Origin of the sequence: Streptomyces mobaraensis NBRC 13819 = DSM 40847, from assembly GCF_017916255.1 — a bacterium.
GTDB lineage: Bacteria > Actinomycetota > Actinomycetes > Streptomycetales > Streptomycetaceae > Streptomyces > Streptomyces mobaraensis.
The window spans coordinates 3,138,665-3,254,007 of the sequence record NZ_CP072827.1; the positions used below are offsets into that span (position 1 = coordinate 3,138,665).

Consider the following 115,343-nt stretch of genomic DNA (forward strand, 5'->3'; position numbering starts at 1 on the left):
GGGCATCGCTGTCCTTCGCGGGGCCGGGTGGTCCTGGAGTGCTGGAAGCAACCATAGGCGCAGGGCGCCCGGCGACCCGACGCGGAGTCGTCGCGGGGGCCGGGCGTGACCGTTCCGAACAGCCGCCGGGGGTGGTCCGTCCGACGTGCCGAGGTGGTCCCGTGGGGGTTCGCCCACCCTCGTCCCGACCGGACGGCGTTAAGAACCCGTAAAATATTAGGAGAGGCAATGAAGTTCCGGTCGTTCGTAGGAAGGCGTTCGCAGGAACGTTCCTTCAGACAACGGCCGGAGTCCTAGTGATGGGAGCGGCCCCTGACTGTCCACCACCTCAACGAACTCCTGCTCATCTGCTCGCTCGTCCTGCTCGTCGCGGTGGCGGCGGTACGGGTCTCCTCCCGGAGCGGGCTGCCCAGTCTGCTCGTCTACCTCGGCATCGGCGTCGCGATAGGACAGGACGGCATCGGCGTCTCGTTCAATGACGTCGGCCTGACCCAGGTCATCGGTTACGCGGCCCTCGTGGTGATCCTGGCCGAGGGCGGTCTCGGCACCAAGTGGCAGGAGATCAAGCCCGCCCTGCCCGCCGCCGCGGTCCTCTCCACCTTCGGCGTCGCGGTGAGCGTGGGGGTCACCGCGACCGCCGCCCACTACCTCGCCGGAGTGGACTGGCGGCAGTCCCTGATCATCGGTGCGGTGGTGTCGTCGACGGACGCCGCGGCCGTCTTCTCCGTCCTGCGGAACGTTCCCCTCCCCGCCCGGCTCACCGGCGTCCTGGAGGCGGAGTCCGGCTTCAACGACGCTCCCGTCGTCATCCTCGTCGTCGCCTTCTCGGCCGCCGGACCGGTCGAGCACTGGTACCTGCTCCTGGGCGAGATCGCCCTCGAACTGGCCATCGGCGCGGCCGTCGGCCTCGCCATCGGCTTCCTCGGCGCGTACGGCATGCGGCACGTGGCCCTGCCCGCCTCCGGCCTCTACCCGATCGCCGTGATGGCCATCGCCACCATCGCGTACGCCGGCGGCGCGCTGGCCCACGGCTCCGGCTTCCTGGCCGTCTACCTCGCCGCGCTGATACTGGGGAACGCCAAGCTGCCCCACTGGCCGGCCACCCGCGGCTTCGCCGAAGGGCTCGGCTGGATCGCGCAGATCGGGATGTTCGTCCTGCTCGGCCTGCTGGTCACGCCGCACGAACTCGGTGACGACATCGTCCCCGCGCTCGTCGTCGGCCTGGTCCTGACGGTGATCGCGCGGCCGGTCTCCGTCTACCTCAGCACGGCGCCGTTCCGCACTCCCTGGCGGGAGAAGGCGCTCCTCTCCTGGGCCGGGCTGCGCGGTGCGGTGCCGATCGTGCTCGCCACCATCCCGATGGTGGCGGCGGTCCCCGACAGCCGGCGGATCTTCAACATCGTCTTCGTGCTGGTGATCGTCTACACCCTGGTCCAGGGGCCGACGCTGCCCTGGCTGGCCCGCCGCCTCGACCTGGGCGAGACCGAGGCCCTGGACCTGGGGATCGAATCCGCGCCCCTGGAGCGGCTGCGCGGCCACCTGCTGTCGGTGGGCGTCCCCGAGGGCTCGAAGATGCACGGCGTCGAGGTCTCCGAACTGCGGCTGCCGGCCGGCTCGGCCGTCACGCTCGTGGTGCGGGACGGGGCGAGCTTCGTCCCGGCCCCGTCGACCGTCCTGCGGTACGGGGACGAACTGCTGGTCGTGGCCACGGACCCGGTGCGGGACGCGGCCGAGAAGCGGCTGCGCGCGGTCGGCGAGGGCGGCAAGCTGGCCGGGTGGCTGGGGACGGGGTCGGGCACGGCCTCCGTTCCGGCCCCGGCCTCGGCCTCGGCTTCGACCTCCGGGAAGGGGAAGCGGAAGACGGAGGCCGGCCGGAAGGCCGGGGCCCCGGGGAAAGCCGCCGAGCGGAGTCCGGGGGCGGTGGCCCGTACCGGTACCGGCGGAAGCGGCGCCGCCGGAAGCGGAACCGATTCCTCAGGGAAAAGCGTGCGGAAGCGAGCGCCAGGTATGGTAGGGAGGAAGTAGGTTCTTCGTATGATCCTCCGGCTGGTGCCGGAGGCCCCTGCGGGTACGCCCCCACGGGCCGGAGGACCTGCTCTTTTCCGTATCACTACCGAACAACACCGAACCATCTCTGCCTGATGCAGAGCTGGCGCGACCGCACGGCGGCCGTGGCCGCGATTCACGAGGCGGCCGGATCGGCATCTACCACGGTCCTGCGCGAGAGGACAGCTCTCGGCGCGCTCCGTGACGGCTTTCCCCGTACGGGGCGTGCTACCAGGCGGCGGAAAGGCAAGGGCCGTGGAGACCACGGTCAATGACTCCGCCGGGGCCCGTCCCGGGTACGGCAGGCTGCTGCGCACACGCGGCGCCTGGACGTTCCTGCTCCCCGGCTTCCTGGCCCGGCAGCCGTTCGCGATGCTGACCATCGGGATCCTGCTGCTCGTCCAGAACACCACCGGCTCGTACACCACGGCCGGTGCCGTCTCGGCGACGGCCGGCGTCTCGATGGCGCTGTTCGCCCCGCAGAGCGGCAAGCTCGCGGACCGCTTCGGGCAGGCCGCGGTGCTGCTCCCCGGCATCGTGGTGCACGCCGCGGCGATCTCGCTGCTCATCACGTTGGCGCTGTCCCACGCGCCGCTGTGGGCGCTGTTCGTGGCGGCCGTGCCCGCCGGTGCGTCCACCCCGCAGATCGGTCCGATGGTGCGGGCCCGCTGGGCGGCCAAGCTGGAGGGCTCGCCGCTGATGGCGACCTCGGCGGCCTTCGAGTCCGTGACGGACGAGTTCACGTTCGTGATCGGTCCGGTGCTGGCCACCGCGCTCTGCACCGGCGTCCACGCGTCGGCCGGTCTGATCGCCGAGGCGGTCCTCACGGTCGTCGGCGGCGTCCTGTTCGCCACCCAGCGCCGCACCCAGCCGGAGCCCGGCCGCACCGCGGCGGGCAGCCGGCAGAAGGGCTCCTCCGCCCTGTCGGTGCCGGGTGTCCGCGTGCTGATCTTCGCCTTCCTGGGCATCGGCTCGGTCTTCGGCGGCATGCAGATGTCGCTGACCGCCTTCACCAAGGAGATCGGCGAGCCGGGCATCAACGGTCTGCTCTACGGCGCCTTCGCGGCCGGGAACATGATCGCGGGCATCATCTGCGGCACCGTCGCCTGGCGCAGCACCCCGCAGCGCCGGCTGCTCGCCGCGTACCCGCTGCTGGCGCTGGCCACGACGCCCCTGTGGGCGGTGCACGCGGTGCCGCTGCTGGGCGGGCTCGGCCTGGTCGTGGGCCTGTGCATCGCCCCGGCACTGATCACCGGCTACACACTGGTCGAGTCGCTCGTCCCGGCGGGCTCCCGAACGGAGGCGTTCACCTGGCTGACCGGCGCCGTGGGCCTGGGCCAGGCCGCCGGCTCCACGGTGGCCGGGCGCCTGGTGGACTCGCACAGCGCCAGTACCGGCTTCCTGGTCCCGCTGTGCGGCACCACGCTGGCACTGGTGGTGCTGCTGGCGCTGCGCAACCGGCTCGCCCCGGAGGCCGCCGCGTCGCGGATCGTCGAGCGTGGGGTCGGTCACCGCGAGCCCGTCTCGGTGGACTGAGACGCCGGAATACTGCACTATGGAGCATCGTTAGCACTCATTGAGTGAGAGTGCCAGGAGGAGAAGTGCCGACTTACCAGTACCAGTGCACCGAGTGCGGCGAGGGCCTTGAGGCGGTGCAGAAGTTCACCGACGACGCGTTGACCGTGTGCCCCAGCTGCGACGGACGCCTGAAGAAGGTGTTCTCGGCCGTCGGCATCGTGTTCAAGGGCTCCGGCTTCTACCGGAACGACAGCCGCGGCTCGTCGTCCAGCAGCACGCCGGCGTCGTCGTCCTCGAAGACGTCCTCGTCCTCGTCTTCGACCGCCTCGTCCACGTCGTCGACGAGCGGCTCGTCCTCGTCGGGCAGCGGTTCGACGGCCACGACGTCGTCCGCCGCCTGAGGCACTCACTCAACCGGACAGCTCACACGGAGCCCGTCGCCCCCGCAGAGGGGGCGGCGGGCTCCGTGTCGTGTTCCGCCAGGCCCGGTGCGCGCGCGGGGTGCGCGGCTAGGGTGACGCCATGGTCAACATGAGCATGCCCGAGACGGGCGAGACAGGCGGGGCGCGGGCGGCGATAGGGGTCATCGGGGGTTCGGGGTTCTACTCCTTCCTCGACGACGTGACCGAGATCACTGTCGAGACGCCCTACGGGCCGCCGAGCGACTCGCTGTTCCTCGGCGAGGTCGCGGGCCGCCGGGTCGCCTTCCTCCCCCGGCACGGCCGGGACCACCACCTGCCGCCGCACCGCATCAACTACCGGGCCAACCTGTGGGCCCTGCGCTCCGTGGGCGTCCGCCAGGTCCTGGGCCCCTGCGCGGTGGGCGGGCTGCGGCCCGAGTACGGGCCCGGCACCCTGCTGGTGCCCGACCAGCTCGTGGACCGGACGAAGTCCCGGACGCAGACCTACTTCGACGGGGAGCCGCTCCCCGACGGCACCGTCCCCGAGGTCGTCCATCTCGCCTTCGCCGACCCCTACTGCCCCACCGGACGCGCGGCGGCGCTCGCGGCGGCGCGCGGCCGGGACTGGGAGCCGGTGGACGGCGGGACCATGGTCGTGATCGAGGGACCGCGCTTCTCGACCCGGGCGGAGTCGCGCTGGCACGCGGCGCAGGGCTGGTCGGTCGTCGGCATGACCGGCCACCCGGAGGCCGCGCTCGCCCGTGAGCTGGGCCTTTGCTACACGTCGATGGCGCTGGTCACGGACCTCGACGCCGGGGCGGAGACGGGCGACGGCGTGACGCACGAGGAGGTGCTGCGGGTCTTCGCGGCGAACGTGGAGCGGCTGCGCGGTGTGCTCTTCGACGTGGTCGGGGGGCTGCCGGCGACCGCCGACCGGGACTGCCTGTGCGTGCGGGTGCACGACGGGTGGGAGCTGGGGATCAAGCTGCCCTGACGGACGGGGTGGGGGCGCGGAGCGGCCCGTGGGGAGGCCCGTGGGGAGGCCCGTGGGGAGGCCGAGGTTTTCCACAGCCTCGGGATTTGTCCACAGGTCCGAGCGGGCCGTGCGGAAACCCGGGATCGTAGAGGGCGTCGGTGGTCGGAACTCCCCCACGCTAGGCGGTGTTTGCCATGCCCTCTCCCCTTCGCCCTCCCTCTTGCGCCTCCTCACACGTCTCCCCGACCTCGCCCTCCCCACCCGTTCCGCGAAGTGCCCGGCCCAGGCCGTCGTGGGCGCCGCCGCCCGCCTGTGAGGTGCCGCACTTCGCTCCGGTGCGGGTGGGGCGGCGGGTTCGGGGGAAGACTGCGGGACGGGCTGCGGGGCAGGCCCTGCTCACGGCCGGGGTGGTGATCCTGTGCTGGGCCCTGCTCGCGTACGGCGGCCTGCGCTGACGTCCCGGTGGAGGCTCCGGCCGACGCCTCCGGCGCCGCTGATCGAGGCGGCGGATTGGACAGACCGGCCGGACCGTCTCGTATGTTATGGAACCCACCATTCCGGTACAGAGGCGCACAGAGAAGGGCCGTTCGGTGAGCGAGAAGAAGACAGGGATCCTTGGAGGCTTCAAGGCGTTCCTGATGCGGGGCAACGTGATCGACCTGGCGGTCGCCGTTGTCATCGGCGCGGCGTTCACCAACATCGTGAACTCGGTCGTCAAGGGCGTGATCAACCCCATCGTCGGCGCGTTCGGCACCAAGGACCTGGACCGCTACGCGGCCTGTCTCAAGGGCCCGTGCGCCAGGAAGGCCTCGGGCGAGGTCACCCAGGGGGTCTACATCCAGTGGGGCGCGGTGCTCAGCGCCTCGCTCACCTTCCTGATCACCGCCGCGGTGGTCTACTTCCTGATGCTGCTGCCGATGAAGCGCTGGCAGGACCGCCAGGCGGCCCGCCGTCCGGACGAGAACGGCCCGGCGGAGCCCACTGAGATCGAACTGCTCGCACAGATCAGGGACACCCTGGTCGAGCAGCGGCGCGGCCCGGGCTCGGACTCCGTACCGGCGCAGCGGTAGGCGACCGGGCCTCCCACGCGGCACGGCCGCCGCGGTCAGATGTGGTGCGGCGGCTTCTCGTCCAGGAAACGGGCGAGGTCGGCGGCGGAGTCCCGGCCCGTGGAGCTCTCGCCCCAGCCGCGGTCGGTGTCGTCCGTCGACTGCCGGTCCAGCGGATCGTCGAAGATCAGGGCCGCGGGCTTCGGTTCGGGGGCGGTGCTGCTCATGACACCAGGGTACGGGCGGCCCCGGTCGCGGCGCCCGTCGCGAGCGGTGACAATCGCCGCATGAGCGATACGCCGCGTCGGCGGCTCGCGGCGGGCTCGGGCGTACTGCGCCGGATGACCACCCGGGGCCGGGACGAGGAGCACCGCGTCGCCACCCCCCTGGAGCTGTTCTTCGACCTCTGTTTCGTGGTCGCCGTGGCCCAGGCGGGCGGGCAGCTGGTGCACGCGCTGGTCGAGGCGCATCCGGGTCACGGCGTCCAGGGCTACCTGATGATGTTCTTCGCCATCTGGTGGGCCTGGATGAACTTCACCTGGTTCGCCTCCGCCTACGACACGGACGACGTGCTGTTCCGCGGCATGACGCTGGTCCAGATCGCGGGGGTGCTGGTGTTCGCCGCGGGGATCCCGCGCGCCTTCGACTCCGGCGACTTCCGGGTGATCTGGTTCGGCTACCTGGTGATGCGGCTGGCCATGGTGGCCCAGTGGCTGCGCGCCGGCCTCTCCACGACCGGACGCGAGCGCCGGACCGCGCTGCGGTACGCCGCGGGGGTGTCCGCCTGCCAAGTGGGCTGGCTGGGGCTGCTGTTCCTGCCCGACGGCGCCAGATCCTGGCTGTTCCTGGGGATGGCGATATGCGAGATGGCCGTCCCGGTCTGGGCCGAGCGCGACTACCAGACCGGCTGGCACCCGCACCACATCGCGGAACGCTACGGCCTGTTCACCATCATCGTGCTCGGTGAGACGGTGTCGGCCGCCACCGTGGCCGTCCAGTCCGCGGTCGACGAACACCGGGCGCTGGGTGTCCTGTTGCCCATCGCCGCGGGCGGCCTCCTGATCATCTTCGCCGCCTACTGGATCTACTTCGCGGTCCCCATCCACCTGCATCTGATCTCCAACCGCCAGGCGTTCCTCTGGGGTTACGGGCACTACCTCGTCTTCGGCTCGGTCGCGGCGATCGGGGCCGGTATCGAGGTGGCGATCGAGGAGGCCACCGGCAAGGCCCACGTCTCGACGTTCGCGGCCTCCGGGACGGTGACGCTCGCCGCGGCGCTCTTCATGTTCACGGTGTGGCTGATCCACTCCCGGCACCAGAAACGCGGCCCGCTCCAGCAGGCGGTGCTCCCCGTCTCGGCGGTGCTGGTCCTGGCCTGCACCTTCGCGGGGCGCTGGGCCGTCCTGCTGGCCGGGGCGGTGGCCACCGCCACCGTCGCCGTGGGCGTCACCCTGACGGCGCGGGGCGGAACCGCGCTGGGGCAGGAGGAGGAGCGAGGGGGTGGGCCGCGACAGAGGGTGAGATGAGGAAGCAGGGGCGGGACCGAAGACCGGGAAGAGGCCGGCGAAAGCCGGGTGCGGTCCGGGGCCGTCGTGGTACGCAGGGCCCATGACCGACACCGACAGCACACGGGACGCCGTACGGACCGGACCGCTGGACGCGCTCACCGACGTGCCGGGGCTCCGGGTGGGGCACGCCGAACTGGCCGGGCCGGGGGCTCTCACCGGGACGACGGTGGTGCTCACCGAACCGGGTGGCGCGGTCGCGGCCGTCGACGTCCGGGGCGGCGGCCCCGGCACCCGGGAGACGGACGCGCTCGATCCCCGGAACCTCGTACAGCGGGTCGAAGCCGTCGTCCTCACCGGTGGCAGCGCCTTCGGCCTGGACGCCGCGTCCGGCGCGGTGGCCTGGCTGGAGGAGGCCGGCCGCGGCGTACCGGTCGGCCCCGACCCGGCCCAGGTCGTGCCCGTCGTTCCCGCCGCCGCCCTCTTCGACCTCGGCCGCGGCGGCGCCTGGCGCGCCCGCCCCGACGCGGCCCTCGGCCGGGCGGCGATCGAGGCGGCGGCGGGAACGGCCCCGGGTACGCCGGTGGTGGAGGGCAACGTGGGAGCGGGCCGGGGTGCCGTCGTCGGAGGCATGAAGGGGGGCATCGGCACGGCGAGCCTCGTGCTCCCCTCGGGGGTCACCGTCGCGGCGCTCGCGGCCGTCAACGCGGTGGGTTCGGTGGCCGATCCGGCGACGGGGGTGCTGTACGGGCGGCTGTACGCCGGCGAGCGGGTCGGCTACCCCGACCCCGCGCGGCACGCGGCGGCGCGGCGCGCCCTGGCCGCGGCCCGGGAGGAGACGGCCCGGCGGACGGCGGGTGCGGTCCGGCAGCCGCTGAACACGACGCTCGCCGTCGTCGCCACGGACGCCGCCCTCACCCGCGCCCAGGCGCACAAGCTTGCCGGTACGGCCCACGACGGGCTGGCCCGCGCGGTCCGGCCGGTCCACCTCCTCACCGACGGCGACACGGTCTTCACCCTGGCGACGGGCGCCCGCCCCGTGCTCGCCGGCCAGAGCGCGGATCCCGCCGGCGTCTCCGCCCTCATGGCCTTCAACGACATCCTCGCCGCCGGCGCGGACGCCCTGACCCGAGCCGTGGCCAAGGCCGCCCTCGCGGCCGAGAGCGTGGACGGCCCGGGCGGGGTGTTCCCGTCCTACCGGGAGCTGTACGAGGGCTAGTGCGCGGCGCCGCGGGCCGTCGCGCTCTTCAGCAGGACGACCAGTCCGGCGCTCAGCGCCGTGCCGGCGGCGATGGCGAGGAGGTAGAGGAAGGGGGCGCCGATCAGAGGGACGACGAAGGCACCGCCGTGGGGCGCGCGGAGGGTGCAGCCGAAGGCCATGGAGAGGGCGCCGGTGACGGCGCCGCCTGCCATCGCCGACGGGATGACGCGCAGCGGGTCGGCCGCCGCGAACGGGATGGCGCCCTCGGTGATGAAGGAGGCGCCGAGCACCCAGGCGGCCTTGCCGTTCTCCCGTTCGGCCGGGGTGAAGAGCCGGCCGCGCACGGTCGTCGCGAGGGCCAGGGCGAGCGGGGGCACCATGCCGGCGGCCATGACGGCGGCCATCACCTTGAGGCTGCCGTCGTTGGGGTCGGCGAGGCCGCCGACGGCGAAGGCGTAGGCGACCTTGTTGAGCGGGCCGCCGAGGTCGAAGCACATCATCAGGCCGAGCAGCGCGCCGAGGAACACGGCGTTGGTGCCGTCCAGCCCGCTCAGCCAGTCCGTCAGCGCGGTCTGAAGCGCGGCGAGCGGCTTCCCCACCACCAGGAACATCAGGAAACCGACGACCGCCGAGGACACCAGGGGGATGACGACCACCGGCATGATCCCGCGCAGCACGGCCGGCACCCGCGCCCGCTGCACGGCCAGCACCGTCCCGCCCGCGAGGAGACCGGCGATCAGTCCGCCCAGGAAGCCCGCGCTGACCGTCACCGCGATGGCTCCGCCGACGAAACCGGGGACGAGCCCGGGGCGGTCGGCCATCCCGTACGCGATGAAACCGGCCAGGACCGCCACCAGGAAGCCGAACGCGACGCCTCCGGTCTGGAAGAGGAGCGCGGCCCAGCTCGCGGACTCGGTCCAGACGAAGTGCTTGGCCACCGACGGGGCCTTGTCGACCTCGTAGCCGCCGATGGCGAAGCCCAGGGCGATCAGCAGACCGCCCGCCGCGACGAAGGGCACCATATAACTCACGCCCGTCATCAGCCACTTGCGGAGCCGCGTCCCGAAGCCGTCGCCGCCCTCGGCGCCGGAGTCCATGGGCACGGCGGGCCGGGGCGCGCGGACGTCCCCGCGGGCGGCCTTCTCCCGTACCTCCGCCACCAGTTCGGCGGCGCGGTTCACCCCCGCCTTGACGCCGACGTCCACGACCGGCTTGCCCACGAAGCGGTCCCGGTCGCGGACCTCGACGTCGTGCGCGAGGATCACGCCGTCCGCGGCGACGATCACGCCCGGGTCGAGGCGGGTGAACCCCGCCGACCCCTGCGTCTCGACGGCTATCTCCACACCCGCGTCCCGCGCGGCGCGCTCCAGCGCCTCGGCGGCCATGTACGTGTGCGCGATACCGGTGGGGCAGGAGGTGACGGCGACGAGGCGGAACGCCCGCTCGGGTGCCGGTTCGGGCTCCGATTCGGGTTCCGGTCCCGGTTCCGGTTCGGGCGCGGGCGCAGGCTCGGACGCAAGCCCAGGCTCGGGTCCAGGCTCAGGCTCCGGCTCAGGCGCGGGTCCAGGATCGGGGTCGGCGGTGGGGGCCGGAGCGGGTGCCGGTGCGTCGCCCCGGATCAGCGCCGCGGCCTCCCCCGCGTCCCCCACCGTGCGCAGCGCCCCCGTGAACTCCTCGTTCATCAGCCGCCGCGCGAGACCCGAGAGGATCGTCAGGTGGTCGCTGTCCGCCCCGGCCGGGGCGGCGATCAGGAAGATCAGGTCGGCCGGGCCGTCGGGGGCGCCGAAGTCGACGCGGGCGGCGGAGCGGCCGAAGGCGAGGGTCGGCGCGGTGACATGGGCACTGCGGCAGTGGGGGATGCCGATGCCGCCGTCGAGGCCGGTCGGCATCTGGGCCTCGCGCGCCGCCACGTCGGCCAGGAAACCCTCCAGGTCCGTGACGCGGCCGAGGTCCCGCATGCGGACGGCGAGGGACCGGGCGGCCGCCTCCTTGGTGTCGGCGGTCAGGTCCAGGTCGACCAGGTCCGCCGTGATCAGTTCACTCGTCGCATCGCTCGTCGCGTCGCTCGTCGCATTGCTCATCGCGGGCTCCCTTGCTCGCGGTAGCGCCTTGCCGGCTGTCGGGTGGGGGGAAGGTGTGGGGGAAAGAGTGGGGAGTGAGAGGGCCGGTGGGGCGGCGGCGTCAGACGCCGGGCGCCGGTTCGGTCAGGACGCGGTCGCCGGGGACGTCCCGGGTGACCGTCACCGTGGACGGTTCGAGGTCGCCCGGGGCGGGCATCGCGCTGCCGGGCAGCCGGACGGCCGCCGCGCCGTGGGCCAGGGCCGACGCGAGGGCGTCCGGACCGTCGCCGCCGGCGGCGAGGAAGCCGGCCAGGGAGGCGTCGCCCGCACCGACGTTGCTGCGGACGCGCGTCACCGGGGCCGTCCCGTAGTACGTGCCGGAGCCGTCGACGAGGAGCTGGCCGTCCGCGCCGAGGCTGGCGAGGACGGCCCGCGCGCCGAGGCCCCGCAGTTCCTCCGCCGCCCGGACGGCGTCCCCGACCGTCGCCAGGGGGCGGCCGACGGCCTGGGCCAGTTCCTCGGTGTTGGGTTTGACGACGTCGGGGCGTTCGCGCAGGGCGGCGGTGAGGGACGGTCCCGAGGTGTCGAGCGCGATCCGGGCCCCGGCGGCGTGGGCGCGGGCCACCAGCCGCCCGTACCACTCGGGCGCGAGTCCGCGCGGCAGGCTGCCGCAGCAGGCGATCCAGTCGGCGCCCGCCGACCGGTCCCCCACGCTGCCCAGCAGTGCCTCGGCCTCGGCGGCCGTCAGTGCGGGGCCGGCGGCGTTGACCTTGGTGAGCGTGCCGTCGGGTTCGGCGACGGCCACGTTGACCCGCGTCGCACCGGACACGGGGACGCCCGCGACGTCGATGCCCTGCTCGCGGAGGAGGCGTTCCAGCAGCGTGCCCTCCGCGCCGCCGAGCGGCAGCACGGCCGTGGTGGCGCGCCCCGCCGCGGCGACCGCGCGCGAGACGTTGACGCCCTTGCCGCCCGGGTCGACCCGGTCGGCCGCCGCGCGCAGGACGGCACCGCGCCGCAGCGCGGGAACCTCGTAGGTGCGGTCGAGGCTGGGGTTGGGGGTGACGGTGAGGATCACGCGCGGATCACCGCCGGCCCGCGGCGTTCGATCTCCCGGGCGTCCTCGGGGCTCAGCCCGGTGTCGGTGATCAGCAGGTCGACGTCGGAGAGGTCGCCGAAGCGGGCGAAGTGCCGCTGCGCGAACTTGCCGGAGTCGGCGAGCAGGACGACGCGCCGGGCGGCGGCGATCGTCGCCCGCTTCACCGCCGCCTCGGCGAGGTCGGGGGTGGTCAGCCCGCCGTCCGCCGAGAAGCCGTTGGTGGCGACGAAGGCGACGTCCGCCGCGACCTCGCCGTACGCGCGCAGCGCCCAGGCGTCGACGGCCGCCCGGGTACGGTGCCGTACCCGGCCCCCGACCAGGTGCAGGGCGATGCCCGGATGGTCCGCCAGCCGGGCGGCGACGGGCAGCGCGTGCGTGACGACCGTCAGCTCGGCGGCCGGGTCGACGTCCAGCGGGAAGAGCGCGGCGAGCCGGGCGACCGTGGTCCCGGCGTCCAGGATCACGCTGCCGCCGGCGGGCAGTTCGGCCAGGGCCGCCCTGGCGATGGCGTCCTTCTCGTCCGCCGCCGTGGCCTCGCGTTCCGCCAGGTCCGGTTCGAAGTCCAGCCGGCCGACGGGGATCGCGCCGCCGTGCACGCGCCGGAGCAGCCCCGCCCGGTCCAGCACCTTGAGGTCGCGGCGCACGGTCTCGGCGGTGACCTGGAACGTCTCCGCCAGCGACAGCACGTCCACCCGCCCGTCCTCGCGCGCGAGCCGCAGGATCTCCTGCTGGCGTTCCGGTCCGTACATGTGGGATCGCTTCCGTTCCTGGGCCCGTTTGTGTGGGATCAGCGGCAGAATACGGGCGGCTTGAACGCGAAGTAAACACTCCCGGAAGCCGTCCGGGCAGAAACAGACACGACTTTACGCACTAGTGCGAATCCGCCTTGCTCCTAGTGCGACATGCCCCTACGTTCCTGAGCCATGATCGCGAAGCTGCCCACCCGCACCACAGCCCTGACCGGCCGGCACGTCCGGCTGGAACCCCTCGATCACACGCACGTCCCCGACCTGTTCCGCGCGCTCGGCGGCGACGACGAGGTCTGGCGCTGGACGTTCCACCTCACCCCGCGCACAGAGGACGAGCTCGACAGCATCGTCGAGGACAGGCTCGCCGACCCCGCCTGCGTCCCGTTCGCCGTCGTCCACCTCGCGAGCGGGCGGACCGCAGGCATCACCTGCTACTTCGGAGCGAGCGGCCTCCACGAGGAGGTCGAGATCGGCGGAACCTGGTACGGGCGGGAGTACTGGCGCACCGCCGTCAACACGGAGAGCAAGCTCCTGCTGCTCACGCACGCCTACGAGGAGCTGGGCATGGGCCGCGTCTACTGGAAGATCGACCACCTGAACGAGCGGTCCCAGGCGGCGGTACGGCGGCTCGGGGCCGTGCACGAGGGAACGCTCAGGCGGCACCGGCAGCGGCCGGACGGGAGCTGGCGGGACAGCGTCCAGTTCTCGATGCTGCAGGAGGAGTGGCCGTCGGTGCGGGAGCGGCTCGTGAGGCGCCTCGACCGCGGGTGAGCCACGGGAGCACGGAAAACGCGCCGGCCTCCGCCCGGGCCACCCCCCCCTCACGGTGGCGGCCCTGGCGGAGGCCGGCGCGTCGATACCCGTCCCCGAGGCCGTTACGCGGCTATCGGCTCGCCCTTCTCCGCGGGCGCCGCGTCCGCCACCGGAGCCTCGGTGCGGGAGTGGCGCGGGAGCGCGAAGACGAGCAGGAAGACGAGGACGAGCAGGCCCGTGACCCACCACAGGGCGTTGCCGTACGCGTCGCCGAAGGCCGTGGCGGCCCGGCCCCTCGCGACCGCGTCCTCGTCCAGGACGCCGAAGAAGACCACCGACACCAGGCCCAGGCCGATCGCGTTGCCCAGCTGCTGCGTGGTGTTTATCAGGCCGGACGCCGAGCCCGCGTGCTCGCGGGGCACCTCGGAGAGGACGGCGTCGGTGAGCGGGGCGACGACGAAACCCATGCCCGCGCCCATCACCGTCAGCGGCAGGGCCATCTGCCAGGAGGTGATGTCGGCGCCGTAGCGGTCGGCCTCCCAGATGTAGAGCAGCACTCCGGCGGCCATGACCAGCGCGCCCGCCTGGAGGACCTTGCGGCCGAAGCGCGGGACGAGCTTCTGGACGGACATGCCGGCCGTGACCGACACGGCGATGGAGAACGGGATGCCCGTCAGACCGGCCCGCAGCGCGCTCCAGCCCAGGCCGAGCTGCATGTACAGGGTCCAGCAGAGGAAGTAGATGCCGGTGAGGACGCCGAAGGCCAGCTGGACGCCGATACCGGCGGCGAAGCTCTTCACGGAGAACAGTGAGAGCTCGACCAGCGGCGAGCCGTCCTTCCGCTTCTTGTACCGCTCGTAGACGACGAACAGGCCCAGCACCACGGCGCTGCCGCCCATCAGCAGGAAGCCCCAGAGCGGCCAGCCCAGTTCCCGGCCCTGGGTGAGCGGGTAGAGGAACATCACGATGCCGAGGGTCGCGAGGGCGACGCCGACGAGGTCGAGCTTCAGCGCGTTCTCGGCCTTGGACTCGGCGATGAAACGGCGGCCGAGGATCAGGCCGGCGATGCCGACGGGCAGGTTGACCAGGAAGATCGGCCGCCACTCCAGGCCGAGGATGTTCCACTCGGTGAGCAGCGCGCCCAGGATCGGGCCCGAGACGGCGCCCAGTCCGACGATGGCGCCGAACATGCCGAAGACCTTGCCGCGCTCGTGCGCCGGGAAGGTGGAGTGCACGATCGCCAGCACCTGGGGCACCATCAGCGCGGCGGTGCCGCCCTGGAGGACGCGGGCCGCGACCAGCAGGTGCGGGTCACCGGCGAGACCGCAGAGCATCGAGGCGAGGGTGAAGCCGCCCATGCCGAGCAGGAAGACCCGCCGGCGTCCGTATATGTCGCCGAGTCGGCCGCCGGTGATCAGACCGGCGGCGAACGCGAGGGCGTAACCCTCGGTGATCCACTGGAGGACGCTGAACGAGGCGCCGAGGTCGTGGCTGATGCTGGGCATCGCGATGTTGACGATCGTCACGTCGACGAGGTCCATGAAGGACGCGGTCAGCACGACGGCCAGCGCGATCCAGCGGCGGCGGTCGACGGGCGCATCCGCACCGGGACCGGTACTCGGTTCGATACTCGGATCAGTGCTCGGATCGGTGCTCGGGGAGCTCACGGGGTATTGCCTTCCACTTCGGGTTCCGGGTGTCCCACGCTAGATCCCGTCTAGGTCAAGCTGTGTCCTAGATGCCTGGCACGCTGGCGTTATGACCGACACACCCGTACGGCTTCTGAATCTGCTCTCCCTTCTGCAGACCCCACGCGAATGGCCGGGCAGCGAACTCGCCGAGCGGCTCGGTGTGAGCCCGCGGACGATCCGGCGGGACATCGAGCGGCTGCGCGACCTCGGCTACCCCGTACAGGCAACGATGGGAGCCGTCGGTGGGTACCGGCTGGCCGCCGGGGCGGCGATGCCGCCGCTGGTCCTGGACGACGAGGAGGCGGTGGCCATCGCGGTGGGCCTGCGGGCCGGGGCCGGGCACGCCGTGGAGGGCATCGAGGAGGCGTCCGTACGGGCGCTCGCCAAGCTCGAACAGGTGCTGCCGTCCCGGCTCCGCCACCGCGTGACCGCCCTGCAGGCCGCCACCGTGCCGCTCACCTGGGGCGACGGCGCGACGGTCGACCCGCGCACGCTCACCGTGATGGCCGCCGCGACGACGGGCAACGAGCGGCTGCGCTTCTCGTACCGCACCGGCGAGGGCGTGGAGACCAAGCGGCTGGTGGAGCCGAACCGGCTGGTGAGCACCGGCCGCCGCTGGTACCTGGTCGCCTACGACAACGACCGCGAGGACTGGCGCACCTTCCGGGTGGACCGGGTCAGCGACCCCTTCCCGACGGGCGCCCGCTTCGAGCCCCGCGAGCTGCCCGCGGAGAACGCGGCGGAGTTCGTCAGCGGCCCCACGTCCCGGCGGCAGCCGGAGCTGCGGATGGTGGTGACGCTGCACGCGCCCGTGTCGGCCGTCGCGGGCCGGCTGCCGCACTGGATGGGGGCGCCCCGGCCGGTCGACGACGAGACCTGCCGGCTGGACACGGAGTGCGCCGACTCCGTCGAGTGGGTGGCCATCCACCTGGCGATGCTCGGCTGCGAGTTCGAAGTGCACGAGCCGGAGAAGCTGATCACGTGCACCCGGCTGCTCGGGGAGCGGATCACGCGGGCGGCGGGCGGGACCGCCGGGCGTTAGCGGGGCGGGCGACACGGGCCCGAGCGGGGGCGCGACCGCCGGGGACGAGCGCGGGGACGAGCGGGAAAGCCCGGGGCAAGAGAAGGACCCCGGCGCAGGGGGGGAGGCGCCGGGGTCCGATCTATAAGGATATGCCCTTTTAGGCCGCCGCGTCGAACCCGGTGTCGTGGGCCATCTTCTTCAGCTCCAGAAGCGCGTGCTTCTCGATCTGCCGGATCCGCTCCCGGGTGAGCCCGTGCTGCTTGCCGACCTCCGTCAGCGTGCGCTCCCGCCCGTCCTCGATCCCGTAGCGCGCCTTGATGATCGACGCGGTCCGGTGGTCGAGCCGGCCGATGAGGGTCTCCAGTTCCTCGCTGCGCAGCAGCGCGATGACCGACTGCTCCGGCGACACGGCGGAGGTGTCCTCCAGCAGGTCGCCGAACTGGGTCTCGCCCTCGTCGTCCACCGACATGTTCAGGCTGACCGGGTCCCGGGCCCAGTCGAGGACGTCGCCCACGCGCTCGGGCGTGGTGCCCAGCTCCGCGGCGATCTCGGCGTGCTCGGGGTCGCGGCCGTTCTCCCGGTTGAACTCGCGCTGCACCCGGCGGATGCGGCCCAGCTCCTCGACGAGGTGGACGGGGAGCCGGATGGTGCGCGACTGGTCGGCGATCGAGCGGGTGATCGCCTGGCGGATCCACCAGGTCGCGTACGTGGAGAACTTGAATCCCTTGGTGTAGTCGAACTTCTCCACCGCGCGGACCAGGCCGGCGTTGCCCTCCTGGATCAGGTCGAGCAGCGGCAGCCCGCTGCGCGGGTACCGGCGGGCGACGGCGACCACGAGCCGCAGGTTCGACTTGATGAAGACGTCCTTGGCGCGGGCGCCCTCGTCGGCTATCGCCTCCAGCTCCTCGCGCGAGGCGCCCCCCGCCTCGCCGGACTCCAGACCGTCCAGGATCTGCCGGGCGTACACGCCCGCCTCGATGGCCTGCGACAGCTCGACCTCCTTCGCGGCGTCGAGCAGGGGCGTCCGCGCGATCTCGTCCAGGTACATGCCGACCAGGTCGCGATCGGCGATCTCCCCGCTCGAGGCGCGAACACTGCTTGCCTCGTCGGCGCCCTTGGCTGCGGGCTGACGACGGGCGACGGCACGGGTTGCCATGCGTACTCCCTTGCGATGAGACGGTCGCGGGATGGTGGGGGCTCGCACTCAGCGAACCCGTCCGAAGGAAAGAACGACTGGAATCCGGACAGAATTCCCAGGAGTCGCCTTCTTTTTTACGATCATGCAGTACCCTGTCCCGCCACACGCGGGCACGCATGCCGGACGGACCGGTGGACGTCCTGGTCAGGCCCTGGTCAGAGCAGGGCCGACGGCCGTGGAGGATCCTCATCCGGGCCGTGACCATCGCGTCCACTGAGACGGCCGTCACCTTTGACGCCTTCCCCGCGGCCTCGGAAGAACGCCCCGGGCACCTCGGGGCGCGTCCGACACCTCCAAGGACGGCCCGGGGCGCCTGACGGTTGCGCGGACGGGCGGGGCCGGGAGGGCACACGACAGAGGTGACAGAGTGCGAGCGTCGTCGGGCCGCGTCACGCGGGCCCGGCGGAGGTGGCGGAACGCGTCGTTCCGCTGATCCACTTGCCGCCGCGCGGGCGCGGGTGTGCGCTGGTTCTCAGGGGCCGGTTCCCCCGGACGGACGCGACCGGTTCCCCGGACGGACGAGAGGAGCCCTGCCATGCCGGCGCACGCGATCCTGCCTTCCCACCACACCCCGGAGGGCCCCGGCCCGGTGCCCAGGGGCGCCCGCCTCCCGGTGCGCGGGACGCGGGCGGGCCCGGTGCCCGACCGGAGCCGTCCCGCCTGGGCCGTACCCGCCTGCCTGGGGTTCGTCCTCTTCCTGTACACCACGTTCCTCGCGCACGAGAACGGCTTCTCCGAGCTGGGCGGCTGGCTGCTGGGCCTGGCCACCGCCGCGGTCGCCACCGGCATCGGGTACCTGCTGGTGCGGGACCGCAACGCGATGATCACCGAGGTGCGCGCGGCGGCGTACGGCGCGCTCGCCGGCAGCACCCTCGGGTTCCTGCACAGCGTGGCCGGCGGGTCCTGGCTGCGCTCCCTCGGCATCGGGCTCGGCTTCGCCGTCCTCGTCGGGTTGACGTCGTACTACCTCTTCCACTGGAACGAGCGCCACGTCCGCCGATAGCCCGTCAACTCCCTTCCTGGAAGAGCACGTTCGGGCGCCGGTCGAAGGTGGCCGAAGTCCGGAGGCGTACGTCCGCAGGCCGTTACCGGTGTGACGGGAGAGGCTTAGCGTGGCGTCATGACCGACACCACCGGAACATTCGACGAGGCCCTCGAACGCCTTCACGCCAAGGGTCCGGAGTTCGAGGGGTGGCTGACCAACCACGCCCCCATGACCGTCGAGGCGCTGGTCCGGCACGGGCACGCGCCACGCGTCCACCGCTGGCTCGACGCGTACCGGCACCGGCTGGAGGACATGCCGGGCCGCACCGGCGTCCGGATCGACGGGACGGCCGACGCCTCGTGGCGCACGGCACTCGGCGACCCCGCCCGGCTCGGGGACTGGATCGACCACTTCACCCGGACCCTGGCCGAACGGCCGTGGCGGGACGTACTCGCCGAGTGGTGGCCGCGGCTGCTGCCCGGCATCACGGGCGGCTCGACGCACCCCGTCATCCGCACCGGTCACGCCGTCCGCGCGCTGCTCGACGGGGACCGGACCGGGCCGCGGCTGGCCGAGCTGGGGCACGCGCTCGGCTACTGGGCCGCCCGCCACCAGCCGCTCGCCGCGCCGGTGACGCCGTCGGGGACAGCCGGGATCGGTGCCGCGCTGGCGGGCGTCCCGGGCGTCCCCGACCCCTCGCGGGGCATCCGCGCCCGCTTCGCGCAGCTGCCGGAGACCCCCGGCTGGCCCGCCGCCGCGAACGCGGTGCGCCCGCCCGCCGGTCCCGGCGAGGTGCCAGGGATGCTGGCGGAGCTGGTCCGGGAGGCGGTGCTGCGCTACGGGGAGCGGGCCCATGGTTCGCCGGTCATGCTCATCCACGCGGCGACCGCGCCCAACGCCGTCCTGCGCGCCCTCCCCGCACTCCCCCGCGAGCTCTGGGTGCCCGGCTTCCGGGCGGCCTGGGAGGCCAGTGCGTCGGTGACGGCCGCCTATCCGGCGCCGGGGCCGTCGGAGCCGGTCGCCTCGGCGCCCGCCACGGCCGCCGAGGCGTTCGCGCGGGCGGCGGAGCACGGCGACGAGCACGCGATCAAGTTCACGGACACGGCGCTGGACGTCGCCGCGGCCGACCCGGAGGCGGCGCCGGGGGCGCTGGCCGCCACGGCCCGCGCCGTCGAGTTGATCGCGCCGCTGGGCGCGTGAGGGTGCGCCTCACGGCTGCCGGGCGGCCGTCAGCCGAACTGCACCGACCGCTTGGCCAGCCCCAGCCAGAACCCGTCGATCACACTGCGCTGGCTGCCGAGTTGCCCCTCGGCCGCCCCCAACGTGACGAAGAGGGGGGCAAAGTGCTCCGTACGCGGATGCGCCAGATGTGCCGCGGGCGACTTGCTCGTGAAGTCCAGCAGGGCGTCGACGTCCTGCGCCTCCAGGGCCTCCCGCCCCCAGTGGTCGAACTCGGCGGACCAGGCGGGCGTGCCGCCCTGGTGCCGCAGGGCGGCCAGGTTGTGGGTGAAGAAGCCGCTGCCGACGATCAGCACGCCCTCGTCGCGCAGCGGCGCGAGCCGGCGTCCGATCTCCATGAGGCGCACCGGGTCGAGCGACGGCATCGACATCTGGAGTACCGGAATGTCGGCGTCCGGGTACATCTCGACCAGCGGTACGTACGCGCCGTGGTCCAGCCCGCGTTCCGGCATGTCGCGCACGGGCAGTCCGGCGCCGCGCAGCGTGGAGCGGACCCGCTCCGCCAGCGCGGGGGCACCCGGGGCGGCGTACCGGACGCGGTAGTAGTGCTCCGGGAAGCCCCAGAAGTCGTAGACGAGCGGGACGGTCCGGGTCGCGCCGAGCGCGAGCGGCGCCTCCTCCCAGTGCGCCGAGACCATGAGGATCGCGCGGGGCCTGGGCAGCTCGGCCGACCAGGCCGCGAGCTGGCCCGGCCAGAGCGCGTCGTCGGCGAGGGGTGGGGCGCCATGGGAGAGGTAGAGGGCGGGCATCCGCCCGGCAGAGGCGCCGTCCCGCATGCCCTGCGTGTCCTGCATGTCCCGCATGGTCGCTCCTGAGCTCGCCCGATCGACTTGATCAACTTGCTTGAACTTTCAAGCTCTACAGCTTCACTTTAGAACGACTTTATTTAGACTTCAAGAATCGCTGCGGGGCCGCCCGGCCGACCGACGAGTGGAACAGTGGATGCCATGAGGAAAGAACCCGCAACGGACCCGGCGGAGCCCCGCTGGCTCTCCGCCGAGGAGCAGGCGACCTGGCAGGCGTACCTGCACGCCACCACGCTCCTGGAGGACCATCTCGACCGCCAGCTCCAGCGTGACGCGGGGATGCCGCACATCTACTACGCGCTGCTCGTCCAGCTCTCCGAAGCCCCGCGGCGCCGGATGCGGATGACCGAACTGGCCCAGCAGGTCAAGATCACCCGGTCCCGGCTGTCGCACGCCGTGGCGCGCCTGGAGAAGAACGGCTGGATGCGGCGCGAGGACTGCCCCTCCGACCGGCGCGGGCAGGTGGCGGTGCTCACGGACGAGGGGTTCGAGGTGCTGCGGAGGACGGCGCCCGGCCATGTCGCCGCGGTCCGGGCCGCGATCTTCGACCGGCTCACGCCCGAGCAGGTCGCCGAGCTGGGCGCGATCTGCTCGACCATCGCGAGCGGCCTGCAACCGGCCGGCGCGGACCTGCCCTGGCTGCGCTGAGCGGGGGCCTTCGGGGTGCGCGCCCCTCGGGAACGGCCCTTCCCGGCACGGCTGTTCCGGAGGCGACCACTCCGGTACGGCCGCCGCGAGCACGGCGAAGCCCCCGCGCGGATCGGCGGTTTCTAGGGGTCGTTGCAACACGTGGTCGTGTTGATCAGGCCGCAAGCAGTTTATGCAGGCGCTCGGCTGGGGTTTCCCAGCCGAGCGTTTTGCGTGGGCGGCCGTTGAGTTCGGCTGCGACGGCGTCGAGGTCTTCACGGCTGTGGGCGGACAGGTCGGTGCCCTTGGGGAAGTACTGCCGCAGGAGGCCGTTGGTGTTCTCGTTCGAGCCGCGCTGCCAGGGGCTGGCGGGATCGCAGAAGTAGACCGGGACATCAGTGGCGATGGTGAAAGCGTGGTGGGCGGCCATCTCGCTGCCCTGGTCCCAGGTCAGGGACCGTTTCAGGTGGGTGGGAAGCCGCTGCACGGTCTCCTGGAGCGCGTCGCGGACCTGCTCGGCACCGCGGCCGTCCGGCAGATGGACCAGCATCACGTAGCGGGTGGCGCGCTCGACCAGGGTGCCGATCGCGGAACCGCTGTCCTTGCCGATGATCAGGTCGCCTTCCCAGTGGCCGGGCACCGCCCGGTCCTCGGCCTCGGCGGGGCGTTCGCTGATCATGACCATGGGGTGGGTGAAGCGCGGCTGGCGCGAGGCGGCCTGGCGCTGTGGCCTGCGCATGGCCCGGCCGCTTCGCAGGGAGCGGGCCACTTCGCGGCGCAGTTCGCCGCGTCCTTGGATGTAGAGGGCCTGGTAGACGGTTTCGTGGACCACGTGCATCTCCGGCCGGTTCGGGAACTGTGCCCGCAGAGCGTTGCAGATCTGTTCCGGGCTCCACCGCCGTCTCAGGTGGCGCTGGATGAAGTCCCGGAGTGCCGGGTTGCGGGCGATCTTCCCCTGCTTGGGGCGGGGCCGGCGGGCATCGGCGCGGGCCTGGGCAGCGTGGGGACGGTACTGCCCGCCCACGGGGTGGCGGTTGCGGCGGATCTCGCGGCTGACCGTGGAGGGGCTGCGGCCCAGCTCGGCCGCGATCGCCCGCACCGATGCCTTCTCCCGCAGCCGGTCGGCGATGTGGATCCGGTCGGTCTCGGTCAGGTACCGGGACGACAGCGAGGGCGCCCGCACAGCGTGTGCGGGCAGCCTCGGCGGCTTCCTGCGGCCCTCGGGCCGGCCGTTGCGCCACTCACGGCCGGTCCGAGGGTTGACACCTACGCGTCGGCTCGCCTCCGCGTTACCGAATCCCAGCTGCATGAGCCGGAAGTATTCCTCCCGTTCCCGGTGCAGCTTCCGTGGGCCCTGTTCCCTGCGGCTCTCACGGATCTTGAAGTCCATCGCATCCCCTGAGCTGGGGTGTTGCGACGACCACTAGAACCCAAGATCGCTCCGTGCGGGGGCTTCGCCTCGGGCCTCGTTCAGCCCCATGCCCACCCCGAGGGGCCGCGGCCGCCGGGCGGCGCGGGCCTCGGCGGGGCCGGCGGACTCAGTGGGCCATCACCGGAACCGCGTCCTCGACGGCACCCTCGCCGTCGCCCGCGCCCGCCGCGGCCGCGGCGTTCGGCCGGCCGGCGTTGACGAAGACCACGGCCACCAGGGCGGCCAGCGTCAGGATGCCGGTGGCCCAGGCGATGCCCACCTGGAAGCTGTGCACCGTCGCCTTGATGCCCAGCACCTGGATGGCCTCCTTCGTCGTGGCACCCGCGCGGTGGGACGCGACGTAGTCGTCCTTGGCGCTGTTGGCCAGCGTGTTCAGCAGGGCCGTGCCGATCGCGCCGCCGACCTGCTGCGAGGTGTTGACCATCGCGGAGGCGACACCGGCGTCACGGGCCTGGACACCGTGCGTGGCGAGGCTCATGGCCGGCATGAACGCCGTGCCCATGCCGATGCCCATCAGCAGCAGGCCCGGCAGGATGCCCGTCACGTACGAGGTGTCGGTGTCGATCTGGGTCAGCCACGCCATGCCGAGGGCGGCGGTCAGGAAGCCCGGGCCCATCAGCCAGCGGGCCGGGACCCGGGTCATCAGCCGGGCGCCGATCTGGGTCGAGCCGGTGATCATGGTGGCGATCATCGGGAGGAACGCCAGGCCGTTGGTGATCGGGCTGTAGCCCTTGATGCCCTGGAGGTAGAAGACCAGGAAGAGGAACAGGCCGAACATGCCGATCGAGGCCAGGCCCAGCGCGCCGTACACGCCGCCCCGGTTGCGGTCGGCGACGACGCGCAGCGGCAGCAGCGGCGACTTGACCTTGCCCTCGACGAGGACGAACGCCCCCAGCAGCAGCACCGCGGCGGCGAACAGGGCGAGCGTCAGACCGGCGGTCCAGCCGTCGGACTCGGCGCGGGTGAAGCCGTACACCAGCGAGACCAGGCCGAGGGTGGCCAGGATGACGCCGGGGATGTCGAGCTTCGACGGGTTGCGGCTGCCCTCGGGCTCGTGGATGACGGCGATGGCACCGGCGGCGGCCACGGCGGCGAAGGGGATGTTCACGAAGAACGTCCAGCGCCAGTTGAGGTATTCGGTGAACACGCCGCCGAGCAGCAGGCCGACGGCGCCGCCGCCACCGGCGATGGCACCGAAGATGCCGAACGCCTTGGCGCGCTCCTTCGCCTCGGTGAAGCTGACCGCGAGCAGCGACAGCGCAGACGGCGCGAGCAGCGCGCCGAAGACGCCCTGGAGGGCGCGGGAGGCCAGCAGCATGCCGGTGTTGACGGCCATGCCACCGAGCGCGGAGGCCGCGGCGAAGCCGATGAGGCCGGTGACGAAGGTCTGCTTACGGCCCCACAGGTCGGCTATTCGGCCGCCGAAGAGGAGCAGTCCGCCGAACGCGAGGGCGTAGGCGGTGATGACCCACTGCCGGTTGCCGTCCGAGATGCCGAGGTCGGCCTGGGCGGACGGCAGCGCGATGTTCACGATGGTCGCGTCGAGGACGACCATCAGCTGGGCCAGGGCGATGAAGATCAGCGCTTTCCAGCGCCGGGGATCCGGGGTGGTGGTGTCGGGCATGGAAGGGCCTGCCTAGTGATGCGAGAGGTGAACGAGAACCGAAGGGATGACGGAGCACCGAGGGCGGATGTGACGTGACGCGCGTTACGCGCCCGGCGCGGCCGGCACGGCCGATGAAGCGAATGGTGCGAAGGACTCGGACCGTTGGGGGGAGAAGAGAGGAACCGGTGGGGTCGGACGGGTCGAACGATAGGTCGGGGCGGACGGTGTGGAGGACGTACAGGTCGGACTATGGCAGGTGGGTCTGACAACGGGGCCGGACCTACCGCCGGTTGTGGCGCAGTTCGTCGAGGGTCGCCGCCGAACCGGGCAGTTCGGAACGGGCCGGGGTCATCAGGCCGTCCAGGAACAGCTGGAGGTGCCGGTGGACGAACCGGTCGAAGTCCAGACAGCCCTTGCCCGGCAGCGGTCTGGTCAGTTGGGTGAGCGCCACCATGAGGTCACCGACGTCGATGTCGGAACGCAACTGCCCCGCCGCGCGGGCGGCGGCCATCAACTCCCGGATGTTCCGGTCGAGCCGGTCGCGCGCCTCGACGAGATCCGGATGGCCGTGATCCACATCGGAGTCGAGCAACGGGCACAGCGCGCCCACCCGTTCGTCTGCCGCGGCGTGGACGAACCGCCTCAGCGCACGGAAAGCATCGGGCTCCTCGGCTCGTGCTGTCTCGGCGCGGTCCGCGATGCGGTCCATCACCGAGAGGGTGACATGGTGGATCAACTCGCGGCGGTCCGCGAAGTGACGGTACAGCGTCGCATTGCCGACCCCGACGCGTCGAGCGATTTTGTCGAAGGAGAACTCGGCCCCGTGCTCGACCAGCGCTTCGCGCGCGGCGGCGATGATGCGCTCCCTGTTGCGCTGGGCATCGGCGCGCAGCCGCGGCTGGGGTGTGGTCACGACGGGTCTCCTCTCTCTTCTGTCGCCGGTCTCCGTCCTGCGGGAAACGGGGAAGGCTTCCCCGTTTGCGCGGGGACGAGAGCTTAAACGGGGAGAGGCTCCCCGGATATTTCCCCTCCGCCGAGATCTCCGACGTGGCGTGCGTCACGTTTGAAGCGGCCGGCATCCCCCGCTTGCCGTACCCCCGGAAGCGCACGGACGTACGACCACCCAAGGTGTTAGTCACCCCGGCAGGAGGTGACAGGCATGAAAACCCTGGCCATCCCCGTGGTGGCGGCCGCGCTGTTCGCCCTCACCGCACCGGTGGCGGGCCGGGCGGGCGCCCACGAGCCGGCGGCGGTACCCGCCGCCGGACCGGATCCCACCGGCCGCCCCCCGTCCGGTCCCTGCGCCCTGCGCTCGGGCACCCGCTCGGTCTCGGAGAGCGCCCGCACCCCGCGCGGCTACGCCCGCTCCCGGGGGACCGTACGGGCGATCACCCTCTTCATCGACTTCCCCGACGCCCCGGGCAGGGGCAGCCCGCGCGAGCGGTACGCCGAGTTCTTCCCGGCCGTCCCCGACTACTACCGGGCCAGCTCCTACGGGCGCCTCGACTACCGCTCCACGCCGCTGCTGCGCTGGATCCGCATGTCGCGCCCGTACGCCGCGTACGGCATCCGGCGCGGCACGCCGTTCGACACCCGCAGCGACAGCGGCTACCACGGGCTCGCCAAGGAGATCGTCGCCGCGATCGACGGCACGGTGGACCTGCGCCGCTACGACCTGGTCAACGTCCTGGCCAGCCCGGACGCCGGGCCGCCGGCCACCGAGGACGTCCGCTCGGTGACCTTCGCGGGGGCCCCGACGGGGCTGCGGACCCGCCACGGCGCCGCCCTGAAGAACATCTCCTTCATATGGAGCCGGCAGACGGGCGACAGCCCGTACCGCGTGCTGGTCCACGAGAACGCCCACAGCTTCGGCCTCCCCGACCTCTACGCCACCGGGCGCGGCGACCGCGTCGTCTCCCCCGTCGGGCACTGGGACCCGATGGACGAGGACTGGGGGCCGTCCAACGACTTCCTCGCCTGGCACAAGTGGAAGCTGGGCTGGCTGGCGCCACGGCAGGTGCAGTGCGTCACCGTCGCCGGCAGCCGCACCTTCACCCTCACCCCCACCGCGACCCCCGGCGGCACCAAGCTGATCGTCGTCCCCCTCTCCCGTCGGCGCGCCGTCACCCTGGAGGCCCGCGTCCGCGGCCCCCTCGACCACGCGGTCTGCCGCCCCGGCGTCCTCGTGACCACCGTCGCCACCGACCGCCCCTCGGGCACCGGACCGATCCGCGCCGCCGACGCCACCCCGCAGGGCCGCGGCTGCTACACCACCGACCCCAACGTCACGGCGAGCCTGAGCGACGCTCCCTACCCGGCCGGTGGCCACTGCACGATCGACGGCGTCACCATCGACGTCCTCGGCCGCGACGCACACGGCAAGTGGCGGGTGCGGGTGACGCGTTCGCGGCGCTGATCCCCGGGAGACCGCGGGGATCGCCCGCCTACGAACGGGGCGGCAGTAACGTGGCGGGGAAGGCGGTGGGCAGTTGCCACCGGCGCCGGGAGTGACGAGGGGGGTCGGGGGTGCGGGACGACGTGCGGGAGCACGTGCCGGGACGGGTGCGGGTGGGGACACCGGGCCGGGTGCGGGTGCCGGTGGGCGCGGACGCCGCGCGGTGGGTGACCCGCGGCCGGGTGAAGCGGGTGCTGTTCGTCGTCCACAACGTCACGTCCGCGACACGGCTGCTCGATGTGAAGCCGCTGTTCGACGGGGACCTGCGGGTGCAGATGGCGGTCACGTGCACCGGGTCGTCGCCGTTTCTCGCGGGAGTACCGGAGCTGCTGGCCGGGGTGGGGCTGCCGGTGCTGCCGTGGGAGCAGGCGAAGGAGGAGGCGCGGGGCTTCGATGTGGTGATCTCGGCGAGTTACGGGGGTGAACTGGAGGCATTCGAGGGGAAGTTGGTGGTTCTCTCGCATGGGGTTGGCTACAATAAGAGGCTGGCCGCACCGGGAGCCGGGAGCCGGGAGCCGGGAGCCGGGAGCCGGGAGCCGGGAGCCGGGAGCCGGGAGCCGGGAGCCGGGAGCCGGGAGCCGGGAGCCGGGAGCCGGGAGCCGAGAGCCGTCGCTCTCGCCGCTCCGGCGGCGGTCGCGCCCGTCTTCGGCCTCGGCCCCGAGTGGCTGCTCCACCAAGGACGTCCCCTCGCGGCGGCGACCGTCCTCTCCCACCCCGAGCAGCTCCGGCGCCTGCGCGCCGCCTGCCCCGAGGCCGCCCCCACGGCCGTCCTCGCGGGTGACCCCTGCTACGACCGCATCCTCGAAGCGCTCCCCCACCGCGACCGCTTCCGCCGCGCGTTCGGCGTCGCACCCGGTCAGCGGCTCGTCGTCCTCAACTCCACCTGGGCGCCGCGCGCGCTGTTCGGTGACGGCGCGGAGGACCGGCTGTCCTGGCTCCTGACCCGGCTGACCTCCGAGCTGCCCGCGGACGAGTACCGGACGGTCGCCGTCCTGCACCCCAACATCTGGTACGGGCACGGGCCCGGCCAGGTCCGCGCCTGGCTGGAGCGGGCCCGGCGGGCGGGCCTGACGCCGGTCGACCCGCTGGAGGACTGGCGGCAGGCCCTGATCGCCGCCGACTGCGTCATCGGCGACCACGGCAGCGTCACGTACTACGCCGCGGCCATCGGACGGCCGGTTCTCCTCGGCTCCTTCCCCGAAGCCGACCTCGATCCCGAGTCGCCGGTGGCCGCGCTCGGGCGGGCCGCGCCGCGCCTGCGGGCGTCGGACGACCTGCGGCACCGGATACCGGAGGTGATCGAGTCCCACGACCCGCGCGCGTACGCCGCTCTGGCGGAGCTGACGAGCTCGGCGCCGGGGCGTTCGGCCGCACTGCTGCGGAACGTTCTCTACCGGATGATGGACCTTCCCGAGCCGGCCGGCCGCCCGGCGCTCCTCGGCCGGCTGCCCCTCCCCGCGCACCAGCCCGCCGTGCGGACCGCGCCCGTCCGCGTCCTCACGCGGGTCCTGCGCCTCGACCCGCCCGAGGTGGCCGTCGCCCGGTACACCGATCCCGCGTACGAGCCGGAGGACGCGGAGGCGGACGCCGCGCATACGGTGGTGCACGAGGACACGTCCGACGCGTCCCTGCTGGAGAACGCCGATGTCATCCTCCGGGGCGGCGATCCGGACGACCCGCGGCTCGGGCCGCCCGGTGCCTGGGCCGACGAGGTCGCCTCGCGGTATCCGCGGTGCGGGCTCGCCGCGTACCTCACCGGGGTCGACCGCGGGATCGTGCGGACGCGCGGGGGTGAGGTGCTGCGGCTGGCCGCCGTACCCGGCGGGGACGGGCGGGTCGATCTTTGTGATCCGGCCGCGTATGCGTCGGGGTTGTACGCGTGGTTGGGGGATGGTCATGGTGTGCCGGGGGAGCTGACGGTCGTCACGGGGGCGGTGCGGCATCGTGTGGTGGTGGAGCGGGTGGTCGCTTCGCGGTGAGGGTGCCCCGGGCCCTCCCCCAGAGGGGGCACCCCCATTCACCGTTTCTTGCAGGGGCTCCGCCCCCGCACCCCCGAAACCGCGCTCCGCGCGGTTGTCCTCAAGCGCCGGACGGGCCAGAGGGGGCGCCCGGGCGCACTATCCGGCCTGTCCGGCGCTTGAGGACGAGCGGCGAAGCCGCGACAAGGGGGTCTGGGGCGCAGCCCCAGGAAACGGCGAAGGGGCGGGACCGGGGCTCACCCCCCGCCCAACCCCTCCCGCACCCGCGCCAACCCCACCGCATCCCCACCCCGCTCGTACAACTCCTCCGCCCGCCGCAGGAACGACACCCTGCGCTCCTCGTCCTCCGCGCAGCGGGCCCGTAGTTCGGCCGCGTCCGCCTCCTGGAGTTCGGCGCCTTCGCTCTCCATGACGGCCAGGGCCTCGTCGAGGCAGAGGCGGGCGGCGGCGGGGTCGGCGGCGGCGAGGTGGGTTTCGCCGAGGTTCATATAGACGCGGCCCTCGTTGTAGAGGTCGCGGTCGGGCAGGGCCCGGAAGAGGGCCAGGGCCGTGTACAGCGTGCGAACGGCCTCCGCGTACCGTCCCGCGCCGCGCAGGGCGCGGCCGATGTGGTCCTCCAGGAGGGCCAGCCCGCGGGGGACGTCCGTCGCACCCGCCTCTCCGGCCCCGATGCTTCGCAGGAGCCCCTGGGCCGTCGTGAAGCAGTCCCGCGCCTCCTGCCACCGCCGTTGCCGCAGGCGCAGCAGGCCCAGCGATTCGACGGCGGTGGCCTGGCCCCGGAGGTGGCCGGCGGCCCGGTCGGCGTCGGTGGCCTCGTGCAGCGCCGTCTCGGCCTCGTCCCACCGGCCCCGGCCCATGTACGCGAAGGCGAGTTGGGCCTGCATGCGCCCCACCGCCCGTGCGTCGCCGAGCTCCTGGGCCTGGCGGCGGGCGGCGGCCACGCCGCGCCGGTGGGTGTCGATCCACTGGTCGTGGAAGCCGAGGCGCAGGTGCAGCGCCCAGGTGGCCTCGCACAACTGCCAGACCAGGTCGTCGAAATGGCACGTCTCGGCGGCGCGTACGGCCGCCGCGAGGTTCGCGCGCTCGCGGCGCAGTGCGGCGAGGGCGGCCCGGCCGTCGTGCGGATCGCGGTCGGCGGGAAGCGTCAGGCCCTGGTAGGCGGGGCCCAGGTGCCAGCGGCCGGGCATCACCCGGTGGTCGGCCGCGGCGGCGAACCGCAGGTACCAGACGGCCGCGCGCCGGACGGAGGCGGCGAGCTCGGCGGGATCGTCCTCCGCGCGGGCCCGCCGCTCGGCGTCCGCGCGGACGAGGTCGTGGAAGCGGTACCGCTCCTCCCCGACCTCCTGGAGGAGGTGGACGCCCGCCAGTTCCTCCAGCAGGACGCGGGCCGCGCCCTCGGTGGTGTCGGCCACCCGCGCGGCGGCCGCCACGCCGGTCTCCGGCCCCGGCCAGTGGCCCAACAGCCGGTAGAGCCGGGCTGCTTCGGCGCTCAGCTCGCGGTAGGCCAGGTCGTGGGCGCGGCGGACGGCGTCCGTCCCGTTCCTGTCGTCCATCCCCTCAGGGTTCCCCGGAACGGGTCCGGCGAGCCGCCGTTCCACGGTCTCCCAGCTGAGGTGCGCGCGGGAGGCGACCAGCGCTCCCGTCTCGCAGAGCGCCAGGGGCACCCTGCCGCACCCCCGCGCGACCGCCGCCATGCGCGCCGCGTCGCGCGCCTCGCTCCGCCGTCCGCTCGTCGCCGCCACCCGCTCCAGCAGCAGGACGGCGTCGGCCTCCGGCAGGGGGTCCAGGGTGAGGAAGCGCGCCCCCGGGTCACCGGCGAGGCCGGCCAGCCGGTAGCGGCTGGTAACGATCACCAACGAGCCGGGCGTGGCCGGGATCAGCGGTCTGACCTGGGCCTCGCTGGACGCGTCGTCGAGGAGGACGAGCAGCCGGCGGTCGGCGGTGAGGTCCCGGTAGAGGTTCTCCTGCCGGCGCGGGTCGGCGGGGACGCGGCCCGCCGCCACCCCGAGGTCTCCCAGGAGCACGGACAGCGCCTCCGCGGGCCGGGCGGCGGACGCGGCCGCCGGGCCGCCCAGCCGGACGAACAACTGCCCGTCCGGGAAGCGGTCCTTGAGCCGGTGGGCGCAGTGCACGGCGGTGGCGGTCTTCCCGATGCCGCCCTGTCCGGTGAGTACGGCGACGTGCGCCGCCGGGGGTTCTTCGCCGTCGAGCAGTTCCTCCAGCGCGGCGAGCACCGGCTCCCGGTCGGTGAACACCCCGCTGGCGGCCGGCAGCACCCGCGGCACGCCCCGGAGCCCGGTCCCGAGGCGCGGCCCTCCCGCCTCCCGCATCCAGGCGAGCAGTTCCCGGGCGAAGCCGGGGTCGGTCCGCGCGCGGGCGTGCAGGGCCTCGGCGAACCGCCGCAGCTCGTCCTCGCCGACCGGCGGCCCGCCCCCGTCGCCGTCCTCCCCGGCCCGCCGTCCGCGGCCGAGCAGCCGCGTCAGGCCCTCGGCGGCCCGGCGGCCCATCTCCCCCGCGGCCCCGCCCAGCGTCCCGGACGCGGCCGTCTCCAGCGCCCCGAGCACGGCCTCCACACTGATCGCCAGGTCCACAGCCCCTCCCCGCCCTCCCCGACACGAACCGGTTCGATCCGCCCGGACACGCTATCGGTGCGCCCGCCTCCGTCCCACGCCTTCCGCGCACGCGCCCGGCGCGGCGCCGTGCGGCACGCGCCGTATGAAGCCGATCACAACCCCTACCGTGGACGGGCCCGCCGTTGGATCGTGATCGACGTCATCCCGAAGCTCCGGAGGTATCGCATGGTGGACATCGGCAAGCTCGCGCCGTCCGACAGAGAGGAATGGGAGGCGCTGTTCCGGGCGTACATCGACTTCTACGAGCGCGACGAGCCGCAGGAGATGTACGACACGGCCTGGGCGGCCTTCCAGGAGGACACGACGCTGCACGCGCTCGGCGCGCGGGTGGACGGCCGGCTCGTGGGGATCACCCACTTCTTCATCCACCCCAACACCTCCGGTCCACAGGTCTGTTACCTCCAGGACCTGTTCACCGACCCGTCCGCGCGCCGGCAGGGCGTGGGCGAGGCGCTGATCGCCGCCGTCGTCGACTGGGCGAAGGAGCGCGGCTGTTCGCGCGTGTACTGGAGCACCCACGAGACGAACACCACGGCCCGCGGGCTGTACGACCGGGTGGCCGACTACAAGGGCTTCATCCGCTACCAGATCGAACTGCCGCGCTGACGGCGGACGGACGCGGCCGCATGCCTTCGGGCGCCTTTCAGGAGGCCAGCGGGGTCGCGGTGGCCTCCTGGGCCGCGGCCCGCTCCCCGCGCCCGTCCACCCGGAAGGTCCGCCGGTAGGTGTCCGGGGGCACGCCGAACGCGCGGTTGAAGTGCCGGCGCAGCGTCGCCCCGCTGCCCATCCCTACCTGGGCGGCGATCCGGTCGACGCTGTCGTCGGTGCGCTCCAGGAGCTCCTGCGCCCGGTGCAGCCGTTGGGTCAGCAGCCACTGGAGGGGCGTGGTGCCGGTGACGGCGGCGAAGTGCCGGCCGAGGTTGCGCGGGCTCATATGGGCCCGGCGGGCCAGGTCGGTGACGGTCAGCGGCCGGTGCAGCTCCTCCAGCGCCCAGGCCAGCACGTCGGTGAGGCGGTTGCCGTTCTCCGGCGGTACGGGGGCGGTGATGAACTGGGCCTGCCCGCCGGAGCGGTGCGGCGCGACGACGAGCCTCCGCGCCACGGCGTTGGCGATCGCGGTGCCGTGGTCGGTGCGGACCATGTGCAGGCAGAGGTCGATGCCGGCGGCCCGGCCGGCCGAGGTGAGGACCGAGCCCTCGTCGATGTAGAGCACCCGCGGGTCGACCTCGACCTTGGGATGGCGCCGCGCCAGCGCGTCGGCGTGCAGCCAGTGCGTGGTGGCGCGGCGCCCGTCGAGCAGTCCGGCGGCGGCCAGGGTGAACGCCCCGGTGCAGATGGACGCCACCCGGGCGCCCGCGTCGTGCGCGGCCCGGACGGCCTCGATCAGGTCGGCGGGCTGCGGCTGGTCGACGTCCTGGCAGGCCGGGACGATGACGGTGTCGGCCGCCGCCAGTTCGTCGAGCCCGTGCGGGGTGTCGGCCTGGAGCCAGCCCCCGACCTGGGCGCCCGCCGGGGCGCAGACGGTGAAGTCGTACCAGGAGTCGACGAGGTCCGGCCGGTCCGTTCCGAAGATGGCGCAGGCGGCGGCGAGTTCCAGTAACGGCATGCCGTCGGTGACGGCCAACGCGACAGAAGCCATGTCCGTAACTGTACGCCCCTCGTCGTTCCGGACACTCGTGGCGGAGGCGGCGCGCCGCCAGCATGGGGGCATGACCAAGCATGCGTTGACCAATCGCGCGGCCCCGGCGGCGGTGTCCGGGCCGTCCGCCGGCATCGGCGGCCGGGCGTGGCTGCGGGCCGGCGTCGCGGTGGCGGCGGTGGGCTGGGGAGCCAACCAGTTCGCGCCGCTGCTGCTGCTGTACCGCTCGGAGTTGGGCCTGTCGGCCGCCACGGTGCAGGCCACGTTCGGGCTGTACGCCATCGGCCTGGTCCCCGGGCTGCTGCTCGGCGGCCCCGTGTCGGACCGGTACGGCCGCCGCCGGCTGATGCTGCCGGCGCTGTTCGTCTCGGTGCTGGCCAGCCTGCTGCTGATCGCGGGCGGTTCGCAGGAGGAACTGCTGTTCGCCGGCCGGCTGGTCTCCGGCGTCGCCAGCGGTGCCGCGTTCAGCTCCGGCACCGTCTGGATCAAGGAGCTGTCCCTCGCGGGCTCCACCCGGGAGGCCAACCCGGGCCCGCGCCGGGCGACGATCACCATGACCACCGGCTTCGCCGTGGGCCCCCTGGTGGCGGGCCTGCTCGCCCAGTGGGCGCCGTCGCCCATGACCGTCGCCTACCTGCCGCACCTGGCCCTGGCCCTGGTCTCCATCCCGCTGGTCTGGGGCGCGCCCGAGACCTGCGGCGGCTCGCGGGAGGGCAGCGTGTGGCGGCAGGTGCGGGTGCCCGCCGTGCGCGAACCGCGGTTCCGCAACGTCGTGGCGCCGCTGGCCCCCTGGGTGTTCGGCTCCGCTTCGGTCGCCCTGGCCTACCTGCCCGGCCTGGTGAAGGACCGCGTCGGCGGCAACGCGCTCGTCTTCGGCGCCGTCGTCACCGCCCTGACCGGCTTCGCGGGCATCCTGGTGCAGCCGCTGGCGCGCCGGATGGACGATCCGCGGCGGCCGCGGCTGATCGCGTCCTCGATGGCGATCGTGGTGGCCGGCCTGCTGGTCTCGGCCGCCGCCGCGGAGACGCTCCAGCCGGCACTGGTGGTGCTGGCGGCGCTGGTGCTCGGCGCGGGGTACGGGTGCTGCCAGGTGTGCGGGCTGCTGGAGGTGCAGCGCATGGCCGGTCCGAAGGACCTGGCCGGGCTGACCGCCGTCTACCAGGCGCTCTCGTACATCGGTTTCGCCGCGCCGTTCGTCCTGGCGGCGCTGCAGGACTCCGTCCGGGCGAGCGTACTGCTGTGCTGCGCCGCCGGGTTGGCGGTGCTGACGCTGGTGTACGTCACGCTGCGGGCGGCGCGTGGGGGTGGGCGCGGGGTGGCGACGGCCGCCGCCGGCGTCGGGGCAACTGCGGCTGGTGAGGCGCCGGTTGGGACGGAGGCCGTGGCGTCGGTCCCCGTCACGAGCGCCCCGGTTGCCCCGGAATCCCCTACCGCCCCGGCTACTTCGGCCGCTTCTTCTGCCGCTTCGTCCACCCCGGCCGGCCCGACGCCCGTCGCACCGCAGCCGGAGGACAGCCCGGCCTGACCCGATCGATTCCGGTCCCAGTCCGGTCAGATGCGATCGGATTCAGCCTGTTCCGATCCGCATGAATCCGGACCCACCCCCTCCAGCCGGCCGGGCCGGCGCCGGACGGGAACGCGAACCCCCGTCGCCCCCGTCCCGCCGACCCGGCCTTCCGACCCCCGGCTCCTGTGCCCGCCACCCGGCGGGCACAGGAGTTTCCGGGGGCCTTTCATCCACACCGGAACGCACCCCCGGCCGTGCGCCACGGTGGCCGATATCCATACGCTCCGCTTCCGTGTGGCGCGCACCACGTTTACATAGTTTCCTTACACACCGGATACCGGAATGCAGAATTCCAACCAGCATTCCCGCAGGTGACGCCGGTGAATTCCAAATATGCGGACGTTAACGCCTGTTCAGGGTTGACCCTTCAAGCGCCTTCATGGAGGATTGGGATCGTCCTCAGGACAGAAGTTCACACGCGGACGGACGCGGTGGACGGCTCTCCGGCTTTCACGCCGGGAAGCCGGGAACCGTGCCAGCTACGGGGGGATTGATTATTGAGGCCTGACACGACGCGACCTCGGCCGGCAGGGCCGACGGCTTGCCGCCGCCCGTCCTGCCCCACTTCGGCGTCCGACGCGCGGTAGCGACCGCGGCGACGAGCAGCAGCGCGGCGATCATGGCCGCGGCCACGCCGCGAGCGCCGCCCGACGGGCGGACGGCCGCCCGGTTCCGTAGGGCACCCGTTCCGTAGGGCATCCCCGTTCGGCAGGGCCTCCCGGCTCCCGGGAGACCGTCCGCACGCCATCGCGCATCGCATGGCACCGCGACGACGCCGCCCGGCCCCACCTCACCATCACCCCACCCCCACCTTTCACCGGCTCCGGCGAAGTGCGCTTTCTGCTGCCCGCCACCGGATTCCCGATCGACGGCCACCGGCCGCCTCGACGGCGACACTCCCACCCACACCCTCTTCCCGGATACACCGCTATACCGCGGAGTTTATCCGCGGCTTACCCAGCCTGCGCCACCACGGATTACCGAGGATTTCACCGGAGCCTCCCCCAGGCTTTCCCGGTGCTTTCCGGCGCCCCTTTGCCGGCAGCACCCCGGACGGCATCCCTCGGCATTCCGGCGCGCCCGTCGCCGCCCGCGCACACCAGGGCGGCCCGCCACCAGGAAAGGGATTCCCCATCATGTACGTACGCACCACGGCCGAGGACGGCTATGTGCGCAAGAACAACATCGACGTCCGCCAGCTCTACCCGTGGGACGGCGTCGTCGTGCCGCCGTGGAACAGCACCCTGTGCAGCGTCCACCCGCACGAGTCCAGCACCAAGCACCAGCACGCCACGGACGAGACGTTCATCTTCACGGGCGGCTCCGGCACGGTCCGGGTGGGCGACGAGCAGCGCGACGTCACCGTGGGCGACGTGATCTACATCCCGCACGGCAACGACCACGTCGTCACCAACACCAGCGACGACACCCTGCTCACCTTCGTCAGCATCTACTGGCCGCAGCCCACCGGGCAGCCCACCCCCGAGCCCCAGGCCCAGGCCCAGACTCAGGAGCCGGCCCGTGGCTGAGCGAGCGGACGGCGCCGTGCGCCGCGTCAACGTCAGCTTCTCCCCGCCCACGCCCAACGGGGACTTACACCTCGGCCACCTCGCCGGCCCGGTGCTGGGCAGCGACGTCTGCGCGCGCTCCCAGAAGATCCTGGGCAACGACGTGGTGTACGCGTGCAGCACCGACGACAACCAGACCTACGTGGTCACCACCGCCCAGCGGGTGGGCGTGACCCCCGAGGAACTGATCCGGCAGGCCCTGGACAGCACCCGGCGGTCCCTGGAGCTCGCGGGTGTCGAGGTCGACCTCTACGAACGGCCCGACGAGCGCTACACGACGTTCGTCCGCGACTTCTTCACCCACCTGTGGAAGCACGGCGCCTTCGACCGGCGCGAGGTGCACCTCCCGTACGACGCCGAGGCGGACGAGTACCGCGCCGAGGCGTTCGTCACCGGCCGCTGCCCGACCTGCCTGGCCCACGCCCGGGCGGGCGTCTGCGAGGCCTGCGGCCTGTACAACCTGCCGGGCGCCCTGCTCGCGAGCGACGCCGAGACCGCGCTGCCGACCCGCCCGGTCTCCATCTGGGTACTCGACCTGGAGCGCTACCGCTCCCTCCTCACCCACTGGTACCGGGTCTCCGACGTCCCGCTCCGGCCCGACCTCCAGAAGGTCGTCGACCTGACGCTCGCCGGACGGCTGCCGTACATCCCCATCACCTACCCCTCCACCTGGGGCATCCAGGTGGACTGGGACGGTCCGGACGCGCCCCCGCAGGCGATCAACGCCTGGCCGGAGATCTACGTCGGCCACCTCCACTGGCCGCAGCGCGTCCGCGAGCGCGGCCGGGCCGGCTGCGACGAGTTCGTCCAGTTCATCGGGATCGACAACGGCTTCTACAACGCCTTCGTCTACGTCGCGCTCAAGCTGCTGGCGGTCCGGCACGGGCTCCCCGTCGAGCTCCCCGTCACCCGCACCCTCACCAACCAGTACTACCTGCTGGAGGGACGCAAGTTCTCCACCAGCAAGGGCGACGTGCTGTGGGCGGGCGAGTACCTGGAGAAGGCCGGCCGGGACCGCGCCCGCTTCGTCCTGGCACTGACCAGCCCGGAGCTCCAGCAGTCCGAGTTCACCGAGCAGGTGGCCGAGGGCACGCTCAGCGCCCGCTTCGACACCCCGCTCGCCACCATCGCGCGGACGCTCGGCGAGAAGCTGGCCGGCCGGAGCGTCGACGCCCCGCCGTCCGCCTGGTGGGCCGCCGCCATCGAGGCGTCCCGGCGGCGGTTCGAGGCCGCGTACACCCTGGAGACCTTCAGCATCCGCAAGGCCGCCGAGGCGCTCGCCCTCCACCTGGAGGTCCTGGCCCTGCGGGCCGGGCAGGTCCGGGCCGACGACGCGAGCGACGTCTCCGGCGCCCTCCTGTTCCTGTGGACGCTGCGCACGCTCGCCTGGCCGGTCACCCCCGACCTGGCCGGGGCCGTGGCCGCGGCGTTCGGCGCCGACGCCACCGGCATCCCGCTGCTGCGGGACGCCGCCGAGCCGCCGGCCGGGGAGTTCCGCGCGCTGTCCGTGTGACGACGGCCCGCGCGTCCCCTGGCACCGCCTCCGCACACATCGTTCGACCTCCTTAAGAAGCGCTCGACTTCACCACCTCACTCACCAAGGAGAACGTCATCATGCTGCGCACCTTCATGCGTTCGAAGATCCACCGCGCCACCATCACCGACAGCAACCTCAACTACGTCGGTTCGATCACCATCTCGCCGGAGCTGCTCGACGCCGCCGACATCGGCGTCCACGAGCTGGTCCACGTCGTCAACATCAACAACGGCGCGCGCTTCGAGACGTACACCATCCTGGGCGCCCCGGGTGCCAACGAGGTCATCGTCAACGGCGCCGCCGCCCGCCTGGTGCAGCCCGCCGACAAGGTGATCATCATCGCCTACGGCCAGCTCACCGACGAAGAGGTGGCCGAGCACAAGCCGCGCGTCGTGCACGTGGACGAGAGCAACAAGATCCTCGAGACGGTCACGGTATGAGCCGCGCGCGCCGCTTCCCCCTCTCCGCACGGCGCCTCGCCGGCGCGTTACGTACGACCTGACCAGAAGGTACGAGCCATGACGGAGCACGAGATCCATTCGGTGCTGGGCATCGGTTTCGGCCCGGCCAACCTGTCCCTCGCCGTGACCCTGGAGGAACTCGGCTACACCGGCCGGTCCCGGTTCGTCGAACGGGCCGCGGACTTCCAGTGGCAGGACGAGCAGCTGATCGACGGCGCGGACATCCAGAACAACCCGTTCCGCGACCTGACCATGCCGCGCAACACCGGCAGCGCCTACACCTTCGTCAACTACCTCGCCTCACAGGGCCGGTTGACCGACTACCTGCACCTGAACGCCAAGTTCCCGCTGCGCCGCGAGTACGCCGGCTACCTGCGCTGGGTCGCCGACTCCTTCCGCGACGCGGTCGACTACGGGCGGTCGGCGACCCGGCTGACCGTGGCCGACACGGCGGACGGCGAGGTGTTCCGGCTGGAGACCGACGACGGCCGGGAGTACCTGGGCGAGACGGTCGTCATCGGCACCGGCCGCTCACCGCGGATCCCCCCGGTGTTCCGCCGGAGCCTGGGGCCGACGGTCTTCCACGCCACCCGCTACCTGAGTTCGCTCCGCCGGCTGCGCGGGCGCGCCCTGCGGGTCGCGGTCGTCGGCGGCAGCCAGAGCGCCATCGAGATCGTCCTCGACCTGCTCGGCCGGGACGACGTCGCGCAGGTGGTGTCCGTCCAGCGGGGCATCGGCTTCCGGCTGAAGGACACCAGCCCGTACAGCCGCCGCGTCTTCCTGCCGGAGTTCATCGACTACTTCTATCCGCTCCCCGCCGAGACCAAGCGGCGGATCCGCGCGGAGCTGCGGTCGATCAACTACGCGGCGTGCGACCAGGACGTCATCGACCGGCTGGCGACCGTCCAGCACGAGTACGCGCTGAAGGGCTCCGACCGGCTGCGGCTGATGCCGTTCTCCGAGGTGTCCGAGGTGGCCCCGCACGGAAGCGGCGGCGTGCACCGGCTCGTCGTCCGCGACGTCAACAACGACACGCGCAGCGTGTACGACGCCGACGTCGTCGTCCTGGCGACGGGCTTCCGGGACTTCGGCCTCGGCCCCGACGACGAGCCCTACCACCCGCTGCTGGCGGACGTGGCCGACCGGCTCGCGCTGACCGAGGAGGGCATCCCCGCCGTGGCCCGCGACTACTCGGTCCCGGTCGCCCGGCGCGCGTACGGCTCACGGCCGCTGCGCCTCTACCTCAACGGGCTGTGCGAGGCGAGCCACGGCATGGGCGACGCGGGGGCGCTGGCGGTGCTCTCCGCGCGGTCCACGGACATCGCGGAATCGCTGATGCCGGAGCCGGAGGGGGTGTTGGGGCCGGACGGGGTCCTGGGTTCGGACCGGGCGCTTCAGCCGGACCGGACGCCGGACCGGGTGCTGGGGTCGGGCGCGCTCGTCCCGGACCACGGCATCGGGGACATCGGGGACCTCGTCGTTGACGAGGCCCTCCGGTGACGACTCCCGTCACCGCCACCGGTGGACGCGCCACCACGGACGCCACCGCCGACGTCGCCGTGGTCGGCGCCGGCGTCATCGGCCTGGCCACCGCCGAACGCCTCACCGCCCGGGGCCACTCCGTGATCGTCATCGACGACCGCGGCGTGGCGGGCGGCGTCACCGGCGCGTCCGGCGGACTGGTCCGGGCGCTCGATCCGGCGTCGGCCGGCGTCGACGCCCCCTCCGCCGCTTCGGAATGGGCGGCGGAGGGCCTCGGACGCTACCTGCGGCGGGGCGGCCACGGCCGCTGGCCGGCCGTCCGGGAGCACGGCAGCCTCACCCTGTTCGCCGCGGACGCCGCCGGGCGGGCCGCGGCGGGCGCCGAACGGGTACGGGCCGCCGGCTTCCCGGCGGAGGTCCTCGACGCGCGGGAGATCGCCGCGGCCTTCCCCGGCCTGGCCCCGCCCGAGGGGATGATCGGCGTCCACGAACCCCGCGCCGGCTGGCTGCCGGCGCGGGCCGTGGCCGAGGCGATGCTCCGGGACGCGGACACGGTCACCGTGCTCCGCGCCCGGGCGCTGGAGATCACCACCGCGCGGGCCCGGGTGACCGGCGTCCGCACCACCGACGGCTTCGTCGCGGCCGGGGCCGTGCTGCTGGCCGCGGGGGTCGGCAGCACCGCCCTGGCCCGTACGGCGGGCGTCGAACTCCCGCTGCGCACCCGGTCCGTGAGCTTCTGCGTCTTCGCGCCGCGCGTTCCCGTCCCGGGCGTGCTCCCGGCCGTGCTCGACACCACGACCGGCGGCTGGCTGCGCCGCTGGGACGACGGCTCCGCCGTGCTGGCCGGGGTGCCGTCCCGGGAGTGCGACGTGCCGCCGGTGATCACCCAGGGCGTGCCGGACACGGAGGCGAAGCGCGTCCGCGAGGTCGCGCGGTACCGCTGCCCCGCGCTCGGCGACGCGGACGTCGTCGGCGGCGTCACCGCCTTCGACGCCCTGGCGCCGGAGGGCGAGGGCGCGGTGACGGTCTGGCCGGAGCCGCGGGGTCTGGTCACGGCGGTCGGCTGGAACGGCGGCGGCTTCAAGAAGGCGCCCGCGGCCGGGCGGTACGCGGCGGATCGGATCGGGGAGGTGATCGCGTGAGGGGGGACGCCGGTCAGGTGCAAGCAGGCGATCTCCGGGTGGGCCCGCCCCGCCCGGCCGGGACGGCCCGCACCACCCGTCGTACCACCGCCCCTCCCCCGTCCGCCCGGCTCAACCCCACCGACGAGATGCTGTACCGCGCCGAGCGGGCCCTCGGCTCGTCCCGGATCGTGCAGGTCCTGTGGCGCCTCCCGGAGCCGGTACCGCCGGCGGCCCTGCGCGCGGAGTGGGAGCGGCTGGACCGGGGCCGGCTCAGCCGCCGCCCGGTCGCGGCCCGCGTCCCCGGCGCCCGCCGTGCGTGGGTGCCCGCGCACAACGCGGAGCCCCCGCGCGCGTACTCGACACCTCTGACCGACGACACGGCGTGGGAGTGGATCGACGAGCAGGTTCGCGCCCCTCTCCCGGCGGGCTCGAGGGCCCTCTGGCGGCTGGCGTCGGCGCCGTACGGCCGGGGCGCGCTCGTGTCGCTCACGGTTCCGCACTTCCGCGCGGACGGGATGGGGATCTTCACGGCCCTCACGGAGGACGGGCCGCCGCCCGGCCGCCGCCGGGGACCGCTCGCGGGGACGGCCGACGGCGACCTCGCCGACGCCGTACGGCAGGTGACCCGCGCCGTGACCGCGACGGCGGGCTGGGCGGCACGGACGCTCCCGGACCGGCGGGCCCGCGCGGAGCTGGCGGCGGCCCTGCGGCCGGCGCCGAAACCGCCGGCGTCCGAGCCGCGGTTCTTCTCCACCGCGGTGTTCGACTTCGACGCCGCGGAGTGGGAGGAACGGGCCCGGGCCCGCGGCGGCACGGCCAACAGCCTGTTCGTCGAGATCGCCGCCAACCTCGTCCGCGCCCGCGTACCGCTCGGCGACCGCGCCGGGATCCGGGTCGGCGTCCCGGTGAGCCTGCGGCGCACGGCCGCCGACGCGCGCGCCAACGCCCTCGTCGTCGTCCCGCTGTCCGTACCGGCGGGCCCGGTCCGCCGGACGGACCTGGGGCCGACGCGCCGGAGCACCAAGGCCGCGCTCGACGGGACGGGCGAGCACAGCGCCACGCTGGTGCCCGAGCCGCTGTGGCACCTGCTGCCGCGCCGGTACGCCGACCGGCTCAAGGCGCCCGGCGCCCAGGCGACCGACGTCGTCGCGTCCAACTTCGGCACGCTGCCGGACGGCGTGCGCCGTTTCGCGGGCCTGCGGGCCGACGGCGTGGCCCTGCGCACGATGAACGTGCCCGGCCTGGTACCCGAACGGGCGGGTCTGCGGGTGTCGTTGTGCGCGGTACGCGTCGGCGAACGGCTGACCGTGACCGTGACGGCGATCCCCGACCACTTCGGCGACGCCCGGTCGCTGCGCGAGCTGGCGGCCGAGGAGTTCGCGGCGTGGGGGCTGCGGGCCCGGGAGTGGTGGTCGGAATGAGTGCAAACGAACCACGAGTGGGAGTAAGGAACTTGACGCGGGCCGAGGCACAACCGGAAAGCAGCACCACGGAAAGCGTGACGGCACGGACCCCGGCGGCGGACCGCTGGTTCCGCACCCGCCCGGACTCGTCCTCCCTCGACCGGCCCCGGCTCCTCGCGAGGCTGCTGATCGACCTGGCGGACCTGGACGACCGGATCGCGTTCTACGAGCGCCTCCTCGGCACCCCCGCCGACCTGCGCATGCCGATCCCGGACTTCGGCGGTCTGGAACTGGCCGCCGTGGGCAACGTGCTCCTGATCGCGAGCGAGCGCCCCTTCACGCCCGTGCAGCGGCGGACGGCGTACTCGCTCATCGTGCCGTCCCTGGCCGGCCAGCTGCGGCTGCTGAAGCGGACGGGGACGGAGGTGCTGGAGCCGGTCGAGGTGATCAAGCCGGGTTCACGGGCCCGGGTCCGCTACCCGGACGGATCCCTCGCCGAGCTGGTCGAACACCGCCCGCAGCCCGGCGAACGCCCCCTCCCGCGCCCGGGGATCGCCGTCCGCGAGGCGACGGACACGGGCGTACGGCTGCTGGCCCGGCACGCGGTACCCGAGGGCGGGCTGGACGAGGCCGTCCGCTTCTACCGGACGGCGCTGGAAACGGAGGCGGAAGCGGAGGCTCCCGAGGGCGCGGCGATCGTGGGCAACCTGCTGCTGACGACCGCGGCGGATACGGAACCGATCGCCTTCGCCTTGCTGGCACGGTCACCGGAGGACGTAGCGGAACTGACGGGAACGGCCGGGTCTCCCGAGGGCCCGCCGGGAGCCCCCGCCATCCTGACACTGCCGGACGGAACCAGGGCCGAGCTGAGAACCCCGTCCCACTAACCGCACCACCCATGCCGGACGCCTGAATTCCGCCCCGTTACCTTTTCCGTGGCCCCGCAACGGGGCGCCTGGCCCCCGGGCTCGGTATGGCTGTGTGCCCCCTGTCGAAGTACATGACCTGGGGGGTGTTGCCGCCGGGCTTCGGGGCACCGCTTGACCGCTGATGAGGGGCCTGACGACCACTCTGGTTCGGCGCAATGCCGGACCGCTTCACGGGTGGCATGTCTGCGTAACGTGGTTGCCGGCGTGTGGTGCCGCAGGGACGGCCGGGAGTTGGGGAGACGAGTGGCGAGGGGCACGCGCACATGGTCGACACGACCGCGACAGATCTCTTCCTCGGCCTGGACCTGGGCAAGGAGTTCCACCACGCCCACGGCCGGACCGGGGACGGCAGGACCGTGCACGACAAGCGGCTGCCCAACACCGAGCCGAAACTGCTGGAGCTGTTCACCAAGCTGGTGGCGAAGTTCGGTACCGTCCTGGTGATCGTGGACCAGGTCGCCAACATCGGCGCGCTGCCGCTGACGGTGGCCCGCGCGAGCGGGTGCCGGGTGGCCTACCTGCCGGGACTGTCGATGCGGCGGGCCGCCGACCTGCATCCCGGTGAGGCCAAGACAGACGCCCGCGACGCGTTCGTGATCGCCGAGACCGCCCGGACCATGCCGCACACCTTGCGCGCGGTGGACCGTGACGACGAGGTACTGGCCGAGCTGACCATGCTCACCGGCTACGACAACGACCTGGCCGGCGAGGTGAACCGCACCACCAACCGGCTGCGCGGCCTGCTCTCCCAGATCCACCCCTCCCTGGAACGCGTGCTCGGCCCGCGCCTGGCCTACCCCTACGTCCAAGCCCTCCTGGCCCGGCACGGCTCCCCGGCGAAGCTGAAGAGACTCGGCCGGGCCCGCTGCGAGGCCCTGCTCAAAGCGCACGGCTCGCGCAAGGCGAAGCAGCTGGCCGGGGAGATCTCCGACGCGCTGGCCGAGCAGACTCTCGTCGTTCCCGGCACCGAGGCGTCCGCGCTGATCGTTCCGGGCCTGGCCGCTCAGCTCGCCGCCGCCCACACCCAGCGACAGGCCACCGAGCAGGAGATCGCCGCCCTGCTGGAGGCCCTCCCTCTTTTCCACCTCCTGACGTCCCTGCCCGGCATGGGCGTCAGGACCACCGCCGCGGTGATCGTCGCGATCGGTGACGGCACCGGCTTCCCCACCGCCGGACACCTCGCCTCCTACGCCGGACTCGCCCCCGCAACGAAGTCCTCGGGCACCTCCATCCGCGGCGAGCACGCTCCCCACCGCGGCAACCGGCTCCTCAAACGCGCCCTGTTCCAGGCCGCGTTCGCCGCGACCGGCTGCAAGAGCGACCCGTCCTCGCGGATCTACTACGACCGCCAGCGAACCCGCGGCAAGACTCACACCCAGGCGATCCTCCGCCTGGCCCGGCAACGCGTGAACGTCATCCACGCGATGATCCGCAACGGCACCCTCTACGAACCCCGCGCCCTCGACCTCGCTGCCTGACACCCACCCCACCCCCTGCCTCTTCCAGCCCGCTCCATCCCGTCACCGGCACGGCCACCCCCGCCACGCCGGCCACCGCCCTGCCCGCACCGCACCCGAGCCGCCGGGAACATCCCGCTTCGCGGGACGTTCCCGAAAACCAGCACGAACCCCTACGAACCAGCCCCGCCAGGGTTGACGAAACAGATAGGGGCACCCCCCCCGCCACGCACCACCCGGACGCCACCTGAGACCGTACGCACATCGCCGCAGGAATGGGGCAGAGGGGAGAGCCAAGCCGATGGCACCGGATGAGTCCTTCTACCGGGACGCGGGGGACGGCCGCTACGAGAGCACACCCGCCACCGCGGGCCCATGGAGCCCGGAGGCGCAGCACGCGGGCCCGCCGTCCGCCCTGCTGGGACGGGCGCTGGAACGGCACGAACCCCGGGAGGGCTTCCGGGTGGCCCGCGTGACGCTGGAGATCCCGGCTCCGGTACCGGTGGGCGACCTGCTGGTCCGCGTCCGCACGATCCGCGGCGGCCGCCGCACGGAACTCCTCGAAGGCGAGATCACCGCGAACGGCCGACCGGTCATGCTGGCCCGGGCCTGGCGCACCGCGGCCGCCCCACCGGACACCCCGGCCCTGCGCCACGACCCACCCCCGCCCGCCCTGCCGCAGCCCCAGCCGGAGCACGGCTTCAAGGGCGCGTACACGGACGGTTACGTCTCGGCGATGGAGTGGCGCTTCGCGTCCGGCGGCGGCTTCGACACCCCCGGCCCCGGCGTGGCCTGGGCCCGCCAGCGCATCCCGCTGGTCGCGGGCGAGGAGGACACCCCGCTGACCCGCGCCCTGACCCTGGCCGACAGCAACTGGGCCGTGGGCTTCGAACTCGACCACGTCAACGGCCTGGTGATCAACACCGACATCACCCTCGCCCTGCACCGCGACCCGGTCGGCGAATGGCTCTGCCTGACCTCGTCGACCGCCGCCACCCCCGCCGGCTCGGGTCTGGCCGAAGGCCGCCTGGACGACACCTCGGGCAACTGCGGCAGAATCCTCCAGACCCTCCTCATCGCCCCCCGCTGACCACCCACCCCCGCCGCCCAGCACGGATCCCCTACCATCCGCTAACCTGTCCTCGGCCGCCCCTCCACGGACGGCCGCGCCTCCGTAGCTCAGGGGATAGAGCACCGCTCTCCTAAAGCGGGTGTCGGCAGTTCGAATCTGCCCGGGGGCACCAGCGCGAAGACCCCGGACCGATCACGGAACGGGGCCTTTCGTATGCGCTGGGGAGCGGTCCGGCTATGCCATGAGCACGACAGGCGCCGGCTGACCGGTGGGCCTTCGGGGTGGGGCCTTCAAACGGTGAAGGCGGCGGTTGTTACGTCGCGTTCCAGTGTGGCGCGGTGGTGGTCGTAAGTGTTGATGTCCGAGACGCTGATGAGGATGCAGAAGCGATCCACGGCCCGGATGCGCTTGGTCACTGTTGCGAATTCTCGGCGGAGGTAGTGGATGGCGGCCAGGTTGGAGAGGGCGCTTTGGCCGCAGACGAGGAAGACCGGGCTGGTGGACTCCGTGGGGGTGAACTTGGCGACCAGGACGTGTTCGCGGTTGCCGCGGTCGTAGAGGTACTTCTCGCCGTCGACTTCTATGGCGATCGAGTCGGCGTCCGCGGTGTCGTAGGGGTGGAGGGTGACCCCGGGGAGGTGGGCCGTGAGGTGGCCTCCGGTGCGGGGGTTGGCGCCGCCTGAGGGGCCGCCTACGCAGAACTCGGTGCGGTCGCCGTTGCCGCCGCGGAAGTTGCCCGATTCGACGAGGACCTCGCAGCCCAGCTCACCTGCCAGCAGGGCCAGTTCTACGGCCGCGCGGGTGTCGGGGTAGGCGGTCGTCTTGGGGGCGTTGTACTTGTCGCCCAGCACGACGAGGCACGTCTGACCGGGTCGGACGCCGAAGAAGCGGGCTCTTCTGTTGACCTCGCGCGTCCGTTTGGCCCGCTCCCACAGCCATACGAAGGCGCCTCCGAGGACGCTCGTCACCAAGCCGATGGCTATGTTCTCCAGCACCGATCGCATCGGTCTCCCCCTCCGTGGCATCCCGGCTCCTCAGTATCGCGAGTTGCGCATCGGGCGGCCATCGCGGGCTTTGGGACGTCAACTTCGTGTGCACAGGGGTAGGGTGAGCGGCCGGTGAGTCGCGGCCAGGCGGCAGAGTGGGTCTTTTCGCGGACTCTGTCGGGAGGGCAGGCGCTTGGGTGGGGAAGTCGGGCGGCGGGCGTTGTTGCGGGTCGTCTCGGGGGCGGTCGTCTCGGGGGCGGTCGGGGTGGGGGTTCTCGGGCGGGGCCGGGTGGCTCGGGGTGATGGGCGGGTGTTCGACGGACGGGACTTGACCGTTGTGCCCACCCGGGAGCGGGAGGTCGCCCTCACCTTCGACTGCGGGGGCGGGGACCAAGGTGTCGACGAGGTGCTGGGGGTGCTGGGGGCATGGGGAGTCGCCGCCACGTTCTTCATGACCGGGCGGTTCGCCTCCGTCCATGGCGACGCCGCGCGCCGGATCGCCCGCGCGTACCCCGTCGGCAACCACTCCATGACCCACCCCGCCTTCCCGGGCCTCACCCGGGAACAGCGGGTGGAGGAGGTGCGGTCGGCCGCGGCGGCCGTGGAACGGGCGGTCGGCCGGCCCCCGGTGCGACTGTTCCGCTTCCCCTTCGGCGAGGTGAACCGGGAGTGCGTCGCCGATGTGAACGCCGAGGGATACACCTGCGTCCGCTGGACCGTGGACACCTTGGGGTGGAAGGGCGCCGGCGGAGGCATCACGACGGAGCGGGTCGTCGGGCGGGTGCTCGACGCCCTGGTCCCCGGCGCCATCGTGCTGATGCACGTCGGGCGGACGAGCTCCGCCGATCCGTCCACCGTGGACGCGGCGGCGCTGCCCGAGCTCATCCAGGCCATCAGTGATCGCGGGTACGGGTTTCTCTCACTCGACGGGTTGCTCGGCGGCCGGGTTGGGGGGCCCGCTCCGGTAGCGAACAGTAGGAGGCGGTAGAGAACCGCGGTCCGGGCGGAGGCGAGCCAGCCCTGTCGGCCGGCGATCGGGCCAGTCGGCGGCCGGGCGGCCGGCGGCGAGAGCGGGAACAGGCCCCCCTTCGCCGAGGCGTGCTTTCGTGGAGGACGCGGAGGAATCGCCCGAAATTCGACCAAGCGTCAGGACACACCCAACACTTCCGCCACCGCCGCCCCGCCCCGTACGCTGACGGCCGTCCTCCAGTTGAAGATCGCCTCCCGGGAACCGTCTGATGATGCCGATAACGGAGGCCGTGTCCCTGGGCCTGGCCGCGGGCACGGCCACCGCCGCAGTGATCGCCGCGCCGCTGCTGATCCGCGTCCGGCGCCTGAACGCGCGGCTGCGCGAGGAGCTGGCCGCCGCCACGGAGTACGGGTCCCGGCTGGCCGACCGGCAGCGCGCCTGGTCGGACGAGTTGGAGCGACTCGTCGACGTCCGGCTGCCCGCGGTCCTGGAGGGCGTCCCGGAGGCCGACGTTCCGAAGCCGCTGTACGGCGTTCCCGACGGCGACCCGGAGGCCGCGGCGCTCGCCGCCCGCCACGAGGCGCTGCTGTCGCGAACGGCGGCGGCCATCCGGACCCGGAAGGACCGCGAGGAGTCCGGGCGCGCCGCGTTCCTGGTCATGGCGGACCGCATCCAGGTGATGGCCCTCGCCCAGCAGCAGGGCCTCGACGTGCTGGAACAGAGCGCCGAGGACCCGGTGCTGATGGCCGGTCTGATGCGCGCCGACCACGCGGCGGCGCAGCTCGCCCGGCAGGCGCAGACGATGAAGGTGCTGTGCGGCGCGTGGCCCGGACGGCAGTGGCCCGACGCGGTCTCGCTGCTGGACGTGGTGCGTGGCGCGCAGTCGCGGATCCTGGAGTACCAGCGGGTCCGCGTCCAGGGCGCGCGGGACGCCGCCGTCGAACCGCGCGCGGTCGAGGCGCTGATCCACGCGGTCGCCGAGCTGCTCGACAACGCCACCCGCTACTCGCCGCCGACCGTGACCGTGCTGGTGGGCATCCGCCCGGTGCACAGCGGCGCCGTGATCGAGATCGACGACGGCGGGCTGGGGATGACCGAGCAGGCCCTCGCCGAGGCCGAGGTGCGGCTCGGCGGCGGCGCCGCGGCCCAGGGACGCGGCCTGGGCGCGAAGCCGCAGCTCGGCCTGGCCGCCGTGGGCATGCTGGCCCGGCGGTACGGGTTCTCGGTGAAGCTGGACTCGCCGTCGGCGTACGGCGGCGTACGGGCCGTCGTCCTCGTCCCGTCCGCCCTGCTCACCCAGGGGCCGACGACCCCGGCCACCCCGGCGCCCCCGCGCGCGCCCGGGCTGCGGGAACAGGCCGAACGGGAACAGGCGGAACGGCGCCGGGCGCGGCGGGACGCGCACGGGTACGCGCCGGGGGCGGGGACGGCCGCGCCGGCGGACGCGGGCGTTCCGTCGGCGTCCGCGACACCTTCGGCCTCGCCTGGTGACGCCGCTCCGGCGTGGGACGCGCCGCGCGAGCACATGCCGCCTGAGGCGATGCCGCGTCAGGACGATGCCGGTGGCACCGAGATGCGACACGGGTACGACGCCGGGGTGCCGGGCGGGTACGCGGCCGGGGCGCGCGACGGGTACGCCTCGCGCGCCGTCGCCGGTCCGGAGACGGACGGTGCCGTCGGGCACGGTACGGAACCGCGCCACCCCGGCGTTCCGGCCGCCGGGGCCGCGGAGGCCGCGGAGGCCGCGGCGATGACGCGCGGTGGGCTCCCGCGCCGGCGCAGCCGCCGGGTGGCGGGTCCGGCTCACGCCCACGGGCCCTCGCAGGGGCCGGCACCTCGGCGTTCGGCGGCTTCGGCGTCCGCGACGCGGGGCCCGGAGCCCGTCCGGTCGCCGCAGCAGGCCGCGGCCTTCATGAGCAGCCTGCAGGCCGGTACCCGGCTGGGGCGCGAGGAGGCGGCGGAGGCGGCTGCCGGGAACGGCGTGGGCGGGAGCGCACGGGCGGCGGTGGGCACTCCGGCGGCCGGGCCGTCCTCCGGGGTTCCGGAAGCGGAGCCGGCAGCGAAGACGGCAGCGGAGATCCCCGCCGAGGTGCCCCCACAGGCGCCGCCGGCGGCTCCCGGCGCGGCATCCGCGCAGGCCGTGGCCGGTGGAGAGGTGGAGGCGGCGCCGACCCCCCGGACGCCACAGGCCACAATGGCGGCGGAGGCCACCGGTCCGGTCGGCCCGTCGGATACTGCCGCAGGGGAAGGAGCTGCCGTGCGAGCGGGAGCGGATTCCGCCCTGTGGGCGGATGTTGACGCCTCGGCGGATGCCGGCGTTTCGGCGGGCGCTGACGCCTCGGCCGTTGCTGACGCATCGGCCTGCGCTGGCGCTTCGGCGGATGGTGTGAGGGCGGAGACTCCCGCCGGAGCATGGGGGCTCGACGACCCGGCGGATCCCGCCGAGCTGCCGGGCACCCCCGGGAAGCCGAACGCCGTCGGACTGCCGGACGCTCTCGGGCAGCCGGACTCCGTCGCGCAGCCGGACACCATCGACCTGCCGGACTCAGCAAGCCCGCCGGACTCCGTCGGCTCGACCGATCCGGCCCGCCCGACAGCCCCCGCCCGCCCGGCGGAAGCGGCGGCTCCGGTGGGGCGGGCGCGTCCGGCGCCCCCGGCGAACGCCGCAGACCCGGCAAACGCCACGGACCCAGCGGACGCCACGGACCCAGCGGATGTGGAAGCGGAAGCGGAAGCGGCAGAGCCGGCGCGGCCCCGTGAGCCGAACGACAGCGAAAGGGAATCGCGTTGAGTACGAACGGGAATCTGGAGTGGCTGCTCGCCGACATCCTGCGGGTGCCCGCGGTGCGGCACGCGCTCGTGGTGTCCCGCGACGGGCTGCGGCTGGCCGGTTCGCCCGACATATCCACCGATGACGCGGACCGCCTCTCGGCGATCTGTTCCGGCCTGCTCTCGCTCGGCCACGAGGCCGCCGCGCAGCTCGCCGGCGACGGGAGCGCGCCGCGGCAGGTGATGGTGGAGTTCGACGGCGGTTTCCTGTTCCTGGTGGCCGCCGGGCCGGGCGCCTCGCTGGCCGTGGCCACGGCGGCGGACGTGGACGCCGGGCTGGTCGCGCGGGAGATGCAGCACATGGTGGTGCGCATAGGGCAGCACCTCAGCAGCCCGCCCCGCACCCGTACCGCCACTCCGTGAGCGGCGCGACCGGCGCGGGGCCGGTACGCCCCTATGTGATCACCGGCGGCCGAGTGGCCCCTTCCCGGGACACCCTCGCGCTGGAGACCCTGGTGGTGGCCGCCGGAAGCACCGGGGCGGAAAGCACCGGAGCCACTGAGGCCACCACGGCAACCGGCGCCGCCGCAGCCGCCGGTGAGCACGCGGCCGACCTCAGTCCGGAGTGCGCCGCGATCCTGGACCTCTGCGTCCGGCTGCTGTCCGTGGCGGAGGTCGCCGCCCATCTGCGCCAGCCGGTCGCGGTGATCAAGGTGCTGCTCGCCGACCTGCTCGACGCCGGCCTGGTCGTCGCCCGTCCCCCGGTCACGGCCGCCGACCGGCACGATCCCGCCCTGCTGAAAGAGGTACTCGATGGACTCCGCCAACTCTGAGGGCGGCCGCTACCTTCCCCCGACCGTGCGCACGTCCGTGAAGATCGTCATCGCCGGCCCGCTGGGCGTCGGCAAGACGACGCTCATCGGCTCGCTCAGCGAGATCCCGCCGCTGCGCACCGAGGAGACCATGACGCAGGCCGGGCAGGGCGTGGACGACGTGCTGCCGGGCAAGGCCACCACCACCGTGGCCATGGACTTCGGGCGGATCACCCTCAACCGGCGACGGGTCCTCTACCTCTTCGGCACCCCCGGCCAGCCGCGTTTCTTCCCGCTGTGGCGGCATCTGACGCACGGCGCGCTCGGGGCGCTCGCGCTGATCGACACGCGCCGGCTGGAGGCGAGTTTCGACGTGCTCGGGCACCTGGAGGACCTGGGCGTCCCGTTCGCCGTCGCCGCCAACGCGTTCCCGGACGCGCCGGTGTACCCGGCGGAGGAACTGCGGGAAGCGCTGGACCTGCTGCCGGACACCCCGGTGATGCTCTGCGACGCCCGCGACCGGGCGTCGAGCGCGCGGGCGCTGGTCACGCTCGTCGACCACCTGTACACGGCCGCCGCCGCGTCGCTGGAGGCACCGGCGTCATGACCGCACCGATACCGAACACACCCAACACACCGAATACGCCGAACACACCGGGTGCCCAACAGCACCAGCAGCACCGACAGCCCCACCACCACGCCGGGGACGCCCAGTCAGCCTCGGGCATCCCCGGCGCCCCGCCCCCTCCGGCGCACCCCCCGTCCGTCCCACCGCCCCCGCCCGGCTGCCCGGCCCACCAGGCCGCAGCCGGGAGCCCGTCCCCCGCCGCCGCCCTCTACGGCGAGGTCCTCACCGGCGACACCCACGCCCTCTACGAGCGCCTTCGCCGCGAGCACGGCCCGGTCGTCCCCGTCGAGTTGGAACCGGGTGTCCCGGCCTGGCTGGTGATCGGCTACCGGGAGCTGCTGGAGGTCACCCGCAACGAGGAGTGCTTCTCGCACGACTCGCGCCGCTGGCGGGCGTTGCGCGAGGGGCTGGTGCGGCCCGACTCGCCGCTGCTGCCGATGATGGGCTACCGGCCGACCGTGCTGTTCGCCGACGGGCCCGAGCACCGCCGGCTCTACCGCGCGGTGAACGACGGCTTCGCCCGCCTCGACCAGCACCGGCTGCGCCGCAGCATCGCCCAGCTTTCGAACATGCTCCTGGACGCGATCGCCCCGCGCGGCGAGGCCGACCTCCTGGCCGAGTACGCGATGCAGCTGCCGCTGTGGGCCGCCTCCCGGATGCTCGGACTGTCCGACGACGTCGCGCCCGAACTGATCGCCGCCGTGCGCGGAATGGTGGACAGCGGCCCGGAGGCGACCGCCGCCAACCAGGCACTCCAGCGGATCCTCGGCGACCTGGTGCACCGCAAGCTGGCCGAGCCGGGCGACGACCTCACCTCCTGGCTGCTCGCGCACCCCGAGGGCCTGTCGCCCGAGGAGGTCCTGCACCACCTGGCCGTCATCATCGTCGCGGGCAACGGACCCGCCGCCAACTGGACGGCGGCGACGATCCGGCTGCTGCTCACCGACGCCCGCTTCCGCACCCATGTCACCGGCGGCCGGCTCACCGTGGACGCGGCCCTCGACGAGGTGCTGTGGCGGGACGCGCCGGTGCAGAACTTCCCGGGCCGGTACGCCACCCGCGACCTGCGCTTCGGCGGGCGGTACGTACGCGAGGGCGACGCGCTGCTGCTCGGCCTCGCCGCCGCCAACCACGATCCCGCCGTACTGCCGCCGGACGGGCAGATCGTTCCGGGCAACCGTTCCCACCTGGCGTTCGGCGCGGGCCCGCACACCTGCCCGGCCCGCGACCAGGCCCGGGTGATCGCCCACACCGCCGTCGACACCCTCGTCCACCGCCTGCCCGACATCCGGCTCGCGGTGCCCGCCGGGGAGCTGTCCTACCGGCCGTCCCCCTGGGCCCGCGCCCTCACCGCCCTGCCCGTGCGCTTCAGCCCGGTCGCACCGGGCCCCGCGGCGCCGGGCCCGGCCGTACCGAGCACCGCCACACCAAGTCCCGTCACGCAAAGCCCCGTCGCACCAAGCACCGCCCCACCAAGTCCCTTCACGTAACCCCCCGTCGTACCGAGCACCGCCGTCACACACCCCACAGCCGCCGCTGGAGGCACGCCATGGACGACACCCGCACCGACGACGCACCGCCCTTCCGCCTGGACGTGACCGGAGCCGACCTCCACGGGGAGATCCGGCGGCTGCGTGACGCCGGACCCGTCGTCCGCGTCGAGCTGCCGGACGGGATACCCGCCTGGGTGGTCACCCGCCACCGGCTGCTGCGCGAGCTGCTCACCGACCCGCGCGTCGTCAAGGACCCGGTCAACTGGACGCTGTTGCGCGACGGTTCGGTGCACGAGGGGTGGCCGCTGATCAACTTCGTGGCGCCGGCGGGCATGGTGACCGCCGACGGCGACGACCACCGGCGGCTGCGCACCCTGGTCACGCAGGCGTTCACGCCCCGGCGCATCGCCGGGATGCGCGCGCCCGTCGAGGCGAACGTGGAGCGGCTGCTGGACCGGCTCGCCGCGCAGCCGCCCGGCCCGGTGGACGTACGAGCGCTGTTCGCCTACCCGCTGGCCATGCGGACAATCGGCGACCTGCTCGGCGTCCCGGAGGAGCGGTACGACGAGTTCCGGGCCCTCTCCGCCAGCCTGACCAGCAGCGCGACCGGGCCCGACGAGGTCGTCGCGACCCGCCGCCGCCTGCTCGCGCTGCTCGCCGCGCTGGTGGCCGAGAAGCGGGCGGCGCCCGGCGAGGACATCATCAGCGACCTGATCGCCGCCCGCGAGGACGCCGACCGGCTCTCCGAAGAGGAGCTCATCGGCACCCTCCTGCTCATGCTCGTCGCGGGCCACGGCACCACCCTCAACCTCGTCACCAACGCGGTGCGCGCCCTGCTCACCCACCCCGAGCAACTGGCCCGCGTCCGCGCCGGCGAGCTGCCCTGGTCGTCGGTGGTCGAGGAGACGCTGCGCTGGGACTCGCCCGTCGGCCACTTCCCGATGCGCTACGCCAAGGAGGACATCCCGCTGGAGGGCGCGGTGATCCGGCGCGGCGACGCGATCCTCGCCTCGTACGTGGCGGCGGGCCGGGACCCGGAGCAGTACGGGCCGACGGCGGAGGACTTCGACACCGGGCGCGAGAACAAGCGCCACCTCACCTTCGGGCACGGCGCCCACTTCTGCGTCGGCGCCGCGCTGGCCCGGCTGCAGGCCGAGACCGCCCTCCCGGCCCTCTTCACCCGCTTCCCCGGCCTCTCCCTGGCCACCGCCCCGGAGGAGCTCCGACCGCTTCCGTCCTTCATCAGCAACAGCGTCGGAACCCTGCCGGTCCTGCGCGGCTGAGCAGCCCCAGGGGGTGAGGCGCGGGGCCTACCCATGACATTCGTCCTGCCCGATCCCCCACACCCGGCCCTGCCGCCGGGCACCCCCGTTCCGCGAGGCTGTGATCAGCACCCCGGGAACGTCCCGGGACCAGCCCAGGAGCAGCAAGCATGTCGCAGGCAACGGCCCAGCCCGCCACCGCCACCGCCACCACCCCCGTGACCGCGACCGCGACCGCGGCCCCGGCGCGCGAGGAGCACCCGCTCGTCACCGCCTTCAAGCCGCTGCTGCTGGACGTCGCCGTGCCGCTGGGCGGCTACTACCTGCTGCACGACGGCTTCGGGCTGGGCCTCGTCCTCTCCCTGGCCCTCAGCAGCGTGGTGCCCGCCGTCCGCACCGTCGTCGGCGTGGTGCGCGAGCGGACGGTGAACGGGCTGGCCGGTGTGATGCTGGTGGTCAACGTCCTCTCCATGGTGCTGAGTTTCGCCACCGGTGACGCCCGACTGATGATCGCCAAGGACTCGGTCATCAGCAGCTTCGTCGGCGGCGCGATCCTCTGGTCCGCCGTCCGGGGCACGTCCCTGATGACGGCCGGCCTCAAGCCCATGCTGGTCAAGGGCAGTTCGGCGAAGGCCGCCGCCTGGGACCGCCTGACGTCGCGGAACGCCCGCTTCCGGACCCTGGAGCGCCGCTACAGCGCCGTCTGGGGCGTGGCACTCCTCACCGAGTGCGCGGCCCGCGTGATCGGCGCCTACACGCTGCCCGTCGACGTCATGGCCTCCTGGGGTTCGACGGTGATGCTGCTGGGCGCCATCGCGGTGGGCATCGTGGTGGGCGGCGCGGTGGGCGTGGGCCCGATGGAGGAGCTGCTGGACGCCGAGGCGGCGGAGCTCGAAGCGGTGCCCCACGCCTGACGGACCGCCAGTCCGATCGCAAGCCGCCGCGACTAGAGTTGACGGGTCACCGCTGGTCATGGAGCCAGTACGTATCGCGGTTCCGGGACGGATCGGTCTCGGGGGGAGGGCTGAATCCGCCATGACTCGTCGCTCCAACGGGCTGATAGGCATCTGGGCGGAGACCCAGCGCGCGCAGAACCGGCAGCAGGAGCTCCGGCACCGGGCCCAGGTGCAGGAGCAGCGGGAGCGGGAGCGGGCGCAGCGGGCGGCCGAGCGGGAGGCGGCGCGGCTGGACCGGGAGCGGCGGGCGGCCTACCGGCAGGCGCGGGAGGCGGAGGCGCGGCGGCGGACGGAGGAGCTGGAGGCCCGGGTCGCGGAGCTGGAGGGGCTGCTGCGCACCGGGTGCGCGGCGCCCGCGTTCTCGGCGGCGCGGCTGACGGAGCCGGAGGCGCTGGAGCCCTTCAACCCGGGCCACCTGGGGGTGCCGGCGCCGCTGCCGGATCCGGCGCGGTACGGGTTCGGGCGGCGGTCGCAGTACGAGCGCGACCTGCGGGCGGCGCAGGAGGCGGAGGCGCTGCGGCAGCGGCAGCTGGCCGCCTACCGGCAGCAGTACGACCAGTGGGCGGCGGCCCGGCTGGCGCAGGTGCGGCAGCACAACGCGGGCGTCGCGGAGCTGGTGGCGGCCTTGCGGGCGGGTGATCCGGACGCGGTGGTGGAGTACTTCTCGGCGGCGCTGTACGCGTCGTCGGCCTGGCCGGAGGAGTTCCCGCACCAGGTGTCCGCCGCCTACGACCCGGGGGCGCGGCAGCTGGTCCTGGAGTGGGAGCTGCCGGGGTTCGACGTGGTGCCCGAGGTGAAGTCGGTGCGCTATATGCCGACCGCCGACCAGGAGAAGGAGACGGCCCGTCCGGTGACGCAGCGCAGGGCGCTGTACCGGGACGTGGTGGCGCAGTGTGTGCTGCTGGCGGTGCGGGAGCTGTTCGCGGCGGACGAGTTCGGGACGCTGGAGTCCGTCGTCGTCAACGGTTTCGTGGACGACCACGATCCGGCGACGGGCCGCCGGGCGCGGCTGGTGCTGGCAGCGGTCACGGTGGACCGGGCGGCGTTCGGGCGACTGCACCTGGAGCAGGTGAGCGCGCCGGACTGCCTGGTGGACGGGCTGGGGGGCCGGCTGTCGGCGCGGCCCGACCAGCGGACGGCCGTCCGGGCCGAGCGGACGCCCGACGAGGTCGGCCGGGGCGTGGTGTCGCACGGCGGCGGGGAGGACGGCGACCCGGACCTGTTCGAGATGGACCCGGTGGAGTTCGAGGCGCTGGTCGCGGAGCTGTTCCGGGCGCGCGGCATGCGGGCGGTGATGACGACCCGGTCGAACGACGGCGGGGTGGACGTCGAGGCGCTGGACCCGGACCCGATCAGCGGCGGCCGGATCATCGTGCAGGTGAAGCGGTACCGGAAGACGGTGCCCCCGACGGCCGTCCGGGATCTGTTCGGGACGGTGCAGGGGGCGGGGGCCAACAAGGGCGTCCTGGTGACGACGTCCCGGTTCGGGCCCGGCTCGTACGCGTTCGCGAACGGCAAGCCGCTGACGCTGGTGAACGGCGAGGAGCTGGTGGGGCTGCTGGCGCAGCACGGGCTGCGGGGGCGGCTGGGACCGGCGGACGGCGGGACGGCGTCCCCCGCGGCAGCTCCGGCGGCTCCCGGCACGGATGCCGCGGAACCCGCCGACCACAACGTGCTGGGCATGTCCTGGTCCGGCGGCGTGGCCCTGGACGTCTGCGCCCTGGTCTGCCGCGGCTCCCGCGTCCTGAGCGAGGACCACTTCGTCTTCTACAACAACCCCCGCACCCCCGACGGCACCGTGCGGTCGGTCGAGCCGCTGCCCGGGGACAAGGCGGCGCTGCGGGTGGCCTTCGACGCGCTCCCCGAGCCGGCGGACCGGCTGGTGCTGGCGGCGGCCATAGACCCCGAGGTCAACCCGGAGGCCGACCTCTCCCGCTTCACCGACGCCCGGATACGGCTCTCGGACGCGGCGGGCGCGGAGCTCGGGCAGCTGGAGGTCTCGGACGGCCGGCCGGGCGAGACGGCGCTGGTGCTGGGGTCGTTCCGGAAGCGGTCGGGCGGGAACTGGGACTTCGTGGTGGGGGGCAAGGGGTATCCGGGGGGCCTGGAAGCGCTGGTGCAGGAGTACGGCATCGAGGTGGCGTAAGACGGTCCGATCGAGGTGGCGTAAGACGGTCCGATCGAGGTGGCGTAGGACGGTCCGGAGACGGCCGGGTGCCCGGCGGGACACCTGTGAGTGACGGAGTTGTCCACAACCGGGCCGCCATCCACAGGCTTCCTTGATCACCCGCTCGGCTCCGGCGTTCCTCGTAGACTGCCCGAATGGCCGACCCCACCGAAACCACCGCGATCCGTGAGCCCGAAGCGTCGAGCGAGGCGCTGGGTGTCCTGCGCCGCGTCTTCGGTTACGACGCGTTCCGCGGGGCGCAGGAAGAGATCATCGAGCATGTCGTCGCGGGCGGCGACGCGCTCGTCCTGATGCCCACGGGCGGCGGCAAGTCGCTCTGCTACCAGATTCCCGCCCTGGTCAGACCGGGTGTCGGGGTGGTCGTCTCGCCGCTGATCGCCTTGATGCAGGACCAGGTGGACGCGCTCCGCGCGCTCGGCGTCCGCGCGGGCTTCCTGAACTCGACGCAGGACCTCGACGAGCGCCGCATGGTCGAGGCCGAGTTCCTCGCGGGCGAGCTGGACGTGCTCTACCTCGCCCCCGAGCGGCTGCGCCTGGAATCGACGATGAGCCTGCTGGACCGGGGCAAGGTCTCGGTCTTCGCGATCGACGAGGCGCACTGCGTCGCCCAGTGGGGCCACGACTTCCGGCCCGACTACCTGGCCCTGTCCGCGCTGCACGAGCGCTGGCCCGACGTGCCGCGCATCGCGCTGACCGCGACCGCGACGGACGCCACCCGCCGGGAGATCGCCGCGCGGTTGCGGCTCGGTGACGCCCGTCACTTCGTGGCGAGCTTCGACCGGCCCAACATCCAGTACCGCATCGTGCAGAAGAACGAGCCGCGCCGCCAGCTCCTGGAGCTGATCCGGGGCGAGCACGCGGGCGACGCGGGCGTCGTCTACTGCCTGTCCCGCAAGAGCGTCGAGGACACGGCCGCGTTCCTGGTGCGAGAGGGCGTCGAGGCGCTGCCGTACCACGCGGGCCTGGACGCCCGGGTCCGCGCCGCCAACCAGGCGCGCTTCCTGCGGGAGGACGGCCTGGTGATGGTCGCCACGATCGCCTTCGGCATGGGCATCGACAAGCCGGACGTCCGCTTCGTGGCCCACCTGGACCTGCCGAAGTCCGTCGAGGGCTACTACCAGGAGACCGGCCGCGCCGGACGCGACGGCCTGCCGTCCACCGCCTGGCTGGCGTACGGCCTCCAGGACGTCGTCCAGCAGCGGAAGATGATCGACGGCTCGGAGGGCGACGAGGCGCACCGCCGGCGGCTGGCCTCCCACCTGGAGGCGATGCTCGCGCTGTGCGAGACGGTGGAATGCCGCCGTGTCCGGCTGCTGGCCTACTTCGGCCAGCACGGCGAGCCGTGCGGCAACTGCGACACCTGTCTGACGCCGCCCGTCACCTGGGACGGCACGATCGCCGCCCAGAAGTTCCTCTCGGCGGTCTTCCGGCTGGCCCGCGAGCGCCGCCAGAAGTTCGGCGCGGGCCAGATCATCGACATCCTGCTCGGCAAGCGCACCGCCAAGGTCATCCAGTTCGACCATGACCAGCTCACCGTCTTCGGCATCGGCACGGAGCTCAGTGCCGTCGAATGGCGGGGCGTGGTGCGGCAGTTGCTGGCCGAGGGGCTGCTCGCGGTGGAGGGCGAGTACGGCACGCTCGTCCTCACCGACGCCAGCGGAGACGTGCTCGGCGGCCGGCGCCAGGTGCTGCTGCGGCGGGAGCCGGAGCGGAAGGCGGCCCGGACGAAGTCCGCGTCCGGCGGTGGCGGCGGCCGGTCGGGCAGCCGCGCGGCGGTCGCGGAGCTGCCGTCGGCGGCGGTGCCGGTCTTCGAGGAGCTCCGCGCCTGGCGCGCCGCCACGGCCAAGGAGCAGGGCGTGCCCGCGTACGTCATCTTCCACGACGCGACACTGCGGGAGATCGCGACGGCCCTGCCCGACTCGCTGGACGGCCTTGCGGCCGTCAACGGCGTGGGTGAGAACAAGCTGGTGAAGTACGGGGAGCAGATCCTGGAGGTCCTCAAGGCGCTGGGCGCCCCGGAGGGGAGCGAGGGGGAAACAGCGATGGCGACGACGGACTGACGCCCCGACCCCGCACCGGCCACCGCACTGGAGAGCAGCCAAGTGACGCCCTACTCGCTGGCGTTCTACGTGGACGTCGTCACCACCGGAACCGTGCTCGGCCTGCGCCCGGAGGACTCCCCCGAGCGCGTCGCCGAGGTCCTCGGCGCGGACTTCGGCGACAACGCGTACGCGTACGGCCTGTGCCGGGACCACGGCCTCGTCGAGTTCCACTGGACCCGCGCGTCGGCCGAAGGCCCGTGGGAAGGGCACCACTTCGCCCTCCAGGTGCACCGACTGACCCACCGGAGGCGGGAGTTCCTGGAGCCGGTGCTCCGGGAGCGGTACGGGCGCTTCACTCCCCGGCTCCGCTTCGACAAACTCCGCCGACTGCTGGGGCGGCGCGGGGTGCCGCTGGTGGAGATACCCGAGGATCCCGCCAACGCGCCGTACTACCGCACGTTCTGGCAACCGGAGTCGGGGGTGGGCATCTCCGTCATCGGCCTGCACGGCGAATACCGCACCCCGGGCGATCTGCGGGTCGGTGACGTGTACGCCATCCGCGCCCCGCTGACGGCCGACGAGGTGGCGGTGCGGCGCGAGCGGGCGAACCGGGAGCGGGCCCACCGGTGACAGCCCCGACCGCCCCCGCTCACCACCTCAACGAGGTGCGGAATTACTGGACTTGACGGGTCCGGCGGACGAGCCGGCGGACGAGGTCGGCTTGCCGGAACCGCCGGCACCGCCTCGGTGGCCGCCCGCCCTCGGCGACGCCGACCGCGCCGGTGACGGCGCCCGCGACGGCCCGGCCTGCCGCACCGCCGGACCGGCCACCCGCGCGGGCGCGGAGGAGGGCGAAGGCGGGGAGGAAGCGGACGGGGACGGAGAAGCCCAGGAAGGAGACGCAGGAGGCGAAGGGGAGGACGACGGCGACGGTCCGGCCCCGGCGCTCCCCCGCCCGCCCCGTGCCTCGACGACCTTCGCGAGGTGCGCGTACACCACCACGTTCCCCAGATACGCGTGGCGCTCCTCCGAGAACCCTCCCCCGCACGTGATCACCCGCAACTCGGCCCGCCCCGAGGCCCCGTACACCTTCCGGGACGGGAAGTCCCCCCGGTCGTACACCTCGATCGCGTCGATGGTGAACACCGCCGTGCGCCCGTCGGCGCGGACGATCTCGACGAGGTCCTTCTTCTTCAGGGCCCCGAGGTTGTAGAAGACGGCCGGCCCGGTCGGCGTGTCCACGTGGCCGGCGACGACCGCGGTGCCGATGGCGCCGGGCGCGGTGCCGGCCTCGTACCAGCCGGCGAGGTTCTTGTCGTCCTGCGGCGGGCTGGCGAGGCTGCCGTCCGGCAGCAGCCGGAGCCCGCGCAGCGGGGCGTCGACCTTGATCTCGGGGATGCGCACCCGGACCGGGGTGACGGGCGGCAGCGGCCGGATCAGTGGGTCGCGGCGGTGCGGGGCCAGGGCGCCCGCCCCGCCCGCGGGGAACGCCTCGGCCCGGGAGGGCTGCGGCGGCGGGGCGGCGGCCCGGGACCCGCTGTCTATCAGCCAGCAGCCGGAGAACAGGCCGGCCGCGACGAGCACGGCGGCGGCCACGGGCCGGGTGCCGAGCCGGCTGACGAGTGCGGAGAGCGCGGCGCGCGTCGTCCGGAGCATCAGGTGTCACCGTCCTCCACCGGCGGATGTACGGCGGTCCCCCCGGCCGTCCCGCCGGTCCCCGGCCCGCCTCGGGGCCGGGAACCGGCGGGCGGAACGGGCCCTCAGGCCCGGTCGGTGCCCGCGCGACGGCGCAGGAACCAGGTGCCGCCCACCGCGGCGGCGCCCAGCACGGACGCGCCCGCGATGATCTCTGCCGTGCCGGAGCCCTCGCTCGTACCGCCGGCGCCGGTCCGCATGCCGCCCTTCGGCGGGGTGGCCGGCTTGCCGGGCTTGGCGGGGGCGGAGGACGGCGAGCCGGTGGTGACGACCAGGTCGCCGGTGGCTTCCTTGCCGTTCTTGCACTTCACACCGATGCCGTAGGTACCGGCCTTGGCCGCCTCCGGCACATTGAACTGGCCGACCACCAGCTCCTTGTGGGTGCCCGGCTTGAGCTCGAACGCCGAGGGACCGCCGACGGCGCTCGCGTCACCGGAGCCCATGCCGTGCTTGCCGCAGGCGAGCGTGCTCACCGTGACCGTCGCACCCGGCGACGCGGTGCCCGGTTCGATCTCCAGCTTGTCGAAGTCCCCGGCGAAGGCGGGGGCGCAGGGCAGCCCGGCGACGGCTATGGTCAGGACGGCTCCGGCCAGCACTCGTGCAGTACGCATGCTCGTTCCTCCGTGCGCGGACGCGGCACACCGATGTGCCGCAGCAGGTGGGAGGTTCCGCGCACTTCCGAGCGAAACGGTCCGTGGCCGGTGCCGCACGCCGCGCGACGACGAACGGGTGATCTCCGGTGGCCGGTGCCGGTTGCGGACGATCGGGTGACGGCCGTCCGCCGTACGGGGCACACCACCGGCGCGGCGTGCGCGCCGGGCCGGTGGCCGCTGCTACCGGTCCGCCGCTACGGCGCCATGTCGTCGGGGCAGCCCGTCCCGCGCGGCAGCTTGTAGGGCGCGCCGATGCGGTACGTACCGGGGTGCGGCGCGTGCAGCACCGTCCAGTCGTCCTCGGGGTCGTCCTCGCCCGGCGGCTGCTCGACCTTCTTGGTGAGGCAGCCGCGTTCGTTCACCGGCGGCCCCCCGTCGGGGCCGGCCTTCGGCGGCTCGACGGGCTTGCCGGACTCGTCCACCAGGCCCAGCCAGGGCGTGTAGGGGATGCGGATGAGGACGGGGCCGGCGGAGCGGACGGTGAGGGAGAGCTCGTCGGCGTCGGCGCGGAGCACCTCCGCCGGGGGCGCGGCGAGCGGCGTCGGGTTCTTGACGGCGAAGAGGCGCCAGTTGGCGTCGGACCAGACCTCGTCGAGGTAGGGCTGGCCCTTGCCGACGAGCTCGGCCTCCTTGACGGCGGCGTGGTCGGGCTCGCCGATCGGCAGGACCACGTAGTGCACGGCCCAGCGGTCGAGCCAGGTGCGGTAGCTCTGCGGGTTGAGCAGGCCCTCCTTGTAGAAGACGGGGTTCCGCTTCATGTCGGCCTGCCGGTTCCAGCCGCGCGCCAGGTTGACGTACGGGGCGAGGGCGGACGCCTCGCGGTGGCTGCGGGCGGGGACGACCTCGACCCGGCCGCGGTCGGCGTCGACCTTCTGCAGCCGGTCCACGAGGGGGGCCATCTCGCGCGCCCAGGAGGCGGCGGGGGTGGTGTTGATGATGTCGGCGGTGGAGTTCACCACCTGCCAGACGGTCACCGTGACCAGCCCCAGGACGGTCGCGGTCCACATCCGGCCCGCGCGCAGCCACTGGGCCCGCGGGGGCACCTCGGCCTCCTGCAGGGCGGCGAGCAGTACCACGCCGCCGAAGATCATGCCGAGCCGGGCGATGTTGGTGCCGATCTGGGAGGGGATCAGCCACACCAGTATCACGCCGACGATGTACAGCCCCGCCGTCATCCGGACCGTCCGCCAGGAACGCGGGGCGAAGGCGAGCGCGAAGGCGCCCGAGAGCAGCGGCAGGACCGTCGAGGGGACGTCCATCGGCTGCTGCCCGGAGAACGGGAAGAGCCAGGCCGACAGGCCCACCACCGCGACCGGTGCCAGGCCCAGCGAGTAGGAGGCGGCACGGCGCCTGCTCAGCCACAGCGCGGCGGCCACTATGCCCACGAAGAGGCCCGCCACCGGGCTGGACGCCGTCGCCAGGCCCGCCATCAGTGCGGCGATCAGCGCCCGCGGCCAGCGGTACCGGCGCTCGGCGCGCCAGCGGGTCGGCCAGGCGAATATCACGGCCACCGCCGCCAGGCCGAACATGGAGCCCAGCGCGAACGTCACCCGCCCGGAGATCGCGTTGCAGACCAGCGCGAAGGCGCCGTACAGCGACGGCCACAGCGGCCGCCGGACGGCCTTGCTCCGCACCAGCAGCAGCGCGATCAGCCCGGACGCGACGGTGCCCGCGATCATCATCGTGGGCCGCACGCCGAGCTGCGCCATCAGGTACGGCGAGATCACGCTGTACGAGACGGGGTGCATGCCGCCGTACCAGGCGAGGTTGTACGCGGAGGTCGGGTGCTGGAGCGCGAACTCGGCCCAGGCGTCCTGCGCCGCGAGGTCGCCGCCGCTGTTGGCGAAGACGAACCGCCACACCACGTGCAGCACCGCGGCCACGAACAGGGTGACCGGCACGGTGCCGGTGAGCACCGCGCGGGCCCGCGGCCACGCGCCGGGGCGCGCCGGAGCGGCGCCCGCCCCTGCCAGTGCGGCGCCTGCCTGTCCTTCGGTTTTCCCGGCCCGCGCCGGGCCCACGGTGGTCACTGCGGCTCTCCCCGTCTCCCCGAGGTCTTCCCCCATCTTCCCGCATGCCCCGGCCGCCCCGGTGCCTCCGGGTACGCGCCCGGGTCCGGCACGCGACGGGCCCGCGACCTGCGCGGACCCCGCGCGACGCTAGCACGGGCGGCGTCGCGGCCCCCGGATCGCGAAATGGCCTCGGGCCGTTACGGGGTGCGGGCACCCCGGCGCGCACGAGGCCGGCCGGCCCGGCGGACGGGCGGAGGACGACAGGCGGACGGGCGGAGGACGGGCGGAGGACGGCCGACGGACGGCCCTCGGACGACAGGCGGACGGCCGACGGACGGCCCGGACCGCGGCCGGAAGCGGTCCGCCGGAGGTCGGCGCGGGAAGCCGACGGCGGAACGACCACCAGCCCGTACGCGCACGTACGGGCCGGTGGGCCGGACGGTAGCCGCCGGCCCGCGGCTCGTGCGGCTCTGGCCACTCGGCCGAGGCGTCGCCCGAAGCAAGGCCACGACGGGTCCGGGCGCCGACCGAGGCGGCTCCCGGCACCGGCCGAGACAGCCCCGGCGCCGGCCGAAGCGAACCCCGGCCCGGCCGAGACGAACCCCGGCGTCAGCCGAGGCGAGTGAGCTTCGAGCCGAAGGACGGCTCGCTGAGCGCCTTCTTCAGCGCCACCGGCACCCGTACCGCGTCGGGCCCCGTACCCACGACCAGCTCGCCGACGACCGTGCCGGCCTTGGCCGAGTGCGGAAGGACCGCGCCCTTCTTCTTGTCCAGGGCGAACTTCGCCTGCATGCCGCCCCAGCCGTAGCCCTTGACGTCCTTGGTGGCGACGACCTCGGTCTTCCCGCCGAGCTGGTCGTCGACATAGCCCACGACCTGGCCCTTCTTGACCACGACGGCCTGCTGGAGGGCGTTCTGCACGGCGGTCAGCTGCTCGTAGCTGACGCGCTTGACCATCTTGAGGCTCATCTCGGCGTTGACGTCCGGACCGCCCTTGAAGTGCTGGTCCATGGTGGCGCCGACGATCAGCACCTCCTCGCCGTTGATCCGCTTGCGGGCCGCCCACATCAGGGTGCCGCCGGCCGGGGAGGACGAGCCGGTCTTGATGCCCAGCACACCGGTGTGCTTGATCAGCAGATCGTCGATGTTGCTGTTGATGCCCTCGTTGAGGCCCTTGATCGGCGTGTTGGGCTTGGTGGTGATGGACCGGACGATCGGGTCCTTGATGACCTGCTCGGCCAGCAGCACCTGGTCGACGGCCGTGCTCACGGTGGTCTTGTTGAGACCACTGGCGTCGGTGTACGTGGTGTTCTTCATGCCGAGCTGCTTGGCGGTGTCGTTCATCTTCTTGAGGAACGCCTCCTCCGAGCCGGCGTCCCACCGCGCGAGCTGGCGGGCGATGTTGTTGCCGGACGGGATCAGCAGCATCTGGAGCATGTCGTACTCCGAGAAGGTCTGCCCGGCCCGCAGACCGCGGATGGCCGACTCGTCCTTGGCCTTGCCCTCCTTCTCCGCCCGCTCGTCGATGGTGACGGCCGGACCCTGCTCGGGCACGTCCTGGCCGCCCGGGCCCTTGCGCATCTTCAGCGGGTGGTCGCGCAGCACGACGTACGCGGTCATGACCTTGGCCATGCTCGCCGTCGGCACCGGCTTCTGCGGCCCGTACGTGCCGAGGTCGCCGACGCCGAGCACCTTGGCGGCGGACTGGCCCTCGGTGGGCCACTTCATGTCGAACTTCTCGCCGCCGAAGGTGTAGGCGGCCTGCTTGCCGAGCGCCAGGGACGGGTCCGGCAGCGGGCGGAACGCCTGGACCACGCAGAACACGATCAGCAGGAGCACCACTATGGGCGTCCAGATCTTCACGCGGCGCATGGCCGTCCGCACCGGCGTCTCCGGGGGCGGCGGGGTGTTGGTGAGCTGGGCCAGCAGATCGAGCGGCGCCTGCTTCTCGCCGTCCGGGCCGACGGGCATCGGCGTCTGCGTGGTGCGCTCGGGGCCGCCGGGGCCCGCGGGACCGGGGACCGGGCGGGCGGCGGGTGCGGGCGGCGTGACCTTGACGGGGACGGCGGGACGGTCCGGCGCCGCGGGGCGCGCGGGCGCGGAGGGCGCGCCGGCGGACGCCGCGGGGGTGCCGGGCGTGGTCTTCTTGCCGAGCGCGGGCGCCTCGTCGTCCGACTTCAGCGGGACGAACCGGCTGTTCCGGCCCTGTCCCGCGCCCTGACCGGCACCCGCGCCGGGCGTGCCCGCGGGGGCCTCCGGCGGGACGACGGGGGCCTTGAGCAGGGCGGTCGGCTGGTCGGCGGAGGAGGAGCCGGAGGGCTTGCCGGCGTCCCGTCCGGCGCCGTTCGCGCCGCCCTTCGGGCCGTTCTCCGGAGTGCTCTTCGGGTCGGTCTTCCGGTCGCTCTTCGGGGCCGTCCGCGTCCCGGCGTCCGGGCGGACGAGGCCGAAGGCGGCGGTCGGCCGGTCCACGGGCCGGTCGTCCGCGCCGTCGCGGCCGCCGCCGTTCTTCGGCTCGGCGGCCTGACCGGCCGGGGCCGGGGCCTTGATCAGCTGCGTCGGCTGGTCGGCGGGGGACGCGTCGGCGGCCGGGGACGCACCGGAAGCGGAGGCGCCGGAACGGGCCCCCTTCCCGGTCTCGCTCTCGGCCTTGCCCTCGGAGGCGCCCTCGGAGCCTTCGTCGTCCGTGTTCGCCATCCAGGCGGCGACGGCGGCCTTCAGCCGGGCGTCACCGGCGACCGGCTTTGCATCCGCACCGGTTTTCGCGCCGTCCTCGGAAGCGCTGGAGGAGGCATCCGAAGAGGCGTCAGGCTTCGCGTCCCGCTTCCCGGACGCCGAAGAGTTCCCGGACGCCGAAGAGGAGGACGCCGAGGCGGAGGCGTGCTCGCCGGCGCCCTCCGTGCCTCTCTCGCCGTCCTCGCCGCGCTCGCTCCCGTTGACGCCCTTGGCGCCCTTGGCGTCCCGGGAACCCTCGTCGGCGTTCCCGTCGCCGCCCTGGTCGTCCTGATCCGCGTGGGAACCGGAGTCGCCGGCCACGGCCACGGCCGCTCCGGTCTCCCGGTGCACCCCGAGCCTCGGGTCGCGCTCGCCGCCGGCCGCCTCCCCCGACGGCTTCCCCTGCTCAGACTTGTCGGGGGACTCGCCCGCCACCGATGCCTCCTCGATTCCCACGCCGTACGCCGGGGCGGAGCGCCACGCACTCCGCCGTTCCGGACATTCTCAACGTCTACCAGTGTGCTCTGCCGTCGGCGTGCCACCGCGCGACCGCCCGGCAGGCGGCTTCCCCGGCTTCACCCATGTGCAAGACGAGACGACATACCTACCGGTTCCCGCCCGAAGCCACCACGCACTCTCGACAGACCAATGTGAGAGGGGTCACCCTGTCACTCATCCACGCGGGGAGGCATGGATGGGCAGGAGCCGCAGAACAATTCCGGAGGAGCTTCTGCTGCTCGCCTTGGACCCGGCCACGGGGACCACGGCGCAGCCGCAGTCGCTCGACCTCGGTCTCGCCGGAGCCCAGCTAGTGGAGCTGGCTCTGGCCGGACGGATAGCCCCTGACGGGGATCGTATCGCCGTGGTGATGCCACGGCCGACAGGAGATCCGACCCTGGACACCGCGCTCGAACTGCTGCGCCGCCGCGGCAGTCCGGTCCGCGCGGTCCACTGGATCGGCGGGCCCCGGCTGGGGCTGCGTCAGACGTACCTCACCCATCTGGAGCGGTGCGGCATGGTGCACGCCGTCGCCGGCCAGATGTGCGGGGTGCTGCCGACCACCCGGTACCAGGCGACGGACACGGCCATCAGCCGGGAGATCAGGGCCCGGCTGGACAGCGCGATCCGCACCGGCGTGCCGCCGGACCCGCGCACCGCCGCGCTCGCCGCGCTGGCCCACGCGGTCGGTCTGGGCAAGCATCTCTATCCGGGCAACGAGGGCCGCTCGTCGCGCTCCAGGCTCCGGGACCTCATCCGGCACGACCCGATGGGCGGGCTGGTGGCGCACGCCGTGATGGACGTCCAGAACGGCGTCGCGGCGCAGCCGCGCCGGGCCGCGGCCGTGGCGGGTGGCGGGAACGGCGGTTCGGGTCGCCGGACGGCGGCCGTCCGCAGCGGAGTGGCACCTGCTGAAACCGTTCCTCAGCAAGCGGGCCACCGCGGCGGGGTGATGGCGCGCGCGGCGGCCTCGTGACGCCGCGGCAGGCCGCGGGAGCACCGGACGGGCGACGCGGCTCGCCGCGATGACACCCGGCACGGTGAACGCCGGGCGGCGCCGGACGCCGTATCACCGGACGCCGCGCGGATGACCGCGACCGGCCGGGCGGCGCCCGACGCCGTGCCACCGGGCGCCGTGCGACCCGCGGTGACCTCCGGGTACGGCCATGGACGGCCACCGCGACCCCGGCCGTTCGGGCCGCGCCCGACACCGCGTCACCCCATCGTGCGGTCACCTCGTCGCACGGGCACCTCATCGTGCGCACCGGAACCGGCGCCGGTACGGAGCACATCCGCACCGGCGTCGCCGCACGGATCGCCGACGGCCGCCCGGCCGGTGGCGGACGTACGGCCGGGCACCCGCGCGGAACGGACACCCGCTCGTGGCGGCGGCGGCACAACACCGGCGCCGCAGCGAAGCGGAGCGGTCAACTCCGGTCGCGGACACGGCGTTCCCGGTGAGGTGACGGCCACGACGGAGTGCTGACCGAGCCGCCGGGGTACGCCGCGCCCGAGCGGCACGCGGCAGCGTCGCGCGCCCCCACCCCGTCGGCGCCGGAACCGGAAAGCCCGCGGCCGTCGCGGGGCCGCAGGACGACAACCCCCCGGACCCCACGGGGAACGCCGAAACGGAATCGCGGCCTACGGCGTGACCGGCCGCCCCGGCGCACCCCGGGGCGCAGTCGGCGCACCGCCGGGCGCTTCCGGCGGGGATGTCGCCGTCGTGACCACGGTCACCGGGAGCGAGATCCTGTGTCGGTGTTTTCCAGCGCCGCCCCGGCCGGTGGTGGCAGGCTGCGGGAGCAGGAGACAGCAGCATGACGGAGCCGGAGGTGCGTCCCGTGGCGTCCAGTGTCAATCCCACCGTAAGGCGGCGCCGCTTGGGGCAGGAGCTGCGCAAGCTCCGTGAGCTCAAGGGGATGACGGCGGAGGAGGTCGCCGAGCGGCTGCTGGTGTCGCAGTCGAAGATCAGCCGGCTGGAGAACGGCCGCCGCAGCATCAGCCAGCGCGACGTCCGCGACCTCTGCGGCGTGTACGGGGTCGAGGACCACCGCATCGTCGATTCGCTGATGCAGATGGCCAAGGAGTCGCGGCAGCAGGGCTGGTGGCACGCGTTCGGCGACATCCCCTACAGCGTCTACATCGGCCTGGAGACGGACGCGGCCTCGCTGCGCATCTACGAGGCGTCCCTCGTGCCCGGCCTGCTCCAGACGCCCGGTTACGCCGGCGCCGTCACCGAGGGCTCCTGGCCGGAGGCCACGGCGGCGGAGGTCGAGCGCCGCGTCCAGGTGCGGATGCGGCGGCAGGAGCGCATCAGCGACCCGGACAACCCGCTGCGCCTGTGGGCCGTCATCGACGAGGCGGCGCTGCGCCGCGTGGTCGGCAGCCGGGCCGTGATGTGCGAACAGCTGGAGCACCTGGTGGAGTTCAGCCTCCAGCCGCACATCACCGTGCAGGTGCTGCCGTACGACGTGGGCGCGCACCCCGGCATGTACGGGAAGTTCTGCATCCTGGAGTTCCACGACCCGCAGGACGCGAGCACGGTGTACCTGGAGGGGATCACCAGCGACCTCTACCTGGAGAAGCCGAACGACGTCCAGGCGTACAGCGTGATGTACGAGCATTTGCGGATGCAGGCGCTGAACGCCGAGCACTCACGGCAGTTCATGCTCCGCGTCGCGGAGGAGTACCGGGCCGCCGACGGCGCCCGCGCGTAGCACCTGCCGCAACCCCCGCCACGCGAGAGGCGGAACGGTACACCTGCCACCACCTCCGGGGAAGGGGTGCCTGGAATATGCCATCCGGTCGGGTGAACAGCCAGCTCAGCATCTGATGTTGGCGCGTACCGTCGGTTCCACCGCGGTAGACCGGCGTTTCTGACCACAGGCAGTACTCACAGGCAACGGAGCAACACCATGGCCATTCAGCAGGGCAAGTCCACCTGGCGCAAGTCCTCCTACTCGCTGGCGCACGGCGACTGCGTGGAGGTCGCCTCCCCTCTCCCCCGCGCCATCGCCGTCCGCGACTCCAAGGACCCGAAGAGCCCGGTGCTGGGCTTCACCCCCGAGGCGTGGAGCGCGTTCACCGCGACCGTCACGGACGGCGAGTGACGTAGCGACGCGACGGCGTAGCGACGCGCGGTCGCGCACCGGCCCGGCGACGCGCACCGACCCGGCAACACGACCGGCCCGGCGACGCGCACCGACCCGGTGCCGGGCGGCGCCCGAGGGCCACACCCCTCCGAGGCCCTCGGGTGGCGCCCCGCCGCCGTGCCGCGGTACCGGCCGGTGCGCGGTCAAGCGGTCGGATGGCCGGCCGGACGGTCAAGCGGTCGGTACGCGGCCGAAACGCACCGGCCCCCGTCAGTGCGCGGCGGCCGGCCGGACCGTCTGCATGATCTTGTCGATCTGCTCCTCGGACAGCGCGTCCGGGACACCCTGGTCCGCGTAGATCACCCAGCCGTGGAAGGTGCCGTCCGGCAGCTTCTGCGCGATGCTCTTCACGATCGCGGTGGGCGGCACACAGGCGCTCGGCCGGTGGGTCACCTTGACCTTCGCGGTGGCGGTGTAGCCCTCGATGCCGTTGTGCTTCCACGGCGTCGCCTGACTGACCTCGATCTTCGGCTTGTTGGCGCCGGTGCCGCCGTAGGCCATGACGCCCCAGTTGCCGGCCCAGTTGCGGGCGTTGGTCCGGAGGTCGCCGTCCTTGCCGCCGCCGGTGGTGCCGACGGTGGCGAGCTGGCCCTTGCCGGCCTCGCCGAAGGTGTCGGGGTTGGGGTTCGAAGAGCAGCCGCCCTCACGGAAGTTGGCGGTGCCGGTCATGGCGACGACCGGCTTGCCGTCGGCGGTGTACGAGATCATCGTGTCACCGGGCAGGACCTTCCACTTCTCGCCCTTGCCGGGGACGTCGTAGGCGAAGCCGTGCCGCTCGTAGACCTGCGACTGCCAGCCCGCGGGGGCCTTGTAGCCGCCGTCCGCGGGCTTGTCCGTGCCCTGGCCGCCGCCGGGCGCGGGCGCCGGGGCCGACGCCTGCGGGCCGGCCGGGTCCTTGGGCGCGGTGGACGCCCCCTTGGCGTCCTCCTTCTTGTCGTCGCCCCCGGACCCGCCCTTGACCGCGAACGCGATGCCGCCGCCGATGACCGCCAGGGCGACGACACCGCCGACGATGGCGAGCACCTTCTTGTTGCCGCCCCGCGACGGCGGCGTGGGGGCGGGTGCCGGGGCGGGCATGGGTGCCGTGCCGGGCCCGGCGCCGTACGGGCCGGGGGCCCCGCCCCCGTACGGGCCCGGGGCGCCGCCGGGCACCGGGCCGGGCGGCGGCGGCACGGAACCGCGCCCCTGCTGCGCGGCCCCGGCGCCGGGCACGGGCCCCGGCGGCGGGGGCGGCGGTACGGCGGGCTGCCCGCCGACCATCGTCGGCTGGGCATGGCCCGTCCCCTCGGGCCCCCAGGTCGGCGGTGGACCGCCGAAGCCGCCGCCCTGCGGGGCTTGCGGGGGCTGCGGCCCGTTGGGGTGGGGCTGCTGGGGGTGCTGGGGGTTCTGGGGCGAAGACATGCGGGACACCCTATGCGGGTGACTGTCGCCGTCCGATCGAGTCCATGCGACAGATCGGCAACACCCGGGATGCGCCCCAGGAGGATGCGCCCCAGCCCCTCCCCCAGAGGGGGGAACCCCACTTCGCCGTTTCCTGGGGGCGAGACCCCAGTCCCCCCCTTTCGCGGCTTCGCCGCTCGTCCTCAAACGCCGGACGGGCTGGAAGGCGTCCCCAACACCGGCAGCAACCGCGGCAAGTGCCCGTCCGAAGCCGCAGCCGCGGCGAGCCGTTCCTCCGGCACCTCCCCATAAAGCGTCGTACGCGCCCGCGCCGGCCGGCCCGCCGCCTCCGCGATGGCGACGAGGTCGCGCACCGAGCGGTACGAGCCGTACGAGGAGCCCGCCATCCGCGAGATGGTCTCCTCCATGAGCGTGCCGCCCAGGTCGTTGGCGCCCGACCGCAGCATCTCGGCGGCGCCCTCGGTGCCCAGTTTGACCCAGCTCGTCTGGATGTTGGTGATGTGCGGGTGGAGCAGCACGCGGGCCATCGCCGTCACGGCCCGGTTGTCCCGCATCGTCGGCCCGGGGCGGGCGATGCCGGCGAGGTAGACGGGGGCGTTGGTGTGGATGAAGGGCAGGGTCACGAACTCCGTGAAGCCGCCCGTCTCCTTCTGGATCTCCACCAGCTTCCGGAAGTGGCCGAGCCAGTGCCGGGGCTGGTCCACGTGTCCGTACATCATCGTGGACGAGCTGCGGATGCCCAGGGAGTGGGCGGTGGTGACGACCTCCACCCAGTCCTTCGTCGGGAGCTTGCCCTTGGTGAGCACCCAGCGGACCTCGTCGTCGAGGATCTCGGCGGCCGTGCCGGGGATGCTGTCGAGACCGGCCTCCTTGGCGGCGGCGAGCCAGTCGCGGATCGAAAGCCCGGTCCGCGACGCGCCGTTGACGACCTCCATCGGCGAGAAGGCGTGCACGTGCATGCCGGGCACCCGCTTCTTCACCGCCCGGGCGATGTCGAAGTAGGCGGTGCCGGGCAGGTCGGGGTGGATGCCGCCCTGCATGCAGACCTCGACGGCGCCGACCTCCCACGCCTGCTGGGCACGGTCGGCGACCTGGTCCAGCGAGAGCGTGTACGCGTCGGCGTCGGTGCGGCGCTGGGCGAAGGCGCAGAAGCGGCAGCCGGTGTAGCAGACATTGGTGAAGTTGATGTTGCGGGTGACGATGTACGTGACGTCGTCGCCGACCGTCGCCCGCCGCAGGTCGTCGGCGATGCCGCAGAGGGCGTCCAGGGCCGGCCCGTCGGCGTGCAGGAGCGCGAGCGCCTCGGCGTCCGTCAGCCGCGTCGGGTCGTCGGCGGCCTGCTTCAGCGCCGCGCGGACGTCGCCGTCCAGCCGCTCGGGGGCCATGCCGGGGGCCGCCGCCTCGCGGAGCGCCTCCCAGTCGCCGTACACCTCGTCGAAGTCGGCGCGCCGGTCGCCGGTGCGGCCCTCGCTGTCGATGGTGCGGTGGAGGTCGGTGCGGCCGGTGGGGACGAAGACCTCCTCCGGTTCCTGCCAGGGGCGGCCCTCGACGACGGCGTCCTCGCGCGCCAGCCCGGTCTCCGGGTCGGCCAGCGCGCGGACGTGCGGCAGGACGCGCGGGTCGAGCCACGGCTCGCCGCGCCGGATGAACTCCGGGTAGACGGCGAGACGTTCCTTCAGCACAAAACCCTCGGCGGCGGAGCGCGCGGCGAGCTCGTCGATCTGCGGCCAGGGCCGCTCGGGGTTGACGTGGTCGGGGGTGAGCGGCGAGACGCCGCCCCAGTCGTCGACGCCCGCCCGGATGAGCCGGCCGAACTCCTCGTCCACCAGGTTCGGCGGCGCCTGGAGGCAGGCCGAGGGGCCCATGATGTGCCGCGCGACGGCGACCGTGGCGACCAGGTCGTCCAGCTCCGCGTCGGGCATGCCGCGCATCGCCGTGTCCGGCTTGGCGCGGAAGTTCTGCAGGATCAACTCCTGGATGCCGTGGTACGCGCGGGAGACGCGGCGCAGCGCGAACAGCGACTCGGCGCGCTCCTCCGCCGTCTCCCCGATCCCCAGCAGCAGCCCGCTGGTCAGCGGTACGGAGCTGCGACCCGCGTCCTCCAGGTGCCGCAGCCGGACGGCGGGCTCCTTGTCGGGCGAGCCGTGGTGCGGGCCGCCGGGCTCGCTCCACAGCCGCTCCGCGGTGGTCTCCAGCATCAGGCCCATGGACGGGGAGACGGGCTTGAGCCGCTGGAAGTCGGTCCAGGACATGACGCCCGGGTTGAGGTGGGGCAGCAGCCCGGTCTCCTCCAGGATGCGGATGGAGACGGCCCGGACGTAGGCTAGCGTGTCGTCGTAGCCGTGCGCGTCCAGCCATTCGCGCGCCTCGGGCCAGCGGTCCTCGGGCTTGTCGCCGAGGGTGATCAGGGCTTCCTTGCAGCCCATCGCGGCGCCCCGGCGGGCGACGGCCAGCACCTCGTCCGGGGACATGAACATCCCCTCGCCCGCCCGGCGGAGCTTGCCGGGGACGGTGGCGAAGGTGCAGTAGTGGCAGCGGTCGCGGCAGAGGCGGGTGAGGGGGATGAAGACGCTCTTGGAGTACGTGATGACTCCCGGCCGCCCCGCGGCCTCCAGCCCGGCGTCCCGGACGCGGGCGGCCGAGGCGCAGAGGTCCTCCAGGTCGTCGCCGCGCGCCTGGAGCAGCACGGTCGCCTCGGTGACGTCCAGCGCGACGCCGTCCCTGGCCCGTTTGAGCGCGCGTCGCATCGCGTTCGCGGTCGGCGGTGGCGAGACGGGCCGTTGTGCGCTCGAAGTCATCCCCCGAGCATACGAGGGCAAAGCGGGGAGGCCAGGGGGCATTCCGCCAGGGTTTTTGTGCGGATGCTCACGGGTGTGGGGCGGGGGGGGTGCCCCGGTCCCTCCCCCAGAGGGGGCACCCCCAACGGGCTGAATATCAGCCCGTCCGGCGTTCCTCCCCTCACAGAAACTCCGCGTGCGCGTCCAGCGCCCGCAGCACCTCCCCCTCGCCCGCCGCCGGCAGTCCCACCACGACCTCCTCGATGCCCAGCTCGGCGAGGTGGGCGAGCTTGCCCGCCGACGGGTGGACGGCGTACGGGACCACGGCCGGTTCGCCGGGCCGGCCCGCGTCCGCCCACGCCTGGCGCAGCCGGGGCAGCGCCTCGCGCAGCCCGCCGCCTCCGATGGGCAGCCAGCCGTCGGCGTACTCCGCGACGGCCGCGAACAGCCCGGGACCGGCGGCGCCGCCGATCAGCGTCCGGGGCCCGACGAGCGGGGGCGCCCCCACCCGCTGACGCGGCGGCAGCAGCGGCTTGGGGTACGCCCAGCTCGCCCGTACGGACCCGAACTCGCCCTCGTACGCCGTCGGTTCCTCGGCCCACAGCGCCCGCATCAGCGCCATCCGGTCCCGGACCAGCCGGCGCCGCGTCGCCCACTCGACGCCGTGGTCGGCGGCCTCCTCGACGTTCCAGCCGTAGCCGATGCCGAGGGTGAACCGGCCGCCGCTGAGGTGGTCCAGGGTGGCGGCCTGCTTGGCGAGGACGACGGGGTCGTGCTGCGCGACGAGGGCGACGCCCGTCCCCACGGCGATCCGGTGGGTGACGGCGGCGGCCTGGGCCAGCGCGACGAACGGGTCGTGAGCCCGCCCGTACTCGCGCGGCAGCGAACCGCCCATGGGCGAGGGCGTCGTCCGCTCGACCGGGATGTGGGTGTGCTGGGGCAGGTAGAGACCCGAGAAGCCGCGTTGTTCGAGCTCTCGGGCGAGCCGGACCGGGGTGATCGTCTCGTCCGTGAGGAAGACCGTGGTCGCGATCCGCATGCGGGGGAACCTCCGTCTGTCGCCTGTACCCACGGTAATCCCTGGGGAGCCGCCCGTGACCCATGTCGAACGGGCGACACACGACCGTCATCCGCCGTCCGTCGCACCGCCCGTTCCGCGGGACGCGCGGGTGGCGTAGAACGGTGGGATCCGGTCCGCGGAAGGGGCGGGCCCGGGGGCGGGGCGCGCGAGGACGGCACGGCACGAGACGGCGACGGCGCTGGAGGTCCGGGTGGAGCGGCGGGTGGGGCGACGGGGTGTCCTGAAACTGACGGCTGTCGCGGGAGCGGCGGGTGCCTCTAGGCTCGACGGTGTGACGTTCGCTCACGCCGCCGGCGCACCGGCGCCCGGCGGCAGCGGCACGACGGAGACGCGCAGGGTGACCGGCAGGCTGCCGGCCGGCGCGCCCGACTTCCGCTACCTCCCCGTGGAAGTGCCGCGCGGCGTCCGCGAGATCGCGGTCTCCTACAGCTACGACCGGCCGTCCGTCCCGCCCGGCGTGCCGGGCAACGCCTGCGACATCGGCGTCTTCGACGAGCGCGGCACCGGCCCCGACGGCTTCCGGGGCTGGTCGGGCGGCGCCCGTACGGAGTTCGCGATCAGCGCCGAACGGGCCACGCCCGGCTATCTGCCCGGTCCCGTCCGGCCCGGCACCTGGCACGTCGTCCTCGGCCCGTACACAGTGGCGCCGGCGGGGATGGCGTACGAGGTGACCGTGACCCTCCGGTACGGCCCGCCGGGGACCACGCCGAAGCCGGTGTACCCGCCGCGGCGGGCGAAGGGCCGCGGCCGGGCCTGGTACCGCGGCGACGGGCACCTGCACAGCGTCCACTCGGACGGCCTGCGCACCCCGGCCGACATCGCGGCGGCGGCGCGCGCCGCCGGGCTCGACTGGATCGTCACCACCGAGCACAACACCACCTCGGGCCACGCCGCCTGGCAGGGTCTCTGGGGCGACGACCTGCTGGTCCTCACCGGTGAGGAGGTCACCACCCGCAACGGCCACGTCCTGGCCCTGGGCACCGACCCCGGCACGTTCGTCGACTGGCGCTACCGCGTCCGGGACGACGCGTTCGGCCGGCACGCGCGGGCGATCCGGCGCGCCGGCGGCCTGGTCGTCCCGGCGCACCCGTACGGCACGTGCGTCGGCTGCTCGTGGAAGTTCGGCTACGAGCACGCGGACGCCGTGGAGGTGTGGAACGGCCCGTTCACGCCGGACGACGAGATGGCCGTCGCCACCTGGGACGCCCTGCTCGCCACCGCGGCCCGGGAGGGCGGCCGGTGGCTGCCCGCCATGGGGAACAGCGACGCCCACCGCGAACCGCAGACCGTCGGCCTCCCCCAGACGGTCGTCCTCGCCGACGAGCTGTCCCACGACGCCGTGCTGGCGGGCATCCGGGCGGGGCGGAGCTGGATCGCCGAGTCCTCGGCGATCGGCCTCTCCTTCGCCGCCACGACCGGCGGCGGCGCCCACGCGGGCATCGGCGGCCGGCTGCCGGCGGACCCCGGCACCGAGGTGGCGGTCCGCCTCACGGTCACCGGCGCGCCCGCCGGATGCACGGCGGCGTTGGTGACGGACCAGGGCACGGTGCTGTCCGTACCGCTCCCGGCGGACGGCCGGGTGGAGTGGCGGACGACGCCGGCGCGGTCCGCGTACGTACGGGCGGAGGTCCGCCGGCCGGGGACGGTCCCGGGGCTGCCCGGGGCGATGGCGGCGCTGACGAATCCGGTGTTCCTGGGGCGAGTTGAGCACTGAGGGACGGAGGGGTGGGCCGTTCGGGGCTCCGGGCCCCTGAGCCCCGGCTCACCGGGGGTGATTACCGTCCGCGTCCAACGCGCTTGGCCTGCACCGGCGTCGCATCCGCCCCACAGGTCAAGCGGAATCCCTCCCGTATCCCTCGGCCGGGTGGGAACGGCGTGTTAGCGTGCACGCCACGTCAAGCACGCGGCGTCGTTCACCCGTTTTCCGGAAGAGGCGGCTCCGTGCCGTGCTCAACGAAGGGGGATCGGTGAACGGCGACCCGTTCGCGGACTTGCACCAGGCCCGGGAGCACATCCTGGGCATCCAACGGCTGATGTCGGACATGCGGGAACAGGTGCCGCGGGAGGCCGGCGGCAGCGACCCCCAAGGCGCCGTCAGCGTACGGCTCGCCGCCGGCGGACTGCCCGAGCGTGTCACCGTCGTCACGGACTGGCAGCGGCGGCAGGCGCCCGAGGCCCTGGACGCCGCCGTCACCGCCGCCTACGAATCCGCGCTGCGGGAGCGGCTGGAAGGCTGGTCGCGGTCGTTGGAAGGGACGGACTGGGAGCGCCGGGCCGAACGGCTGGACGCCGACTCGCCGTTCACGGCCGGCGCCACCGGGCGCGAAGCGGAATCCGCCGGGGCGCGGCCCGCGCCGCCGGAGCCACCGGAGCTCGACCTCCGGTACGTCCTCCCGCGCCGCCTCGACGAGGTGGCCGAGGAGATGCTGTCCCTGTTCGACCTGGATGCCATCGCCGGGCCGGCCGCGGCCGAGCCCGAGACGTTCACCGGCAAGTCGGCGGGCGGACAGGTGGCCGTCACCGTGGCCCAGGGATCGATGGTCTCCTGTTCGGTGAACCCCGCGTGGGCGGACGGCCGGTCCGCCGTGCGACTGAACCAGGCCCTCGCCGAGGCCCTGGCCGACGCCCGCGACCGCCTCGCCGCCGGCGCCTCGCGGGGGCCGTCCGCGCACCAACTGGACGGCCTGTTCAAGGAGGCCATGGCGATCCTCGCCGATCCGGCGCGGTTCGCCGACTGAGCCGGCCGGGTCGGCTGAGCCGACCGAACCGACGGAGCCGGCCGAAGCGGTCGAACCGGCTGACCGAGCCGCGCCGGCGCACCGAGCCGGCCGAACACCACCGGAGGCAACAGCCCATGGGCGACCCCGATCTCAAGGTCATCACCGACGGCATCCGCACCGACGCTCGGATGTGGGACAAGCAGAGCGCCACGCTCGGCGGCATCCACAACACCGTGGAGGGCCTGCGCATGACCCGCCTGGAGGCCGGCCTGTTCCAGCTCCTCGTGTCCGCCTACACGGACGCGGTGGACCAGATCTCCTCCCGGACCTCCGAGGGCCGGGACCGCACGAAGGAGGTCGCGGACGCGCTGGCGGTCAACGCCCGCGCGTACGACGACCACGAGGTGGACACGACGAAGAGCGTCTCCAAGGCGTACTGATCCACGGCACGGGCACAGGCACGGCGCAGGCGCAGGCGCAGGCACAGCGCAGTACAGCAGGCACGGCACAACAGGGGGAATCGTGGCATTCAACGCCGCGCAGTACACGGCCACCATCGACAAGCTGAACTCCGGGCTCACCAACCTGACGACGAAGCTCAACCAGGTGGGCCCGAAGGCGGAGTCCACCGCCAACAAGTGGTACGTGCCCGAGGTCATCGGCAAGGCGCTGATCTGGTGCGCCAACAAGCTGATCGAACTGGGCAAGTGGATCCTGAACAAGATCGGCGAACTCCTCAAGGGCGCCGCCGTCCCGGTCACCGCCTTCAAGGACGCCTACACCTGGCAGCACGACGTGCGCGGGCACGCCACCGACGTGGCCGGCAACGTCGCCGCCGACGCGCTCCGGGCCCCCAAGCAGTGGAAGGGCGACGGCGCGACCGCCTACACCGCGGCCGTGAAGCTCCAGCCCACGGCGGCGACGCAGATCGCGACCAGCGCCGACAAGATCGCCACGGCGCTCACCCTCTGCGCCGTCGCGGGCCTCGCCTTCTACGTGGCCCTCGGGGTCATCCTGGTGAAGTTCATCGCCGCCATCATCGCGGCCATCGCGGCGCTCGGCTCGGTGGTGTTCTCGGCGGCCGGCGCGGCCATCATCGTGGAGGAGGCCGGCGTCAACACCGCCCTCATCATCACCGCCGTCACCACGCTCGTCGCCGCACTCGGCGCCCAGGCCCAGCAGATGACGGCCGTGGAGGGCGAAGCGAAGGACAACCGGGCGTTCCCGGGCGGCCAGTGGCCGGTGGCGACGGCCTGAGAGGCGAGGATCCGGGGCGGCGTGAGCGGCAAGAACCCGGGGTGGCGGGAGCGGTCGGGGTCCCGGGCGGCGTGAGCGGTCGGGGCCCCGGGCAGCACGGGCGACCGGGATCCCGGACAACATGACCAGCCAGGGTCCCGGGCAGCACGAGCGGCCACGATCCCGGGCAGCATGACCGACCGGGGTCCCAGACATCAGCGGCCCGGGTCCTGACCTGCCGGACACGGAGCCGCCAGGGCACGGGAGGCCGCTGCCCGAAGCCGCCGGTTCCAGAGCCACCACGTCCCGAAGCAACTGAGGCCGAACCGCTAGGGTCCGGAGCCGCTAGGGTCCGATCGGCTGAGGTCGGACGGCCGCGTCGGTTGCGGTCGGACGGCCGCGTCGGTTGCGGTCGGATGACCGTGACGGCTGCGGTCGGATGACCGCGACAGCCGCGGACGGACGAGTCGCGACGACGTACGGGCGACGGCGTACGGGTCAGACGAGCCGCGACGGCCTACGGTCAGACGGACCGCGCCGGCCCACAGGCCGGACGAGCCCGGCTCCCCCGGGTCGGACGGACCGCGCCGGCACGTGGCCGGAAGCCCCGCAGCCGCCCCGAGCAGCACCGCGCCAAACAGGAGGCACTCCCCATGCACCTTCCCCGCCTGGCCCTCTGGTGCGGCGCGGCCGTCGCCTTCGTCCTGGCCGTCGTCGCCTACGCGGCCCACGCCTTCTGGGCCCTCGCCCTCTGCGCCGCGCTCGGGACCGTCCTCGCCGGCACGGCGGAGGCGTACGCGGACCGCCGCAGACGGCGCGACTGGTACACCCGCACCTTCGCCTCCTTCGACGAACTGCGCGCCGCCGTCGACGCCCCCGCCCTGCGCCGGATCCGCGACGAGCGGGGTGTGGCGGCGGCGGTCCGCGCGGTCCGGGGCACCTACCCGTCGCTTCCCCTGGCGGAGGCGGCACGGCTGGTCAAGACGCTGTGAGCGCCGCCCTACAGGGTCCCCGCCTGGGAATCCCGTTCACCCCCTCCGGCCCAAGAGGACCAGGAAGCGCCACAGCCACAGCACGGCCATGGCGAGCGGCAGGGCGACGACGGGCACCGGCCAAGGCAGTGCGCCGAACGCCGCCAGGGCGCAGCAGGCCGGGAACACGATGAGGAGAAGCGGCAGCAACGGCACCAAGGCGAGGACGTGCGCGCCGACGCCTCCCTTCCGGAGGACGGCCTGACCACGGGCCCCGGCTACACGGCGGCTCATCCGGTCACCCCCGCCGGGCGGCGTCGAGGTAGGCGGAGAGGTCGCGCCAGCCGTCCGCCGGGGCGTCCGGGTCGCCGGACAGGGCGGCGGGGTCCTCGTCCCAGGCCCGCCGTACCCCCGCCGAGACCTCACGGTCGCCGCCGGTGAACAGCGTGCTCAGTTCGTCCATGCGGGCGGCCAGCCGCCGCGCCCGGGGGTCGGCGGGCGGCACCCCGTCCGCGCGCAGCCGTTCCGCGCGGCGGTAGAGCTCGGGCCACTCGACCTCCAGCAAGTAGTGCGCGGCGGGACCGAGGGCGGCGGCGCGGGCGCTCAGGACGCCGATGCCGTCGGCGTCCAGGTGCCGCCGGAGCACCCGCTCGCCGTGGCCGGCGGCGCCGCCGGCCGCACGCAGGGCGTCGAGCAGCGGACCGATCGGGGCCGGGGACCGACCGGAGCCGCGCGCGTCCCCGGGGCCCCGCACCTCCCCGGCCCCGTCCACCTCTCCGGGCCTGTCCGCCCCTCCGGACCCGCCCGCGTCCCCGGACCCGCCGGCGTCCCCAGCCTCCCCGGGTCCGTCCGCCTCCCCGGACCGGTTCACCGCCCCGGAGCCGCCCACCTCCCCGGCCCCGTCCAGCGCGTCCTGCAGCCGGACGAGCCGCCGCCGCAGGGTGCCGAGCCGCGCGAGCGACGCCTCCACCTCGGCCAGGTGGTCGCGGACGACGCGGGCGGGGTCGACGCCGGAGTCGAGGCAGAGGCCGATGGTCTCCAGGCTCAGTCCGAGGCCGCGCAGCGCGAGCACCTGGTAGAGCCGGACGACGTCCGCCTCCGTGTACTCGCGATGGCCGCCGGCGGTGCGCCGGGACGGACGGAGCAGCCCGATGCCGTCCCAGTGGTGGAGGGTGCGCACGGTCAGCCCGCTGGCCTCGGCCAGCGGACCCACGCGCCAGGTCGTGGAGGTCGTGGAAGGGGAAGCGATCACCAGCCCACCCTGCCTCCTCACGCGACGTGAGGTTCAAGCCGCGCCGCCGAACGGCAGAGAGCGTGGCTGAGGCCCGGCCGGTCCCGTCCCTCCGTACGACGGGCGCGAGGTCCGGCGCCCGGAGCGCGGGAGGGGCGACGTCACCCGTCCGGCCCACATGGTTCGCCGCCCGCCACCGCGCGCGCCTACGTTCGTGAGGACGGACCGGGCGGGCCGGCCGGCCGACCGGGTATCCGAGGGCCGACGAACCGACGAACAAGGACCGACGAACCGAGGAGAGCGCCATGGCCGGTCTCATGCGGAAGAGTTTCGACGCCCCGGAGGAGGTCCGGCCGTTCGAGGACGGCAAGGGGCGGCTGGAGCTGGTGAGCCTCAGCACCGGGCCGGTGGGCCGGGCGACGTTCGAGCCGGGGTGGCGTTGGTCGACGCACGTCGGCCCGATCGCCGGCACCGACAGCTGTCAGGCCGCGCACACGTCGTACGTCGTCTCGGGCCGGATCAGGGTCGTGATGGACGACGGGCAGGAGGAGGAGTTCGGCCCCGGCGACGTCATGTCCTGCCCGCCGGGGCACGACGCCTGGGTGGTGGGCGGCGAACCCTGCGTGGTCATCGACTGGCAGGGGTTCGCGGACTACGCGAAGCGGTGACGCGGGGCGGGTCGCTGAGCGGTGACGCAGGGCAGGGGCGCAGGGCGATGACCCAGCACGGTGACGCAGGGCAGTGACGCGGAGCGCCCCCTCAAAGCCCCCCCCACGCACCCCACCACACCCACCCACCCCCTGCGACTCTCGTCACCCTCCACCCCCGCCTCCCCGAAGCATCCGACGGCGACATCCGGCCGCACACGCGCCCCGCGATATCCCCCGGAACCGCCCAACACCACCGACCGGACCGCCGGGCCCGCCCCCGCCGCACCCGCGTCGCGGCAGCACCGGGCCCGTCCCGTCGCCCGCCCGACGCCCTTGCCCGTACGGCAAGTTGAAGGTGACCTCCCCGTCGCATCTCCCTGTTCACGTCGCCGCGGGCCCGCGCCCCACCCCCCGTACCGCCGGCCCCCGCGGCGGCCGCCCGGCGGACTCCGCGCCTCCGCCGGAGCGCCGCGCGGCCCCCGAAGTCCCCCCGCCGGAGCCCGTCCGCGGCGTTTGAAGGCCCTGTGGAGAGGGCCGGACCGGTGCTGACGCCGGGGCCCCGGACAGGGCAGACTGGCCGGTGCCACCGAGCAGGACGAGCAGGGGGTCACGATGGCCGGCGACACAGAGCACGGACAGCGACTGCGCTTCGCCGTGCTCGGGCCCGTCCGCGCCTGGCGCGGCGGCGAGGAACTGCGGACCGGTTCGCCCCAGCAACGCGCCCTGCTCGCCGCGCTGCTGCTGCGCGGCGGCCGGACGGCCACGGCCGCGGAGCTGGTGGACGCGCTGTGGGGCGACGAGCCCCCGCACGCGGCGCTCGCCGCGCTGCGCACCTACGCGTCCCGGCTCCGCAAGGCGTTCGGGCCGGACGCGGACGTCCTGGCCAGCGAGGCGGGCGGGTACGCGCTCCGGGCCGGCGTCGGCTGCCTGGACATCGACTCCGCGGAGCGCCTCGCCGCCGAGGCCGAGAAGGCCCGCGCCGCGGGCAACGGCACCCGGGCCAGGGCGCTCATCACCGAGGCCCTGGCCGTCTGGGACGGCGAGCCGCTCGCGCACGTCCCCGGCCCGTACGCCGAGACCCAGCGCGCCCGCCTGGAGGAGTGGCGACTCGGCCTGGTGGAGACCCGGCTCGACCTGGACCTGGAGCTCGGCCACCACGCGGAGGCCGTCTCGGAGCTCACCGCGCTGACCGCCGCGCACCCGCTGCGCGAGCGGCTGCGCGAACTGCTGATGCTCGCCCTGTACCGCAGCGGCCGGCAGGCCGAGGCGCTGGCCGTGTACACGGACACCCGGCGGCTGCTCGACGACGAACTGGGCGTCGAGCCGTGCGCCGAGCTCTCGGAACTCCAGCAGCGCATCCTGCGCGGCGACGCCGACCTCGCGCCGCACCCGTCGGGCGACCGCGCCGGCACCGGCCTCTCGTTCGTCCGGCCCGCCCAGCTCCCGGCCACCGTCCCCGACTTCACCGGCCGGGACGCGTTCGTCCAGGAGCTCAGCCACCAGCTGGCGACGGCCGAGGGCCGGGTGATGGCGGTGTCGGCGGTGGCCGGCATCGGCGGCGTCGGCAAGACGACGCTCGCCGTGCACGTCGCGCACGCGGCCCGCGACCACTTCCCCGACGGCCAGCTCTACGTCGACCTCCAGGGCACGGGACCGGTCGTCGCCGAACCCGAGGCCGTCCTCGGCGCGTTCCTGCGCGCCCTCGGCGTCGCCGACTCGGCGATACCCGAGGGCCTCCAGGAGCGCTCGGCCCTCTTCCGCTCCACGCTCGACGGCCGCCGCGTCCTCGCCCTCCTCGACAACGCGCGCGACGCGGCCCAGGTCCGCCCGCTGCTCCCGGGCACGGAGGGCTGCGCGGCCCTCGTCACCAGCCGCACCCGCATGGTCGACCTGGCCGGCGCGCACCTCGTGGACCTGGACGTGATGAGCCCCGAGGAGGCCCTCGTCCTGTTCACCCGCATCGTCGGCACCGAACGCGTCGCCGCCGAGCGGGACGCGGCCATGGACACCGTCGCGGCCTGCGGCTTCCTGCCGCTCGCCATCCGCATCGCGGCGTCCCGCCTCGCCGCCCGCCGCACCTGGACGGTCTCCGTCCTCGCCCGCAAACTCGGCGACGAACGCCGCCGCCTGGACGAACTCCGCGCCGGCGACCTCGCCGTCAAGGCCACCTTCGAACTCGGCTACGGCCAGCTGGAACCGGCCCAGGCCCGCGCCTTCCGCCTGCTCGGCCTCCCCGACGGCCCGGACATCTCCCTCCCGGCCGCCGCGGCCGTCCTCGACCTCGACGTCGACACCACGGAGGAACTCCTCGAAACCCTCGTCGACGCCTCCCTCCTGGAATCCGCCGCCCCCGGCCGCTACCGCTTCCACGACCTCCTCCGCCTCTACGCCCGCTCCTGCGCCGAACGCGACGAACACCCCCCGGCCGAACGCGAGGCGGCGATGTCCCGGCTGCTCGACTTCTACCTGTCGACGGCGGCGGGGGTGTACGTACTGGAGCGGCCGGGGGAGCAACTGGTCAAGCACATCGGCCCGACCGAGCACCCGGGGCTCGCCTTCCAGGACAGCGGGGCGGCGGCCGACTGGCTGTTCACCGAAGCGGGTTGCCTGTTGGCATGTGCGCGGCAGCACGCCCGCCCCGCGGGCTCCACGTTACAGCGCGCCGTCGACCTGCTGTTCGTCACAAAGGACCTCACCGAATCGGGGGCCTACTCGCGGCTGTACGCCCACGCGGCCACAGCCCTGCTCGACGCCGCCCAGGCCTCGGGCAACCACCGGGCCGAAGCGCGGGCCCGGACCATCCTCGCCCAGGTCCGGAACTTCTCCGGGCGCTTCGCCGAGGCGGACGAGCAGGCGATGCACGCCGTCCGGCTGGGCAAGGAGTGCCAGGACCCGGTCTCCTGCGGCTACGCCGCGAACATCCGCGGCATCATAGCCATCTACCAGCAGCGGTACGACGATGCCGAGGACTACTGCAACCAGGCGTTGGAGTGCTTCCGCGCCGACGGCAACCTCAACGGCGAGGCGAGCGCGTTGAGCAACCTCTCCCGCGTTCACACGGAGACCAGGCGTCCGCAGTCGGCCGTGCCGCTCGCTGAGCGGTGTCTCGCCATCTACCGCGCATCCAAGGTGACCTGGCGCCTGGCCAACGGCCTCTACGCCTATGGCACGGCGCTGAACAGTGCCGGCCGACATCAGGAGGCCCTGGCCCAGTTCGAAGAGGCACTTCCCGTCTTCCGCGACCACCGGCAGCGCATGTGGGAGGGCTGGACGCTCTTCCGCATGGCCGAGGTGCACCTGGCCACCCACGAGTACGCCCGCGGTGCCGCCCACGCGGAACAGGCGCTGACGCGCATCAGGGGGATCAGCGGGGAGTGGCGCCGGGGCAGCATCCTGCTGACGCTCGGGAGGTGCCTGGACGCCCTGGGACAGCCGGGCCGAGCCCGGGCCTGCTGGGCGGACGCGCTCACCGTCTTCGAGCAGTTGGGGCACGAGCACGAGGCACGGACCGTCCGGGACCTCCTCTCCCTGGCCACGGTCTGAGTACGGCCCCGGCCGGAACGCCGTCCGGAGCCGGTAGCGTTCCCTCTCAGGGGCGTGCCGTCGCCAGCCGGAGCGTGCCGGAGCCCCTGAACGCGCCCGTTCATCGAACGTTTATCGCGACCCGTCACCCTTCACGTATCGATCCGTCGCGTCGGGGGGCAGGCGGGTCGTGGGTGTGGCCTCACCAACAGGACGGTTCAGGGTCCTGTCAACCCGTCCGGCGGTCTTCGGGGGAGTCGCCGGGCGGGTTCTGCATCCCCGTTGTACCGCACGACTCGCACTCAGTAACGGAGTTGAACGACATGAGCGAGGACAAGAAGCTCAAACCCACTCTGCCCACACCACAAGACGACCACGCGGGCAGCACGACCGGCCTCGCGGCACAGCCGAGCAAGCCCAACGCCAAGGGCGCCGGCAGTGTACCGGCGGTGGTTCTCGACGACCACGCCGGTTCCGAGCCGGTCTGATGAACCGGCCGTCCGGCCGGGGCACCGACCGGACGGCCTCCTCGGGCGGCATCGCACGGAATGGCCGCCACCCGCGGGGCTCGTCGGCCAGGGGGTACCAGCGCACGGGGAACGGGGGCTCCGGACGCATGGCGGCCGCCGAGAGCCGGCATCGACGACACGGAGGGGGAGCCGTCGGTGCCGGCTCCCCGTCGTTCGCGGCGGCTCCCGTTCCACCGGCCCGAAGCGACCAGCCAAGGGCCGCGCAGTACAGATCCCAGGTAATCGACACGAGCAAGAGGAGTCACCCATGGCTCGCGCCACAGCCCACCGCACCCGCAGACTGCTGGCCGCGTTCGCGATAGCCGGCGCCGCGGCCGCCCTCGGAACGCTGCCGGCCGCGGCGGACGACCACGGCGGCAGCTGGCCGACGGTGGCCCAGTCCGGCGGGGCGGCCGCGGACGACCACTCCGGCGCCACGCCCGCAAGCATCGACGAGCACCCCGTCGGCTGACCGTTCGGCCGTTCCCCCGGGCGACCCTCTGTGTGTCAGGAGGGTCGCCCATCGGCGTTCTGGCACCGATTCACGACCGATGACACCGCCCGCCGCCCTGCGGACACTCCGCTCCGCGGGCACGGCGGCGCCGTCCCCGTCGGGCAATCGCCGTTCACACCGCCCATCCGTCCGCGCCACCCGGGCCCAGCCCCGCGTGGTCATCCCCGCCGAACCCCCGCCGCCCCCGGCCGTCCACCCCGCAAGGCCGCACTCCGCCACCCCGCATCGCGTCACCCCCGATTCGTCGAAGCCGCCGGACCCGGCGCGACGTCGCCGCGCCGGTGGCCGCCCATGCCGAACGCACCTGTCGACGAGACAAGCGGGTACGTTGACGGTCAGGGAGACCGGTCCGTCCTTGCTGACCAGTACCTCCATTCTCGGAGGCGGCTCTGACATCGGCCTTGTCCGGTGCCCTCGTTCGGAGGGTTTCCAGTGGACCGATGAACCACGGACGCCCGAGCGCGGTCACGGCCTCGGCCACGCGCGCGATCGCCGCGCCGCATAAGGAGACCGATCGCCACAGGTGCGCCCAACTCGTCCTGCATACCGCTTGGTTGGTGGCTCGGAGCCTCGCTTTCGCGTCACCTCTCTGCTTACACTCACCGCACCAGTAACACCTCTGATAACAGAAGTCACACAAGCACCGGGAGACACTCATGTCACACGGCAGCCTCAGCCGGACGAAGAAGGCCCTCGCCGTCGTCGCGATCGCCGGAGCCGCCGCGGTCCTCGGCACGGGCTCGGCGCTCGCGGACGACCACAGCACCGTCATCGGCGCCAAGCCGGGCGTCGCCGCCGCCCCGTTCGACGACCACAGCACGGTCGTCACCGGGACGAACGACGATCACAGCACGGTCGTGACCGGCACCAACGACGACCACAGCACCGTCGTCACCGGCACCAACGACGACCACAGCACCGTCGTCACCGGCGGCCACTCGGACTGACCCCCACCCGTCCCCCGAGGACGCATGACGGAGGGGCCCGCCGCGTGTACGCGGTGGGCCCCTCCTCGTTCCGCGGCCCCCAGGGCCCGGCGCTCAGCTCACCGCCGCGCCTGCCCCGTCCCCTTCGCCGCGTCCAGGGCGTAGACGCAGCGGTCCTTGCTGCAGGCGTAGACCACGCCGCCCGCGGCCAGGGGGGTGCCGGTGATCTCGCCGCCGGTGGCGAGTTTCCAGCGGAGTTGGCCGCCGGTGGCGTCGAGGGCATAGAGGCAGTGGTCGGCGGAGCCGAAGTGGACGCGGCCGTCGGCGACGACGGGGGAGCCGACGATGTCGCCGCCGGCGGCGAAGCGCCAGCGGGGGGTGCCGGTGACGGCGTCGAGGGTGTAGAGGGCGCCGCCGCTGCCGAGGTGGACCAGGCCGTTGGAGACGAGGACGGGCTCGCTGGACTGGCGGGCCTCGGTGGCGATGCGCCAGCGCTCCTGGCCGCCGGCGGCGTCGAGGGCGTAGACGGTGCCGAGGTAGTCGGCCGCGTAGACGCCGCCGTTGCCGACGGCGGGCGGGCTGAGGAAGACCGCGGGGGCCTCGAAGCGCCAGCGGACGTCGCCGCGGGCGGTGTCGATGGCGAGCAGGCGGGTGCCGGCGGCGACGTAGACGACGCCGTCGGGCGCGGCGTGCAGCCGGACGGGGACGCCGCCGCAGGAGCCGGTGTCGCCGACGGGGTAGCTCCAGCGCTCGGTGCCGGAGCGGGCGTCGAGGGCGCGCAGCCGGGCGTCGGCCCAGACGAAGACGGTGCCGTCCTGGACGACCGGGCCGCAGTCGGGGGTCTCGAAGTCGGTCTGGAGGCCGGAGGTCTCCCAGAGGAGTTCGCCGGTGGCCGCCTCCCACGCCTGGGCGCCGCCGCCGCGGGTGCCGGTGACGACCGTGCCGCGGTCCACGCCGAGCGAGTACACCCAGCCGTCGGTGGACAGCCGCCAGCGCTCGCCGCCGTCCGCCGCGTCGAGGGCGTACAGCGTCGGGCCGTCGGAGGCGTGTATGCGGCCGTCCGCCACGGCCATGGCCCAGGCGACGTCCCGCGTCTTGAACTGCCGCCGCCCACTGGCCACATCGAGCGCGTGCACCTCGAAGGAGGTGACGTACACCAGGTCGCCGGCGACGACGGGCGTGCCCCAGACGTCGTTGGACATGCGGAACCGCCACGGCCGCCAACGGGCCGGGTCCACCGTCGCGTTGGCGACGGGATCGGGCGCCGCGGGGGCCGCGGTGCCGCCGGGCGGGCGGACCCAGCCGGTGGCGGTGCCGGCCGCCGAGGGCGCGTACGGCTCGCGGGCGTCGGCGACGCGCGGCCCGGGGCCGATCGGCAGCTGCGCGCCGGAGAGCCGCACGGAACCGTCGTCCGCGTAGGCGGGCGCGGGCGCGGCGGCGTGCCGGCCCTGTCCCGGAGCGGAAACGGGAGCGGAAACGGGCGCGGGGACGGGAGCCGGGGCGGAGGCCACGGCCGACGCCCCGCGCGGGTCGGGCGCCCCGGCGGGCCGCCCGTGGTGCGGCCCCGTCGCCCGGGCGTCGCTCCAGCTCGGCGGCTGGGCGGCGCGGGAGGGGTCGTACGGGGGCTCGGCCGGCGGCCGGGCCGGGGGCGGCGGGACGGCGGAGCGGCCGGAACGGCCCCGGGCGGGGGCCGCGGCGGGCCGCTGCCCGGCCCGGCGCCGCTCGATGAGCGAGACGGCGTCGGGCGGCAGCCAGGCGGACGCCGTGCCGCTGTCGTCGCCCCCGCCGGAGGCGAAGAGGTGCGGGCCGAGCTGGGCCTGGAGGTCGGCCGGGCTGGGCCGGTGCTCGGCCGCCATCTGCATACAGGAGTCGATGAGCGGGCGCAGCTCGTCGGGCAGGCCGGAGAGGTCCGGGCCCTCGCGCAGCAGCATGAAGACGGTCTCGACCGGGTTGGCGCCGTGGAAGGGCGCGTGGCCGGTGGCGGCGAAGACGAGGGTGGAGCCGAGCGAGAAGACGTCGCTGGCGCCGGTGACGCTGCGGGAGTCCCTGGCCTGCTCGGGGGACATGTACGCGGGCGTGCCGACGGCCACGTTGGTCATGGTCAGCCGGGTGTTGGAGACGCCGGAGGCGATGCCGAAGTCGATGACGCGCGGTCCGTCCTCGACCACCAGCACGTTCGACGGCTTGAGGTCGCGGTGGACGAGCCCGGCGCCGTGGATCGACTGGAGCGCCTCGGCGATGCCGGCCGCGAGCCAGCGCACCGCCTGGGCCGGGAGCGGCCCGCACTCGTTGATGATCTCTTCGAGGGAGGGCGCGGGGACGTACGCGGTGGCCAGCCAGGGCACGGCGGCCCGCGGGTCGGCGTCGACGACGGCTGCCGTGTAGAAGCCGCTGACCGCCCGGGCCGCTTCCACCTCACGGGTGAAGCGGACGCGGAAGAGCTGGTCCTCGGCCAGTTCCGTACGGACCGTCTTGATCGCGACCCGTCGGCCCGACGCCGAGCGGGCGAGATAGACCAGTCCCATGCCGCCGGCCCCGAGCCGGCCGAGCACCTCGAACGGGCCGATCCGTCTCGGGTCGTGCTGTGTGAGCTGCTCCAACTGGCCTGCCACCTCCCCGTGGGGGCTCGAAAGGATTGTTCCGGCCCCGTGCAGCGTCTCACCGCGAATTATCCCGGGGTACGCCCCCTGATTCTCCCTGGCCCGGGCGGTGGTTGCGAACCCGGGTCGTGCTTCGGCGTGTCCATGCCGAAAGCGGAAGTTCCGCCCCCGCACTACCGGCCTTTCCCAGCCGTCACAGTGGGCTGTGCCGCCTCTCCACGCGCAGGAGCACCAGGCGTTCAGGGCGGCTCACGGCCGCGCCCGGCCCCTCGGGCCCCCGGCCCCTCAACCCTCCACCGCCCGCGCCGGATCGACGACGGCGAAGTCCGCCCCCTGATCGTCGGTCAGCACCGCGAACCGCCCGTACGCCGAGTCCCGCGCCTCGCGCCGGATCCGGCCGCCCAGCCGCCGGGCCGCGCGGCACGCCTCGTCGCAGTCGGCGACGACGAAGTAGACGAGGAAGTGGGCGGGCATCGCCGCCGGGAAGGACGCCTCGTCCATGACGGCCCGCCCGCCGACCGCGTTCTCCGGCGCGAGCGGCTCCCCGGCGGGCGTCCAGACGGCGTAGTCGAAACCGCCGCCCTGCCCCGACTCCGTCGGCTCCCCCTGCTCCCCCGCCTCGTCCGGCTTTCCCAGGTCGTGCGCCGTCAGGCCGAAGACCCGTTCGTAGAAGGCGTCGACGGCCACCGGCTCCCGCGTGTACACCTCCGCCCAGCCGTACGCGCCGGGGGTGCCGCGCTTGCCGAACCCCCGGTGCGCGGCGGCCTGCCAGACGCCGAACACGGCCCCGCCCGGGTCCGCGGCGAGCAGCAGCGTGCCGTACCCGCCTACCTGGGCCGGTCCGGTGACGACCTGTCCGCCCTCCGCCCGGATCCGCTCGGCGGTGGCCTCGGCGTCGGGCGAGGAGAAGTAGACGCACCAGGCCGTGGGCATCCGCCCGTCCGGCTTGGGCGCGAGCGCCGCGACCTCCGCGCCCTCGTGCAGGGCCCGGGCGTACGGGCCCGCCTCCGGATCACCGTTCTCGAAGGTCCAGCCGAAGAGCCCGCCGTAGAAGCGCTTGCCCGCCTCGACGTCGGGCAGGGTCACGTCCGCCCAGCACGGCGTGGTCCGCGGGGCTCCGTCCGTCGCTGCGCCCATGGCGCCCGCTCCCTTCCTTGCGCACCGCACCGGTCCGGCCCGCGCGGACCGGCCGGCCGCGCGAGGTGTCGCACCGGCCACGGTAGCGACGGACGCCCGGTCCCGCGCGGCCGCCGACGGAGCGCGCACGGCGGACGCGCCTCCCCCGGGCCCCGACGAGCACGGCCCGCGCCCCGCCCCGCACCGCGACGAGCCCCACCCCCGCCCCCCGTACGGACCAGCGGGGCCCGTCGAGCCGTCGGACGAGCCCGTACGGCCCCGGCGCCGCCCTCGGCACCGCCCCGCCTCGGCCTCCCGCTCCCGCCCCCGCCGACCCCGCCGGGCGGCCGGATCCACGACTTGTCGATAAGACAATTCACCGGTACGGGCCAATCCGCGAGCGCCCGGAATTCGGTCCCCCGAAACACCTCTGACCTGCTTATCCACCCCTATTCACACCCCCGCCCCCATTTGCATGCGACCGAATCGCGCTCCGATCACCCCTCGGTAAGCTGACGGCATGACAGGACAAGTACGCACCGTCGACGGCCGGGTGGCCGGCCGCCGAGGTCAGGCGACGCGACAGAAGCTGCTCGACTGCCTCGGTGAAATGCTCAGCTCCTCCCCCTACCGCGACGTCAAGGTCATCGACGTCGCCCGGCGGGCCGGCACCTCGCCCGCGACCTTCTACCAGTACTTCCCGGACGTCGAGGGCGCCGTTCTGGAACTCGCCGAGGAAGTGGCGCGGGAAGGGACGAGCCTCAGGGAACTCGTGGCCGGCCGTTCCTGGGTGGGCAAGGCGGGCCGGCAGGCCGCCGAGGAATTGGTGGACGGATTCCTCGCCTTCTGGCGGCGGAACGACGCGATCCTGCGCGTGATCGACCTGGGCGCGGCCGAGGGGGACAAGCGGTTCGCCAAGATCCGCATGCGGATCCTCAACGCCGTGACCGACTCCCTCACGGAATCCGTGAAGGAGCTCCAGGCCAAGAACAAGGTGGACAAGGACGTCAGCGCCGCCGCCGTGGCCGGCTCGCTGGTCGTGATGCTGGCGGGGGTCGCCTCCCACCAGAAGGGCTTCCAGGGCTGGGGCGTCAAGCAAGCGGACCTCAAGCCCAACCTGACGCTCCTGGTGCACCTGGGCATCACCGGCAAGAAGCCCGCGCGGTAACCGCACGGCACACACCCGTCCTGTCAGCAACGGCGGCGGGTCACCGGGGCGCGGCCAGCCCGCCCGGTGACCCGCCGTTCGCGCGTCCGGGGGCCGGTGACCCGCCGTTCGTACGTCCGGGGGCCGGTGACCCGCCGTTCGTACGTCCGGGCCCGGCGGCTCACCGTTCGCGCGTCGGAGGCCGGTGACCCACCGATCGCACGTCCGACCCCAGCGACCAGCCGATCGCACACCCGCCCCCCGGCGACCAGCCGTTCAGACGTCCGAGACCCGGCCGCGGCCGGCGCGGCGGCTCAGCCCTTGGACCCGTGCATCTTCTTCAGCATGTAGCGCTTGCCCGACCCCTGCTTGCCGATCTCGTGGAAGATCCGCGGCTCCTTCGCCGTACCGCCGACGCTCCAGTTCTTCTCGTACCGCCCACAGGCGTCGATCCTCAGCCCGACCCCGACGACCGCCCCGCTCTCCTTGACCGGGGTCCAGCTTCCGGAGCCGTTGCAGTCCTGGATCCGGTCGTGGCCCATGCCGTCCCAGTCGAACGTGTCGAGTCCGTCGGCGACCGCGCTGCCGTCCTCCATCAGCCGGACGGTGCCGCCCCGGCCGTCGTTCCAGACGCCGGCGATGTCGGAGCGGTGCAGCTTCGGCGGCTGGTAGACGGTGGCGAGCCCGGTCCCGTACGCGGTCGCGCCGATCGCGCCGACGAGCAGCCAGGCGAGGACGCCGTCCCTGGCCACCCGCCGGGCCACGCTCCCGGGGCGGTCCTCCCGCACCCGGCGGGCGGCGCGCCGCGCCGCGAGGGCGGGCGGCAGCAGGCCGACGGTGAGCGCGCCCCACCAGATCAGGTACTTGAGGGGGTGGGCGGGCGCGAGGGCGCCGAGCGCCGCCACGGCACCGAAGACGATCACCAGCGCGGCGGCCACCGCCGGCACCGCGCCGACCGTCCACCACCGGCCCTCGGGCCGCCCGGCGCGCGCGGCGGCGCGGCGGGAGAGCTCCAGCGCCGGCATCACGGCCGCCGCCGTGACGAACCCGCTGAGCAGCACGACGAGCAGCAGCGCGCCGAGCGCCACGCCGACGGCGAGGGCGGGGGCGGTGGGCAGCCCCTGGTGTTCCCGCGACAGCAGGACGAGCACACCGACGCTGGCCGCGACGACGACCTCGGCGCAGAGCGCGGCCATCGACGCGCAGAACGCGGCGCCGAATCCGTCCTGGTGGCGGGGCGCGCGCGACCGGCCGGACGGCTCCTTCCGCTCCTCGCGCTCCGGGCCGCCGAAGCGCTCCGAGCCCCCGGCGTCGTCCGCGTCGGCGGAGTCGTCGGGTGCGGTCGCCGGCGCCTCGTCCGGTATCGCGCCCGGCTCAGCTTGCTGTGTCATATCCGCCCCTCTCTCCAAGAATGATTCCCTCAGAGGCCAAGAGGTTCCCTGGCACAGGGTCGATACCGCGAAATGCCCGTTTTGCTCCGAGTGCCGGCCCGAGCCCCGCCGGGCGCCTCACCCTGGGCGACCGGGAAACCGTTCCACCGGGAAGGACCGCGCCGACCCCTCACTCGGACGGCAGCGACCCCGAATCTGTGACGCGCCTCACTCCAAAACCCCTGAGCCTCTGGAGGTTTCGACGGGCGGATACGGGCCATCCGTGAAGACGAGCCGGCGGCGGCGCCTCGATGCGCACCCCGAGCACGGCACCGCACGCCGCCGCCGCCCAGCTCCGGCGCCTGAGCCCTGCCGTCGCGCCGGACCGCGACCCGTACTCGCCAAGTCGTCCGGGGTCACCTGGGCGTCTCGACGTCCCCTCGCAACGAATCGCTTCATCCAAGGGTGATCAGGTGAACACTTCCCGTCAACACCTGGTCTGGACTTTGCCTCCTACGCCCCATTTGTAAGGGCGTGTTGTGGCTCGAAAGCACCGTTCCAGCGGGGCAGCGTCCGCGCCGGGGCGGGCCCCCGGTCGATCTCGCACCAGATGCGCTTGCCCGAGCCCTCCTGCTGCCAGCCCCAGCGGTCGGCCAGACCGTCCACCAGCTCCAGGCCCCGGCCGCCCGTCTCGTCACCCCTGGCGCACCGCCGGCGCGGCGGCCGGGCACTGATGTCCGCGACCTCGACGCGGACCGTGCCGCAGCCCCCCGCCACCGGACCCGCGACGGCCGGGACCCCCGACGCCCCCGCCACCCCCGGCGCCCCCGGGAAGAACATCCGCAGCACGGCCGGACAGCCGGTGTGCACCACGGCGTTGGTCACCAGCTCGGAGATCAGCAGGATCAACGTCTCGGCCAGCGGCTCGTCGAGCCCTATCCCGGACCCCGCCAGCCGCGACCGCGCCCATCTCCGGGCCCGCCCCACCTCCGCGGGGTCGACCCCGACCTCCATCTGCATTTGAAGCACCTGCACCGCTCACACCATCCGAACCGGCGGACACAACGCCTCGCGTCTCCAGGGGATCACGCAGCGCGACTCCCCTCCCGTACAGCATGGTTGACCCACAGTTACCCCAACAACCACTTCAGGGATATTCCGGCGCAAAGGAGTATCTGCGCCACACGCTGTGCGAAGCACGCTGCGTGAACTCGAACACGGGGGAATCGCGACCTCCATGCCGATACGAGCACGGGACATTCCAGGGAGAGTACCCGAGGCGAACCCTACTCCGATGCGTGACGAGTTCCATGGAGAACACAACTCGATATCAACACAGCGTGATCATTCCGAAGGCGTCACCCGGGCATTTCCCGTTCCCGATTACGGTGTGCATTTCCGTCGCTCAGAATTTCGCCCGAGCGAATTTCCGGACCGTTACCACCCGTGTTCGGCCGACAGGCCCTTCCGAACGGGACGGCGCCTTCCGCCAAGCCGGATCACCGCGGCCCGGCGTTCGATTCCCCGCCATCCGCGCCCGGCACCGCGGGCTTCCCACACCCGCCACTCGACCGAACGCGGAAATACCGGCCTACGCACCGACGGTGACGAGACGTCAGGTCGAGCCGGCGCGGTACGTGGCGGTCGCCTGGTCGAAGAAGCCGTCCACCGAGCGCTGTCCGTCCATCGGTCCCAGCACCTGGATGACGTGGTAGCGCCCGTCGAGGATGATCGCCGAGTTGCGGACGTACACCTGGCGCCCGCTGGCGTCGTTCCAGTTGAACGTGCCCTCGGCGCCGGCCGTCCGGCCCACGTCCACGCGCCGCAGCCCGGAGGAGGCGGACCAGGAGGACGACCGGAAGGCGGCCAGCTCCGGCTCCTTCTCCTGCTGGTAGGCCATCGGATCCGCCCCGAACTCGGACACCTTGTCCCGGCCCGGCACCACGATGAGCTCGAAGTCCCCGTCCGCGTAGACGACCTGGCCGCGCTCGTTGTCCCCCCGGCGCCGCCATTCCCGGGCCACGGCGACCGTGAACCCCTTGGGGTCGCGGCGCAGCGTGAAGCCCTTGGCCGCGCCGCCGGTTTCGGCGGTCGCCTCCTCCTCCCGGGGCGCGCCCGAGCGGCCGACCGCGCCGCCGGCGCCCGGCGCCGCGCTCAGCGCGTCGGCGGTCCGCCGCGTCTGCCCGGCGCCCGCGCTCTCCGAGGCGCGCGGCATGAACAGCAGCGCGTACAGCACCGCGCCGATGAGCAGCAGCAGGACGGCGCCCAGCAGGAGCCGGCCCAGCCGGTGGGCGGGCGGGGCCGCGTAGACGTGCTGCTCCTGGAGGTGTCCGGTGGCGGCGACGCCGCCCGGCACCGGTGGTCTGCCGCGGTCGGCCCGCTTGTGCCGGCCGTGCGCCGCGGGCCCGGCGGCGGCCCCACGGCCCCGGCGGCGCCGCACCAGTTCGCCGCGGCGGCGGACGATCGGCAGCCGGGCGCCGCCCTTGGCGGCCGGCACCGCCGCCGGATCGCCGGGCGCGGGCGGCGGCACGGTGACCGTTCGGCTGCCGACGTCCGGCTCGGGGGCGGACCGGATCAGGGACCGCAGCCAGCCGCGCAGCTCCTCGAAGTCCGGCCGCTCCTCGGGGTCCTTGCGCATCAGGGACTCGACGACCGGGCGCAAGGCGCCGCACTCCTCGGCGTAGGCCGGGGGTTCGGAGCAGACGATCCGGACGAGTTCGGCGGCGCTCTCCTCGGGGTACGGCGCGTGGCCCTGCACCGCGCGGAACAGCAGGGCGCCCAGCGCCCAGAGGTCGGCCGCCGGGCCGACGGGCGGCGCCAACTGCCAGTCCTCCCGTACCGGCCACGCCTGTTCGGGCGCCCAGCGCTCGGTGACCGGGCCCACGACGAGCATCCGCGCCTGCCGGGCCCGCTCGGCGGCGAGCGCCCCGGCGGAGTCGGCGGTCTTCCCCCACGAGGCGGGGGCCGGGGCGTCGGCGGACGACGGGCGTCCCGTCTCCCCTTCGGTGCGCGCGGCGGGCTCCGGGGCGGCGCCGCCCACCAGCGCGTCGGCGCTCCAGGGCGCGGCGGTGCCGGGGGCCGGGGCGGTGCCGCTGGCGGCGCTGCCGCCGCCCCAGGTGGAAGCGCTCGTCGGGGGGCGTCCGGCGCGGGCGGCGGCGAGGGTGCCGGCCCGGTAGGCGGCGATGGCGTCGGCGCGCGGCCCACGCCGGGCGCTATGCGGGGCGGGCCGACCGTCACCGGGGCGTCCGTCACCGGGCCGACCGTCACCAGGGTGTCCGTCACCGGAACGCCCGCCTCCCGCGGACCCGCCGCCCGCTCGCGTACCACCGGCCTGCGCCCCCGCACCGTCGGCCGCCGGACCCGCACCCCCCGCCCCCGTACCGCCCGTTCCGCCTCCGGCACCCGAGCCCACGCCCACACCCGCACTCGTCCCGGCGCCCGCCGGCACCGGGTCGTAGCCGCAGAGCGCTTCTTCGGCCGCGCCCGCCGCCAGGCCGGTCAGGATGGCCCGGCCGTCCTCGCAGACGAGGACCGTGCGGGTGGTGATGTTCCGGTGGGTCCAGCCCTGGGCGTGCAGGGCGCGGAGGGCCGTGAGCACGTCCGCGGCGACCTCCGCCGCCCGGTGCGGGGAGAGGGTGCGCTCCGCGAGCACGGCGGCGAGCGGGCGGGCGGGGACCAGTTCGCTGACGATCCAGAGGCTGCCCGCCTCGGCGAAGACGTGGAAGACCTGGTCGAGGCGGGGGTGGTCGGGGATCCGGGCGGCGGCTGTCGCGGCGTCCAGCGCGCGGCGCACCGCCGGGTCGGAGGCACCGGCGACCGTCCGGCCCGGCTGCCGGCCGGGCCCGCCCGCGCGGCCGGGCGCGGGCGCCCCGGGCCCGCCCTCGACGAGTTCCGCGTCGACCACCTCCGGCAGCGGGATCTGCCGGACCAGCACCTCCTGGCCGCTGTACGTGTCGAACGCGCGCGTCTCGACGAGCTCGAACGCGTCGGACGGAGGCAGCGGAAGGCGATACCGGTCGGCGAGCACCCGGCCCGCATAGTCGTCCACGACGCCTCCCCAAAGCGCGCGATCCCTGCACCCGACGCCCGATCGGGCCGCCACCGACGGGCACTTGGCGGTGCCGCGCGGCTGCGTTCCGTCCCCGGCCCTTCACGATACGTGCCGAACGCGCCACGGCGGGGGCGTACCGCTCAGATCGTCGGACCTGATGAACCCCACCGAACACAAGGTGCACATCCGGCCGTTCGGACTCCGTACACAACACCGCCCACCGGTCCGGAGCTTCCCGCCCCGGCCCGCCGTTCATCCCGGCGGCGAGACGGGTCCCCTGGCTCCCTGCTCCTGTACGCCCTACTTCTGTACGACGAGGGCGATGACCGTCCCGATGACCGCCAGGACGACCACCGCCACCACGAGAAGCAGCACACGCTTCTGCACCGGGGGACGCATCCGCACCAATGTCTCGGTGTAGGCGCCGCCCATCGGCTCCGGCTCGGTGCGGGCCGCGGCCGCGGAGCCGGACGGCGTCGCGTCGCGCAGCGGCCGGAAGGCACTGCCGGACGTCTCGCCGTTCCCCTGACCCCCTCTGGAACCCGGCGCACCCGAGGAACCTCTGGACCCGAAGCCCCCGCCGGACCGCTCCGCGGACGCCGACGCGGCGACGGGCTTCCGCGCCGCTTTCCCGGACGCGGGCCGCTCGGGCCGCGCCGTCCGCTCGGTCCGCTCGCCGCCGCCGGCACCGCCGGCCCGGTCCGCGCCCTTCGCGCCGGCGGGCCCGGCGAGCCCCTTGGGCACGGCGATGGCCTGCGTGGCGTCCGTGGCGGAGTTGCGGGCGGGCAGCCGCTCGTCAGGCGCGTTGACGGCCTCCGTCAGCAGCGCCCGCGCGCCCGCCTCGTCCAGCCGCTTCTGCGGGTCCTTGGCGAGCAGCCCGTACATGACGCCTTCCAGCGGACCCGCGTTCTTCGGCGGGCCCAGCGGCTCGGTCATGACGGCGGTCAGGGTGGCGATCGCCGACCCCTTGTCGTACGGCGGGGCGCCCTCGACGGCCGCGTAGAGCAGCCCGCCCAGCGACCACAGGTCGGCCGGCGGGCCGGGCTTCTGGCCGCGCGCCCGCTCCGGGGATATGTACGAGGGCGCGCCGACGAGCATGCCCGTCGAGGTGACGGAGGGGTCGCCCTCGACCTGGGCGATGCCGAAGTCGGTGAGGACCACCCGGCCGTCGTCGGCGATGAGCACGTTGGACGGCTTCACGTCGCGGTGCAGGATGCCCTGGAGGTGCGCCGCGCGCAGCACGTCGAGGACGGCGAGGCCGACCTCGGCGGCGCGCCGCCACTTCAGCGGCCCGTCCTCGCGGATGACGTCGGCGAGCGAGCGGCCCTCGATGAGCTCCATGACGATCCAGGGCCGGTCGTCCTCGTGCACCACGTCGAAGACGGTGACGGCGCCGGCGCTGCGGATCCGGGCGATCGCCTTGGCCTCGCGGAGGGTACGGGTGATGAGGCGGCGCTTCTCGTCCTCGTCGATGTTGGCGGGGAAGCGCAGCTCCTTGACGGCGACGACGCGTCCCAGCGTCTCGTCGGTGGCCCGCCAGACCGTGCCCATGCCGCCCCGGCCGAGCACGTCGCCGAGGCGGTAGCGCCCGGCGAGGAGGCGCCCGGTCGTGCCCTGCGTCTGCTCCGCGTCCGACATGCGTCCCCTCTGGCATTCAGCTCTGCGACCAACCGACCCCGGCCGAGGGACCATTGTCTCTCATCCGCCGACCAGAGGAAGGCCAGGGTCCGGGCGACCATGGATGATGAGCGCATGCCGACGCGCAGTGCCTTCTCGCGCCTCACGGCGGCCATGACCGCGCTGTGCTGCACCGTCACGGCCCTGACGACGGCGTGCGATGGCGACCCTGCCCGCTCCCCTGTACAGGACATCGTTGCACGAGGTCCGGTTCCGGGCGTCGCCGAGCTGTCACAAGATGCTCACGGTGTCTCCCGGTTCACCACCGCGGGGGTCGCGGACCTGCGCACCGGGCGGCGCATCCGCCGCACGGACCGCTTCCGGGCCGGCAGCATCACCAAGACGGTCGTCGCGACCGTCGTCCTGCAACTCGCGGCCGAGGGCCGGCTGCCGCTGGACGCCCCGGCCGCCGGGCTGCTGCCGCGCCCGGCGGCGGCTCGGCTGCGCAGGGAGGAGAGCCGGGAGGGAAGCCGGGAGGGAAGCGGACGGAACGTCACGATCCGCCAACTCCTCACCCATACCAGCGGTCTGTTCTCCTATACGGACGACGCGGCGCTGCTCCGCTCCTCCTTCGGCGCGGGGTTCGCCGGTCACCGTTTCGAGACGCACCCGCCCGAGGCATTGGTACGGACCGCACTCGGCCACCGCCCGTACGCCCCGCCCGGCGCCCGCTACCACTACTCGAACACCGACTACGTACTCCTCGGTATGGCCATCCGTCAGGTGACGGGCCGTTCCTACGCCGAAGAGGTGCGCCGCCGCGTCATCCGGCGGCTCGGCCTGACCGGCACCAGCCTCCCCGGCACCCGCGTCACCCTGCCCGAGCCGCACGGCCGCGCCTACTCCCCGACGCCCCGGGGCGGACCGGCGGACGTCACCGACCTCAACCCCTCGGTCGCGGGCGCGGCCGGCGAGCTCGTCTCGACCCTCCCGGACCTCAACCGCTTCCTCTCCGCCCTGCTCGGCGGCGAACTCCTCCCCGCCGGCGCCCTCCGCCTGATGCGCGACACGGGCGCCTCGCGCGGCCGGTACGGCATGGGCCTCTTCCCGGTGCGCCTCCCCTGCGGAGTGACGCTGTGGGGGCACAACGGCGAGATCAACGGCTCGTACGCGGCCACGATGGGGACGGCGGACGGGCGGCACGTCCTCACCTACCGGGCCAACTCGGACGCGGGCGTGGACCCGGCGGCGGAGGAACGCCTGCTGAGCGCGGAGTTCTGCTGAGGCCCCGGCCCGCTCACGCCGCCGTCACCCCAGCGGCTGGATCTCCGGCGCCCCCAGCCGCGCCGCGTCCGCCGTCCGGTCGTCGGGCTGGAGCTGGGACTCCCGCTCGGCCTCCACCCGCTTCTCGTAGTGCGCGATCTCCTTCTCCACCTGCTCCGCGTCCCAGCCCAGCACGGGCGCCATCAGTTCGGCCGCCTCCCGGGCGCACCGCGTCCCCCGGTCGAAGGTCTCGATGGAGATCCGGGTACGCCGGGTGAGGACGTCGTCCAGATGCCGGGCGCCCTCGTGGGAGGCGGCGTAGACGACCTCGGCGCGCAGATAGTCCTCGGCGCCGCCGAGCGGCCGCCCGAGGGACGGGTCGGCGGTCACCAGGTCGAGGACCTCGCCGACCAGCGAGCCGTACCGGTTGAGCAGGTGCTCGACCCGGGCGACGTGCAGGCCCGTGCGCCGGGCGAGCTGCGCGCGGCCGTTCCACAGCGCCCGGTAGCCCTCGGCGCCGGCGAGCGGCACGTCCTCGGTGACGCAGTCGGCGACCTTCTGCGCGAGCCCGTGCACCGCCTCGTCCACCGCGTCCTTGGCCATCACCCGGTAGGTGGTGTACTTGCCGCCCGCCACCACGACCAGCCCCGGCACGGGGTGCGCCACGGTGTGCTCACGGGAGAGCTTGCTCGTCGCGTCCGACTCCCCGGCCAGCAGCGGGCGCAGCCCGGCGTAGACGCCTTGCACGTCGTCCCGGGTCAGGGGGACGGCGAGCACCGAGTTGACGTGTTCCAGCAGGTAGTCGATGTCGGCGCTGGACGCGGCGGGGTGGGCCTTGTCGAGGTCCCAGTCGGTGTCCGTGGTGCCGATGATCCAGTGGCGTCCCCAGGGGATGACGAAGAGGACGCTCTTCTCGGTGCGCAGGATGAGCCCGGTGGTGGAGTGGATGCGGTCCTTGGGGACCACGAGGTGGATGCCCTTGGACGCCCGGACGTGGAACTGCCCGCGCTCGGCGATCAGCTGCTGGGTGTCGTCCGTCCACACCCCGGTCGCGTTGACGACCTGCCGGGCCCGCACCTCGTACTCGCCGCCCTGCTCCAGGTCGCGCACCCGCGCCCCGACGACCCGTTCGCCCTCGCGCAGGAAGCCCACGACCCGCGCCCGGTTGGCGACGGCGGCGCCGTACGCGGCGGCGGTGCGCACCAGGGTGGTGACGTAACGGGCGTCGTCCATCTGGGCGTCGTAGTACTGGAGGGCACCGACCAGGGCGTCCTTGCGCAGGCAGGGCGCCACGCGCAGGGCGTGCTTGCGGGTGAGGTGCCGGTGGACGGGCAGCCCGCGGCCGTGGCCGGAGGAGACGGACATCGCGTCGTAGAGCGCCACGCCGGAGCCCGCGTAGAGCCGCTCCCAGCCGCGGTGCTGGAGGGGGTAGAGGAACGGCACGGGCTTGACGAGGTGCGGGGCGAGCCGCTGGAGCAGCAGACCGCGCTCCTTCAGCGCCTCGCGGACGAGGGCGAAGTCGAGCATCTCCAGGTAGCGCAGGCCGCCGTGGATGAGCTTGCTGGACCGGCTGGAGGTGCCGGCGGCCCAGTCCCGGGCCTCGACGAGCCCGGTGGTCAGGCCGCGCGTGGCGGCGTCCAGCGCGGTGCCCGCGCCGACGACGCCGGCGCCGACCACCAGGATGTCGAGTTCCCGTTCCGCCATCCGGGCGAGCGCCTCACCGCGCTCGGCCGGCCCGAGTGTCGCTGTCCTCACCGCTGCCTCCCGCTGCCGCGTCCGCTGCGTGTGCCGTGTCCCTGCGGGTGCCCGCCGGTCGCCGTGCCGGGCACCACCGGGTCCGTACGCCGATCCGCACGCCGGTCGTGCGCCGGCCGGTCCATCCGTCCTGCGGCCGGTCCACCGGCGCCACCTCCGATGCTGCACCAGATCCGGCGACCCGGCTGTGCCGGATACCCACGGGGGCCCGACTCACCCCCCGTCACACCGACCCCTCGACCCGCTTCCCACCACGGCCGTGACACGCATGGCCGACACCCGGCGCGACAATGCCCGGAATATGTCGTATATCCCCTTAACCTGATCTACGACATCGCCTACGTCATCCGATATTCGGGGATCGGTCCGGCGTCCCCGCCCGCAGGACCCCACGGCTCCTCACCGGGAAGGACCGCTCGCACATGCCCGCAGATCTCGCCGTCATCGGCCTCGGCCACCTCGGCCTCCCACTCGCCCAGGCCGCCACCGCCGCCTCCCTGGTCACCATCGGCTACGACCCCGACCCGCACACCGTCGCCGAACTGCGCGCCGGCCGCCCGCCCGCCGAGGACGGCGGCACCCTGACCGCCGCCGAACTCCGCCGGATGCTCGCCGCCGGCTTCCGCGCCACGACGGAGGACGCCGAACTCGGCCGGGTGCGGACGGCCGTCATCTGCGCCCCCACCCGGCTCGGCGAGAACCGGGCGCTGGACCTCGGGGCCGTCGAGGAGGCCGCCCGCGCCCTGGCGGCCCGGCTCCGGCCGCACACCACCGTCCTCCTGGAGTCCGCGGTCCACCCCGGCGCCACCGAGGACGTCGTACGCCCCCTGCTGGAAGCGGGCTCCGGCCTGCGCGCCGGCCGCGACTTCCACCTCGCCTACTGCCCCGGCCGCGCCGACCCCGGCAACCGGGACCGGAGCGTCGCCCGCGTCCCCAAGGTCGTCGGCGGCCTCACCCCCGCCTGCACCGAGGCCGCCGCCGCCTTCTACGGCCGCTTCTGCGAGAAGATCGTCCGCGCCCGCGGGCCCCGCGAGGCCGAGACCGTCCGCATGTGGGAGACCAACTACCGGCACGTCAACATCGCGTTCGCCAACGAGATGGCCGTCTTCTGCCACGACATCGGCGTCGACCTCTGGGACGTCGTCCGCTGCGCCGAGACCAAACCCTTCGGCTTCCAGGCATTCCGCCCCGGCCCCGGCGTCGGCGGCCACGGCACCCCCGTCGACCCCAACTACCTCTCCTACCAAGGCCGCAGCCTCGGCTACCCGCTCCGCATGGTCGAGCTGGCGCAGGAGGTCAACGGCCGCATGCCGCGCTACATCACCCAGCGCTGCGCCGCCCTCCTCAACGAACACGGCAAGTCCGCCCGCGGCGCCCGCGTCCTCCTCCTCGGCGTCGGCTACAAGGCCGACATCGGCGACCAGGAGGGCTCCCCCGCCCGCGAGATCGCCTGCCGCCTGATGGAACTCGGCGCGCAGATCGGCTTCCACGACCCGTACGTGCCGCAGTGGCGCGTCATGAACCGGCCGGTGCCGCGGGTGGACTGCCTGTACGAGGCGGCGGCCGCGGCCGACCTCACGGTGCTCCTCCAGCACCACCGGACATACGACTTGCAGGGCCTGGCCGTGAAGGCACAGCTCCTGCTGGACACCCGGGGGGCGAGCCCGGCGGGGGCGGCGCACCGGTTGTGAGGGCGCCCCTGTCCCGCCCCTTCGCCGCTTCCTGGGGCTGCGCCCCAGACCCCGCTTGTCGCGGCTTCGCCGCTCGTCCTCAAACGCCGGACGGGCTATATCAGCCCGTCCGGCGTTTGAGGACAACCGCGCGAAGCGTGGTTTCGGGGGTGCGGGGGCTTGCCCCCGCAAGAAACGGTGAAAGGGCGGGGCTGGGGCTACAACCGCCCGCTCGCGGGCAGCCGCGGCTGCGCGTCGAGCAACGTCCGCAACTTGGCGAAATCCTCGACACACCGCCCGGTTCCGACCGCCACACAATCCAGCGGCTCGTCAGCGACCAACACCGGAATATCCAACTCCCGACTCAACCGCACATCCAGCCCCCGCAGCAACGCACCCCCACCCGTCAACACGATCCCCCGATCCATGATGTCCCCGGACAACTCCGGCGGCGTCTCGTCCAGCGTCTGCCGCACCGCCATCACGATCGCGTCCACCGGCTCGCTCAGCGCGTGCCGGATCTCGTCGGCGGTCAGCGACAGCGTCTTCGGCAGGCCGCTGACCTGGTCCCGCCCCCGGATGGAGAACCGGTCGGGCGGCAGCAGCCCCTGCGTCTCCTCGGGGTCCCCACCCCCGTCCGCCTCCGGATGCTTCTCCAACTGCCGTGCCACGGCCGCGAGTCCGGCCGCCGTCCACTTCCCGGTGGGCGCCGCGGAGCCGATGCTCAGCTTGATCTCCTCGGCGGTGCGCTCACCGATGGCGAGCGCGTACTCCTTCTTCACGTAGGAGATGATCGCCGCGTCCATCGCGTCGCCCGCCGTCCGCACGGACCGCGCGGTGACGATGCCGCCGAGGGAGATCACGGCGACCTCCGTCGTACCGCCGCCGATGTCGACGACCATGCAGCCGGTGGGCTCGCTGACCGGAAGCCCCGCGCCGATCGCCGCCGCCATGGGCTCCTCGACGAGGTGCACGGCGCGCGCACCGGCCTGCGAGGCGGCCTCGATGACGGCCCGCCGCTCCACGCCCGTGATGCCCGAGGGCACGCACACCACGACCCGTGGCCGGGAGAACCGCCGGTTGCCGGTGACCTTCTTGATGAAGTGCCGCAGCATCCGCTCGGCTATCTCGAAGTCGGCTATGACGCCGTCGCGCATCGGGCGGATGGCCACGATGTTCGAAGGGGTGCGCCCGATGGTCTCCTTGGCCTCGGAACCCACGGACAGCACACTGCCGTCATCAGCGTTGACGGCCACGACCGAGGGCTCGTTGAGCACCACTCCCTTCCCCCGCACGTACACCAGCGTGTTGGCGGTGCCGAGGTCGATGCCCATGTCCCTGCCGCTGAACGACTTACTTTGCGCCATAAGTCGCCAGTATTCACCATCCCCGAACCTTTATACGGAGTTGACGACGGAGACCGGCCTCTCCGGACACGCCACGGGCCCGGCCACCAAGGTGACCGGGCCCGTGGCGTCCGACGAAACGTCAGCGGTTGTCGTGCTGCGACGGCGCGACCGTCACCTCGACCCGCTGGAACTCCTTGAGCTCGCTGTAGCCCGTGGTCGCCATCGCGCGGCGCAGCGCGCCGAAGAAGTTCATCGACCCGTCGGGGGTGTGCGAGGGGCCGAGGAGGATCTCCTCGGTGGTGCCGACGGCGCCCAGGTTCATCCGCTTGCCGCGCGGCACGTCCTCGTGGACGGCCTCCATGCCCCAGTGGTGGCCGCGGCCCGGCGCGTCGGTGGCGCGGGCCAGCGGGGAGCCCATCATCACGGCGTCGGCGCCGCAGGCGATGGCCTTGGGCAGGTCGCCGGACCAGCCCACGCCGCCGTCGGCGATGACGTGCACGTAACGGCCGCCGGACTCGTCCATGTAGTCGCGGCGGGCGGCGGCCACGTCGGCGACCGCGGTCGCCATCGGGACCTGGATGCCCAGCACGTTGCGGGTGGTGTGCGCGGCGCCGCCGCCGAAGCCGACGAGGACGCCCGCCGCGCCGGTGCGCATCAGGTGCAGGGCGGCGGTGTACGTGGCGCAGCCGCCGACGATCACCGGCACGTCGAGCTCGTAGATGAACTGCTTGAGGTTCAGCGGCTCGGCGGCGCCGGAGACGTGCTCGGCGGAGACGGTGGTGCCGCGGATGACGAAGATGTCCACACCGGCGTCGACGACGGCCTTGGAGAACTGCGCGGTGCGCTGCGGGGAGAGCGCGGCGGCGGTCACGACACCGGAGTCGCGGACCTCCTTGATGCGCTGCCCGATCAGCTCCTCCTTGATCGGCGCGGCGTAGATCTCCTGCATCCGCTTGGTGGCGGCGTGCTCGTCCAGCTCGGCGATCTCCGCCAGCAGCGGCTCCGGGTCCTCGTACCGGGTCCACAGGCCCTCGAGGTTGAGCACGCCGAGGCCGCCCAGCTCACCGATGCGGATGGCCGTCTCGGGGGAGACGACGGAGTCCATCGGCGCGGCCAGGAACGGCAGCTCGAAACGGTAGGCGTCGATCTGCCAGGCGATCGAGACCTCCTTCGGGTCACGGGTGCGCCGGCTGGGGACGACGGCGATGTCGTCGAACGCGTACGCCCGGCGTCCGCGCTTGCCGCGCCCGATCTCGATCTCAGTCACGTGTGTGGCCTTTCCTTCTACGTCTGCCGCACTCCAGTATCACCGACGCGCGCCACTCGGCCCGTCCGGTGTCCGGGGGGCGCTGGGAGCGCCGTCCCCGCGGGAAACGGGAAGGGGGCGGGGCGGGGAGAAACCCCGCCCCGCCCCCTTACGGGATCACCGACGCGAGTAGTTCGGCGCCTCGACCGTCATCTGGATGTCGTGCGGGTGGCTCTCCTTGAGCCCCGCCGAGGTGATCCGCACGAACGTGCCCTTGTCCTTGAGCTCCTGCACATTGGCGGATCCCACATAGCCCATGGACGCCCGGAGTCCACCGATCAGCTGGTGGGCGACGGAGGACAGCGGACCGCGGTAGGGCACCTGGCCCTCGATGCCCTCGGGGACCAGCTTGTCCTCGGAGAGGACGTTGTCCTGGAAGTAGCGGTCCTTGGAGAAGGAGCGCGCCTGACCGCGCGACTGCATGGCGCCGAGCGAGCCCATCCCCCGGTAGGACTTGAACTGCTTGCCGTTGATGAAGACCATCTCGCCCGGCGACTCCTCGCAGCCCGCGAGCAGCGAACCGAGCATCACCGTGTCGGCACCGGCCGCGATGGCCTTGGCGATGTCGCCGGAGTACTGCAGGCCGCCGTCGCCGATCAGCGGGACGCCCGCCGCGTGGCACGCCTGCGCGGCCTCGTAGATGGCGGTGACCTGCGGGACGCCGATGCCGGCGACCACGCGGGTGGTGCAGATGGAGCCGGGGCCGACGCCGACCTTGACGCCGTCCACACCGGCGTCGATCAGCGCCTGGGCGCCGTCGCGGGTGGCGACGTTGCCGCCGACGACGTCCACGTCGATGTTGGACTTCACCTTGGAGATCATGTCGAGGATGCCGCGGCTGTGGCCGTGCGCGCTGTCCACGACGAGGAAGTCCGCACCGGCCTCGACGAGCGCCTGCGCCCGCTCGTACGCCTCGGCGCCGACGCCCACCGCCGCGCCGACGACCAGCCGGCCCTCGGCGTCCTTGGCGGCGTTGGGGTACTGCTCGGCCTTGACGAAGTCCTTGACCGTGATGAGGCCCTTGAGCACCCCGGCGTCGTCCACCAGCGGCAGCTTCTCGATCTTGTGGCGGCGGAGCAGCTCCATGGCGTCCTCGCCGGAGATGCCGACCTTGCCGGTGACCAGCGGCATCGGCGTCATGACCTCGCGCACGGCGCGGCTGCGGTCCGACTCGAAGGCCATGTCGCGGTTGGTGACGATGCCGAGCAGCTTGCCCGCCGGGTCGGTGACCGGCACGCCGCTGATCCGGAAGCGGGCGCACAGCGCGTCCGCCTCGGCCAGGGTGGCGTCCGGGCGGACGGTGATCGGGTCGGTCACCATGCCGGACTCGGAGCGCTTGACCAGGTCGACCTGGTTGGCCTGGTCCTCGATGGACAGGTTGCGGTGCAGCACGCCCGCACCGCCCTGGCGGGCCATGGCGATGGCCATCCGCGCCTCGGTGACCTTGTCCATGGCGGCGGACAGCAGCGGGATGTTCACCCGGACGTTGCGGGAGACGCGGGAGGAGGTGTCGACCGCGTTCGGCAGCACCTCGGAGGCGCCCGGCAGCAGCAGGACGTCGTCGTAGGTCAGACCGAGCATCGCGAACTTCGCGGGCATCCCAGCGGCGTGGTCAGTCATGACACCTTCCCAAATACAGAGTTCTGCGGGCGGGCCGGGCGGGGCCGTCACCACCGGCGGCTGCCGCCGCGGGACCCGGAACCCCCTTGCCTCAGCGAGGACTCCCATGCTAACGGCCGTCGCAGGTGTCCCATTCCACGATCGGTGAGGATCGCGTCACTTGGACGTTCCCACCAAGACCTGCCGAGCGGATGTGCTCACTGTTCGGCGAGCGCCCGCAGCCTGCTCAGCGCCCGGTGCTGGGCGACCCGCACCGCGCCCGGCGACATGCCCAGCATCTGCCCCGTCTCCTCCGCGGTCAGCCCCACGGCGACCCGGAGCAGCACCAGCTCGCGCTGGTTCTCCGGGAGGTTGGCGAGCAGCTTCTTGGCCCACTCCGCGTCGCTGCTGAGCAGCGCCCGCTCCTCGGGGCCGAGGGAGTCGTCGGGCTGCTCGGGCATCTCGTCGGAGGGGACGGCCGTGCTGCCGGGGTGGCGCATGGCGGCCCGTTGGAGGTCGGCGACCTTGTGGGCGGCGATGGCCACGACGAACGCCTCGAAGGGCCGGCCGGTGTCCCGGTAGCGGGGCAGCGCGCAGAGCACGGCGAGGCAGACCTCCTGGGCGAGGTCGTCCACGAAGTGCCGGGCGTCGCCGGGCAGCCGCGACAGCCGGGTGCGGCAGTAGCGCAGCGCCAGCGGGTGCACCAGGGCGAGCAGGTCGTGGGTGGCGCGCCGGTCGCCCTCGACGGCCCGGGTGACGAGGGCGCCGATCTCGCCCGGCCCCGTCGCCGCGCCGGCGGGCGCCCCCGAGGGTGCGCCGGTGGCCGGGCCCGCGCCGGGGCCCGTCGAGGGGGCTGCGGCCGGACCCGTGGCGAGGAGCGGCCCCGGGGTCTCGTCGTCGCGCATCGGTCCATGGTGCCTGGGTGTCCGACGATCCACGGCACCGCCTTCATAGTTGTGCGTCGAACCGTTACGCGTCGGTGTCCTCGCACTCACGTCTCGCGTCGCCCCCTTCCGGGTATACCCGCCCCGCGCCCACGACTCCGCCGATAGCTTGGGCCCGTGCCGTATGACGTCCGGCCGTACGACAACGGGCTGCGCCTGTCCGTCATGAGGTCTCTTCTGGCCGAGCGAGAAGAGCCGGCCTCTGGCGGGGAGGAGTCACACCTCAAGGATGCGGCATCCGTCGGGCTTTCGGCGCCGGGCGTCGGCGCCGCGGGGTCGCCGTGCGCGTCACCCGGCACCGCGCCGGTCCCGGGACGTCCCGGCCGCGCGGGATCCGTCCGGCCCCTACGGCGCGTCCGGCGACGGCCCTGCCGACACCGGCCGTCGTCGCCCGAGGTGTGACCACGCGCCGCGACCGCGCGGCGCCGCGTACCCGCTCCGCCGCTAGCGGACCAGGCCCCAGCGGAAGCCGAGCGCCACGGCGTGCGCCCGGTCGGAGGCGCCCAGCTTCTTGAACAGCCGCCGGGCGTGCGTCTTCACCGTGTCCTCGGAGAGGAAGAGCTCGCGGCCGATCTCGGCGTTGGACCGTCCGTGGCTCATGCCCTCCAGCACCTGGATCTCGCGTGCGGTGAGGGTGGGCGCCGCGCCCATCTCGGCCGAGCGCAGCCGCCGGGGGGCGAGCCGCCAGGTGGGGTCGGCGAGCGCCTGGGTCACCGTGGCGCGCAACTCGGCGCGCGAGGCGTCCTTGTGCAGATAGCCGCGGGCTCCGGCGGCGACCGCGAGCGCCACCCCGTCCAGGTCCTCGGCGACCGTGAGCATGATGATGCGGGCGCCGGGGTCGGCGGAGAGCAGCCGGCGCACGGTCTCGACGCCGCCCAGACCGGGCATGCGTACGTCCATCAGAATGAGGTCCGAACGATCGGCGCCCCAGCGGCGGAGGACTTCCTCGCCGTTGGCCGCCGTCGTCACGCGCTCGACGCCGGGCACGGTCGCCACCGCACGCCGGAGCGCCTCTCGGGCAAGCGGGGAGTCGTCGCAGACGAGGACGGATGTCATGGCCGTCCTCCGCAGCTGATGCGCGTCACCTTGAGCCTCCAGGCTGGTACTGATCGTCACCTGCGCGATTGGCGAGACACCTGCTGAGCAGACCGCCGCGGACCATCTCGGACACCTGCCCGACCGCTGCATTCGCCAACCGCCTCCGCACTCTCAACGACGGTCACCCGAAAGAGTTACGGGCTTGGTCGGCCACGTTCGGCACTCTACGTGAGGGCCCGGATACGGAGCAGGGCGCACGGGGGGCGCTCGTCAGATCGTTCGAGTCGTGCCCCATTTGCCCGCTTGGAGCCGTTTTTCTTCACATTCGCGGACAACTGTGGCTAGATTCGCAATGAGTCATATTTTCATCTGCTCATAGGGATCCTGACGGGCCCGCCGGTACCACCGCGGTCCCACCACCGTCGCATCGATGCGCTTCGATCCGTTTCGAGGGGACACGCAATGGCAGATTTCTCCCGGCTCCCCGGCCCCAACGCCGACCTGTGGGACTGGCAGCTGCTGGCCGCCTGTCGCGGCGTCGACAGCTCGCTGTTCTTCCACCCGGAGGGCGAGCGCGGCGCCGCCCGCAGCGCCCGCGAGACCTCGGCGAAAGAGGTTTGCATGCGCTGTCCGGTACGCGCGGAGTGCGCGGCGCACGCGCTGGCGGTCCGGGAACCCTACGGGGTGTGGGGCGGACTCACCGAGGACGAACGCGAGGAGCTCATGGGCCGGGCGCGACAGCGGCCGGTGCCGACGGGCGGCACGAGCCCGATGAGCGCCTGAAGCGCCCGGGCCCCCGAGCGGGCCCCGGGCGGCCGAGCGGACACCCTCTGGAACCACCGGGTCCTCCGGGCCCCCAGCCCGGTCACGCAGCGTGTCCGGCTGCGGGGGCGCCCGCGGCCGGAAACCGCGCCCCGCGCGGCTCGTCCCCCACGCCGGACGGCTGAACCGCGCGCCCACGCCCGCCGCCCGGCCGTCCGTGGGCGAGGACGAGCGGCCGGGCCGCGCCACCGGGGCCCGGGCCGAACCCCGGACCGCGGCCGCGGGACGCGCTCAGCGGCGGGCCGCGGCCGCCAGCCGGTCCAGCATCTCCGCGACGGCGGGCACCCGCGCCAGGTCGGGCAGCGTCAGGGCCACGACCTCCCGCTCCACGGCCGGCTCCACCGGCACCGTCCTGGCCCCCCGGTGGCGTACCGACTCCACCGCGAGCTCCGGCATCACGGCCACCCCGAGACCGGCGCCGACCAGGCCGAACACCGCCGGGTAGTCGTCCGTGGCGAAGTCGATCCGCGGGGTGAAGCCCGCGTTCTCACAGATCTCCACCAGATGCCGGCGGCAGCGCGGGCAGCCCGCGATCCACGGCTCGCCGGCGAACTCGTCGATGCCGATCCGCTCCGCGTCCGCCAGCGGGTGCCCCTCCGGGACCACGCCGACGAGCCGGTCGGTGAGCAGCGGCCGGACGACGAGGTCGTCCTTGCCCCAGCCCCCGTCGGCCTCCGCGTCCACGCCGGCCGAAGCGCCCGCGCCGCGCGTCTCGGGGTAGCGGAAGGCCAGCGCGATCTCGCAGTCGCCGGCCCGCAGCATCTCCACCGAGCGCGGCGGCTCGGCCTCCTCCAGGGAGATCTGGATGCCGGGACGGGCGGCGCGCATCCCGGCGAGGGCGGTGGGCACCAGCGTCGAGCTGCCGCTGGGGAAGGAGACCAGCCGCACCCGGCCGGCGCGCAGGCCGGCGATGGCGGCGATCTCCTCCTCCGCCGCGGTGAGCCCGGCGAGGATGCCGGCGGCGTGCCGGACGAGCGCCCGGCCCGCCTCGGTGAGCCGCGTCTCCCGGCCGGTGCGGACGAGCAGCGGGGTGCCCGCGGACTGCTCCAGGGCCTTCATCTGCTGACTGACGGCGGGCTGGGTGCAGCCCAGTTCCCGGGCGGCGGCGGAGAACGAACCGGTGGTGGCCACGGCGCGCAGCACGCGCAGGTGGCGGGCCTCGATCATAGAAAAAGCATAAGCGGCGCTTGGGGGCGACCGGAAATACCGTCTTGCGGCTTTGGGGCCGCCGGGCCCGGCGCCCACCGCCTACCCTCGTCCGATGCGCATCCTCTCCGTGAACGTCGCCCGTCCCCGTACCGCCGCCGACCGCTCGCTGCCGGGCGGTCCCTTCACGGCCGGCCTCGCCTCCGGCATCGACAAGCGGCCCGCGGCGGGCCCGGTGGCGGTGGCCGCGCCCGGGCCGCAGGGCGAGGCGGGCAGCGGGCTCGCCGGTGACGCCGTCGTCTCGCTGAAGCACCACGGCGGCGACGACCAGGCGGTGTACGCCTTCGCCCGGGAGGATCTCGACCGCTGGGAGCGGGAGTTGGGCCGGGCGCTGCCGGACGGCTCGTTCGGCGAGAACCTCACCACGTCCGGCCTGGACGTCAACGGCGCCCGGATCGGGGAGCGCTGGCTGGTCGGGGACCGGCTGCTGCTGGAGGTGACCTCGCCGCGCGTGCCCTGCCGGACGTTCGCCGAGTGGCTGGGCGAGCGGGGCTGGGTCCGGCGGTTCACCGAGGAGGCCGCCCCGGGCGCGTACCTGCGGGTGCTCGCATCGGGGGAGGTCCGTGCGGGTGATCCCGTCACCGTCGTCCACCGCCCGGATCACGAGGTCAGCGTCGCCTTCGCCTTCCGCGCCCGGACGACCGAACAGGCGCTGCTGCCCCGTGTTCTGGCGGCGGGCGACGGGTTGCACCCTCGGCTGCGGGAGAGGGCGGAGCGGTACGCGGAGGCCGCGCGGGCCGCCGACGGAGTACCGGCCTGACGGAAGGCAAGCCGCCACGCGGTGTCGCCGGGCACTAACGTTCCCGTATGACGACTGCACTGATCACGGGAGCGACGGCCGGCATCGGCGCGGCCTTCGCGCGACGGCTGGCCGCCGAGGGTCACCACCTGGTGCTCGTGGCCCGCGACGAGAAGCGGCTGGGCGAACAGGCGACCGAACTCCACGACCGGCACCGGGTGGAGGTGGAGGTGCTGCGGGCCGACCTCTCGACGGAGGACGGCATCGCCGCCGTCGAGGAACGGCTCGCGGACCGGAAGCAGCCCGTCGATCTGCTGGTCAACAACGCCGGCTTCGGTAACAAGGGCCGCTTCCTGGAGGTCACCGTCCAGGACGAGCTGACCATGCTCAAGGTGCACTGCGAGGCGGTGCTGCGGCTGACCATGGCGGCCACGCGCGGGATGCGGGAGCGGCGGCGCGGCGGGGTGATCAACGTCGCGTCCGTCGCCGCGTTCGTGCCGCGCGGGACGTACGGGGCGAGCAAGGCGTGGGTGGTGCAGTTCACCCAGGGGGCGGCGCGGGACCTGGCGGGCAGCGGGGTGCGGCTGATGGCGCTGTGCCCGGGCTTCGTCCGGACGGAGTTCCACGCGCGGGCCGGGATGGGGACGGACAACATCCCGGGCTGGATGTGGCTGGACGCGGACCGGCTGGTGGACGCGGCGCTGAAGGACCTGGCGCGCGGTAAGTCCCTGTCGGTGCCCGATCCCCGGTACAAGGCGCTGACCGGTCTGTCGAAGCTGATGCCGCGGGGCGCGGTCGCCCGCGTGTCGTCCTCGACGGGCCGCAGGTACGGCCCCAACTGACCGGACCGGAGCGCGGACACGCCGGAGGCCCGGCACCCCCGACGGGCGGGGGTGCCGGGCCTCGGCGGTGGTGCCGGTGCCTCAGTGGGCGTGGCCGTGACCGTGGCCGTGGCCGGCCTCGGGCTCCTCTTCCTTCTTCTCGACGACCAGGGTCTCGGTCGTGAGCAGCAGGGAGGCGATGGAGGCCGCGTTCTCCAGGGCGGAGCGGGTGACCTTCACCGGGTCGATGACGCCGGCGGCGACCAGGTCGCCGTACTCGCCGGTCGCGGCGTTGAAGCCCTGGCCCTTGTCGAGCTCGGCGACCTTGGAGGTGATGACGTAGCCCTCCAGGCCGGCGTTCTCGGCGATCCAGCGCAGCGGCTCGACGGCGGCGCGGCGGACGACCGCGACACCGGTGGCCTCGTCGCCGTCCTTGCCCAGGTTGTCCTCCAGCACCTTGACGGCGTGGACCAGGGCGGAGCCACCACCGGAGACGATGCCCTCCTCGACCGCGGCGCGGGTCGCGGAGATGGCGTCCTCCAGACGGTGCTTCTTCTCCTTGAGCTCGACCTCGGTGGCCGCGCCCACGCGGATGACGCACACGCCGCCGGCGAGCTTGGCGAGGCGCTCCTGGAGCTTCTCGCGGTCCCAGTCCGAGTCGGTGGTCTCGATCTCGGCCTTGATCTGGGCCACGCGGCCGGCGACCTCGGAGGAGTCGCCCTTGCCGTCGACGATGGTGGTGTCGTCCTTGGTGACGGTCACGCGGCGGGCGGAACCGAGCACGTCCAGGCCGACCTGGTCGAGCTTGAGGCCGACCTCCTCGGCGACGACGGTGGCACCGGTGAGGGTGGCCATGTCGCCCAGCATCGCCTTGCGGCGGTCGCCGAAGCCGGGGGCCTTGACGGCGACGGCGTTGAAGGTGCCGCGGATCTTGTTGACGACGAGGGTGGAGAGGGCCTCGCCCTCGACGTCCTCGGCGATGATCAGCAGCGGCTTGGAGCCACCGGCCTGGATGACCTTCTCCAGCAGCGGGAGCAGGTCGGCGATGGCGGAGATCTTGCCCTGGTGGATCAGGATGTACGGGTCGTCGAGGACGGCCTCCATACGCTCCTGGTCGGTGACCATGTAGGGCGAGAGGTAGCCCTTGTCGAAGGCCATGCCCTCGGTGAAGTCGAGCTCCAGGCCGAAGGTGTTGGACTCCTCGACGGTGATGACGCCGTCCTTGCCGACCTTGTCCATCGCCTCGGCGATGAGCTCGCCGACCTGCTTGTCCTGGGCGGACAGCGCGGCCACGGC

Annotated in this window: 91 protein-coding genes, 1 tRNA gene and 1 pseudogene (2 of these 93 running past the window's edge); 56 read left to right on the forward strand and 37 right to left on the reverse strand. The window is 73.7% G+C overall.

Annotated features, from left to right (window positions below; all coding sequences use genetic code 11):
* A protein-coding gene (locus J7W19_RS13125; RefSeq protein WP_004947099.1) for a penicillin acylase family protein crosses the window boundary here: on the reverse strand, window positions 1–6 show its start. It extends 2,919 nt beyond the left edge of the window; the window shows 6 of its 2,925 coding nt (coding positions 1–6); it begins with the start codon at window positions 4–6; the stop codon falls past the left edge of the window.
* Window positions 7–372: 366 nt separating this feature from the next.
* Here J7W19_RS13125 and J7W19_RS13130 point away from each other — a divergent pair, with 366 nt between their 5' ends.
* The 5 genes from J7W19_RS13130 (at window position 373) to mscL (ending at window position 6,011) form a co-directional block, all read left to right on the forward strand.
* Entirely contained in the window at window positions 373–2,025 is a 1,653-nt protein-coding gene (locus J7W19_RS13130) for a potassium/proton antiporter (protein ID WP_004947096.1), read from the forward strand.
* Between the two features lie 276 nt (window positions 2,026–2,301).
* A complete protein-coding gene (locus J7W19_RS13135; protein WP_004947094.1) occupies window positions 2,302–3,582 on the forward strand; it encodes an MFS transporter in 1,281 nt (426 codons plus the stop codon).
* Window positions 3,583–3,647: 65 nt separating this feature from the next.
* Window positions 3,648–3,965 carry an FmdB family zinc ribbon protein gene (locus tag J7W19_RS13140; RefSeq protein ID WP_004947092.1) on the forward strand — a complete coding sequence of 106 codons (318 nt, stop codon included), beginning with the start codon at window positions 3,648–3,650 and terminating at the stop codon, window positions 3,963–3,965.
* A gap of 121 nt (window positions 3,966–4,086) precedes the next feature.
* Window positions 4,087–4,959, forward strand: a complete 873-nt coding sequence (locus J7W19_RS13145; RefSeq protein WP_004947089.1) for an S-methyl-5'-thioadenosine phosphorylase — start codon at window positions 4,087–4,089, stop codon at window positions 4,957–4,959.
* A gap of 572 nt (window positions 4,960–5,531) precedes the next feature.
* Window positions 5,532–6,011: a large conductance mechanosensitive channel protein MscL gene (gene mscL, locus J7W19_RS13150; protein ID WP_004947085.1), complete on the forward strand. Its 480-nt coding sequence runs from the start codon at window positions 5,532–5,534 to the stop codon at window positions 6,009–6,011.
* A 35-nt stretch (window positions 6,012–6,046) separates the two neighbouring features.
* On the opposite strand, the gene J7W19_RS13155 is transcribed toward mscL, so the two are convergent.
* Window positions 6,047–6,217, reverse strand: a complete 171-nt coding sequence (locus J7W19_RS13155; RefSeq protein ID WP_004947082.1) for a hypothetical protein — start codon at window positions 6,215–6,217, stop codon at window positions 6,047–6,049.
* 60 nt (window positions 6,218–6,277) lie between these two features.
* Between J7W19_RS13155 and J7W19_RS13160 the strand changes: the two genes are divergently transcribed.
* Complete coding sequence (locus J7W19_RS13160; RefSeq protein WP_004947081.1) at window positions 6,278–7,516, forward strand: low temperature requirement protein A; 1,239 nt, start codon at window positions 6,278–6,280, stop codon at window positions 7,514–7,516.
* Window positions 7,517–7,598: 82 nt separating this feature from the next.
* Window positions 7,599–8,714, forward strand: a complete 1,116-nt coding sequence (locus tag J7W19_RS13165; RefSeq protein WP_004947078.1) for a P1 family peptidase — start codon at window positions 7,599–7,601, stop codon at window positions 8,712–8,714.
* On the opposite strand, the gene J7W19_RS13170 is transcribed toward J7W19_RS13165, so the two are convergent.
* The 3 genes from J7W19_RS13170 to J7W19_RS13180 all read right to left on the reverse strand — a co-directional run bounded on the left by J7W19_RS13170 (window position 8,711) and on the right by J7W19_RS13180 (window position 12,601).
* The gene (locus tag J7W19_RS13170) at window positions 8,711–10,777 is read right to left on the reverse strand and encodes a PTS fructose transporter subunit IIABC (protein ID WP_004947074.1); all 2,067 of its coding nucleotides are present in this window, start codon (window positions 10,775–10,777) and stop codon (window positions 8,711–8,713) included. The two genes, J7W19_RS13165 and J7W19_RS13170, sit on opposite strands and share 4 nt — an antisense overlap.
* 100 nt (window positions 10,778–10,877) lie before the next feature.
* A complete protein-coding gene (pfkB, locus tag J7W19_RS13175; RefSeq protein ID WP_004947072.1) occupies window positions 10,878–11,831 on the reverse strand; it encodes a 1-phosphofructokinase in 954 nt (317 codons plus the stop codon).
* Window positions 11,828–12,601, reverse strand: a complete 774-nt coding sequence (locus tag J7W19_RS13180; RefSeq protein WP_004947070.1) for a DeoR/GlpR family DNA-binding transcription regulator — start codon at window positions 12,599–12,601, stop codon at window positions 11,828–11,830. The genes pfkB and J7W19_RS13180 overlap by 4 nt, the downstream gene beginning before the upstream one ends.
* A 174-nt stretch (window positions 12,602–12,775) precedes the next feature.
* Here J7W19_RS13180 and J7W19_RS13185 point away from each other — a divergent pair, with 174 nt between their 5' ends.
* Window positions 12,776–13,372: a GNAT family N-acetyltransferase gene (locus tag J7W19_RS13185; RefSeq protein ID WP_004947067.1), complete on the forward strand. Its 597-nt coding sequence runs from the start codon at window positions 12,776–12,778 to the stop codon at window positions 13,370–13,372.
* A 104-nt stretch (window positions 13,373–13,476) separates the two neighbouring features.
* Here the strand turns inward: J7W19_RS13185 and J7W19_RS13190 are convergent, their stop codons facing one another.
* Window positions 13,477–15,021: an MFS transporter gene (locus J7W19_RS13190; protein ID WP_004947065.1), complete on the reverse strand. Its 1,545-nt coding sequence runs from the start codon at window positions 15,019–15,021 to the stop codon at window positions 13,477–13,479.
* 91 nt (window positions 15,022–15,112) lie between these two features.
* Between J7W19_RS13190 and J7W19_RS13195 the strand changes: the two genes are divergently transcribed.
* On the forward strand, window positions 15,113–16,087 hold the full coding sequence (locus J7W19_RS13195; protein WP_004947062.1) for a helix-turn-helix transcriptional regulator: 975 nt from the start codon (window positions 15,113–15,115) through the stop codon (window positions 16,085–16,087).
* A 139-nt stretch (window positions 16,088–16,226) separates the two neighbouring features.
* Here J7W19_RS13195 and J7W19_RS13200 read toward each other — a convergent pair whose 3' ends face one another.
* Entirely contained in the window at window positions 16,227–17,225 is a 999-nt protein-coding gene (locus J7W19_RS13200; protein ID WP_152266315.1) for a sigma-70 family RNA polymerase sigma factor, read from the reverse strand.
* A 577-nt stretch (window positions 17,226–17,802) separates the two neighbouring features.
* Between J7W19_RS13200 and J7W19_RS13205 the strand changes: the two genes are divergently transcribed.
* On the forward strand, window positions 17,803–18,270 hold the full coding sequence (locus J7W19_RS13205) for a cation:proton antiporter (RefSeq protein WP_004956104.1): 468 nt from the start codon (window positions 17,803–17,805) through the stop codon (window positions 18,268–18,270).
* Window positions 18,271–18,387: 117 nt separating this feature from the next.
* The gene (locus J7W19_RS13210) at window positions 18,388–19,452 is read left to right on the forward strand and encodes a questin oxidase family protein (RefSeq protein ID WP_004956102.1); all 1,065 of its coding nucleotides are present in this window, start codon (window positions 18,388–18,390) and stop codon (window positions 19,450–19,452) included.
* A gap of 29 nt (window positions 19,453–19,481) precedes the next feature.
* Here J7W19_RS13210 and J7W19_RS13215 read toward each other — a convergent pair whose 3' ends face one another.
* Window positions 19,482–20,294 (reverse strand): dioxygenase family protein, encoded by an 813-nt coding sequence (locus J7W19_RS13215; protein ID WP_004956097.1) that lies wholly within the window; start codon window positions 20,292–20,294, stop codon window positions 19,482–19,484.
* A gap of 144 nt (window positions 20,295–20,438) precedes the next feature.
* Here J7W19_RS13215 and J7W19_RS13220 point away from each other — a divergent pair, with 144 nt between their 5' ends.
* Window positions 20,439–20,945, forward strand: a complete 507-nt coding sequence (locus J7W19_RS13220; protein WP_004956094.1) for a MarR family winged helix-turn-helix transcriptional regulator — start codon at window positions 20,439–20,441, stop codon at window positions 20,943–20,945.
* Window positions 20,946–21,099: 154 nt separating this feature from the next.
* On the opposite strand, the gene J7W19_RS13225 is transcribed toward J7W19_RS13220, so the two are convergent.
* From J7W19_RS13225 to J7W19_RS13235, 3 genes are all read right to left on the reverse strand, one after another.
* Window positions 21,100–22,233: an IS30 family transposase gene (locus tag J7W19_RS13225; protein WP_201768282.1), complete on the reverse strand. Its 1,134-nt coding sequence runs from the start codon at window positions 22,231–22,233 to the stop codon at window positions 21,100–21,102.
* Between the two features lie 229 nt (window positions 22,234–22,462).
* The gene (locus tag J7W19_RS13230; protein ID WP_004955870.1) at window positions 22,463–23,980 is read right to left on the reverse strand and encodes an MFS transporter; all 1,518 of its coding nucleotides are present in this window, start codon (window positions 23,978–23,980) and stop codon (window positions 22,463–22,465) included.
* Window positions 23,981–24,242: 262 nt separating this feature from the next.
* On the reverse strand, window positions 24,243–24,875 hold the full coding sequence (locus tag J7W19_RS13235) for a TetR/AcrR family transcriptional regulator (protein WP_004955868.1): 633 nt from the start codon (window positions 24,873–24,875) through the stop codon (window positions 24,243–24,245).
* A 246-nt stretch (window positions 24,876–25,121) separates the two neighbouring features.
* Between J7W19_RS13235 and J7W19_RS13240 the strand changes: the two genes are divergently transcribed.
* Together J7W19_RS13240 and J7W19_RS13245 are read left to right on the forward strand one after the other, a co-directional pair.
* Window positions 25,122–26,378, forward strand: a complete 1,257-nt coding sequence (locus J7W19_RS13240; RefSeq protein WP_004955866.1) for a M6 family metalloprotease domain-containing protein — start codon at window positions 25,122–25,124, stop codon at window positions 26,376–26,378.
* Between the two features lie 110 nt (window positions 26,379–26,488).
* On the forward strand, window positions 26,489–28,396 hold the full coding sequence (locus tag J7W19_RS13245; RefSeq protein WP_233478104.1) for a hypothetical protein: 1,908 nt from the start codon (window positions 26,489–26,491) through the stop codon (window positions 28,394–28,396).
* A 236-nt stretch (window positions 28,397–28,632) separates the two neighbouring features.
* On the opposite strand, the gene J7W19_RS13250 is transcribed toward J7W19_RS13245, so the two are convergent.
* On the reverse strand, window positions 28,633–30,987 hold the full coding sequence (locus J7W19_RS13250; protein ID WP_004953752.1) for a tetratricopeptide repeat protein: 2,355 nt from the start codon (window positions 30,985–30,987) through the stop codon (window positions 28,633–28,635).
* A gap of 171 nt (window positions 30,988–31,158) precedes the next feature.
* On the opposite strand from J7W19_RS13250, the gene J7W19_RS13255 reads away from it, so the two are divergent.
* Window positions 31,159–31,635 (forward strand): GNAT family N-acetyltransferase, encoded by a 477-nt coding sequence (locus J7W19_RS13255; RefSeq protein ID WP_233478105.1) that lies wholly within the window; start codon window positions 31,159–31,161, stop codon window positions 31,633–31,635.
* Between the two features lie 37 nt (window positions 31,636–31,672).
* Here J7W19_RS13255 and J7W19_RS13260 read toward each other — a convergent pair whose 3' ends face one another.
* Window positions 31,673–32,668 carry a helix-turn-helix domain-containing protein gene (locus tag J7W19_RS13260; protein WP_040892375.1) on the reverse strand — a complete coding sequence of 332 codons (996 nt, stop codon included), beginning with the start codon at window positions 32,666–32,668 and terminating at the stop codon, window positions 31,673–31,675.
* 70 nt (window positions 32,669–32,738) lie between these two features.
* Between J7W19_RS13260 and J7W19_RS13265 the strand changes: the two genes are divergently transcribed.
* From J7W19_RS13265 to J7W19_RS13315, 11 genes are all read left to right on the forward strand, one after another.
* Window positions 32,739–34,193 (forward strand): MFS transporter, encoded by a 1,455-nt coding sequence (locus tag J7W19_RS13265; protein ID WP_004953743.1) that lies wholly within the window; start codon window positions 32,739–32,741, stop codon window positions 34,191–34,193.
* Between the two features lie 1,178 nt (window positions 34,194–35,371).
* A complete protein-coding gene (locus tag J7W19_RS13270; protein WP_004953738.1) occupies window positions 35,372–35,764 on the forward strand; it encodes a cupin domain-containing protein in 393 nt (130 codons plus the stop codon).
* Window positions 35,757–37,316 (forward strand): class I tRNA ligase family protein, encoded by a 1,560-nt coding sequence (locus tag J7W19_RS13275; protein ID WP_004953735.1) that lies wholly within the window; start codon window positions 35,757–35,759, stop codon window positions 37,314–37,316. Before J7W19_RS13270 ends, J7W19_RS13275 begins: the two co-directional genes overlap by 8 nt.
* A 101-nt stretch (window positions 37,317–37,417) precedes the next feature.
* Entirely contained in the window at window positions 37,418–37,780 is a 363-nt protein-coding gene (panD, locus tag J7W19_RS13280; protein ID WP_004953733.1) for an aspartate 1-decarboxylase, read from the forward strand.
* Window positions 37,781–37,858: 78 nt separating this feature from the next.
* Window positions 37,859–39,301, forward strand: coding sequence for a SidA/IucD/PvdA family monooxygenase (locus J7W19_RS13285; RefSeq protein WP_004953731.1), 1,443 nt, complete (start codon window positions 37,859–37,861; stop codon window positions 39,299–39,301).
* Complete coding sequence (locus J7W19_RS13290; RefSeq protein WP_004953728.1) at window positions 39,298–40,425, forward strand: NAD(P)/FAD-dependent oxidoreductase; 1,128 nt, start codon at window positions 39,298–39,300, stop codon at window positions 40,423–40,425. The genes J7W19_RS13285 and J7W19_RS13290 overlap by 4 nt, the downstream gene beginning before the upstream one ends.
* Window positions 40,426–40,442: 17 nt before the next feature.
* On the forward strand, window positions 40,443–41,828 hold the full coding sequence (locus tag J7W19_RS13295) for a hypothetical protein (protein WP_233478106.1): 1,386 nt from the start codon (window positions 40,443–40,445) through the stop codon (window positions 41,826–41,828).
* Between the two features lie 77 nt (window positions 41,829–41,905).
* Window positions 41,906–42,697, forward strand: a complete 792-nt coding sequence (locus J7W19_RS13300; RefSeq protein WP_004953724.1) for a VOC family protein — start codon at window positions 41,906–41,908, stop codon at window positions 42,695–42,697.
* A gap of 305 nt (window positions 42,698–43,002) precedes the next feature.
* On the forward strand, window positions 43,003–44,217 hold the full coding sequence (locus J7W19_RS13305; RefSeq protein WP_004956465.1) for an IS110 family RNA-guided transposase: 1,215 nt from the start codon (window positions 43,003–43,005) through the stop codon (window positions 44,215–44,217).
* Window positions 44,218–44,497: 280 nt separating this feature from the next.
* A complete protein-coding gene (locus J7W19_RS13310; RefSeq protein ID WP_004954361.1) occupies window positions 44,498–45,286 on the forward strand; it encodes a thioesterase family protein in 789 nt (262 codons plus the stop codon).
* Between the two features lie 78 nt (window positions 45,287–45,364).
* A tRNA-Arg gene (locus tag J7W19_RS13315) sits at window positions 45,365–45,440 on the forward strand.
* A gap of 118 nt (window positions 45,441–45,558) precedes the next feature.
* Here J7W19_RS13315 and J7W19_RS13320 read toward each other — a convergent pair.
* Window positions 45,559–46,272, reverse strand: coding sequence for a hypothetical protein (locus J7W19_RS13320; protein WP_004954360.1), 714 nt, complete (start codon window positions 46,270–46,272; stop codon window positions 45,559–45,561).
* A gap of 319 nt (window positions 46,273–46,591) precedes the next feature.
* On the opposite strand from J7W19_RS13320, the gene J7W19_RS13325 reads away from it, so the two are divergent.
* The 11 genes from J7W19_RS13325 (at window position 46,592) to J7W19_RS13375 (ending at window position 60,004) form a co-directional block, all read left to right on the forward strand.
* Window positions 46,592–47,242 (forward strand): polysaccharide deacetylase family protein, encoded by a 651-nt coding sequence (locus J7W19_RS13325; protein ID WP_233478266.1) that lies wholly within the window; start codon window positions 46,592–46,594, stop codon window positions 47,240–47,242.
* Between the two features lie 250 nt (window positions 47,243–47,492).
* On the forward strand, window positions 47,493–50,015 hold the full coding sequence (locus J7W19_RS13330; RefSeq protein ID WP_004954353.1) for an ATP-binding protein: 2,523 nt from the start codon (window positions 47,493–47,495) through the stop codon (window positions 50,013–50,015).
* On the forward strand, window positions 50,012–50,416 hold the full coding sequence (locus J7W19_RS13335) for a roadblock/LC7 domain-containing protein (RefSeq protein ID WP_004954351.1): 405 nt from the start codon (window positions 50,012–50,014) through the stop codon (window positions 50,414–50,416). Before J7W19_RS13330 ends, J7W19_RS13335 begins: the two co-directional genes overlap by 4 nt.
* Window positions 50,413–50,826, forward strand: a complete 414-nt coding sequence (locus J7W19_RS13340) for a DUF742 domain-containing protein (protein ID WP_040892516.1) — start codon at window positions 50,413–50,415, stop codon at window positions 50,824–50,826. The genes J7W19_RS13335 and J7W19_RS13340 overlap by 4 nt, the downstream gene beginning before the upstream one ends.
* The gene (locus J7W19_RS13345) at window positions 50,807–51,412 is read left to right on the forward strand and encodes a GTP-binding protein (protein ID WP_004954345.1); all 606 of its coding nucleotides are present in this window, start codon (window positions 50,807–50,809) and stop codon (window positions 51,410–51,412) included. The genes J7W19_RS13340 and J7W19_RS13345 overlap by 20 nt, the downstream gene beginning before the upstream one ends.
* The gene (locus tag J7W19_RS13350) at window positions 51,409–52,923 is read left to right on the forward strand and encodes a cytochrome P450 (protein ID WP_004954343.1); all 1,515 of its coding nucleotides are present in this window, start codon (window positions 51,409–51,411) and stop codon (window positions 52,921–52,923) included. Before J7W19_RS13345 ends, J7W19_RS13350 begins: the two co-directional genes overlap by 4 nt.
* Before the next feature lie 59 nt (window positions 52,924–52,982).
* The gene (locus tag J7W19_RS13355) at window positions 52,983–54,209 is read left to right on the forward strand and encodes a cytochrome P450 family protein (RefSeq protein WP_004954339.1); all 1,227 of its coding nucleotides are present in this window, start codon (window positions 52,983–52,985) and stop codon (window positions 54,207–54,209) included.
* Window positions 54,210–54,358: 149 nt separating this feature from the next.
* On the forward strand, window positions 54,359–55,102 hold the full coding sequence (locus J7W19_RS13360; protein ID WP_004954336.1) for a VC0807 family protein: 744 nt from the start codon (window positions 54,359–54,361) through the stop codon (window positions 55,100–55,102).
* Window positions 55,103–55,223: 121 nt separating this feature from the next.
* The gene (locus J7W19_RS13365) at window positions 55,224–57,290 is read left to right on the forward strand and encodes a restriction endonuclease (RefSeq protein WP_210455333.1); all 2,067 of its coding nucleotides are present in this window, start codon (window positions 55,224–55,226) and stop codon (window positions 57,288–57,290) included.
* 176 nt (window positions 57,291–57,466) lie between these two features.
* The gene (recQ, locus tag J7W19_RS13370; protein WP_004956142.1) at window positions 57,467–59,392 is read left to right on the forward strand and encodes a DNA helicase RecQ; all 1,926 of its coding nucleotides are present in this window, start codon (window positions 57,467–57,469) and stop codon (window positions 59,390–59,392) included.
* A 42-nt stretch (window positions 59,393–59,434) separates the two neighbouring features.
* A complete protein-coding gene (locus J7W19_RS13375) occupies window positions 59,435–60,004 on the forward strand; it encodes a hypothetical protein (RefSeq protein ID WP_004956145.1) in 570 nt (189 codons plus the stop codon).
* A 27-nt stretch (window positions 60,005–60,031) separates the two neighbouring features.
* Here the strand turns inward: J7W19_RS13375 and J7W19_RS13380 are convergent, their stop codons facing one another.
* From J7W19_RS13380 to J7W19_RS13395, 4 genes are all read right to left on the reverse strand, one after another.
* Complete coding sequence (locus tag J7W19_RS13380; protein WP_004956146.1) at window positions 60,032–61,030, reverse strand: class F sortase; 999 nt, start codon at window positions 61,028–61,030, stop codon at window positions 60,032–60,034.
* Window positions 61,031–61,134: 104 nt separating this feature from the next.
* Window positions 61,135–61,680 (reverse strand): hypothetical protein, encoded by a 546-nt coding sequence (locus tag J7W19_RS13385; RefSeq protein ID WP_152264767.1) that lies wholly within the window; start codon window positions 61,678–61,680, stop codon window positions 61,135–61,137.
* A 236-nt stretch (window positions 61,681–61,916) separates the two neighbouring features.
* Complete coding sequence (locus J7W19_RS13390; protein WP_411848834.1) at window positions 61,917–63,788, reverse strand: MFS transporter; 1,872 nt, start codon at window positions 63,786–63,788, stop codon at window positions 61,917–61,919.
* A 555-nt stretch (window positions 63,789–64,343) separates the two neighbouring features.
* Window positions 64,344–66,881, reverse strand: coding sequence for a D-alanyl-D-alanine carboxypeptidase family protein (locus tag J7W19_RS13395; RefSeq protein WP_004952052.1), 2,538 nt, complete (start codon window positions 66,879–66,881; stop codon window positions 64,344–64,346).
* A gap of 259 nt (window positions 66,882–67,140) precedes the next feature.
* Here J7W19_RS13395 and J7W19_RS13400 point away from each other — a divergent pair, with 259 nt between their 5' ends.
* The 3 genes from J7W19_RS13400 (at window position 67,141) to J7W19_RS13410 (ending at window position 70,054) form a co-directional block, all read left to right on the forward strand.
* Entirely contained in the window at window positions 67,141–67,920 is a 780-nt protein-coding gene (locus tag J7W19_RS13400; RefSeq protein ID WP_040891969.1) for a GOLPH3/VPS74 family protein, read from the forward strand.
* An 865-nt stretch (window positions 67,921–68,785) separates the two neighbouring features.
* Entirely contained in the window at window positions 68,786–69,661 is an 876-nt protein-coding gene (locus tag J7W19_RS13405; RefSeq protein ID WP_040891976.1) for a helix-turn-helix domain-containing protein, read from the forward strand.
* Window positions 69,662–69,859: 198 nt separating this feature from the next.
* Window positions 69,860–70,054, forward strand: a complete 195-nt coding sequence (locus J7W19_RS13410; RefSeq protein WP_004952058.1) for a DUF397 domain-containing protein — start codon at window positions 69,860–69,862, stop codon at window positions 70,052–70,054.
* A 252-nt stretch (window positions 70,055–70,306) separates the two neighbouring features.
* On the opposite strand, the gene J7W19_RS32915 is transcribed toward J7W19_RS13410, so the two are convergent.
* The 3 genes from J7W19_RS32915 to J7W19_RS13425 all read right to left on the reverse strand — a co-directional run bounded on the left by J7W19_RS32915 (window position 70,307) and on the right by J7W19_RS13425 (window position 75,313).
* A complete protein-coding gene (locus tag J7W19_RS32915; protein WP_233478325.1) occupies window positions 70,307–71,497 on the reverse strand; it encodes a hypothetical protein in 1,191 nt (396 codons plus the stop codon).
* 182 nt (window positions 71,498–71,679) lie between these two features.
* Window positions 71,680–74,295, reverse strand: coding sequence for a bifunctional FO biosynthesis protein CofGH (locus tag J7W19_RS13420; protein WP_040891970.1), 2,616 nt, complete (start codon window positions 74,293–74,295; stop codon window positions 71,680–71,682).
* Window positions 74,296–74,455: 160 nt separating this feature from the next.
* The gene (locus tag J7W19_RS13425; RefSeq protein WP_004952063.1) at window positions 74,456–75,313 is read right to left on the reverse strand and encodes a TIGR03619 family F420-dependent LLM class oxidoreductase; all 858 of its coding nucleotides are present in this window, start codon (window positions 75,311–75,313) and stop codon (window positions 74,456–74,458) included.
* Between the two features lie 244 nt (window positions 75,314–75,557).
* Here J7W19_RS13425 and J7W19_RS13430 point away from each other — a divergent pair, with 244 nt between their 5' ends.
* From J7W19_RS13430 to J7W19_RS13450, 5 genes are all read left to right on the forward strand, one after another.
* Window positions 75,558–77,069: a CehA/McbA family metallohydrolase gene (locus J7W19_RS13430; protein WP_201768257.1), complete on the forward strand. Its 1,512-nt coding sequence runs from the start codon at window positions 75,558–75,560 to the stop codon at window positions 77,067–77,069.
* Window positions 77,070–77,322: 253 nt separating this feature from the next.
* Window positions 77,323–78,093 carry a hypothetical protein gene (locus tag J7W19_RS13435; protein ID WP_040891973.1) on the forward strand — a complete coding sequence of 257 codons (771 nt, stop codon included), beginning with the start codon at window positions 77,323–77,325 and terminating at the stop codon, window positions 78,091–78,093.
* Window positions 78,094–78,209: 116 nt separating this feature from the next.
* A complete protein-coding gene (locus tag J7W19_RS13440; RefSeq protein WP_004952069.1) occupies window positions 78,210–78,515 on the forward strand; it encodes a hypothetical protein in 306 nt (101 codons plus the stop codon).
* 82 nt (window positions 78,516–78,597) lie between these two features.
* Window positions 78,598–79,332 (forward strand): hypothetical protein, encoded by a 735-nt coding sequence (locus J7W19_RS13445; RefSeq protein ID WP_004952071.1) that lies wholly within the window; start codon window positions 78,598–78,600, stop codon window positions 79,330–79,332.
* Between the two features lie 632 nt (window positions 79,333–79,964).
* Window positions 79,965–80,303: a hypothetical protein gene (locus tag J7W19_RS13450; RefSeq protein WP_004952073.1), complete on the forward strand. Its 339-nt coding sequence runs from the start codon at window positions 79,965–79,967 to the stop codon at window positions 80,301–80,303.
* 36 nt (window positions 80,304–80,339) lie between these two features.
* On the opposite strand, the gene J7W19_RS13455 is transcribed toward J7W19_RS13450, so the two are convergent.
* Both J7W19_RS13455 and J7W19_RS32920 read right to left on the reverse strand, forming a co-directional pair.
* On the reverse strand, window positions 80,340–80,576 hold the full coding sequence (locus tag J7W19_RS13455) for a hypothetical protein (RefSeq protein ID WP_004952076.1): 237 nt from the start codon (window positions 80,574–80,576) through the stop codon (window positions 80,340–80,342).
* Window positions 80,577–80,580: 4 nt separating this feature from the next.
* Window positions 80,581–81,534: a MerR family transcriptional regulator gene (locus tag J7W19_RS32920; protein WP_004952078.1), complete on the reverse strand. Its 954-nt coding sequence runs from the start codon at window positions 81,532–81,534 to the stop codon at window positions 80,581–80,583.
* Between the two features lie 284 nt (window positions 81,535–81,818).
* Here J7W19_RS32920 and J7W19_RS13470 point away from each other — a divergent pair, with 284 nt between their 5' ends.
* The 5 genes from J7W19_RS13470 to J7W19_RS13490 all read left to right on the forward strand — a co-directional run bounded on the left by J7W19_RS13470 (window position 81,819) and on the right by J7W19_RS13490 (window position 87,655).
* Window positions 81,819–82,181 carry a cupin domain-containing protein gene (locus tag J7W19_RS13470; protein ID WP_004952081.1) on the forward strand — a complete coding sequence of 121 codons (363 nt, stop codon included), beginning with the start codon at window positions 81,819–81,821 and terminating at the stop codon, window positions 82,179–82,181.
* A gap of 594 nt (window positions 82,182–82,775) precedes the next feature.
* The gene (locus J7W19_RS13475) at window positions 82,776–85,706 is read left to right on the forward strand and encodes an AfsR/SARP family transcriptional regulator (protein WP_004955818.1); all 2,931 of its coding nucleotides are present in this window, start codon (window positions 82,776–82,778) and stop codon (window positions 85,704–85,706) included.
* A 302-nt stretch (window positions 85,707–86,008) separates the two neighbouring features.
* Complete coding sequence (locus J7W19_RS13480; RefSeq protein ID WP_154080486.1) at window positions 86,009–86,173, forward strand: hypothetical protein; 165 nt, start codon at window positions 86,009–86,011, stop codon at window positions 86,171–86,173.
* 289 nt (window positions 86,174–86,462) lie between these two features.
* Window positions 86,463–86,666: a hypothetical protein gene (locus tag J7W19_RS13485; protein ID WP_004955816.1), complete on the forward strand. Its 204-nt coding sequence runs from the start codon at window positions 86,463–86,465 to the stop codon at window positions 86,664–86,666.
* Window positions 86,667–87,364: 698 nt separating this feature from the next.
* The gene (locus tag J7W19_RS13490; protein WP_004955814.1) at window positions 87,365–87,655 is read left to right on the forward strand and encodes a hypothetical protein; all 291 of its coding nucleotides are present in this window, start codon (window positions 87,365–87,367) and stop codon (window positions 87,653–87,655) included.
* A gap of 98 nt (window positions 87,656–87,753) precedes the next feature.
* On the opposite strand, the gene J7W19_RS13495 is transcribed toward J7W19_RS13490, so the two are convergent.
* Together J7W19_RS13495 and J7W19_RS13500 are read right to left on the reverse strand one after the other, a co-directional pair.
* Complete coding sequence (locus J7W19_RS13495; RefSeq protein WP_210455334.1) at window positions 87,754–90,234, reverse strand: outer membrane protein assembly factor BamB family protein; 2,481 nt, start codon at window positions 90,232–90,234, stop codon at window positions 87,754–87,756.
* 285 nt (window positions 90,235–90,519) lie between these two features.
* Complete coding sequence (locus J7W19_RS13500; RefSeq protein ID WP_004956222.1) at window positions 90,520–91,371, reverse strand: VOC family protein; 852 nt, start codon at window positions 91,369–91,371, stop codon at window positions 90,520–90,522.
* A gap of 499 nt (window positions 91,372–91,870) precedes the next feature.
* Between J7W19_RS13500 and J7W19_RS13505 the strand changes: the two genes are divergently transcribed.
* A complete protein-coding gene (locus tag J7W19_RS13505; RefSeq protein WP_004956219.1) occupies window positions 91,871–92,518 on the forward strand; it encodes a TetR family transcriptional regulator in 648 nt (215 codons plus the stop codon).
* Between the two features lie 293 nt (window positions 92,519–92,811).
* Here the strand turns inward: J7W19_RS13505 and J7W19_RS13510 are convergent, their stop codons facing one another.
* The 4 genes and pseudogenes from J7W19_RS13510 to J7W19_RS13525 form a co-directional block, all read right to left on the reverse strand.
* Window positions 92,812–93,888: a hypothetical protein gene (locus tag J7W19_RS13510; RefSeq protein ID WP_004954689.1), complete on the reverse strand. Its 1,077-nt coding sequence runs from the start codon at window positions 93,886–93,888 to the stop codon at window positions 92,812–92,814.
* 492 nt (window positions 93,889–94,380) lie between these two features.
* Window positions 94,381–94,902, reverse strand: a complete 522-nt coding sequence (locus J7W19_RS13515) for an ATP-binding protein (RefSeq protein ID WP_004954685.1) — start codon at window positions 94,900–94,902, stop codon at window positions 94,381–94,383.
* Between the two features lie 580 nt (window positions 94,903–95,482).
* The gene (locus J7W19_RS13520; protein ID WP_004954682.1) at window positions 95,483–97,915 is read right to left on the reverse strand and encodes a protein kinase; all 2,433 of its coding nucleotides are present in this window, start codon (window positions 97,913–97,915) and stop codon (window positions 95,483–95,485) included.
* A 312-nt stretch (window positions 97,916–98,227) separates the two neighbouring features.
* Window positions 98,228–99,556, reverse strand: a pseudogene (locus J7W19_RS13525) (serine/threonine-protein kinase); the annotation flags it as partial.
* Window positions 99,557–99,670: 114 nt separating this feature from the next.
* On the opposite strand from J7W19_RS13525, the gene J7W19_RS13530 reads away from it, so the two are divergent.
* On the forward strand, window positions 99,671–100,819 hold the full coding sequence (locus J7W19_RS13530) for a serine hydrolase domain-containing protein (RefSeq protein WP_004954676.1): 1,149 nt from the start codon (window positions 99,671–99,673) through the stop codon (window positions 100,817–100,819).
* A 24-nt stretch (window positions 100,820–100,843) separates the two neighbouring features.
* Here J7W19_RS13530 and J7W19_RS13535 read toward each other — a convergent pair whose 3' ends face one another.
* A complete protein-coding gene (locus J7W19_RS13535; RefSeq protein WP_004954671.1) occupies window positions 100,844–102,553 on the reverse strand; it encodes a glycerol-3-phosphate dehydrogenase/oxidase in 1,710 nt (569 codons plus the stop codon).
* 422 nt (window positions 102,554–102,975) lie between these two features.
* Here J7W19_RS13535 and J7W19_RS13540 point away from each other — a divergent pair, with 422 nt between their 5' ends.
* Window positions 102,976–104,244: a nucleotide sugar dehydrogenase gene (locus J7W19_RS13540; protein ID WP_004954665.1), complete on the forward strand. Its 1,269-nt coding sequence runs from the start codon at window positions 102,976–102,978 to the stop codon at window positions 104,242–104,244.
* A 197-nt stretch (window positions 104,245–104,441) separates the two neighbouring features.
* Here J7W19_RS13540 and J7W19_RS13545 read toward each other — a convergent pair whose 3' ends face one another.
* The 5 genes from J7W19_RS13545 to J7W19_RS13565 all read right to left on the reverse strand — a co-directional run bounded on the left by J7W19_RS13545 (window position 104,442) and on the right by J7W19_RS13565 (window position 110,477).
* Window positions 104,442–105,590, reverse strand: coding sequence for a rod shape-determining protein (locus tag J7W19_RS13545; RefSeq protein ID WP_040892763.1), 1,149 nt, complete (start codon window positions 105,588–105,590; stop codon window positions 104,442–104,444).
* 121 nt (window positions 105,591–105,711) lie between these two features.
* Entirely contained in the window at window positions 105,712–106,839 is a 1,128-nt protein-coding gene (locus tag J7W19_RS13550; RefSeq protein WP_004955655.1) for a GuaB3 family IMP dehydrogenase-related protein, read from the reverse strand.
* Between the two features lie 156 nt (window positions 106,840–106,995).
* A complete protein-coding gene (guaB, locus tag J7W19_RS13555) occupies window positions 106,996–108,498 on the reverse strand; it encodes an IMP dehydrogenase (RefSeq protein WP_040892761.1) in 1,503 nt (500 codons plus the stop codon).
* 197 nt (window positions 108,499–108,695) lie between these two features.
* A complete protein-coding gene (locus J7W19_RS13560) occupies window positions 108,696–109,382 on the reverse strand; it encodes a sigma-70 family RNA polymerase sigma factor (RefSeq protein WP_004955648.1) in 687 nt (228 codons plus the stop codon).
* Window positions 109,383–109,865: 483 nt separating this feature from the next.
* A complete protein-coding gene (locus tag J7W19_RS13565) occupies window positions 109,866–110,477 on the reverse strand; it encodes a response regulator transcription factor (RefSeq protein ID WP_003948568.1) in 612 nt (203 codons plus the stop codon).
* A 444-nt stretch (window positions 110,478–110,921) separates the two neighbouring features.
* On the opposite strand from J7W19_RS13565, the gene J7W19_RS13570 reads away from it, so the two are divergent.
* Window positions 110,922–111,242 (forward strand): WhiB family transcriptional regulator, encoded by a 321-nt coding sequence (locus J7W19_RS13570; RefSeq protein WP_004955645.1) that lies wholly within the window; start codon window positions 110,922–110,924, stop codon window positions 111,240–111,242.
* 270 nt (window positions 111,243–111,512) lie between these two features.
* On the opposite strand, the gene J7W19_RS13575 is transcribed toward J7W19_RS13570, so the two are convergent.
* Window positions 111,513–112,448 carry a LysR family transcriptional regulator gene (locus J7W19_RS13575; protein ID WP_152264784.1) on the reverse strand — a complete coding sequence of 312 codons (936 nt, stop codon included), beginning with the start codon at window positions 112,446–112,448 and terminating at the stop codon, window positions 111,513–111,515.
* A gap of 94 nt (window positions 112,449–112,542) precedes the next feature.
* Here J7W19_RS13575 and J7W19_RS13580 point away from each other — a divergent pair, with 94 nt between their 5' ends.
* Together J7W19_RS13580 and J7W19_RS13585 are read left to right on the forward strand one after the other, a co-directional pair.
* On the forward strand, window positions 112,543–113,247 hold the full coding sequence (locus J7W19_RS13580) for an MOSC domain-containing protein (protein WP_004955304.1): 705 nt from the start codon (window positions 112,543–112,545) through the stop codon (window positions 113,245–113,247).
* Between the two features lie 47 nt (window positions 113,248–113,294).
* Window positions 113,295–114,068: an SDR family NAD(P)-dependent oxidoreductase gene (locus J7W19_RS13585; protein WP_004955301.1), complete on the forward strand. Its 774-nt coding sequence runs from the start codon at window positions 113,295–113,297 to the stop codon at window positions 114,066–114,068.
* A gap of 81 nt (window positions 114,069–114,149) precedes the next feature.
* Here the strand turns inward: J7W19_RS13585 and groL are convergent, their stop codons facing one another.
* Window positions 114,150–115,343: the 3' portion of a chaperonin GroEL gene (gene groL / locus J7W19_RS13590; protein ID WP_004955298.1), read on the reverse strand. The gene runs 432 nt beyond the window's last position; the window shows 1,194 of its 1,626 coding nt (coding positions 433–1,626); its start codon lies beyond the right edge, outside the window; it ends in the stop codon at window positions 114,150–114,152.

Bases quoted from the DNA above. Each gene is read 5' to 3' on its own strand.
- J7W19_RS13185 (WP_004947067.1), top strand. From the start codon at position 12,776: ATGATCGCGAAGCTGCCCACCCGCACCACAGCCCTGACCGGCCGGCAC.
- J7W19_RS13215 (WP_004956097.1), bottom strand. From the start codon at position 20,294: ATGCGGGACATGCAGGACACGCAGGGCATGCGGGACGGCGCCTCTGCC.
- J7W19_RS13505 (WP_004956219.1), top strand. From the start codon at position 91,871: ATGACAGGACAAGTACGCACCGTCGACGGCCGGGTGGCCGGCCGCCGA.
- J7W19_RS13155 (WP_004947082.1), bottom strand. From the start codon at position 6,217: ATGAGCAGCACCGCCCCCGAACCGAAGCCCGCGGCCCTGATCTTCGAC.
- J7W19_RS13380 (WP_004956146.1), bottom strand. From the start codon at position 61,030: ATGCTCCGGACGACGCGCGCCGCGCTCTCCGCACTCGTCAGCCGGCTC.
- J7W19_RS13475 (WP_004955818.1), top strand. From the start codon at position 82,776: ATGGCCGGCGACACAGAGCACGGACAGCGACTGCGCTTCGCCGTGCTC.
- J7W19_RS13400 (WP_040891969.1), top strand. From the start codon at position 67,141: ATGGGCAGGAGCCGCAGAACAATTCCGGAGGAGCTTCTGCTGCTCGCC.
- J7W19_RS13425 (WP_004952063.1), bottom strand. From the start codon at position 75,313: ATGCGGATCGCGACCACGGTCTTCCTCACGGACGAGACGATCACCCCG.
- J7W19_RS13320 (WP_004954360.1), bottom strand. From the start codon at position 46,272: ATGCGATCGGTGCTGGAGAACATAGCCATCGGCTTGGTGACGAGCGTC.
- J7W19_RS13385 (WP_152264767.1), bottom strand. From the start codon at position 61,680: ATGCGTACTGCACGAGTGCTGGCCGGAGCCGTCCTGACCATAGCCGTC.
- J7W19_RS13570 (WP_004955645.1), top strand. From the start codon at position 110,922: ATGGCAGATTTCTCCCGGCTCCCCGGCCCCAACGCCGACCTGTGGGAC.
- J7W19_RS13240 (WP_004955866.1), top strand. From the start codon at position 25,122: ATGAAAACCCTGGCCATCCCCGTGGTGGCGGCCGCGCTGTTCGCCCTC.
- J7W19_RS13265 (WP_004953743.1), top strand. From the start codon at position 32,739: ATGACCAAGCATGCGTTGACCAATCGCGCGGCCCCGGCGGCGGTGTCC.
- J7W19_RS13310 (WP_004954361.1), top strand. From the start codon at position 44,498: ATGGCACCGGATGAGTCCTTCTACCGGGACGCGGGGGACGGCCGCTAC.
- J7W19_RS13170 (WP_004947074.1), bottom strand. From the start codon at position 10,777: ATGAGCAATGCGACGAGCGACGCGACGAGCGATGCGACGAGTGAACTG.
- J7W19_RS13200 (WP_152266315.1), bottom strand. From the start codon at position 17,225: ATGGCAACCCGTGCCGTCGCCCGTCGTCAGCCCGCAGCCAAGGGCGCC.
- J7W19_RS13440 (WP_004952069.1), top strand. From the start codon at position 78,210: ATGGGCGACCCCGATCTCAAGGTCATCACCGACGGCATCCGCACCGAC.
- J7W19_RS13220 (WP_004956094.1), top strand. From the start codon at position 20,439: ATGAGGAAAGAACCCGCAACGGACCCGGCGGAGCCCCGCTGGCTCTCC.
- panD (WP_004953733.1), top strand. From the start codon at position 37,418: ATGCTGCGCACCTTCATGCGTTCGAAGATCCACCGCGCCACCATCACC.
- J7W19_RS13270 (WP_004953738.1), top strand. From the start codon at position 35,372: ATGTACGTACGCACCACGGCCGAGGACGGCTATGTGCGCAAGAACAAC.
- J7W19_RS13285 (WP_004953731.1), top strand. From the start codon at position 37,859: ATGACGGAGCACGAGATCCATTCGGTGCTGGGCATCGGTTTCGGCCCG.
- J7W19_RS13480 (WP_154080486.1), top strand. From the start codon at position 86,009: ATGAGCGAGGACAAGAAGCTCAAACCCACTCTGCCCACACCACAAGAC.
- J7W19_RS13545 (WP_040892763.1), bottom strand. From the start codon at position 105,590: ATGGCGCAAAGTAAGTCGTTCAGCGGCAGGGACATGGGCATCGACCTC.
- J7W19_RS13420 (WP_040891970.1), bottom strand. From the start codon at position 74,295: ATGACTTCGAGCGCACAACGGCCCGTCTCGCCACCGCCGACCGCGAAC.
- J7W19_RS32915 (WP_233478325.1), bottom strand. From the start codon at position 71,497: ATGTCTTCGCCCCAGAACCCCCAGCACCCCCAGCAGCCCCACCCCAAC.
- J7W19_RS13540 (WP_004954665.1), top strand. From the start codon at position 102,976: ATGCCCGCAGATCTCGCCGTCATCGGCCTCGGCCACCTCGGCCTCCCA.
- recQ (WP_004956142.1), top strand. From the start codon at position 57,467: ATGGCCGACCCCACCGAAACCACCGCGATCCGTGAGCCCGAAGCGTCG.
- J7W19_RS13355 (WP_004954339.1), top strand. From the start codon at position 52,983: ATGGACGACACCCGCACCGACGACGCACCGCCCTTCCGCCTGGACGTG.
- J7W19_RS13365 (WP_210455333.1), top strand. From the start codon at position 55,224: ATGACTCGTCGCTCCAACGGGCTGATAGGCATCTGGGCGGAGACCCAG.
- J7W19_RS13195 (WP_004947062.1), top strand. From the start codon at position 15,113: ATGACCGACACACCCGTACGGCTTCTGAATCTGCTCTCCCTTCTGCAG.
- J7W19_RS13230 (WP_004955870.1), bottom strand. From the start codon at position 23,980: ATGCCCGACACCACCACCCCGGATCCCCGGCGCTGGAAAGCGCTGATC.
- J7W19_RS13410 (WP_004952058.1), top strand. From the start codon at position 69,860: ATGGCCATTCAGCAGGGCAAGTCCACCTGGCGCAAGTCCTCCTACTCG.
- J7W19_RS13455 (WP_004952076.1), bottom strand. From the start codon at position 80,576: ATGAGCCGCCGTGTAGCCGGGGCCCGTGGTCAGGCCGTCCTCCGGAAG.
- J7W19_RS13530 (WP_004954676.1), top strand. From the start codon at position 99,671: ATGCCGACGCGCAGTGCCTTCTCGCGCCTCACGGCGGCCATGACCGCG.
- J7W19_RS13450 (WP_004952073.1), top strand. From the start codon at position 79,965: ATGCACCTTCCCCGCCTGGCCCTCTGGTGCGGCGCGGCCGTCGCCTTC.
- J7W19_RS13350 (WP_004954343.1), top strand. From the start codon at position 51,409: ATGACCGCACCGATACCGAACACACCCAACACACCGAATACGCCGAAC.
- J7W19_RS13490 (WP_004955814.1), top strand. From the start codon at position 87,365: ATGTCACACGGCAGCCTCAGCCGGACGAAGAAGGCCCTCGCCGTCGTC.
- J7W19_RS13470 (WP_004952081.1), top strand. From the start codon at position 81,819: ATGGCCGGTCTCATGCGGAAGAGTTTCGACGCCCCGGAGGAGGTCCGG.
- J7W19_RS13510 (WP_004954689.1), bottom strand. From the start codon at position 93,888: ATGACACAGCAAGCTGAGCCGGGCGCGATACCGGACGAGGCGCCGGCG.
- J7W19_RS13145 (WP_004947089.1), top strand. From the start codon at position 4,087: ATGGTCAACATGAGCATGCCCGAGACGGGCGAGACAGGCGGGGCGCGG.
- J7W19_RS13345 (WP_004954345.1), top strand. From the start codon at position 50,807: ATGGACTCCGCCAACTCTGAGGGCGGCCGCTACCTTCCCCCGACCGTG.
- J7W19_RS13575 (WP_152264784.1), bottom strand. From the start codon at position 112,448: ATGATCGAGGCCCGCCACCTGCGCGTGCTGCGCGCCGTGGCCACCACC.
- J7W19_RS13565 (WP_003948568.1), bottom strand. From the start codon at position 110,477: ATGACATCCGTCCTCGTCTGCGACGACTCCCCGCTTGCCCGAGAGGCG.
- guaB (WP_040892761.1), bottom strand. From the start codon at position 108,498: ATGACTGACCACGCCGCTGGGATGCCCGCGAAGTTCGCGATGCTCGGT.
- J7W19_RS13160 (WP_004947081.1), top strand. From the start codon at position 6,278: ATGAGCGATACGCCGCGTCGGCGGCTCGCGGCGGGCTCGGGCGTACTG.
- J7W19_RS13210 (WP_004956102.1), top strand. From the start codon at position 18,388: ATGACCGACACCACCGGAACATTCGACGAGGCCCTCGAACGCCTTCAC.
- J7W19_RS13180 (WP_004947070.1), bottom strand. From the start codon at position 12,601: ATGTACGGACCGGAACGCCAGCAGGAGATCCTGCGGCTCGCGCGCGAG.
- J7W19_RS13305 (WP_004956465.1), top strand. From the start codon at position 43,003: ATGGTCGACACGACCGCGACAGATCTCTTCCTCGGCCTGGACCTGGGC.
- J7W19_RS13260 (WP_040892375.1), bottom strand. From the start codon at position 32,668: ATGGCTTCTGTCGCGTTGGCCGTCACCGACGGCATGCCGTTACTGGAA.
- J7W19_RS13360 (WP_004954336.1), top strand. From the start codon at position 54,359: ATGTCGCAGGCAACGGCCCAGCCCGCCACCGCCACCGCCACCACCCCC.
- J7W19_RS13585 (WP_004955301.1), top strand. From the start codon at position 113,295: ATGACGACTGCACTGATCACGGGAGCGACGGCCGGCATCGGCGCGGCC.
- J7W19_RS13485 (WP_004955816.1), top strand. From the start codon at position 86,463: ATGGCTCGCGCCACAGCCCACCGCACCCGCAGACTGCTGGCCGCGTTC.
- J7W19_RS13390 (WP_411848834.1), bottom strand. From the start codon at position 63,788: ATGGGGGAAGACCTCGGGGAGACGGGGAGAGCCGCAGTGACCACCGTG.
- J7W19_RS13225 (WP_201768282.1), bottom strand. From the start codon at position 22,233: ATGCAGCTGGGATTCGGTAACGCGGAGGCGAGCCGACGCGTAGGTGTC.
- J7W19_RS13205 (WP_004956104.1), top strand. From the start codon at position 17,803: ATGCCGGCGCACGCGATCCTGCCTTCCCACCACACCCCGGAGGGCCCC.
- J7W19_RS13580 (WP_004955304.1), top strand. From the start codon at position 112,543: ATGCGCATCCTCTCCGTGAACGTCGCCCGTCCCCGTACCGCCGCCGAC.
- J7W19_RS13500 (WP_004956222.1), bottom strand. From the start codon at position 91,371: ATGGGCGCAGCGACGGACGGAGCCCCGCGGACCACGCCGTGCTGGGCG.
- J7W19_RS13165 (WP_004947078.1), top strand. From the start codon at position 7,599: ATGACCGACACCGACAGCACACGGGACGCCGTACGGACCGGACCGCTG.
- J7W19_RS13330 (WP_004954353.1), top strand. From the start codon at position 47,493: ATGATGCCGATAACGGAGGCCGTGTCCCTGGGCCTGGCCGCGGGCACG.
- J7W19_RS13560 (WP_004955648.1), bottom strand. From the start codon at position 109,382: ATGCGCGACGACGAGACCCCGGGGCCGCTCCTCGCCACGGGTCCGGCC.